The sequence below is a fragment of the Streptomyces sp. NPDC058284 genome, from assembly GCF_042881135.1.
Classification (GTDB): Bacteria; Actinomycetota; Actinomycetes; order Streptomycetales; family Streptomycetaceae; genus Streptomyces.
Genome location: NZ_JBHVYE010000033.1, coordinates 1 through 81,530, shown reverse-complemented (window position 1 = coordinate 81,530; position 81,530 = coordinate 1). Strand labels below are relative to the sequence as shown.

Sequence of the window (81,530 nt, the reverse complement as noted above, 5' to 3'; positions counted from 1 at the left end):
GCGGAGCATGCCCTGCGGGCTTGCGTCGCTTGCTGTAATCGATGGCCATCGCGTCCCCTGAGCTGGGGTGTTGCAACGACCACTAGAACTCAAGCATCGGCGGGGGCCCCTCTGTTCACTGCGTACCGGAAGCGTCAGCCCAGGATCGACAGCGCCTGGTTGAGCGTCGCGGACGGGCGCATGACCTTGGAGGCCTTGGCCGCGTCCGGCTGGTAGTAGCCGCCGATGTCGGCCGGCGAGCCCTGCACGGCGATCAGCTCGTCGACGATGGTCTGCTCCTGCTCGGCCAGCGTCTCGGCCAGGGCCGCGAACGCCTCGGCGAGCTGCGCGTCCTCCGTCTGCCCGGCCAGCTCCTGCGCCCAGTACAGGCCGAGGTAGAAGTGGCTGCCGCGGTTGTCGATGCCACCGAGGCGGCGGCTCGGCGACTTGTCGTTCTCCAGGAACGTGGCCGTCGCGCGGTCCAGGGTGTCGGCGAGGATCTGGGCGCGCGCGTTGCCCGTGGTGGTGGCGAGGTGCTCGAAGCTCACCGCGAGGGCGAGGAACTCGCCCAGGCTGTCCCAGCGCAGGTAGTTCTCCTTGACCAGCTGCTGGACGTGCTTCGGGGCGGAGCCGCCGGCGCCCGTCTCGAAGAGGCCGCCGCCGTTCATCAGCGGGACGACCGACAGCATCTTGGCGCTGGTGCCCAGCTCCAGGATCGGGAAGAGGTCGGTCAGGTAGTCGCGCAGGACGTTGCCGGTGACGGAGATGGTGTCCTCGCCGCGGCGGATGCGCTCCAGGGAGAACGCGGTGGCCTCGACCGGCGACATGATCCGGATGTCCAGGCCCTCGGTCTCGTGGTCGGCGAGGTAGCGCTCGACCTTGCCGATGAGCACGGCGTCGTGGGCGCGGGTGTCGTCCAGCCAGAACACGGCCGGGCTGCCGGTGGCGCGGGCGCGGGTGACGGCGAGCTTGACCCAGTCCTGGATCGGCGCGTCCTTGGTCTGGCACATGCGGAAGATGTCACCGGTGGAGACGGCCTGCTCGAGGACGACGTTGCCGGCGCCGTCGAGGACCCGGACGTTGCCCGTGGTGGGGATCTCGAAGGTCTTGTCGTGGCTGCCGTACTCCTCGGCCTTCTGCGCCATGAGGCCGACGTTCGGGACGGAGCCCATCGTCGAGGGGTCGAAGGCGCCGTTGGCGCGGCAGTCGTCGAGGACGACCTGGTAGACCCCGGAGTAGCTGCTGTCCGGCAGGACCGCGAGGGTGTCGTGCTCGGCGCCGTCCGGGCCCCACATGTGGCCGGAGGTGCGGATCATGGCCGGCATGGAGGCGTCGACGATGACGTCGCTCGGGACATGCAGGTTGGTGATGCCCTTGTCGGAGTCGACCATGGCGAGCTCGGGGCCCTCGGCCAGCTCGGCCTCGAAGGACGCCTTGATGGCCGCGCCCTCGGGGAGGGACTCCAGGCCCTTGAAGATGCCGCCAAGACCGTCGTTCGGGGTCAGGCCCGCGGCGGCGAGGGTCTCGCCGTGCGCGGCGAACGTCTTCGGGAAGAAGGCGCGGACCACGTGGCCGAAGACGATCGGGTCGGAGACCTTCATCATCGTGGCCTTGAGGTGCACGGAGAAGAGGACGCCCTCGGCCTTGGCGCGGGCGACCTGCTCGCCGAGGAACTCGCGCAGCGCGGCGACGCGCATGACGGAGGCGTCGACGACCTCGCCCGCGAGGACCGGTACGGACTCGCGCAGGACGGTGGTGGAGCCGTCGTCACCGGTGAGCTCGATGCGCAGCGAACCGTCCTCGGCGATCACCGCGGACTTCTCGGTGGAGCGGAAGTCGTTGGCGCCCATGGTGGCGACGTTCGTCTTCGAGTCGGCCGTCCAGGCGCCCATGCGGTGCGGGTGGGCCTTGGCGTAGTTCTTGACCGAGGCGGGGGCGCGGCGGTCGGAGTTGCCCTCGCGCAGGACCGGGTTGACGGCGCTGCCCTTGACCTTGTCGTAGCGGGCGCGGATGTCGCGCTGCTCGTCGGTCTTCGGGTCGTCCGGGTAGTCGGGGAGCGCGTAGCCCTGGCCCTGCAGCTCGGCGATCGCGGCCTTGAGCTGCGGGATCGAGGCCGAGATGTTCGGCAGCTTGATGATGTTCGCCCCGGGCGTCTTGGCGAGCTCGCCGAGCTCGGCAAGGGCGTCATCGATGCGCTGGCTCTCCTCGAGGAACTCGGGGAAGAGGGCGATGATGCGGCCCGCGAGCGAGATGTCGCGGGTCTCCACGCTGACCCCGGCCGTCGAGGCGTAGGCCTGGACCACCGGCAAGAAGGAATGGGTCGCCAGGGCCGGGGCCTCGTCAGTGTGGGTGTAGATGATGGTCGAGTCAGTCACCGGGTGCTCCGCTCCGCGTCTGCAACATTGCTCGACATCAAGATATCTCCTCCCTCCCCCGTCACGGACAGGGCCCTGAGGACCCCAATCTTGGTAGACACTGTCTACGCGATGCGGTAGACAGTGTCTATGAAGCCAATGGTGGGCAGGGCGATGGGCAGGGACGAACAGGACGCCGGGCTGCGGGCCCGGCTGGTGGACGTCGGCGTGGAGCTGGTGGCGACGGACGGGGTGCAGGCGCTGACGCTGCGGGAGATCGCCCGCCGGGCCGGTGTCTCCCACGGAGCGCCCCGGCGCCACTTCCCCACGCACGTGGCGCTGCTGTCCGCCATCGCCCGGCGCGGGTTCGCCGAGCTGGCGGCCGAGGCGGAGAAGGCCGTGGGCGCGGCGGGGGGCGGGGGCGGTCAGGACGCGCGTACGCGGTTGAAGGCGCTGAGCCGCGCGTACCTCGGCTTCGCCGCGGAGCACCGCGGCATGTTCGAGCTGATGTTCCGCCACGACCTCCTCGAGAGCAATCAGCTGGGCCTGCGGGAGACGAGCCTGCCGCTCTTCGACGTGCTGGTCGGACTCGTCGCCGAGGCCCGCTCAGCCGCGTCCGCGTCCGCCTCCGCCCCCGCCTCCGACACGGGCGTGCGGGTCGCCGCGGGTGCGCTGTGGGCGAACCTGCACGGGATCGCGCAGCTGTGGGGCTGGGGAAGTCTGCGTCTCGCGACGGGCACGGACGAGGTGGAGGCGCTGCTCGACGCGGCGCTCGACGCACATCTCGGGCTCGGGCCGGCAGCCGGATGAGCGTCACGACTTCCGGGGCAGGGAAGCGCGTCGCCCCCGGGGAGAGGGGCCGACGGAACCTCACCCTGGCCTGCAGTGTCGCCGGCGCCATGATCGTCGCGCTGGACGGCACCGTGCTGAGCGTGGTCCAGCCCGCTCTGCGACGCGATCTGGACGCCTCGTTCGCCCAGGTGCAGTGGACGAGCACCGGGTACCTGATCGCCGTGGCGAGCCTGCTCGTCTTCGCGGGGCGGCTCGGCGACCGGTACGGGCACCGGCGGCTCTTCGCCGTCGGCACGCTCGGCTTCGCCGCCGCGTCGGCCGGGGTCGGCCTCGCGTCCGGCGTCGGCACGCTGATCGCGCTGCGCGTCGTCCAGGGCATCTTCGGGGCGCTGCTGCAGCCCGCGACGCTCGGCATGCTCCGGGCCGCGTTCCCGCCGGACCGGCTCGGCATGCCGATCGCGCTGCGGACGAGCGCGATCGGCCTCGCCGCCGCGGCCGGTCCGGTACTGGGCGGGGCGCTCGCCACGCACCTCGGGTGGCGCTCCGTGTTCTTCCTCGGCGTCGTGCCCGCGCTGCTCATCGGCGTACTGGCGCTGGTGGTCCGGGTGCCGGAGCCGCGCCGGGAGGGTCCGGCGCCCGGGCTCGACCTGCCCGGCGCGGGACTGCTCGCGGTGACACTGGCCTGTCTCGTGCACACGCTGGTCGGCGTCCCGGAGAGCGGCTGGACGCCGGCCGCCGCCGCGGGGGCGTCGGCGGCGGTACTCGCGGGCGGCGTGTTCCTGCGGCACGAACGGCGTGCGGCGCGCCCGCTCGTGCCGCCCCGTCTGCTCCGTACCTCCACGGTCGGCCCCGCGCTCGGCATCCTCGTCGCGGCGTCCGCCGCGATGTTCGGAACGCTCTTCGTCGCGACGTACTTCCTCCAGGACGTACGGGCGCTCGACCCGCTGCACAGTGCGCTGAGCGCCCTGCCGCTCGCGGTGATGATGGTGGTCGGCGCGCCCCTCTCGGCCGTACTGCTGCGCCGGGCGGGCCCGCGCCTGACGATCACCGGGGCCATGGCGGTGCTCACCCTCGGCGTGCTGGCTCTGTCCCGCCTGGACCAGGCGTCGGGGCCGGTGGTGGTCGGCGGCGCGTTCGCGCTCGTGGGGGCGGGGTTCGGCACGGTGATGGTGGCGGCCACGGCCGTCGTCGTACGACACGCTCCGGTGGCCGACGCCGGGGTGGCCGGGGGCCTCCAGCAGACGGCGATGAACGTGGGCCCGGCGCTGGGCATCGCCCTGGCGACCACCCTGATGACCGCCGCCTCCCCCTCGGGTCCCCCGCGTGCGGGCCGGCCCCCGTGGTCCCGCGCGGAGTTCCTCTCCGCGATGACACCTACGCTGACGGCCTTGGCCGTGGTGGCGGCGGCGGGAGCGGTGGCGGCTACGACGCTGCCGGGCCTCGGGCCGGCGGGCCGTGGGACGGCGAGCGGGGGTGCGGCCGGGGCTGAGCGGGCGTGCGGCCAGGGCTGAAGGCGGGGCCGCTGCCCGGCACGAAGGCGCACCCGGACGGGGCCTGCCCCGGGGGCAGGACCGCGCCCGGGGGTGAGGCCCCCGGCCCGGCGCGAAACCGCAACCGGGCAGCAGCCTGCCCCCCGGGGTGAGGACCACGGCTCGGCGTGACACCACGGCCTGGCGTGAAGCCGCAGCCGGGCAGCAGCCCGCACCCCGGGGTGAGAACCACGGCCCGGCGTGACACCACGGCCCGGCGCGAAACCGCAACCGGGCAGCAGCCCGCATCCCGGGTCAGGGCCACGGCCGGCGGCGAGGCCAGGGCCGGGGGTGAAGCCATGCCGCCCCGGCCTGCGAGCGCGGCCGGACGTGAAGCCGCCACCCGGCGTAAGACCCGCGGGGACCCGGACTCGCGGGTGGCGTGGAGCCGCAGCCCGCCGGGGGTCGCACCCACGGCGAAGACGCAGCCAAGCGGGAGCCCGCACCCAGGGGCGAAGCCGCAGCTGAGCCGGGACTCGGCCCCAGGGGCGAAGCCGCACCCGGGGGCGGACCCACAGCCTGACGGGAGCCCGCCCGGGAGTACGGCAGCGCCCTCGGCGAAGGGACCACGGACGGGCCCCGCCATCAGGCCCCCGGAGCCCCGCCGCACCCCGGCTCCGGGCCCCGGGCTCCCGGCTCCCGGCTCCGAACCCGGGGCTCCGAACCCGGGGCTCCGGGCTCCGGGCTCCGGGCTCCGGGACCCGGGACCCGGGCCCCGGGACCCGGCACCAGCCCTACGAACCGCCCCGGCCCGGACCCGCGCTCAGCGCCGCGTCCACCATCCGGAGGGTCGCCCGCGCCTGCGCCTCGTGCGGCTCCACGCTGTCGATGCGCAGGGTGAAGGCCGCGCTGTTGACTGAGGTCGTGCCGTCCGGGGTCACGCCGCCCTCGGAGACGCAGCCGAGGCTCGTTCCGCCGTGGAACCAGATTCCGTCGTCGCGGCCCGCGACGGGACGCCAGGCGATGCCCATGCCGTAGCGGACGCCGTCGGCCGGGATCCAGTCCTTCACCGGCACGGTCCGCTTCATGGCCGCCAGCTGCGCCGGGCGCAGCAGTCGGCCGCCGAGCAGGGCGCGCAGGAAGACGCCGTGGTCGCGCGGCGTGGAGATGAGGCAGCCGTCGGCTCCGCCGCCGAAGCCGAGGGTGGTCTCGACGGGGCGGGTGCCCTTGGGGAAGTACGTGTAGCCGGTGGCCGTCGGCTGCGGCACGTACGGCGAGGTGCCCGGCGCGAAGGTGTGGCGCAGTCCGAGCGGCTCGATGATCCGCTCGTGGACCTCCTGGGCCCAGGGGTGCCCCGTGACCGCCTCGACGATCATCCCGGCGACGATGTAGTTGGTGTTGGAGTAGCCCCAGCGCCGCTCCCCCGCCGGGTCGTCGGCGTCGGGCAGCCACTGCGGCGGCGCGCCGAGGGCCGCCGTCAGCTGCTCCTCGGGCGTCTGCGAGCGGAAGCGGTTGCGGCGGTAGCCGTCGGGGGTGAAGTCCTCGCTGTCCCCGTCGATGTAGTCGTTGAGGCCGCTGGTCTGCCGCAGCAGGTTGGCGACGGTGATCCGGCGACCGTCGTTGCCGTGGCCACGGACCGCTCCCGGCAGCCACCGCTCGACGGTGTCGGTGAGCTTCAGCCGTCCCTCGCCGACGAGTTGGAGGACGACCGTCGCGGTGAACGTCTTCGTGTCGCTGCCGATGCGGTAGTACGCGCCCCAGGGCACCGGCCGCTCCGCCGCGAGGTCGGCGACGCCCGCCCGGGCGGCCGTGCGGCCGTGCGGGCCGTGCACCTCGGCGAGGACGCCGGTCACGCCGGTGGCGAGGATCGCGTCGACGTCGCGCTGGAGGGTGCGCCCGCGCCGGGAGGGCGGGGCGGCGGAGGCGGAGGCGGGGGCTGCCGCGGCGGCCCTGGTGCCTGCCACTCCCGTGAGCAGTGCCGCCGCGGTCGCCGCGAGGCCCGTGCGCCTGCTGATCCCGGTCGTCATCGGGAATTCTCCTTCTCCGTGGTGTCGGCTGTCTTCTTCGGCCTCGCGCACGTGCGGTCCGTGGCGGGCAGCTTCCCGTCGCGCAGGTAGGCGTTGACGGTGCGGTCGGCGCACGGGACGGGGGTGAGGCCGTCGTTGCCGCGCCCGTAGACGCCGTGCGAGCGGATGTCCGCCGTCACCAGGCGGGACCCGGCGAGCTTCGCGTGCAGGGCGAGGGCGCCCTCGTACGGGACGTTGTTGTCGTAGCGGGCCTGGAGCATCAGGACCGGCACGTCATTGCCGATCCTCGTGCCGGGTTCACGGGGCTCGCCCTTCCAGAATGCGCACGGAGCGATCATTGTGTTGACGTACGGCCCGAACACCGGCTGGTCGGCCCTGCTGCGCTGCATGTTCTTCCAGTACGTCCGCGGGTTCTTGGGCCACCCGCCCGCGGGCCAGCCCCCGTCGCCGCACATGAAGATCGCGCCGCCCACCATGCTGTCCGCCACCTCGGGCGAGGAGAGGAACTCCAGCATCCCGGCGAGCGCCGGTCCCGGCTCGACCGCCTCACCCGCGGCGGCCTTCGTCAAGTCGGCCACGACACTGCGGAGTTGGGGGTCGTTCTCCTCGTGCTGGACGAGTTGCTTGAAGATCATGCGCAGTAGCGGGGCATTGAGGCGCTGACCCTTGACCGGGATGGGGTGCCGCTCGGCCCGTGCCAGCAACGCCCGGACGTCCGCGTACGTATGGCCGTCAAGGCCATCGATGCCATCAGAGCCGTCGATGTTCTTGAGCGCGGCCTCCGCGGGCGCCCCGGACCGCTGGAACAGTTCGTACTGCGTGGCCGCCGGATCCGTCGAGGAGTCCAGGACGATCCGGTCGGTGCGGCGCGGGAACAGCTGGGTGTAGACAGCGCCCAGGTCGGCTCCGTACGAGACGCCGTAGTACGACAGCTTGCGCTCGCCCAGCGCCGCCCGGATCGCGTCCATGTCGCGGGCGACGTTCCGGCTCGACGCGTGCGGGAGCAGCGCGGCATTGTCGCCGTACTCCTGGCAGCGGCGCGCGGTCTCGCGCGCCGACCGCACCGCGTCCGCGAAGTCACGGCGCGGTGTGGTGTTTTCGGCAGGTGGCGTGGGCCGCGGTACCTTGCCGCACGTGACGGGCGTGCTCTCGCCGAGGAAGCGCGGATCGAAGCCGATCAGGTCGTAGTGGTCCGCCGCGCCCTTCAGCGTGGACCGCAGGGCCAGGGTGTGGGCGAGTCCCGTGCCGCCCGGGCCGCCGGGGTTGGAGAGCAGGATGCCGCGCCGTGTCCCCGGTGACTTCGCCTTGATGCGGGAGACGGCGATGTCGATCGTACGGCCGCCGGGGTCCGCGTAGTCGAGGGGCACGGTCACCTTCGCGCACCGCGCGCCCGCCTCGTTCAGCTCCTTCTGGTCCGGGGAGCAGTGGCCCCAACTGAGCGCCTGGTGCGATGACTTGGGCGGCTCGGGAAGGTCGGCGGCGGCCACTTCGCCCGCGAGTAATCCGACGAGGCCGAGACCGGCGGTGACTGCTGACGCGACGCGCATCGTGCTCCTTGGTTCGGTGGCTCCCGGTCCGCCCGCCCGTCCGTCCGTCTCCGGCGGCCGACCGAGGAATTGGTGATCACCACGCTAGGAACACTCAGGGCGCCGGAACATCGTGCTACCGGGCCGGACCACCTGGGGAAAGCCCCCGTACGCGCGCTCCGGTTCTCCGGAGATCCGGGGCTTGACCTGGAGTTCGCTCCAAGCCCTAGGTTCGTACCCGATCACAGGGCATCCCCCCGGATCACCGCGCACGTCCCAGGAGGTACCAGCATGTCCACCCTTCCCACGCGCCGCCTCGGCGCGCTGACCGTCTCGGCGCAGGGACTCGGCTGCATGGGGATGAGTCACGGTTACGGCGCGTCCGACGACGCGCAGTCGATCGCGACGATCCATCGCGCCCTCGACCTCGGCGTCACCCTCTTCGACACCGCCGACTACTACGGCCACGGCCACAACGAACAGCTCATCGGCCGCGCGCTCACCGGCGCGCGCCGCGAACAGGCCGTCGTCGCCACGAAGTTCGGCTTCGCCAACCGGCTCGGCGAGCCCACGCGCATACGGGGCGACGCGGCGTACGTACGCGAGGCCTGCGACGCCTCGCTGCGCCGCCTCGGCGTCGACCACATCGACCTGTACTACCAGCACCGGGTCGACAAGACCGTGCCGATCGAGGAGACCGTCGGCGCGATGGCGGAGTTGGTGGCGGCGGGCAAGGTGCGCCACATCGGGCTCTCCGAGGCCGGCGCACGCACGATCCGGCGGGCGCACGCCGTGCACCCCATCGCCGCGCTGCAGAGCGAGTGGTCCCTGTGGACCAGGGACCTGGAGGCGGAGATCGCGCCGGTCTGCCGTGAGCTCGGCATCGGCATCGTGCCGTTCTCGCCGCTCGGACGCGGCTTCCTCACCGGCCGCTACACCTCGCTCGCCGGCCTCCAGAAGGACGACGTGCGCCGCTACCAGCCCCGTTTCGCCGACGGCAACCTGGAGCAGAACCTCTCCATCGTTCAGACCCTGGACGCGCTCGCCGCGAAGAAGGGCGTGACAGCCGGACAGCTCGCGCTCGCCTGGGTGCAGCACCGCGGGGACGACGTGGTGCCGATCCCGGGCACGCGCCGCGAGAAGTACCTTCAGGAGAACCTCGGCGCCACCTCGATCGAGCTGTCCGCCGACGACCTGGCCGCGATCGACGCCGCGGCGCCCGCGGACCGGGTGGCGGGGACGCGGTACGACGAGAACAGCCTGGCGGTCCTGGACCGCTAGCCGCCGCGCTTCCCGCCTGCCGCTCCCGTGGCGGCGGGGCGCTCGGCCGGGCCGCGTAGCCTGCGGGTATGCCGCTTTTCGAGGAGAAGGCCGACAGGGACGCCGTGGCCGTCCGCCTCCCCGTCCCCGTCCCCGTCCCTGAGACACTCGCCTTCCTCACCGGCGAGTGGCGCGTCGAGCGCACCGTCCGCGACCTCGCGGACGGTTCCGAGGGCCGCTTCACCGGTACGACGCTCTTCTCACCGCTGCCCGCCCCCGAATCCGGCGGCCTCCTCCACCAGGAGTCCGGCACCTTCACCTGGCACGGCATCGCCCGCCCCGCCGAACGCACGCTCCGCTTCCTGCCCGGCGAGGCGGCGGGCACCGCACGCGTGGAGTTCGCCGACGGCCGCTTCTTCCACGACCTCGACCTGCGCACGGGTCGCTGGACGACGGACCACCCCTGCGTAAGCGACCTCTACCGCGGCGAGTTCGAGGTGGCCGCCGCGGACCGCTGGCGCACCCGGTGGCGGGTCGGCGGCCCCGCCAAGGACCTGCTGCTCGTCACGGAGTACCGGCGGGCGGTCCGCGCCGAAGGTCCCGGCGACCGCTGACCCCTGCCGGGCGTCGGGGCGCAGGCGGGGGCGCAAAGACAGGCTCTCAGCCCACCCCGGCGCCCAGCACCTCATCACAAGCCACCCGCAGCCTCCGTACCCCCTCCGTGATCTCCCCCGGCCCCGCGACCGCCGCGAAGCTCAGGCGGACGTGGGCCGCCGAGGGCTCGGCCGCGAAGTACGGGCGGCCTGGGGCCACGGCCACGCCCGCGCGCAGGGCCGCGGAGGCGAACGCGGACTCCTCCGTGCCGTCGGGCAGCCGCAGCCACAGGTTGTAGCCGCCCGCGGGGACGTGCGGCACCGTGAGCTCGGGCAGGCGCAGCCGCAGCGCCGCCGCCATCGTGTCCCTGCGTTCCTTCAACTCGCCCGCCACCGCCCGCAGATGGCGTGGCCAGGCCGGGGAGCCCACCAGTTCGAGGGCCGCTTCCTGCAGTGGCCTCGGTACGAAGAAGTGGTCGACGACCTGGATGGCGCGCAGCCGCTCAAGGACAGGTCCGCGGGCCGCGAGCGCGCTGACGCGGAAGCTCGGCGAGGTGGCCTTGGTGAGCGAGCAGACGTGGACGACGACGCCGTCGCGGTCGTCGGAGGCGAGTGGGCGCGGCAGCGGCCCGGCGTCCTCGTGGACGAGGCGGCGCACGAAGTCGTCCTCGATGACGAAGGCCCCCGCCTCGCGGGCGATCCGCAGGACCTCGGGGCGGCGCTCGGCGGACAGCACCGCGCCGGTCGGGTTCTGGAACAGCGGCTGGCAGACGAAGACCCGGGCGCCCGTCGCCTCGAAGGCTGCCGCCAGGAGCCGGGGGCGCACCCCGTCGGTGTCCACGGGCACCGGCACGGGACGCAGCCCCGCGGCCCGGGCGATCGCCAGCATGCCTGGGTAGGTGGGGGATTCGACGAGGACCGGCGCCCCGGGCGGGGCGAGCGCCCGCAGCGCCGTCGTCAGGGCGCTCTGCCCGCCCGCGGTGATCAGCACCTCGGCGGCCGTGATCGCTCCGCCGATTCCTCGCGCGAACCACTCGCGCAGCTCCGGCAGGCCGTCGACCGGCGGTCGCCCCCACGCCCCGGGGCGCCGCCCGGCCCGTGCGAGGGCCGCCGCCATCGCGCGCTCGGGCTGCAGTGCCGGATCGAGGTAGCCGCCGTTGAACTCGATGATGCCGGGCGGCGGCGCGGCGAGGGTGGCGAGCACTCCGGACGCGTCGACCGAGCGCGGCACGAGTTCGGCGACGGCGTCGGCGCTCAGCGTCACCTCCTGCCAGGACGTGTCGCCGACGGGCGCGGCGGGCTCCGACGCCTCCGCGCGGAAGACGCCCGCGCCGGGGCGGGTGACGACGAGGCCCTCGGCGGCCAGCTGGCCCAGGGCCCGGGACACGGTCACCGGGCTCACCCTGAACCGCTCGACCAGCGCCCGGCTCGACGGCAGCTTTCCACCTGGCGAGTAGCGGTCAAGCTCCGCTCGCAGGCTTTTCGCCAGTTCACCCACACTGCTACTGTCATGCATGACAGCACAGGATAGCGCTACTCGCCCGACCCGGATAGCGGTCCCCGCCCTCGACGAGAAGCAGCGCCCCGCGCCCGCGTCCCGCCGCGCCGGCACCGTGATGGCCGCTCTCGGCGTGACCGCGTTCTCGCTCACCTTCCCCTCCACCGCCTGGGCTCTCGAGGGCATCGGACCCTGGAGCTTCGTGACCCTGCGCGGCGTGCTCGCCGCGTTGGTCGCGGGGAGCTGCCTGCTCGCCCTGCGCGTCGCCGTCCCGCACCGGCGGCACTGGTTCGGCCTCGCCGTGGTGGGCGTCGGCGTGGTCGTCGGGTTCCCGCTGCTGACCACGCTCGCCCTGCAGACGTCGAGCACCGCCCACGCGGCCGTGGTCGTCGGCCTGCTCCCCCTGACGACCGCCGCCCTCTCGGCGCTGCGTACCGGGGCCCGCCCCTCGCGCACCTTCTGGACGGCGGCGCTCGCCGGGGCCGCCGCAGTGATCGCCTTCACCGTGCAGCAGAGCGGCGGCGCCCTGACCACCGCCGACCTCTACCTCTTCGGCGCGCTGCTGATCTGCGCGGCCGGTTACACCGAGGGCGGCAGGCTCGCCAGGGAGATGCCCGGCTGGCAGGTGATCGGCTGGGCGCTGGTCCTGTGCCTGCCGCTCAACGCGGTGGGCGCGCTCGCGGCCCTGCCCCACGAGTCCTTCCACCTCACCGGGCACAGCACGGCGGGCCTGCTGTACGCGGCACTCGGTTCGCAGTTCCTCGGCCTCGTCGTCTGGTACCGGGGGATGGCGGAGATCGGCGTCCCGCGGGCCAGCCAGCTCCAGCTCGCCCAGCCGCTCCTGACGCTGGTCTGGTCGGTGTTCCTGCTCGGCGAGCACCTCACCGTGGCGGCGCCGCTCACCGCGGCCGCCGTCCTCGTGTGCATCGCGGTCACCCAACGGGCCCGCGACTGACCGGCCGTATACCCGAGGATGGCCCCAACTCCCGCCACTCGTCGTACACTTGCCGCCACAGTTCGCGACCGCAGAGCGGGACGAGGGGGCTCTCCAGATGCGTGCAACCGTAGGCGACGAGCTGGTGCTGCACGGCAGGATCGTCGGGCAGCACGACCGGATCGCGCAGGTCGTCGAGGTCCTGGGCCCGGACGGTGGCCCGCCGTACCGCGTCCGCTTCGAGGACGGCCACGAGACGCTGATGTCGCCGGGTCCCGACACCGTCGTACGGCATCAGGACCCGGCTTCCTAGGCCGTGTCCGCGCGGATCAGCGCGGTGGCCTCGCCGGTTCCTGGTAGTGGTCGGCGACGACACGGGCCATCGCGCCGATCCTGTCGACGCCGACCTCCTTCGCCGAGAAGTAGATGTGCCCGCGCACCTCGGGGAAGTCCTCGGCGAACGTGAGGTGCCGGGAGAGCTCCGCCGGGTCCTGCCAGGCCGCGGGCTGCGCCGGATCACCCGCCTTGTACAGGGCCTCGCCGATGTACAGCTTCACGTCCGTGCCGCGCACGACGTCGCTCCACCACGGGATCAGCTTGGCGTAGTCCGCGGCGGCGAAGCCGATGTTCCAGTACACCTGCGGGACGATGTAGTCGAGCCAGCCCTTCTTCACCCAGCCCCGCGTGTCCGCGTACAGATCGTCGTAGGTCTGCACCCCGGCCCGGGTATCCGACCCCGTCGGGTCCGTCGCGAGGTTGCGCCAGACGGCGAAGGGGCTGACACCGAACTGACAGTGCGGCCGCGCCTTCTTCACCCGGCCCGACATCTCCCGCACCAGCGTGTCGATGTTGTCCCGCCGCCAGGACGCCCGGTCCGGGAAGTCGCCGCCGTACTGCTCGAAGGCGGCGTCGTCGTCGAACTTCTGGCCCGCGACCGGGTAGGGATAGAAGTAGTCGTCCCAGTGCACCGCGTCGATCGGGTACCGGCGCACGGCGTCGAGCATCGCGTCCTGCACGAAGCGCCGCACCGCGGGCAGGCCCGGGTTGTAGTAGAGCTTCCCGCCGTACGGCAGCACCCAGTCGGGGTGCACCCGGGCGGGGTGCGTGGCCACAAGACGCGATGGGTCGGTGTGGTTGGCGACCCGGAAGGGGTTGAACCACGCGTGCAGCTCAAGGCCCCTGCGGTGGGCCTCGCGCACGGCGGTGCCCAGCGGGTCCCAGCCCGGGTCCTTGCCCTGCGTGCCGGTCAGGTACTCCGACCAGGGCTCGTACGGCGACGGCCACAGCGCGTCGGCGGTCGGCCGCACCTGGAAGACCACCGCGTTGAGTCTGCGGTCCACGGCCGAGTCCAGGTACGCCAGCAACTCGCTGCGCTGCTGCGCCACCGGGAGCCCCGGCTTGGACGGCCAGTCGCGGTTGACGACGCTCGCCAGCCACATGGCCCGCAGCTCGCGCCCCTTCTTCCGGCGCCGGCCGGGAGCGGCGGCCGCGTCCCCCGCCGTCGCGAGGCCCGCGACCGCCGCCGCGGCCACCAACGAGAAACCTCGACGTGACATACGCCTCATCTGCGTACCTCCTTGGCCAGCAGTCCTCCGGCACCCGTTGCCGGATGCGCACAGCATGCCCGACCCGGCCCCTCATGGACCCCTCATTGCGGAGTAACGTTCACGGCCGAGGCAGGCACCGCATCCATACGGGGGACGGGGGACCTGCCGGCCCCGTTGATCAGCGAAAGGCACGAGGTGACCGACTCCATGACCGATATCGCACGCGTCGGAGTGGTGGGCTGTGGCCAGATGGGCGCCGGAATCGCAGAGGTCTGCGCCCGCTCCGGACTGGACGTGAAGGTCGCGGAGACCACCGGCGAGGCCCTGGAGATCGGCCGGACACGGCTGTACAACTCCCTCTCCAAGGCGGCCGAGCGCGGCAAGATCTCCGAGGAGGAGCGCGACGCGACGCTCGACCGCCTCAGCTTCACCACCGACCTCGGCGAGTTCGCCGACCGTGACCTCGTCATCGAGGCCGTGGTGGAGAACGAGCAGGTAAAGACCGAGATCTTCCAGGTGCTCGACCAGGTGGTGACCCGGCAGGACGCGATCCTCGCCTCCAACACCTCCTCCATCCCGCTGGTGAAGCTGGCCGTCGCGACCTCGCGCCCGGACCAGGTCATCGGCATCCACTTCTTCAACCCGGCGCCGGTGCAGCAGCTCGTCGAGCTGATCCCGGCGCTGACCACGTCCGAGGGCACGATCAGCCGCGCTCAGGCCGTGGTCGAGAAGATCCTCGGCAAGCACGCGATCCGCGCCCAGGACCGCTCGGGCTTCGTGGTCAACGCGCTGCTCATCCCGTACCTGCTCTCCGCCATCCGGATGTTCGAGTCGGGCATCGCGAGCCGCGAGGACATCGACAACGGCATGGAGATGGGCTGCGCCCACCCGATGGGCCCGCTCAAGCTCTCCGACCTGATCGGCCTCGACACGGTCGCCTCGGTCGCCGACTCCATGTACGCCGAGTACAAGGAGCCGCTGTACGCCGCTCCCCCGCTCCTTCAGCGGATGGTGGACGCGGGCCGCCTCGGCCGGAAGTCCGGCTCGGGCTTCTACACGTACGCCTGACGGGACGCGCCCGAGCGGCGCACACCCCGTACGAACACGCTCCGTACCGACGGGCCCGGCACTCCTGCGAGTGCCGGGCCCGCGGCGTTCACACACCGTGTGCGCAGAAGGCTCGCATATGCCCATCGCACACTCTCCCGCCCTGCCCACCACGCGAGTTGACTTTCCGTGCGGAAGGAGGGGGGACGCGCCACTACAGAGAGGAGCGGACTCGTGACCACCGACGGCGAAATGGCCGTGGTCCCTGAGGAACTCGCGGAGTTACGACGCAGCCTGGACGTGGGCCTCGCCCGCGTCGACGGACGGCTGGCGTTGCTCACGCAGCACGACGAACAGACCGCCAAGAACGTGGAGACCATGGAGGCCCGGGTCGCCGCACTGGAGAACACCCGCTGGCCACTGCCGACGATCGTCGCTCTCGCGGCGGTCGCGGCGATCGCCGTGGCGGTCTGGCAGGCGATCGGCCATTAGCTGGCGCGCGCCTGGTTAGCGCGCGTCCTGGCCGAGGCGCAGATGGTGCAGGAGGAGGAGCGCCGCGGCCATGTTGGCGGCCGGGACCTCTCCGCGAGCCACCATGTCGGGTACCAGCTTGAGCGGGACCCACTCGCGGCGGTCCGACTCGAAGTCGTCTTCGGGGTGGCCGATGTACGTCCCTTCGTCGGACCAGTAGATGTGGTGCCGGGCGTCGGTGAGCCCGTTGGACGGCTCGACGCTCATTAGGTGCCGCAGGGGTCCCGGCCGCCAGCCGGTCTCCTCCTCCATTTCGCGTGCCGCCGCGTACGCGATGTCCTCGCCGTCCTCGACGACGCCGGCCGCGAGTTCCCACCCCCAGCTGTCGGTGATGAAGCGGTGCCGCCACAGCAGCAGCACTTCGTTGGCGTCGTTGACGACGGTGGCCACGGCGACGGGCCGCAGCCGTATGAGGAAGTGATCCAGATGCCGGCCGTCGGGTAGCTCGACATCTGCGAGATTGACGGTGAACCAACGGTTTCCGTACACAGTTTGTTCGCTCTGTTTCGTCCACTGCACGGTTCTGCCACCTTCCGCCGAGTAGATGGCAATATCGCAGCAGGCCGAATGTCGGAGCAGAGTGTGTACGGCTCGGAGCTGTGCGTATGCGCGGACGGCGCGGCGGCGCCGCTAGCGCGTCACAGCGGCACGCGCAGCGCCCCGTCGATCAGTGCGGCCGCCTCGGCCGTGCCCGCGCAGTCGCTGCGGACCAGGTGCTCCCGCACCGCGCGCAGCCGGTCGCGCAGCCGCTGGGACTCCATGCCCCGGGCCTGTTCTGCCATTTTCACCGCCGAGGCCACCGCCTCGTCGGTGTTGCCCTGGCGGAGCTCGATCTGGCTGAGCATGGCGAGGCGGTGCACCCGGCCGCGGTCGTGCGCCGGAGTGTCCACGGCCGCCGCGGCGTGCTCGTGGGCGCTGGCCAGATCACCGAGGCTGAGCAGCGCCTCCGCCACTTGCACGTTGACGAGCCCCGGCTGGACATAGCCCGTCTCGTCCGGCTCGCGGCCGCGCAGGATCCGGTCGGCCGCCACCTCCGCACGCCGGATGCAGGACAGCGCGCTCCTGCCGTCGCCCAGGTGCGCGTACGCCTTGGCCTGCATCGCGTACAGGTCGGATGCGAGGGCCGGGGTCAGGTCGCGTCCGGCGGCGCGCAGTGCGGCCTCGGCGAAGGCCACGGCCTGGCGGTACTCGCGCATGAACAGGGACTGGTTGACGAGGAGCGCGATCACGTACGCGCCGAGCCCCTGGTCTCCGCTCGCCTTGGCCAGCCGCAGCGCCTGGTGGAAGTAGCGCTGGGCGAGACCGTGCGCGTCGGAGTCGTACGCGCAGATGCCCGCGATGGCCACCAACCCGCCCGTGGAACGGTGCAGTTGGCGGCCCAGCTCGTCGGTGTAGCTGCCGCGCAGCAGCGGCGCGGCCTCGGCGTTGAGGAAGCCGACGATGCGGGTGCGGGTCGCGATGCCACCGGTCTTGCGGTACATCTGCTCGTAGTGGGTGCGGGCGGCGCGCATCATCTCGATGTCGGCCTTGCCGACCGGGTGCCGTCCACCGCGGGAGACGTCGACGTCCTCGGGCGGGTTCTCCCACTCCCAGACGGGCATCACGGCGGGCGTGCCGGTGACGGCGGGGGCGCCGAGCAGGTGCGGGCGCTGCTGTTCGTCGGAGCGCCACAGGGCGGTGGCCCGCTCCACGAACCCCGAGAGCGTGGAGGCGGTGGAGCCGGTGCGGGCGGCCGGCACACCGGGCAGGCCGAGGCCGATGTCGTCGAGGGTGACGGGCCGCTGCAGCCGGGCGGCGAGCACCTCGCAGATCAGGTCGGGCACCTGGCCCCGCGGCCGCTGACCCTTCAACCAGCGGGAGACGGCGGTGTGTTCGTAGCGCAACGCCAGTCCCCTGGCCCGTCCGGCCTGGTTCACATGTGCGGCGAGTCCCGCGTGGGAAATGCCCGCTTCGTCGAGGATCGCGTCGAGCAGGGTGTTGGGCTGCATGGGTGCCCTCCGGTGGCTCGGTGCTGTTCAGCGTAGTGGAGGGCCCTTCACACGGGGTGTGAACGGAGTGCCCGAATCCGGGGGGTGTGCGCTCTGCCGCGTGGGGTGTGGAATCGCTTGACTGAGATGCCTCATCAGTTAAGGAGGCCGGCCGGGCCGCCGGCTCCCCCTCGTACAGTGCGGCGGCCCTCATCGGCGTCATCCGTCCCGCCGTCTGCCCGACAACTCCATGGCGGGGCGGATGGCGCATGCCGTCTTCCCCGGTGCCCGGCCGCCCCGTGGGCCCGCTCTCAGCTCATGGTGCGGGCGCGCCGCCCAGGCTCCGGCTGCTGGACGGGGACCCGCACCCGGTCGTTGCGCAGCACGAGCAGGGCCGCGTCGTCGGACGGCGACCGGCCCGCGTGGCGGGCGAGCCGGGCATGGACCGCGCGGACCAGGCTTTGCGGTGAGACGGGCCGGCCACCTGCGGCCTCGGTGAGGGCGCTGCGCAGCGGGAAGAACGCGCCCGCGGCGTTGCGCTGCTCCTCCATGCCGTCCGTGTGCAGGATCAGCGCCTCGCCGGGCAGCAGCCGGCCGCAGCGCAGCACGGGCAGTTCGGCGGGGAGCGGGAAGGAACCGAGCGGCGGCAGCGGCTCACTGTCCGTCAGGGGCCGCGCCTGGCCGCTCAGCAGGTGGGGCCAGGGGTGCCCGCAGTTCAGCGCGGAGATCTCGCCCTCCTGGCTGATCTCAAGGAGCAGTACGGTCACGAACTCCTCGGCCGGCGGGGCGTCCGGTGCCGGGCCGCCGTTCGCGGGGTGCTCGGCGCGCGAGCGCTCCCGCAGGTACCGGCTGTGCGCTCTCTCCAACCTCCGAAGGACCAGCGGGAGTTCGGGCTCGTCGTGGGCCGCCTCGCGGAAGCTGCCGAGGACGGCGGCGACACTCCCGATGGCGGCGAGGCCGTGCCCGCGCACATCGCCCATGACGACCCGGACGCCGTGCTCGGTGGCCGCCACCTCGTACAGGTCGCCCCCGACGGAGGCGCCGCGCGACGCGGAGAGCCGACCGACGGCGAGCGCGAGCCCTTCGAGGCGGGGCGGCAGCGGCCGCAGCAGTACGTTCTGCGCGGCGCCCGCGACCTCGCGGACCTGCCGCAGCTCCCGCAGCAGCGCCCGATGGACGTGGCAGATGAGCCCGGCCCCGACGGCGAAGAAGACGGCGCTGCTGACGATCCGTGCCCCCATGCCGTCCTGCTGCGCGAGCGGACAGGCCAGTTTGTACGTGACCGCGCAGGCGCCCCACACCGTGGGAAGGAGCAGGGCGAGCGCGCGTCGGTGCCGCGGAGGCCGCGCCGGGCGGACGCGGTCAAGCACACGGGGAAGCAGGCGGGCACCCCGCCGGGCAGCCCCAGGTCTGGTACGCGTCATGCCCTCGGCCCCCCTAGGTCGTGTCCCAGGCCCTGTTCAGCGAGCAGGCCGGCGCTACGGCCGGATCGATTCTTACGACCGTATGGACCGATTGGACCATGCTGATTCCTCTTGCCACCCGAACGAGTGAGGGGCTCACCCGGTGGTCCGGATGAGCCCCTCGATGCGCCCCGTGTGCGCCTGTTGCCTACTGCCCGGCGGTGGCTACGCTCCGCGCAGCACCGCGCCCGTCCGCTCGGCCGCCAGGGCGACGGCCGCGTCGCGGGCCGCGGAGGCCTCGTCGACGGTGAGCGTGCGGTCGGCCGCCCGGAAGCGCAGCGCGTACGCCAGGGACTTCTTGCCCGCGCCGATCTGCTCGCCCTCGAAGACGTCGAACAGCCGGATGGACTCCAGGAGTTCGCCCGCGCCGCCGCGCAGGTAGTACTCGACGACGGCGGCGGGCACCTCGGCGTCGACCACGAGGGCGACGTCCTGGGTGGCCACCGGGAAGGTCGAGATGCGCGGTGCCTGGACGCCGCCTTCGCGTGCCGACTCGAGCGCGTCCAGGTCCAGTTCCATCGCACAGGTGCGCGCGGGCACGCCCAGCGCCTTCACGACGCGCGGGTGCAGCTCGCCCGCGTGGCCGACGGTGACGATCTCGCCGTCGACGACGACCTTCAGCAGGGCGCAGCGGCCGGGGTGCCACGGGCCGTACTGCCCCTGGTCGACGATGAGCTCGACACCGGCCTCCCGGGCGATGGTCCGCGCCGCCTCGACGGCGTCGGCCCAGTCCGCCGGGCGGCCCTTGCCCCACCAGCCGCCCTGCTCGCGGGCGCCCGCGAGGACGACGGCGGCGTGCCGGGGCTGGACGGGCAGCGCCTCGGTGAGGGAGGCGATCTCCTCGTCGGTGGGACGCCGGTCCACGGGCAGGCGCCCGGCGACCTTCAGCTCGTCCTGGGGGTGGAAGACCAGGCCGGTCTCGAAGAGGGCCAGGTCGTGCGAGCCCCGCCCGTCGTTGCGGCGGAGGGTGGCGAGCAGCCCGGGCAGCAGCGTCGTACGGAGCGCGGGCTCCTCGTCGGAGATCGGGTTGAGGAGCTTCACCACGCGGCGCGCGGGGTCGTCCGGCTCCAGGCCCAGCTGGTCGAAGACGCCCTCGCCGATGAAGGGGTAGCTCAGCGCCTCCACGTAACCGGCGCCGGCCAGCGCGCGGCCGACGCGGCGGTGCAGCCGCTGCCGCTCGGTCAGGCCGCGGCCCGCCGGGGGCTTGGGCAGCGTCGAGGGCAGGTTCTCGTACCCCTCAAGGCGGATGACCTCCTCGGCGAGGTCGTTCGGCTCGGCGAGGTCGGGGCGCCAGGACGGCACGGTGACGGTCAGGGTGTCCTGCCCGTACACGTCGCAGCCGACCTCCTGGAGGCGGCGTACGACGGTCTCGCGGCCGTAGACGACACCGGCGACGCTGTCCGGGTGGTCGGCCGGCATAGTGATCGTGCGCGGCCCGGTCGGGGCGATGACCTCGGTGACGCCGGCCTCGGCGCTGCCGCCCGCGAGGAGCACGAGCAGGTCGACGGTGCGCTGCGCGGCGGCTGCCGCGGCCTGCGGGTCGACGCCGCGCTCGAAGCGCTTGGACGCCTCGGATGCCAGCTTGTGGCGGCGCGCGGTGCGGGCGATGGAGATCGCGTCGAAGTGCGCGGCCTCGATCACCACCTCGGTGGTGCCGCGGACCTGCCCGGTCTCCGCGTCCGTCTCGGAGTCCGCGATCTCGGTGTTGGCGCCGCCCATGACGCCCGCGAGGCCGATGGGGCCGCGGTCGTCGGTGATGACCAGGTCCTCGGCGTCCAGGACGCGCTTGGTGCCGTCGAGGGTGGTGAACTTCTCGCCCTGCTCGGCCCTGCGGACGCCGATCGTGCCCTGGACGCTGGAACGGTCGTACGCGTGCAGGGGCTGGCCGAGCTCCATCATCACGTAGTTGGTGATGTCGACGGCGAGCGAGATCGGGCGCATGCCGACCTTCTGCAGGCGGCGCTGCAGCCAGATCGGGGAGCGGGCCTCGGGCTGCAGGCCCGTGACGGTGCGCGCGGTGAAGCGGTCGCAGCCGAGCGGGTCGCTGATCTTGACCGGGTAGCCGAAGGAGTTCGGCGCGGGCACGTCGAGCAGCGCCGGGTCGCGCAGCGGCAGGCCGTACGCGATGGCGGTCTCGCGGGCGACACCGCGCATCGAGAGGGCGTACCCGCGGTCGGGCGTGACGGCGATGTCGAGGACCTCGTCGACCAGCTCGAGGAGCTCGATGGCGTCGGTGCCTGCCTCGTGCTCGGGCGGCAGGACGATGATGCCGCCGGAGCCGTCGTCGCCCATGCCCAGCTCGTCACCGGAGCAGATCATGCCGTGCGAGGTCCTGCCGTACGTCTTGCGGGCGGCGATGGCGAAGTCGCCGGGCAGGACGGCGCCGGGCAGGACCACGACGACCTTGTCGCCGACGGCGAAGTTCCGGGCGCCGCAGACGATCTCCTGCGGCTCACCGGTGCCGTTGGCCATGCCGACGTCGACGGTGCAGAAGCGGATGGGCTTCTTGAAGCCCTCGAGCTCCTCGATGGTGAGGACCTTGCCCACGACGAGCGGGCCCTTGAGGCCCGCGCCGAGCTGCTCGACGGTCTCGACCTCGAGGCCGACCTCGATCAGCTTGGCCTGCACGTCGCGGCCGGTCTCGGTGGCGGGGAGGTCGACGTACTCCCGCAGCCAGGAAAGCGGGACCCGCATCAGATCTCCATCCCGAACGGCCGGGTGAACCGGATGTCACCCTCGACCATGTCTCGCATGTCTTCGACGTTGTGGCGGAACATCAGCATCCGTTCGATGCCGAACCCGAAGGCGAATCCGCTGTACTTCTGGGGGTCGACGCCGCAGGCGGTGAGCACCTTGGGGTTGACCATGCCGCAGCCGCCGAGCTCGATCCAGCCCTCGCTGCCGCAGGTGCGGCAGGGGCGGTCGGCGTTGCCGACGGACTCGCCGCGGCAGACGTAGCAGACCATGTCCATCTCGGCGGACGGCTCGGTGAACGGGAAGTAGTTCGGCCGCAGCCGGGTCTTCATGTCCGGGCCGAAGAGCGACTGGACCATGTGGTCCAGGGTGCCCTTGAGGTCGGCCATGGTCAGGCCCTCGTCGACGGCGAGCAGCTCGATCTGGTGGAAGACCGGGGTGTGCGTCGCGTCCAGCTCGTCCGTGCGGTACACGCGGCCGGGGCAGACGACGTAGACCGGCGGCTCGCGGCGTTCGAGGAGCGCGCGGGCCTGCACGGGCGAGGTGTGCGTACGGAGCACGACACCGGACTCTCCCCCAGTGCCGAAAGCCTGGGAGGTACCCCCACCGCCTTCGGCGCCCTCGGGCCCCTGGACGAAGAACGTGTCCTGCATCTGCCGGGCGGGGTGGTCGGGCGTGAAGTTCAGGGCGTCGAAGTTGAACCACTCCGCCTCGACCTCGGGCCCCTCCGCGACCTCGTAGCCCATCGAGACGAAGACGTCGGCGACGCGCTCCATCATCGTGGTCAGCGGGTGCCGGGCGCCGGCGGGCGTGCGGTCGTACGGCAGCGTGACGTCCACCGCCTCCTCGACCAGGACGCGGGCGTCGCGCTCGGCCTCCAGCTCGCTCTGGCGGGCGGCGAGCGCCTTGCTCACGGCGCCGCGGGCCATGCCCACGCGCTTGCCCGCCTCGGCCTTGGCCTGCGGGGGCAGCGCGCCGATCTCGCGGTTGGCGAGCGCCAGCGGCGAGGTGCCGCCGGTGTGCGCGATCTTGGCCTCCTGGAGCGCGTCGAGGGAGTCCGCGGCCGCGAAGGCGGCGAGCGCCTCGTCCCGCATGCGCTCGATCTCTTCAGGTTTCAGTGCCTCGACCTCAACAGGGTCGTACGACTTGTTCGGTGCCGACATCTCTTCCCGTGCTTCCGATTGGCTGGCGGATGGGTCCCCGTCAACGACTCGGAGACAAGCTGTCCCGGATTTGGGGACACAAAGTGCCAACGACCGAGTCTAACGGGGGTGCGGTGAACGAATGAGCCCGCGGGCTGCTCAGGCGGTCCCCGACAGGGTCACTGGAGATACGCCGGGGCCCCCACGGGCAACGTAAATCGGAACTGGGCACCGCCGCCGGGCGCGCGGCCGACCGTGATCGTCCCGCCGTGCGCCTCCACGATGCCCTTCACGATGTACAACCCCAGTCCCGTCCCGCCGCGCTTACTGCCCCGCCAGAAGCGGGTGAAGACACGGCCCATCGACTCCTCCGGAATGCCGCAGCCCTCGTCGCTCACGGTCACGGCGGTCTCGGCGCCGCCCCGCTCGCGCGGCGAGGAGGAGGCCGCCGCCTCAATGGTGACGGTTCCCTCACCGTGCCGCACGGCGTTTTCCAGCAGGTTGCTCAGCACCTGGTCGATCTTGTCGGGGTCCGCCCAGAGGTCGGGCAGCGGCTGCTCGACGCGGACGAGGAAGCGGTCGGCGTCCTGGCCGGCCGCGACGTGCGCCTGGATGTGGCGGCCGACGGCGGCGCCGATGTCGACGGGCTGGCGGCGCAGCTCAAGGCGGCCGGAGTCGATGCGGGAGATGTCGAGGAGCTCGGCGATCAGCCGGGTGACGCGGTCCGCGTCGGCGTCGACGGTCTCCAGCATCAGCTTCTTCTGGTCGTCGGTGAACCGCTCCCACTTGGCGAGCAGGGTCGCCGTGAAGCCCTTGACGGAGGTGAGGGGCGAGCGGAGCTCGTGGGCGACCGTGGCGATCAGCTCGGCGTGGCTGCGCTCGGTGCGGCGGCGGGCCTCGGTGTCGCGCAGGGAGACGATGACGCGGCGTACGGGCCCGGTGCGGGCGGTGCGTACGTAGCGGGCGGTGACCAGGATCTCGCGGCCGCCGGGCAGGAGCAGGTTGCGCTCGGGCTGGCCGTTGCGGATGGCGAGGCCGCCGTAGGGGTCGGTCAGCTGCCACCAGCGGCGGCCTTCGAGGTCCTCTAAGGGGAGGGCGTGCTCCAGGGGGGCGCCGAGGGCGTCGGTCGCGGGGACCGCGGTGATGCGCACCGCCGCCGCGTTGAAGCAGATGACGCGGCCCGCCTCGTCGGCGACGACGAGCCCGTCGGGCAGCTCGTCGGGGTCGAGTCCGAGGTCGCCGAGGTCACCGGGGCCGTCGCGGTCCGTGCGAGCACGGACGACGCCCTGCACTCCCGGTGCTCTGCTCGTGCCGACGCTCATTCCCCGTACCCCACCTCTCGGACTGTCGGTGAGCCCGTCACACTACTAGCTCGATGTGACGGAGCGGACCCCCTCAGCGAGTACTGGCGGCGCGCTGTGCACGGGCGGACGCATAGAGGCACACGGCCGCGGCCGTCGCGAGGTTGAGGCTTTCGGCTCTGCCGTGGATCGGAACGCGCACCACCGCGTCGGCGAGTGCGCGGGTCTCCTCCGGGAGTCCCCAGGCCTCGTTGCCGAAGACCCAGGCGGTGGGGGTGCCCATGGTGCCCCGGTCGAGTTCGGTGTCGAGGTCGTCCGCACCGGCCCCGTCCGCGGCGAGGATGCGTACGCCCGCGTCCTTGAGCCCTCGGACGGCCTGCTCGACGGGTACGCCCACGGCGACGGGCAGATGGAAGTGCGAACCGACCGACGCGCGCACCGCCTTGGGGTTGTAGAGGTCCACCGAGGCGTCCGTGAAGACCACGGCGTCGGCGCCCGCGGCGTCCGCGCAGCGCAGCACGGTCCCGGCGTTCCCGGGGTCGCGGACGTTGGCGAGGACGGCGACGAGCTTCGGGCGGCCCGCGATGACCTCGTCGAAGGGCACGTCGAGGAAACGGCAGACGCCGACGAGGCCCTGGGGGGTGACGGTCGTCGAGATGTCGGCGATGACGTCCTCGTGGGCGAGGTGCACCCGGGCCCCGGCGGCCCGCGCCTCCCCCACGATGTCGGCGTACCGCTCGGCGGCGTCGACGGTGGCGAACAGCTCGACCAGGGTGTCCGCGTACGCGGCGGCCTCCCGCACGGCCTGCGGCCCCTCGGCGAGGAACAGCCGCTCCTTCCCCCGGAAATTCCGCTTGGCCAGCCGCCGGGCCGCGCTGACGCGGGGCGACTTGGGGGAGATCAATTCGGGGGCGGCAACCATTCAACTCACCTCGGGACGGCGCCCCGATAGGGGCGCGGGGAACTGCGCGACCAGCCGAGAACGGACCCGCGGACGGCAGGAGACAGCACAGGGCGGACGAGACCCCGAACGACAGCGGACCCGCAAGCCAACCGGCTCACGGGTCCGAAATCACGCTCGGCTCAGCGAAGCGTCACGCCGCCTTCGGCGCGTTGACGTCCGACGGCAGCGCCTTCTGCGCGACCTCGACGAGCGCGGCGAACGCGTTCTCGTCGTTGACGGCCAGCTCCGCGAGGATCTTGCGGTCCACCTCGACGTTGGCGGCCTTCAGACCCTGGATGAAGCGGTTGTAGGTGATGCCGTTGGCGCGGGCAGCGGCGTTGATGCGCTGGATCCACAGCTGACGGAAGTCGCCCTTGCGCTTCTTGCGGTCGTTGTAGTTGTAGACCAGGGAGTGGGTGACCTGCTCCTTGGCCTTGCGGTACAGGCGCGAGCGCTGGCCGCGGTAGCCGCTGGCCGCTTCGAGAATCGCCCGACGCTTCTTGTGGGCGTTTACTGCCCGCTTGACGCGTGCCACTGTTTAACTCCTTGTAGCGGGGCCGTGGTTGGACTCACACGACCCGGTATCGATTGGGTCCCGGTCAGAGGTCAGGTGCCGTGTCCGGCACCCGAGCTCACTTGCCGAGAAGCTTCTTGATCTTCTTGGCGTCGCCCGGGGCCATCTCGGCGTTGCCGGTGAGGCGACGCGTCAGACGGGACGACTTGTGCTCGAGCAGGTGGCGCTTGCCGGCGCGCTCGCGGAGCACCTTGCCGGAGCCGGTGACCTTGAAGCGCTTGCTGGCACCGCTGTGCGACTTGTTCTTCGGCATAGCGCCGTTCTCTCCTCGTCAGTGGCGTTCCGATGCCCGGTCGTTAAACCGGGCATCCGGGAGCCATATGTATCGGTTGGCATCCCCTGGACTCGCGTCCACGGGATCAGGCCTCGGCAGAAGCCTCGGCCGGGGCCTCGGCGGGAGCCTCGTCGAGCTCCTCCCCCTCGGCGGAGTTCTGCGAGCGGCCAGGGTTGGCCTTCGCGTCCGCCTTGCGGGCCGCCTGGGCCTCACGGGCCTCGGCCATCGCCTCGGTCTTCTTCTTGTGCGGACCGAGAACCATGATCATGTTCCGGCCGTCCTGCTTCGGGTTCGACTCGATGAACCCAAGGTCCTCGACGTCCGAAGCGAGACGCTGCAGCAGTCGGAAGCCCAGCTCGGGGCGGGACTGCTCACGACCACGGAACATGATCGTGATCTTGACCTTGTCGCCCTGCTTGAGGAACCGGACGACGTGACCCTTCTTGGTGTCATAGTCGTGCGGGTCGATCTTCGGCCGGAGCTTCATCTCCTTGATGACCGTGTGCGCCTGGTTCTTGCGCGCTTCACGGGCCTTCATGGCCGACTCGTACTTGAACTTCCCGTAGTCCATGAGCTTGCAGACCGGCGGACGCGCAGTCGCGGCCACCTCGACCAGGTCGAGGTCGTACTCCTGCGCAAGCTCCAGGGCCTTGGCAAGCGGGACAATCCCGACCTGCTCGCCGCTGGGACCGACAAGTCGCACCTCGGGAACGCGAATCCGGTCGTTGATGCGGGGCTCGGCGCTGATGGATCCTCCTCGGTAGCACCACGCGACCGTCTGGCGGACAGCCGCGTTACGTCTGTTGACTGGACCAACCGAACGAGGCCACAAAAAATGCCCCGACCGATCACAGAAGGGGCTCCACGTACTACCGGAGCACCTCCGCGGTGATCGCGGGGCGCACATCGGGCGACCCGAAGCCTTGGGGACTTCGGCCGCCTGACCGGTGACCCGCCGCTCCGGGGAGCGGTCAGGTGGGAGATCGGAGCCTCCACTTGTGGGCCGGACCCTCGCGTTGGCACGCGGGTGTCCAGCCGGTCGTTACACAAGGTTAGCAGCTCTGCCCGGGTGGGGCGAACCAGCTCGCGCGGCGGCTCCCGGGGCCCGGGCCGCGCGGGGCTCGGCATATCGTGTGGCACATGAGCGACGCGACCCCCACCCCCGAGTCCCCCGCAGGCGCCGGGCCCGACTCCCCCGACTTCGACACCCTGACCCGTGACATCGCGGACGTCCCCGCGGTCGAGGTGATCACCACGGTGGCGGTCCACCTGATGAGCGCCGCCGCCGTGAACCTCGGTCTCGCCGAGGGCGGCGAGGGCCACAAGGACCTGGACGAGGCCCGCAAGCTGATCCACTCGCTGGCCGGACTGATGGACGCGAGCGCCACGGAGATCAGCTCGTTCCACGCGGCGCCGCTGCGTGACGGCCTGAAGTCGCTGCAGCTGGCGTTCCGCGAGGCGTCCCTGGTGGCCGACGAGCCGGGTCAGGGGCCCGGCGAGAAGTACACGGGCCCGGTCTTCGGCTGAGCCTTCACCTTCACACCGTACGTACGTAGAGGGGCTCGCCCGGTGGCGTCGCCTCGGCCGGCAGGAGTGCCAGGTCGAGGCCGCGCACCAGGCGGGCCCTCAGTGTTTCGTCGGCGGCGATCCGCCGGGCCACCCGCTGGGCGGCCTCGGCGGGGTCCGCGGCCGGGTCGAGGACCAGGGCGAGGGTGCCGTCGGCGTGGCCGGGGCCCAGGTGGGCGCGGAGCACGCCGGGCTCGGCGGCGACGGCCGCGCGCACCGCGCCGGTGACGGCGGGGTCCGCGAGCGGGTCGGCGCTGGCGCGCCCCTCGGCGAGCGCGAGCAGGGCGGAGCGGCCCAGCTCGTAGGGGACGGGGCCCGCCAGGTCCAGGACGATGGTGTCGGCCTGCTCGTGGGCGGCGGCCTGCAACGCCTGGTGCAGCGGTACGGCGACGGGGCGGGCGGCCGGGTCCCAGAGGGCGAGGGCCTCGATGGAGGTGAAGGCGGGCAGCGCCTTGCGGTCGCCCGCCTTGAGGGTGGGGACGGCCATGTCGCTGGTCTTCTCGCGGCGCAGCCCGTTCTCGTCCTCCTCCACCTCGCCGAGCACGGCGACGACGGGGACGAGGAGCCGGGCGCCGGCCAGGGCCCGCAGGACCGGGCCGTGGGCCGTGCGGTCCTCGGACCAGGCGGCCAGCGCCTCGGCCAGCCGGGGGTCGGCGGTCCCGTCGTCGTCGGAGAATCCCGGATCGGGAATGTTCTTGTTCGCCATGTCCGCCGTGCTTGCCTTGTTCGCCATGTTCGCCACGTGTCGACCCTACAGAGCGGGTCCGGCACCCCGGCGGGGCGCTCCCGACCGGGTCCGCCACAGCTGGACCGCCGCCGCGAGCAGCGCGACGCCGAGGCCCCCGGCGACCGGTCCCACCCAGCCCGCGGGCCCGTCGTCGCCCGTCTCCGCGTCCGGGCCAGGACCGAAGTAGCGCGCGCCGTGGGCCGCCGTGCGCGGCTCGGCGGGTCCGGGCTCGATCCTGGCGCCGCGGGTCAGCGCCGCCGCGGGGTCGATCAGGCCGAAGCCCCGGGAGTCGTCGCGGCCGCCGGAGGGGGCGTCGCGGGCGGTGTCCTCGAGGAGCTGCTTGATCTGGGCGGGGGCGAGCGCGGGGTGGGCGGCGCGGATCAGGGCGACGGCGCCCGAGACGAAGGCGGAGGCGGCGCTGGTGCCCCAGCCCTCGTAGTATTTGTGGTCGGGGTCGGCGATGACTATGTCGTCGCCGGGCGCCGCGACGGTGGCGTACCAGCGGCGGGTGGAGAACGAGGCGCGGGCGCCGTTCTCGTCGACGGCCGTCGCTGCGATGACGCCGGGGTAGGCGGCGGGGTAGGAGATGTGGTCGCCGCGTTCGCCGCCGTTGCCCGCGGAGGCGACGACGGCGACGCCCTTCTTCAGGGCGTACTGCACGGCGGCGTCCTCGGCCGGTTCGGGGTGGGCGGATTTCGAATCGTCGCCGAGGGAGAGGTTGATGACGTCCGCGCCGTGGTCGGCGGCCCAGCGGATGCCGTCGGCGAGGGCGTTGCCGCGGGTGTCGCGGGCCTTCTTGCGGGCGGGGTCGCCGTCCTCGAGGATCACGCGGACCGGCAGGATCTTCGCGTCGGGCGCGATGCCGAGTACGCCGTCGGCGCGGCCCTGGCCGTGTCCGTGGCCCGCGATGATGCCGGCCATGGCGGTGCCGTGCCGGGCCCAGGCCCGGTCGCCGCGGCGGGCGCCGAAGCCGACCATGTCCTCGCCCTTGAGGACACTGCCCGCGAGGTCCGGGTGCTCGTCGTCTATGCCGGTGTCCAGGACGGCGACGGTGATGCCCGCGCCCTTGGTGGTCCGCCAGGCCTCGCTGGTGTGCATGGCGTCGAGGGCCCACTGCTGGGCGCGGATGCCGTCGTCGGCGTGGGCGGTGGCGGCCGGGGCGAGCGCGAGCAGGGCCGTCGCGGCGGCGACGAGTGTCCGGCGGATGCTCATGACTTCTTCTCCGCGGCCGCGATGGTCTTGCGCAGGCCGCGCTCGACGCGGTCGGCGATGCCTTTCGCCTCGTGGCCGAGGCCCGCCTGGGCGGGCGACGACGTGGTGTTGGTGCCCATGGCCTCGGTGGCGGGCTCGGGGTCCGTGACGACGCGGCCGTCGGCGAATCCCGAGACGGCGTAGGCGACGACGGGGGCGTCCGGGAGCACGGACATCGTCCAGGAGGCGCGCTGGGTGTCGCCGAAGCCTTCGGCGGGGGTGCCTTTGGCCGCGTACGGGCGGGGCATGAGGTCGGGCCGTCGGTCGAGCCCCTCCTCGGTGAAACGGTCGCGCAGCGTCCGCATGCCGTCGGCGTCCGCCTTGGTGAACAGCAGCCCCACGGTGGTGACATGGCTGCGGGTGGCGTCGGTGTACGTGGCGCGCAGCAGCCGCAGACAGCCTGCCGGGGCGAGGGCCTTGCGCAGCAGCGGGTCGAAGGCGTCCTTGCAGCCGCTGTCGGGCGCGACGGCGATCCGCGTCCACGAGCGGTCCGCGCCGCCGGGGCCCGCGCCCTCGCCCTTGAGCGCGGGCGGGAAGAGCCGGTCGACGGGCACGCTGTGCCAGAGCCCGCCGGTGACGGTGTACGCGCTGCGCGTGGCGCCCCCGGCCGCGGACTCCCCCGTCAGCCAACTCCCGGTCACCGCACCCCCGATGAGCCCGAGCCCGAGCACGGCGCAGACCGCGGCGGCGACCGCGCGGGGGCGGGCCCAGCCGCCGACGGGCCGCAACCGCGTGGTGCTGTCGTCATCCATGGCGGGCCGCGCGAACGACACGAAGGGCCGTCCCGCGCCGGGCACCGGCTTCGGATCGACGGCTCCGGCCGTGCGGCGGGACGTGATCGTGGTGGCGACGGGGCGGGCGCCACGCGGTGCGGGGCGAACCGCGGTTGCCTCAGGAGGGGGCGAGGGCGCGTCGGCCGGGCGGGACGTCGCCGGAGCGGGCGGCGGCGTGGCGGGGCGCGGGGGCGTGGCTGCCGGTGCGGCGGGGGGCACCGGGCCCAAAGCGCTCGGCGGGCCGGGGAAGCCGGAGGTGCTCGACGGCTGCGGGTCGTGGACTCCGGACGCGGGTGGCCCGGCCGGTATCGGCGGGGTGTCCGGCAGGCGGGCCGAAGCGGGGGGCGGGGGCGGGGCGGTGGGGCCGGGCGCCGCACGGTCCGCGGACGCCTCGTGGCCGGTCGACGTCTCGCGTTCCGCGCGGGCCTGTTCGAAGGGGGCCAGCAGGTCCTCTATGCGGGCCGAGCGGCTCAGCTCGTCGTCGCTCGCCGCGGAGGCGGGCCGCGGGCTGTCGAGTATCCAGTCCTGGTCGACCGGCGGGCGGACGTCGGGGAAGCGGGCGGACGGTGCGGGCGGCGGGTCGGCGGCCGGGTCCGTCAAGGACGGGTCGGCGGGGGCCGGCGGGGCCGGGGGGCGGGGAGGCGTGGCGGGGCGCGGCGGGATGGGGCTGCGAGGCGCCTCCGTGCTCATGCTCCCCCGCTCTCCTCGCGCTCCGGCCGGCCGGAGCGCGAGGCCGGCGAGGCTCTGTGGACGCCGCTTCGTCAGGCTCCGTCCGCGTCACTCTACGGGCTGACGTCGGGCGCGAGGGAACCCAGTCCGCACCCCGGGCGATCTGCCCGGATCATCCCCCTACCCTCCGGTAATCGTGTCTGGCAGGCTTCGGCCATGACAGCCCGTGCAGCAGACCGGGCCCGTTACGACCGGGCCACCGCGCATCTCGACGCCCCCCTCGCGATCGTCGATCTGGCCGCCTTCGACGCGAACGCGGACGATCTCGTGCGCCGGGCCGGCGGCAAGCCGATCCGGGTCGCGAGCAAGTCCGTGCGCTGCCGTGCCCTGCTCGAACGGGTCCTGGCCCGCGACGGCTTCGCCGGGGTCATGTCGTTCACGCTCGCCGAGTCGATGTGGCTCGCCGGGTCCGGCTTCGACGACGTGCTGCTCGCCTACCCCTCGGCGGACCGGGCCGGGTTCGCGCGGCTGACCGCCGATCCGAAGCTCGCCGCCGCGGTGACCGTGATGGTCGACGACCCGGCCCAGCTGCGGCTGATCGACGAGGCCAGGGACGGCGGGACCGAAGAGGTGCGGGTCTGCCTGGAGTTGGACACCTCCTACCGGGTGCTCGGCGGACGCGTCCGCGTCGGCGCGCTCCGTTCGCCGCTGCACTCCCCCGTGCAGGTCGCCGCCCTGGCCCGCGCCATCGTCCGGCGGCCGGGGTTCCGGCTCGTCGGTGTCATGGCGTACGAGGGGCATGTCGCGGGGGTGGGCGACGCGGTCGAGGGGCACCCGGCGCGCTCCCGGGCGATCCGGCTGATGCAGACGGCGGCCCGCAAGGAGCTGGCCGCGCGCCGGGGGCGGACCATCGCCGCGGTGCGGGAGGCCGCGCCCGACCTGGAGTTCGTGAACGGCGGCGGGACCGGCAGCGTGCAGCACACCGCGGCCGAGCGCGCGGTCACCGAGATCGCCGCGGGTTCCGGGTTGTTCGTGCCGCGGCTGTTCGACAACTACACGTCGTTCAGCGGGCGTCCGGCCGCGCTGTTCGCGCAGCCCGTGGTGCGGCGGCCGGGCGCGGGCACCGTGACGGTGCTGGGCGGGGGCTATCCGGCGTCGGGGGTCGCGGGCCCCGACCGCTCGCCGGTGCCGTATCTGCCCGAGGGGCTGCGGTACGACCCGCAGGAGGGCGCGGGCGAAGTGCAGACGCCGCTGCACGGGCCCCCGGCCGACGACCTGCTGATCGGCGACAAGGTGTGGTTCCGGCACGCCAAGGCCGGTGAGCTGTGCGAGCGGTTCGAGACGCTGCACCTGGTCGAGGGCGACAGGGTGACGGCGAGCGTCCCGACGTACCGGGGCGAGGGCCACACCTTCCTCTGACCCCGCGGCCGGTCAGGGCGTCACGGCGGCTCACGGCGTCGCGCCGACGTCCTCGCCCACGCCGCCGCCCGTCGCGCTGTCGTCGACCGAGCGGATGCCGTCGGTGATCTCGTCCAGGACGGAGACGCGCGGCGCGTCGTCGCCGGCGCCGATGGCGAAGCGGACGATGACCGGGGACTCCGACCCGACGCTCGACTTGAACGCGAGCGACTGGACGTAGCCGCCGGGGCCCTTGGCGGTGTGGACGCGCCAGCGCACGAGGTAGCCGGTGCGCCCGGCGACGGCCACCTGGCCTTCCTTGACCTTCTCGTGGCCGGTGAGGCCGCCGTAGGGCTTGTTGTCCAGTTTGTCGTGGTCGAAGGCGTCGTCCGCCGCGTCCTCGATGTCGCCGAGGGCGAGCGCCTTGGGGTCGCTCTCGTCGGTGTTCGTCACGGTGCTCGACGTGACGGTGCCCTCGCGGCAGAGTCCGGAGTCGCCGGGGCAGTCGATGATGTCCGGGGTCTGGATGGTCGCGCCGCCGCCGAAGGAGTCGTCGTCCTTCTCCCACCCGTCGGGGACGGGGAGCGTGATGCCGTTGAGGTCGTCGACGAGGGTGTCCGGGTCGGGGTCGGGGCTCGGGGACGCGGACTTCGTCGCGGTCGGCGTCGGGCTGTTCGTGACGGGCGCGGTGGGCGCCGGTGCGCCGCCCTTCGGGTCGCCGTCGTCCTTGGTCAGGACGACGGCGCCCGTGCCGATCGCGCCGACGAGGACGACCCCGGCGGCGGCCAGGGCGACGGTCTTCCCCCGGCCGCCGCCCGGGACGGCGGGCGCCGGCACGGCCGTGGCGTCCGGCGACGGGCCGAAGCCCTGCTGCGTCCCGGGCACTTGGGGGTGCTCGGGGGTCCGCCGGTGCTCGGTCCAGGCGGTTCCGTCCCACCAGCGTTCGACGGCCGGCGCCGAGGGGTCCGAGTACCAGCCGGGAGGGGGCGACATGCTCATCCCGGCACTCTAAGCGGTGTCCGGGAATCGTGCCGCGATGATCAGTACACCGAGTCCACCTGGTCGGGGACGACGGAGCCGTCGCCGCGCAGGACGGGTCCCTTGCCCCCGCCGTGCTTGTTGTACGCGCCCGTCGAGCAGGGGTAGCGGCCCGGCTTCTGCTTCAGCGGCTCGATGAACATGGGGTTCACGACCCAGCGGCCGTCCGCGTTGTCGTACGCGCGGCACATGACCTCGTCCTTGTTGCGGTTCAGCACGAGGTGCGCGCCGGTCGCGTCGCCGACGAAGGTCACGTCGGTGTCGGCGTCGCCGCCGCCGAGCGCGATGCGGTGGGCGCGGTCCTGCTTGGCCCAGGCCTTCTTGCCCTTGAGACGGAAGATCTCCTGGTTGATCCAGCAGCGCTTGCCGTCGATGTACGGGATGGCCTCGCCCTTGTTGACGGGGACGTTGCCGCAGCCCTGGTTGTAGGTGGTGATGCGGCCCTTGCGGTCGAGGACCGAGCGGATGGCGACGGTGTGTTCGCGGTCGATGCCGACGCTCTTCGACCAGACCTCGGTGACCGGCTCCGAGCCCGCCGAGACGATGTAGACGTCGAAGCCGGCCTTCTTGAGGGTGCGGATCAGATCGCGCTGCTGGTCGTAGTAGCGGACGTAGCCGGGGATCTCGTGGGTGCCGACGGTCTGGGTGGCGCCGACGGGGGCGGCGAGGGCCTCCTTGCGGGCCTTCGCGGCGTACGACTCCAGTTCGGGGACGGTGTGACCGGCGAAGAGCTGGGGCACCCAGGCGTACTGCGGGACGGTGTGGCGGTGGTCCCACGTCCCGGCGAAGGCGGCGGCGCCGCTCATCGTCTTCCCGTCCTCGCGCACCTCGAAGATCTCGTCCGCGCAGGCGGTGTTGGTGGAGGTGGGCAGCGGCCTGCCGACCGGGACCTTCGTGCCGCAGGCCTTGGTGAGCGCGCGGTGGGCGTCGTCGGTCATCCACTTGCTGGTGGACTTCCAGCTCTTGGGGCGCAGGATCTTGTCGTGCCGCAGGGACCAGGCGATGGTCGCGTCGGTGACGTCGTTCTTGGTGACGGTGTTGTCCCAGTCGAAGGCGGCGACCGGGCGCTTTCCGCCGTGTCCGAGGTGCGGGCGGGAGCAGCGGCCGCGCTCGTCGATCACGCGCTGCAGCCGGGCGCGGTTGTCGCCGTACCAGGTCAGCTTCTTCGAGAGCTGCGGGCAGTGCGCGGCAGTGGTACGGGGGTTCGCGGGCGTGGCGGCGGCCGCGGGGAGAGCTGCCGGTACGGCCGCCAGGGCGGCGGCCGTGGCCAGGGTCAGCGCCAGAATGTGTCGGTTACGCATGTCAGTGGACCGTACATCAGTCCTACGAGGCTGACGATGGTGCCGACGCCCCGTACACCGTGTCCCGCTGATCGGGGATCACCGAGCCGTCCGTACGGCGCACCGGGCCCGCGCTGCCGTCGGGCCGGGTGTAGCCGGTGGTGGCGCACGGGTAGGGGTCGGCCTTCTGGCCCTTGGGCTGGATGAACATGGGGTTCACCAGCCAGCGGCCGTCGCCGTTCTCGTAGGCGCGGCACATCAGTTCGTTCTTGTTGCGGTTCAGGACGAGCCGCAGGCCGGTGGCGTCGCGCAGGAAGGAGACGTCGGTGTCGGAGTCCCCGGCCGCGAACACCGGGCGCCTCGCGGCCGGTTGGACCTTCTCGGCGGCGGCGCCCCGCACCCCGTAGATCTCCTGGTTGATCCAGCAGCGCTTGCCGTCGATGTACGTGATCATCGAGTCGTCGCCGTCGCGGACGGTGCCGCAGCCCTTGAGGTGTGCGGTCTGCCTGCCGTGCGCCGTGACGTTGCGGATGCCGAGGGTGTGCCGGGCGTCGACGCCGACGGCCTTCGCCCACACCTCGGCGACGGGCTCGGGTGACGCGGAGACGACGTGGACCTCGAAGCCGGCCTTCTTGAGGGTGCGGATCAGATCGCGTTGCTGGTCGTAGTAGCGGACCCAGCCGGTGACCTTCTTGGTGCCGACGCGCTGCTCGGCGCCGACGGGCGCGGCGAGGTTCTCCTCGCGGGCCGCGGCGGCGAAGTGCTTGACCTGCCGGGTGGTCCAGCCGCGGGTGAGCTGGGCGAGCCAGGCGTACTGGGGTTCCATGCGGCGGTGGTCGAAGCCGGTGAAGGCGGGGGCGCCGCCGGTGGTGGTGCCTTCGCCGTAGACGGAGAGGATCTCGTCGGCGCAGGCGGTGTCGCGGTGCGTGGGCAGGGTGGTGGCGGTGGCCGGGCAGGCCTTGGTGAGGGCCTTGGCCGCCGGGCCGGTCAGGTAGCGGCTGGTGGTGTGCCAGTCGCCCTTGGCGGGCGTGCGTATCCTGCCGTGGCGCAGCAGCCAGTACATGGTGGCGTCGCCGATGTCGTTCTTGATGACGGTGTTGTCCCAGTCGAAGGTGGCGACGGGCTTGGCGCCGCGGCTCCCGCCGCAGCGGCCGTACCGGTCCACCATGTGCTGGAGTCTGGCCTTGTTCGCGCCGTACCAGCCTTCGGAGACGGTCAGCGCGGGGCACTTCGCGGCCTTCGGGCGGGGGGCCTGCGTCGCTTCGGCGGTGGCCTGGACGCCGAGGAGGCCGGTCCCCGCGACGGTGAGCACGGCGGCTGCGGCGGCGCAGCGGCGCTTGAGGTTCATGTACACACTCCCGTGTCTACGCAGGTCAGCCGGGCGTCGTGCGACGCCCGGCTGACGGGGTGGTGGCCGGTGAGTGAACTACAGGGGCGTGACGTACGCGCCGGTGAGGCCGCCGTCGACGAGGAAGTCCGTGGCGTTCACGAACGAGGAGTCGTCGCTGGCCAGGAACGCCACCGCGGCGGCCATCTCGTCGGCCTCGGCGAAGCGGCCCACGGGGATGTGCACGAGGCGGCGCGCGGCCCGCTCGGGGTCCTTGGCGAACAGCTCCTGGAGGAGCGGGGTGTTGACCGGGCCCGGGCAGAGCGCGTTGACGCGGATGCCCTCGCGGGCGAACTGCACGCCGAGCTCGCGGGACATGGCGAGGACGCCGCCCTTGGACGCGGTGTACGAGATCTGCGACGTCGCCGCGCCCATCCTCGCCACGAACGAGGCGGTGTTGATGATGGAGCCCTTGCCCTGCCGCCGCATGTAGGGGATGGCGGCCTTGCAGCACAGGTACACGGAGGTGAGGTTGACCTCCTGGACGCGCTTCCAGGCTTCGAGGCCGGTGTCCAGGATGGAGTCGTCGTCGGGCGGGGAGATGCCGGCGTTGTTGAAGGCGATGTCGACCGAGCCGTAGGTGTCGTACGCGGTCCTGAAGAGCGCCTCGACCTGCTCGGCGTCGGTGACGTCGACCTTGACGAAGGTCCCGCCGACGTCGTCGGCCGCGGCCTTGCCCGCCTGCTCGTCGATGTCGCCGCAGACGACGTGCGCGCCCTCGGAGGCGAGGCGGCGCGCGGTGGCGAGGCCGATGCCGCTGCCCGCGCCGGTGATGACGGCGGTGCGGCCGACGAGGCGGCGGCAGATGTTCTCGGTCGTGTCCGGCATGGGTCAGGCCTCCGTGCTGATGAAGACGTTCTTGGTTTCCGTGAATGCGGCGAGCGCGTCCGGGCCGAGCTCACGGCCGAGCCCGGACTGCTTGTAACCCCCGAACGGGGTCCAATAGCGCACGCTGGAATGCGAGTTGACGGACAGGTTGCCCGCCCGGACGGCTCCGGAGACGCGCAGCGCCCGGCCGACGTCGCGGGTCCAGATGGAGCCGGACAGGCCGTAGTCGGTGGCGTTGGCGAGCCGGATCGCGTCGGCCTCGTCGTCGAAGGGGATGACGACGGCGACCGGCCCGAAGACCTCCTCGACGGCGACGGGCGCGTCCGGGTCGACATCGGTGAGCAGGGTCGGCGGGAACCAGAAGCCGGGGCCCTCGGGAACGGATCCGCGGATCGCGGGGCCGGACGGCACGTAGGCGCGGACGCGCTCCAGCTGCGCCCGGGAGATCAGCGGGCCCATCCCGGTCTTCTCGTCGGACGGGTCGCCGACGACGACCGACTCGATCGCGGGCGTCACGTACTCCAGGAAGCGGTCGTGGACCGAGCGCTGCACGAGGACGCGGGTGCGGGCGCAGCAGTCCTGGCCGGAGTTGTCGAGGTACGACATGGGGGTGGCCAGGGCCGCGGCCTCCACGTCGGCGTCGGCGAACACGATGTTGGGGCTCTTGCCGCCGAGTTCGAGGGTGAGGCGCTTGGTGCGCGCGGCGCAGCGCTCCATGACCTCGCGGCCGGTCCGGGTGGAGCCGGTGAAGACGATCTTGTGGACGTCCGGGTGGTCGACGAGGGCGCGGCCCGCGGTGTGGCCGTGCCCGGGCAGGACTTGGAAGAGGCCCTCGGGCAGGCCCGCCTCCAGGGCGAGTTCGGCGAGGCGGAGCGCGGTGAGCGGCGTCGTCTCGGCCGGTTTGAGCAGCACGGCGTTGCCTGCGGCGAGTGCGGGCGCGAAGCCCCAGGCGGCGATGGGCATCGGGAAGTTCCAGGGGGCGATGACGCCCACCACGCCGAGCGGCTCGTGGAAGGTGACGTTCCAGCCGCCGGGCACCGGGATCTGCGCGCCGTTGAGGCGTTCGGCGCCCCCGGCCGCGTACAGGAGCAGATCGCGTACGTTGCCCGCCTCCCAGCGGGCGTTGCCCACCAGGTGGCCGGCCTCGCGGACTTCGAGCAGGGCCAGCTCGTCGAGGTGGGAGTCGACGGTGTCGGCGAAGCGGCGGAGCAGGCCGGCCCGGTCGGCGGGGGCCGTGGTGCCCCAGGCCTGCTGGGCGGCGACGGCTCGCCCGGCCGCCCGGTCCACATCGGCCGCGGTGGCCGCGGGGACGGTCGCGATGACCTCCTCCGTGGCGGGGTTCACTACCTCGAGCACGTGGTTCCTCACATCCGTTCGAAGGAGCGGCGCAGCTCCCAGTCGGTCACCGCGGAGTCGAAGGCGTCCAGCTCGACCCGCGCCATGTTGCGGTAGTGCGCGACCACCTCGTCGCCGAAGGCGGCCTTGGCGATCGGGCTGTTCTCCCAGAGTTCCGCGGCCTCGCGCAGGGTGGTGGGGACGTGGGCGTAGTCGCCGCTGTAGGCGTTTCCGGTGCACTCCGCGGGCAGTTCGAGCTTCTGCTCGATGCCGTGCAGGCCCGCGGCGACCAGTCCAGCGACCGCGAGGTGCGGGTTGACGTCGCCACCGGGGAGGCGGTTCTCGAAGCGGAGCGAGCGGCCGTGGCCGACGACGCGGAGAGCGCAGGTGCGGTTGTCGTAGCCCCAGGCGGCGGCGGTCGGCGCGAAGGATCCTGGCCGGAACCGTTTGTAGGAGTTGATGTGGGGCGCGTAGAGGAGGGAGAAGTCGCGCAGCGCCGCGAGCTGGCCGGCGAGGAAGTGCCGCATGAGGGGTGACATGCCGCCCGGGTCGTCCGGGGAGCCCGCCATGACGTTGGTGCCGTCGGCGTCCTGGAGCGAGAGGTGGATGTGGCAGGAGTTGCCCTCGCGCTCGTTGAACTTGGCCATGAAGGTGAGCGAGACGCCCTCCTGGGCCGCGATCTCCTTGGCGCCGGTCTTGTAGATGGCGTGCTGGTCGCAGGTGACGAGGGCCTCGTCGTAGCGGAACACGATCTCGTGCTGGCCCGGGTTGCACTCGCCCTTGGCGGACTCGACGACGAGTCCGGCGGCGGCCATGTCGTTGCGGATGCGGCGCAGCAGCGGCTCTATGCGGCCGGTGCCGAGGACCGAGTAGTCGATGTTGTACTGGTTGGCCGGCGTGAGGTCCTTGTACCCGGCGTCCCAGGCCTGTTCGTAGGTGTCCTTGAAGACGATGAACTCCAGCTCCGTGCCGACGTGCGCGGTGAGGCCGAGTTCGGCCAGGCGCTCCAGCTGGCGGCGCAGGATCTGGCGGGGAGCCGCGACGACGGGTGAGGAGTCGTTCCAGGCGAGGTCCGCGATCAGCATCGCGGTGCCCTCGTTCCAGGGGACCCGGCGCAGCGTGGAGAGGTCGGCGCGCATGGCGAAGTCGCCGTAGCCGCGGTCCCAGGAGGACATCGCGTATCCGTCGACGGTGTTCATCTCCGGGTCGACGGCGAGGAGGTAGTTGCAGCCCTCCGTGCCGTGTTCGAGGACCTCGTCGAGGAAGAAGCGGGCGGCGAACCGCTTGCCCTGGAGCCGCCCTTGCATGTCGGGGAAGGCCAGGACGACAGTGTCGATCTCACCGCTCGCGACGAGGGCCTTCAGCTCCTCGACGGAGAGCGGGGGTGTGCGGTCTGCCACGGGAAAAGCCTCCTTGGGTCAGCCGGGAGCCATAAGGTATTGCGGAGAACCTTTGCTTGGGAAGGGGGTACGGGCATGTCGCACACGGAAGAGGGCACCGAGGGGGGTGCCCCGCCCGGGCCGGACGACGACCGGCTGACACCGGTCCTGCGTACGGTGCGGGCGGGCAACGGCTTCGAGGAGGCCCTCGAGCAGATCCTCCAGGTGGTCCGCCTCGGCCTGGTGCCGGGCGGCGAACGCCTGCCGTCGGAGCGGGAGCTCGCCGACCGCCTGGGCATCAGCCGGGTCACGCTGCGGGAGGTCCTGAAGGTGCTGCAGGACCAGGGCCTCGTCGAGTCGCGGCGCGGGCGGTACGGCGGCACGTTCGTGCGGCCGCGCCCCGAGGCGCCCGGCGAGGACGAGCTGCGGCGCCGCATCAAGGACGTCGACGTGGAGGACGCGCTGCGCTTCCGCGAGGTGCTCGAGGTGGGCGCGGCCGGTCTCTGCGCGGCGCACGGCCTGACCGGCGAGCAGGCGCAACGCCTGCGCACGGCGCTCGACCGGACCCATGACGCGCCCCTTTCGGAGTACCGCAGGCTGGACACGCTGCTGCACCTGACCCTCGCCGAGCTGTGCGGGTCGCCGACGCTCACCGCGCAGTACGCGGCCGTCCGCGCGACCGTCAACGACCTCCTGGACTGCATCCCGCTCCTGGTGAGGAACCTGGAGCACTCACAGCGCCAGCACACCGCGCTGGTCGAGGCGGTGCTCGACGGGGACGCGGACGGCGCGAGGGAGATGATGCGCGAGCACTGCGCGGGCACGGCGGCGCTGCTGCGCGGCTTCCTGACGTGAGACGCAATTGACCGCGGCGTAACGCACGGGGCTTGATTTCTCCCGCCCGGCACGGCAAAGGTATGGATCCGTTCCATTGAGTGTCCTGCAGCAGCCGAGCAGATCCATGTGCCGCCACATAGGAGCCGTGCCATGACCGTGGAGTCCACCAAGCCCATCCCCGCCCAACCGGCGGACGACTACCTGGAGCGCAGAACGCTCCGCAGGGGCAGCGCGGGCTGGCTGCTGCTCACCGGGCTCGGCGTCGCCTATGTCGTGTCCGGCGACTTCTCCGGCTGGAACTTCGGCCTCGCGGAGGGCGGCTTCGGCGGCCTCGCGATCGCCATGGCGCTCATGGGCGTGATGTACGCGTGCATGGTCTTCTCGCTGGCCGAGCTCTCGTCCGTACTGCCCACGGCGGGCGGCGGCTACGGCTTCGCGCGCCGGGCGCTCGGGCCCTGGGGCGGCTTCCTGACCGGTACGGCGATCCTCATCGAGTACATCCTCGCGCCGGCCGCCATCTCCATCTTCATCGGCGACTACGTCGAGTCGCTCGGCCTCTTCGGCCTCACCTCGGGCTGGCCGGTCTACCTGGCCTGCTTCGTCGTCTTCATCGGCATCCACCTCTGGGGCGTCGGCGAGGCGCTGCGCTTCAGCTTCGTCGTGACGGGCATCGCGGTGGCGGCGCTGCTGATCTTCGCGGTCGGCGCGTTCATGGACTTCGACGCGTCGAGGCTGGACGACATCCCGGTGGACACCGGTGCCTTCGGCGCCAACTCCTGGCTGCCGATGGGCCTGCTGGGCATCTGGGCGGCGTTCCCCTTCGGCATGTGGTTCTTCCTCGGGGTCGAGGGCGTGCCACTGGCCGCCGAGGAGACGAAGGAACCGGCCCGCACGCTGCCGCGCGCGATCCGCTGGTCGATGGCCGTCCTCGTCGCCCTCGCACTCCTCACCTTCTTCGCGTCGACCGGCGCCCGCGGCGCGCACGCGCTGCAGGACGCGGGCAACCCGCTGGTCGAGGCGCTGCAGCCGGACGGCGACGCGACCGCCCTGAGCCGCGTCATCAACTACGCGGGCCTCGCGGGCCTGGTGGCCTCCTTCTTCTCCCTCATCTACGCCGGATCACGCCAGCTCTTCGCGCTCTCCCGGGCCGGCTACCTCCCCCGCTTCCTCTCCCTCACCAGCAGCCGCAAGGCCCCCTACCTGGGCCTGCTCGTCCCGGGCGCGATCGGCTTCGGCCTGGCGGCGGCGACCGGTGACGGCGCCCGCATGCTGAACGTCGCGGTGTTCGGCGCGACCATCTCGTACGCCCTGATGTCGCTCTCGCACATCGTGCTGCGCCGCCGCGAGCCCGGCCTGGAACGGCCCTACCGCACGCCCGGTGGCGTCCTGACCTCGTCCGTGGCGCTGGTCCTCGCCTGCGCGGCGCTCGTCGCGACGTTCCTGGTCGATGTGACGGCCGCGCTCATCGCGCTCGCCGTGTACGTGGTCGCCATCGCGTACTTCGGGATGTACAGCCGCAAGCACCTGGTGGCGCGCGCGCCGGAGGAGGAGTTCGCGGCGCTGGCGGCGGCCGAGGCAGAGTTGGCACGCGACTGATCGCCGGGTGGCAAAGAGCCTCGGGAGGACAGCGGTGAGTTCGGGAGGAGAACGGTGAGGGAGAACGCGGTGGCAGTGAACGACAGGCCGCTGATCGGCGTCAGCACCTACCTGGAGTCCACGGTGGCCTGGGGCGTGTGGCGACTGCCCGCGGCGCTCCTGCCGGCCGGCTACCCCCGGCTCGTACAGGCGGCGGGCGGTCTCGCCACGATGCTGCCGCCGGACGATCCGGGGTTCGCGCGCTCGGTCGTCGCCCGGCTCGACGGCGTGGTCGTCGCGGGCGGCCCGGACGTCGAGCCCGCACGGTACGGCGCCGAGCCCGAGGAGCGCACCGGGCCGCCCGCGCGGGAGCGGGACGCCTGGGAACTCGCCCTGATCGAGGCGGCGCTGGAGTCCGGGACACCGCTGCTCGGCATCTGCCGCGGCATGCAGCTGCTCAACGTGGCGCTCGGCGGGACGCTGGTCCAGCACATGGAGGGGCACAGGGAGCGGGTGGGCGTGTTCGGTACGCATACGGTGAAGCCGGTCCCCGGCACGCTCTACGAGTCGGTCGTGCCGGACGCGTCCACCGACGTGCCGACCTACCACCACCAGGCGGTGGAGCGCCTCGGCGAGAACCTGGTGGCGTCGGCGTACGCGGAGGACGGCACCGTCGAGGCCGTCGAACTGCCCGGCCACCCCTGGGCGCTCGGCGTGCAGTGGCATCCGGAGATGGGCGAGGACACCCGGGTCATGGCAGCGCTGGTCCGCGCCGCGTCGCGAGCCGCCTCCTGAGCCACTCCACGGCCGCCGCGCCCTGGGCGCCCTGGAAGGCGCGCAGGGTCGGCAGGCCGGGCGGCGCCGGCTGGAGGGACTGCCCCACGAAGTACCCGGCGAGTCCCGCCAGCGCCGCGGTCACGCCCCGCGGATCCGCCGCCCGGCCCACCCGCTGCTCGGTGAACACGTCCTCCGGGTCGGGGCCGCCCTGCGCCCGCACGCACGGCAGCATGAGCAGCAGGTCGAACCAGGGCGCGGCGCGCAGGGCGTGCGGCCAGTCGACGAGGACGACCCGGCCCTCGTCCGCCGTCAGCAGCATGTTGTCGGCGCGCAGGTCACCGTGGGCGAGGATGTCGCCCACCGCGAAGTCTCCCCCGGGCGCGGCGAGTTCGGCGAGGTCGGGCAGGTTGCGGCGGACCCACGGGTCGAGTCTGACGTCGTCCCCGGCGCCCTGCTCGACGAGGCGCTCCCACCCCCGGAAGTTGCCCGACACCGCTTCGACGACCGAAGGAACGTCCATCGACGCGGGCACCGGAACCCGCGCGAGGGCGTCCACCGCCTCCAGTACGCGCCCGAACTCCCCGGCACGCCACGGCACTTCGGGCTGACGGCCGTCGACGTCCTCGAAGGCGAGGGCGACCCAGGTCCCGTCGTCGCAGGAGGCGAGGAGCCGGGGCGCGGGCACGGAGTCCGGCAGGGCCGCGGCGTTGCGGGCCTCGGCGCGGTGCATGCGGGGGCTGCCGGGGTTGGCCTCGGCACTGACGGCCTTGACGAACGCCCGCCGCCCGTCGGCGAGCCGCACCCGCGCCGCGACGCCCGGCGAGAAGCCGCCGTGCTGCGTCACCGCGTCGACGACGGCCGCGCCGAGGGCGTCCTCCAGCTCCGCGCGTACGTGCGCGGGGAGTTGCTGCCAGAGGGTGCGGACGCCGGTTGCCGGGGGCGCGGTCACGTTCATCCACTCATGGTGGGCGGCGGTCCGGGGAGACGCCAGGCATTTTCGCCCGGCCACCGCTTGATCCCTTCACGTCCGTCGCGTCAGCGCAAGCAGGTCCCGGCCCGGCCCGGCCGGCCGGTGCCCCGTCGGCCAGACGGCCCGCAGCTCCCTGCGCAGCCGTACGTCCGCGAGGGGGATCTCCACCAGGCGGCGCGCCGCCAGCTCCTCGCCCACCGCGAGTTCGCTCAGGACCGAGGGGCCCGCGCCGCTGACCGCCGAGGCCTTGACCGCCGTCGTGGACGACAGCTCGATGAGAGGGCGGGCGACACCGCCGAGCGCCGCTTCGAGGACCTGCCGGGTGCCCGAGCCCTCCTCGCGCAGGATCAGCGGCGTCGCCGCCAACTCGGCAGCGGCCAAAGGCTTTCCGCGCCGCGCCCACGGGTGGCTGGGGGCCGCCACGACGACGAGCCGGTCGCGCGCGACGACCACCTCGTCGAGCCCGCCCGGCACAGTGAGACCCTCGACGAAGCCGAGGTCCGCCTCGCCCGCGAGGAGCCGGGCCGCGACGGCCGCGGAGTTGCCCGCGAGCAGCGACACCGCCGTGTCGGGGCGCTGGGTCCGCAGGGCGATCAGCCAGCCCGGCAGCAGATACTCGGCGATGGTCATGCTGGCCGCGACCCGCAGCCGCGAGTCGCGCCGGCCGCGCAGCGCCTGCGCCCCCGCGTCGAACGCCTCCGCCGCCTCCACGATCCGGCCCGCCCAGTCGGTGACCAGGGCGCCCGCGTCCGTGAGGCGGGAGCCGCGGGGCGACCGGTCGACGAGCGCGACACCGAGCTGCCGCTCCATGGCGCGCACCCGGCTGCTCGCCGCGGGCTGGGAGATGCCGAGCTCCCGCGCGGCCCGCCCGAGACTGCCGAGCCGGGCCACGGCGAGGAGCAGCTGGAGCGCGCCGAGGTCCGGCACCCGGTGGGCGAGCGACGCGCCGGGGGCGCCCGGGGCGGCGGAGGGCTCGTGGGGCGAGGGGCGCGCGGGAGGCTCGGGGGATGAAGGGGACACAGGGGACACAGGGGACGTACTCATAAAGTCAGCTTATGCCCCCATAGAAGTGTGCTCCCTGGTGGCGGGCCCCCTCCCCGTACGACCGTGTACCTATGGTCACCACCGCTCGGCCCGCCGCCTCCGCGGGCACCTCCCCGGCTGCTCCCGGCCTCCGCCTTCCCGCGGTCCGTCACCTCGGACCGAACTGGTACGCCGCCGTCATGGGCACCGCCATCGTCGCCAACGCGGGCGCGACCCTGCCGTACCGGTTCGCCGGATCGCAAGCGGCCTGCGCCGCCGTCTGGGCGCTCTCCCTCGTCCTGCTCGTCGTCCTGCTCGCCGCCCGCGCCGCGCACTGGATCCACCACCGCGACCAGGCCCGCGCCCACCTGCTCGACCCGGCCATGGCGCCGTTCTACGGCTGTCTGTCGATGGCGCTGCTCGCGGTCGGCGGCGGCGCCCTGATCGTCGGCAAGGACTGGATCGGCACGGGGCCCGCCGTCGCGCTCGACACCGTGCTGTACACGCTCGGCGCCGCCATCGGGCTCGCCGCCGCCGTCGCCATCCCCTGCCTGATGGTCGTCCGCCACCGCATCACCGCCGACCAGGCCTCGCCCGTGTGGCTGCTGCCCGTGGTGGCCCCCATGGTGGCGGCAGCGGTCGGCCCGCTGCTCATCCCCCACCTGCCCGCGGGCCAGGCGCAGCAGACGATGCTCTACGGCTGCTTCGCGATGTTCGGCATGAGCCTGCTCACCACCCTGGTGATGCTGCCGATGATCTTCGCCCGCCTGGTGACCGCGGGCCCGCTGCCCCTGGCGCTCACCCCCACGCTCTTCCTGGTCCTCGGACCGCTCGGCCAGTCGACGACGGCCACCAACAAGTTCGCCGACTTCGCGCCCGGCGTCGTCCCCGCCCCGCTCGACCGGGGCTTCCTCGCCTTCGCGGTGCTCTTCGGCGTCCCCGTGACGGGCTTCGCCCTGATGTGGCTGGCGCTCGCCGGCGCCATGGTGGTACGCGCCCGGCGCCGCGGCATGGGCTTCGCGATGACCTGGTGGGCGTTCACCTTCCCCGTCGGCACCTGCGTCACGGGCGCGGAGGGCCTGGGCAAGCACACCGGGCTCGCGGTCTTCGACTGGCTCGCGACGGGCCTGTTCGCCTTCCTCCTGACCGCCTGGGCCGTGGCCCTTGCGTACACGCTGCGCGGCGCGGTCAGCGGGCGGCTGCTTGCGGCGCCCGCACAAAACCCGCTGAGCCCCGCGCCGGCCCGGCCTACCATGCAGCCGTGACGATCACATACGAGTGGCGCGGGGAGTTCGCCGACGCGGCGGTCGAGGCGCTGCACGCGGAGGCGTTCGAGCACGCCCCTGCGCCCACCGGCTGGCGCGCCCAGGTGCACCGGCACAGCCTCGGCTGGGTCGTGGCCCGCGAGGAGGGCAGGCTGGTCGGGTTCGTCAACGTCGCCTGGGACGGCGGGGCCCACGCCTTCGTCCTGGACACGATGGTCGCAGAGGACGTGCGCGGAAGCGGCGTCGGCGCCGAGCTCGTGGCCTGCGCGGTCCGCGGCGCCCGCGCGGCGCGGTGCGAGTGGCTCCACGTCGACTTCGAGGCGCAGCTGCGCCCCTTCTACTTCGACGCCTGCGGCTTCCGGCCGACGGGCGCCGGACTGATCGCCCTGCGCTGAGAGCCTGGGCTACGCCCCGGGACGCGCCGCCCGCAACGCCGCGCCGAGCACCGCGGGCGCCTGCGCCAACGACGGCCCGTACCAGGTCAGGTGGCGGCCGCTGACCAGCGCGACCGGGGTGCCCGCCGGGAACGCCTCGGGGCCGTCGTCGGCCGTGAAGCGGTACGGCTCGTCGGGCAGCACCACCAGGTCGTGGCCGGCCGCGCGCAGTGCGTCGAGCGGCACCCGCGGGTACCGCTCGCGATGGCCCGCGTAGGCGTTGTCCACGCCCAGGCGGGCGAGGAGGTCGCCCGCGAACGTGTCGTGGCCGAGCACCATCCACGGCCTGCGCCAGATCGGGACCGCCGCCCGCAGCCGGACACCGGGCCGGGGCAGCTCCCGCCACGCCGCCTCGGCCCGCGCCAGCCAGTCGGGGCGCTCCGCACCGCAGGCCGCGAGGACCCGCGTCAGTTCGCGGAAGGCCTGCGGCAGCGTCCGCACCTCGGTCACCAGGACCTCGATGCCGGCCGCGCGCAGCGCCGCCACGTCGGGCGCGCGGTTCTCCTCCTCGTTGGCCACGACCAGGTCGGGGGCGAGGGCGACGATGCGGGACACGGCCGGGTTCTTCGTACCGCCCACCCGGGTCACGTCGAGGTCCGCCGGATGGCTGCACCAGTCGGTCGCGCCGACCAGCGCGCCCGGCACGGTGGCGGCGACCGCCTCGGTCAGCGAGGGCACCAGCGAGACGACCCGCAGCGGGCCGCGTGCGCGCGCCACCTCAGCGCCCCCTGTCGTCCACCGCTTCGATGTGGTCCCCCACCGCGACCACCAGGACCCGGGTGTCCGGCACCGTGGCCCGCCAGCGGTGGCGCACACCGCCCGTGAGGAACAGGGTGTCGCCGCGCCCGAGGCGGTAGGCCCGGCCCTCGGCCTCCATCTCCACGGCACCCTCGACGACGTACATCAACTCGTCGTTGCGGTGCTGGAACTCGCGTCCCTCGTCGTGGTCCCCGATGAACTCCAGGGCGTGCAGCTGGTGGTGGCCGCGCGCCAGCTCGCGTACGCGCGCCTCTGGAGTCGAGCCGTCCAGGTCCGTGTCGTCGTCGGCGCGCACCACCTCGACGGTGCGTGCCGGGTCGGCGGCGGCGAGGAGTTCCACATCGGTGGTGCACAGGGCGTCGGCGACCCGCTGCAGGGAGCGCGTGCTGGGCCGGGCGCGTTCGTTCTCGATCTGGCTGAGGAACGGCACGGAGAGACCACTGCGCCGGGCGACGACGGCGAGGGTGAGCTCCAGCTGCCTGCGGCGCCGCCGCACGGCCGAGCCCACCCTGAGGGTCTCCTTGCGCTCGTCCATCGCCTCGACTCCCTTCAGCGCATCGGCCCGCTCTCGCCCCGAGGGGGCCCGAGGGGTTCTCTGCACCCTACGCATGTTCGCCAAACGGTTTTGCCCCGTTGCCCAGACTTGCGTCCGTCTCCCGCCCTCACCCTTCCAAGGAAGCACGCCGCGCGCCTCTTTTCCCGGGGGCGGGCCCCTCGGCCGGAAGCCGGGACGGCCCACCGGAACGCCCCGAGGGGTGGACTTCGCCTGTGGCGAGGCCCACCCCTCGGGGGGACGGTGCGGAGGTCCGGCCTACTTCGCGGCCGTCATCTTCTCCTCGAAGCCCGGGTTCTTCTTCAACCAGGCGTCGACGGCCTTGGGCTCGTTGTTCTTGCCCGCCTTGTTGATCTCGTTCTCCAGACTGGCCAGCTGCTGCTCGCTCATGTGGAAGTTCTTGAGCCACTTCGTGAGCTGCGGGTACTGCTCGGGGAAGTCCTTGCTGGAGATCGTGCGGATCGTGTCACCCTTGCCGAAGCCGCCCTTGGGGTCCTTCAGCTTGGTGAGCTCGTACTCGTTGTACGCCCAGTGCGGCGACCAGAGCAGCACCGCGACCGGCTCCTTCTTGGCGTACGCGGCCTTCAGCTCGGAGAGCATCGCCGGGGTCGAGCCCGCGGCGATCTCGTACTCCTTGTCGAGGCCGTACTGGGGCAGCACCTTCTCCTTGAGCGCCGTCATGACGCCCGTGCCCGGCTCGATCCCGATGATCTTGCCGTTGAACCGGTCGCCCTTGCCCTTGAGGTCGGCGAGCGACTTCACGCCCTTCACGTAGGACGGGACGGCGACCTCCAGGGAGGTCGGGCTGTACCAGGACCCGATGTCCTTCAGGTTCGCCTTGTTCTTGTCCCAGTACGTCTTCTGGGCCGTGGGCAGCCACGCGTCCAGGTCGAGGTCGATGTCGCCCTGGGCCAGACCGGTGTAGACCGGGCCCACGTCGGCCGGCGTCAGCTCCATCTTGTAGCCGCGCTTCTCCAGGACGCGCTTCCACAGGTTGGTGACGGCGACGTTCTCGTCCCAGGCGAAGTACGCGGCTTTCAGCGGGCGCTTGTTCTCGTCACTGCCCGAGTTCTCCGGCAGCGGCGCCAGCTTGTCGACGACGCCGGGGTTCTTCTTCAGCCAGGCGCGCACGGCGTCCTGCTGCTTGCCCTTGCCCGCCTTGTTGACCTCCGCCTCAAGGCTGGTGAGCTGCTTCTCGTCCATCGAGAAGTTCTTGAGCCACTTGCCGACCTCGGGGTTCTCCTTCGAGAAGCCCTTGCGCGCCAGCGTGTGCACGCCGTCGCCCTTGCCCCAGGCGCCCTTCGGGTCCTTGAGCTTCTTCAGGTCGAAGTCGTTGTACGCCCAGTGCGGCGACCAGAGCGGAACGACGATCGGCTCCTTCTTGGCGTACGCGGCCTTCAGCTCGGAGAGCATCGCCGTGGTGGAGCCGTCGACGACCTTGTACTCCTTGTCGAGGCCGTACTCCCCCAGCACCTTGCTCTTGAGCAGCTGCATCTCACCGGCGCTCGGCTCGATGCCGACGATCCTGCCGCCGAACTCGCCGCCCTTGCCCTTGAGGTCCGCGAGCGAGTCGACGTCCTTCATGTACGAGGGGACGGTCAGCTCCAGCGACGTCCGGTCGTACCAGGCGCCGAGGTCCTCCAGCTTGTCGCCGTACTTCTTCCAGTACGTGGCGTGCGTCGTCGGCAGCCAGGCGTCGGTCTGGAAGTCGACGTCGCCCTGGGCGACCGAGGTGTACAGCGGGCCCGCGTCGAGCAGGCTGGCGTTCACCTTGAAGCCGCGCTGCTCCAGGATCTCCTTCCAGAGGAAGGTGGATGCGATGCCCTCGTCCCAGTTGATGTAGCCGATGTTGATCTGCTTGCCCTTGCCGACGTTCTCGCTGTCGGCCACCGGCTCGGACTTGGTGCCGCCGAAGATGCCCATGCCGCCCGCGACGAGCGCGAGGACGACGACGCCGACCATAGCGACGACCGGGCGGGGGCGGTAGTTCCACAGGTTCAGGCCCTGCGCGGCCCGCAGCTTGGCGAGCGCGCGGCGGCCGAGCGGCGAGACCTGGCTGCCCAGGCCGCTGGTGACGCGGTCCAGGTAGATGGCGAGGATGACGATGGAGACGCCCGCCTCCGCGCCCAGACCCACGTCGAGCTGGCCGATGGCTGCGTTGACGTCGGCGCCGAGACCCGGCGTACCGACCATGCCGGTCAGCGCCGCCATGGAGAGGCCGAGCATGATGACCTGGTTGACACCGGCCATGATCGTCGGCAGCGCGAGGGGCAGCTGGACGCGGAAGAGGGTGTTGCGGGGCGTGGTGCCGAACGCGTCGGCGGCCTCGACCAGCTCCTTGTCGACCTGGCGGATGCCGAGTTCGGTCATGCGCACGCCGGGGGCGAGCGCGAAGACGATCGTGGCGACGATGCCCGCGGGGGCGCCCATCCGGAAGAACAGCAGCGCCGGGATGAGGTAGATCATCGCGGGCAGCGTCTGCATGAAGTCGAGGACGGGCCTGACCACGCCGCTGACCGTCTTGGAGCGCGCCGCCCAGATGCCCACGGGCACGGCGATCACCAGCGCCACGAAGGTCGAGACGAGGACCAGGGACAGCGTCATCATCGCGTTGTCCCACAGCTCCAGGGACACGATGAACGCGAAGCCCACGAAGGCGAGCACACCGCCGAGCAGGCCGCGCAGCCAGAACGCGATGACGGCGAGGATGCCCGCCATCAGCAGCGGCTCGGGCCCGGAGAGGACGTCGTAGACGCCGTCCCACATGTTCTGGAAGAGCGTCTTGACGAACGAGAACAGCCAGTCCATATGGGTTCTGGACCATTCGACCGCGTCATTGACCCAGTCGCCGAAGGGAATCCTAGGCACCGCTGCTCACCTTGCCCGCGTTCTTGCCGTCCTTGCCCTGCCCGGGTATGGAGGCGGGGACCGTGTCCTGCGGCTGCGCCGCCGCGTCCGTCTCCATCGGCTCGCCGAGCACGGCGAGCAGACTGGCCCGCCGCACGACGCCGACGAGCGCGCCGTCGCCGTCGGTCACGGCGACCGGCACCTCGCTCGTGGAGCAGGGGGTGAACAGCTCGATGATGGGGGTGTCCTCGGTGACCGTCGCGGGGGCGTCGGCCCGCACGAAGTCCTTGTCGGGGTCGGCCATGATCGCGCCCGCCGTGAGCACCCGGGAACGGTCGACGTCCTGCGTGAACGAGGCGACGTAGTCGTTGGCCGGGGTGACCAGGATGTCCTGCGAGGAGCCGATCTGGACGATGCGGCCGTCGCGCATGACGGCGATCTGGTCGCCCAGGCGCATGGCCTCGTTCAGGTCGTGGGTGATGAAGACGATGGTCTTCTTCAGCCGCTTCTGGAGCACCAGGAGCTGGTCCTGCATGTCGCGCCGGATCAGCGGGTCGAGCGCGCTGAACGACTCGTCCATGAGGAGCAGGTCGGCGTCGGTGGCCAGCGCGCGGGCCAGGCCCACCCGCTGCTGCATGCCGCCGGACAGCTCGTCGGGCCAGGACTTCTCCCAGCCCTTCAGGCCCGCCAGCTCCAGCGCCTCGGTGGCGCGCCTCTCGCGCTCGGCGCGCGGCACGCCCTGCACCTCCAGGCCGTACCCGGCGTTCTCGAGGACGCTGCGGTGCGGGAAGAGCGCGAAGTGCTGGAAGACCATGCTGATCTTCCTGGAGCGCACCGCCCGCATCTCCTTGGCGCTCAGCTCGGTCAGGTCCTGACCGTCGAAGCGCACGTGACCGGCCGTCGGCTCCGACAGTCCGTTGAGCATGCGCAGCAACGTGGACTTGCCGGATCCGGAGAGACCCATGACGACGAAGATCTGGCCCGGCTCGACCTCGAAGGACGCGTCGATCACGGCAGCGGTGGTGCCGTCGGCGCGCAGCTCCTCTCGGTCGGCTCCGTGGCGGAGTTTCTCCACCGCGTCATCGGGTCGTCTGCCGAACACTTTGTACAAGTGCTCGGCCTGCAGCCTGGACACATACACCTCTCGGGTTGAACCAAGACGGCCCGCCTCCCCCGCCGGCGGGCCGTGGAGCGGTACGGGGTCTGCCCGTTTACCGACTCGAAATGTTGAAATCCCGACCGGGTGCGCTCCGGGTGCGCCCCTGCCCTCACTTATCCGGACCAAACCAAGAAGTGACCCAGCTCACACCCGTTGCGCGTCCCGACACGGGGCCTCGCCATACGCAACGTCCCCGCCGCCCCGCCCGCGCCCCGCCCGCACCACCGGCACCACTGTGCGCAGCGCGTTCGCGCTGTCAGTGCCGTGCGGCATGATGCGCGATGTGACTCAGCGAACACGACGGCTCATGCTTCTCGACACGGCCTCCCTCTACTTCAGGGCCTACTTCGGAGTCCCGGAGTCCATGAAGGCCCCGGACGGCACCCCGGTCAACGCCGTGCGCGGACTGCTCGACTTCATCACCCGCCTCGTCCTCGACCACCGCCCGGACGACCTGGTCGCCTGCATGGACGCGGACTGGCGCCCCCAGTGGCGCGTCGAGCTCATCCCCTCCTACAAGGCGCACCGCGTCGCCGAGGAGACCCCGAAGGGCCCGGACGCCGAGGAGATCCCGGACACGCTGTCCCCGCAGGTGCCGATCATCGAGGCCGTCCTCGACGCGCTCGGCATCGCCCGCGTCGGCGTCGAGGCGTACGAGGCCGACGACGTGATCGGCACCTTCGCGGCCCGCGCCACCGGCCCGGTCGACATCGTCACCGGCGACCGCGACCTCTACCAGCTGGTGGACGACGCGCGCGGCATCCGCGTCCTCTACCCCCTCAAGGGCGTCGGCTCCCTCCAGATGACGGACGAGGCGTGGTTGCGCGAGAAGTACGGCGTGGACGGGCCGGGCTATGTGGACCTGGCCCTGCTGCGCGGGGACCCGAGCGACGGCCTGCCCGGCGTGCCCGGCATCGGCGAGAAGACGGCCGCCAAGCTCCTGGACGCCTTCGGCGACCTCGCCGGGATCATGGCCGCCGTCGACGACCCGAAGTCGAAGCTCACCCCGTCCCAGCGCAGGAGGCTCGACGAGTCCCGCGCGTACGTGGCGGTCGCACCGAAGGTCGTACGGGTGGCGGGCGACGTACCCCTGCCCGACGTCGACGTCGCACTGCCGCGCGCACCGCGCGATCCCGCCGCTCTCGACGAGCTGGCGTCCCGGTGGGGCCTCGGCGGCTCGCTGCAGCGACTGGTCTCCATCCTCCACGCGTGAGGTGTTAGCTTAGGTAAACCTAAGTAGTTTGTGGATCAGGGGAGGCCGTCGCCATGGCAGAACGTCCGGCACGCAAAGCACCGAAGGCCCATGTCGCACGCGTCGTGCGCACGGAACGGCTGACCCCGCACATGCAGCGCGTGGTCCTCGGCGGGGAAGGCCTCGCCGAGTTCACCGCGGGTACGTGCACCGATCACTACGTGAAGCTGCTCTTCGACGCCGAGGGCGTCACCTACCCGGAGCCCTTCGACATCCAGCGGATCCGCGAGGAGTTCCCGCGCGAGCAGTGGCCCGTGACGCGGACGTACACCGTGCGCTGGTGGGACGCCGAGACCCGCGAGCTGGCCCTCGACTTCGTGATCCACGGCGACGAGGGGCTGGCCGGCCCGTGGGCGCGGACCGTCGAAGCGGGCGCCAGGGTGCGCTTCCAGGGCCCCGGCGGCGGATACGCCCCCGACCCGGACGCCGACTGGCACCTCCTCGCCGGCGACGAGAGCGCCCTGCCGGCCATCGCCGCCGCGGCCGAGGCGCTCCCCGCGGGGGCCGTCGCGCACATCTTCGTCGAGGTCGAGGGCCCCGAGGAGGAGCAGAAGATCGCCACGGACGCGAAGGTCGTCTGGCTGCACCGCGGCGACCGCCCGGTCGGCGAACTCCTGGTCGAGACCGTGCGCGCCCTGGAGTTCCCCGCGGGCGGCCCGCACGTCTTCGTCCACGGCGAGGCGGGCTTCGTGAAGGAGCTGCGCCGCTACCTGCGCGTCGAGCGCGAGATCCCCCGCGAGCGCCTCTCCATCTCCGGCTACTGGCGCCTGGGCCACAACGAGGACGGCTGGCAGGCCTCCAAGCGGGAGTGGAACGCGCAGGTGGAGGCGGAGCAGGAGAAGGCGGCGTAACGCACCACCACGGACAGCCGACACAGAAGCGGGAGGCGACAGCCCTTGAGGGGCGACCGCCTCCCGCTTGTGTACGCACCCCTGCGGACCCGCAGGCAATCCGACGCGGTCGCCCCCGCCGCTCCCGCCGCGCCCACGCACGCACCCCCGCCCCGAACTCCGGCGCATCACACCGGCACGCCCGCCCCCTCCCCCCTGATCCGCGCGTGCAGATGCATGTCGTGCCAGCCGTCCTCGTGCAGCAGCGCGCTGCGCTTGGTGCCCTCCGCGGTGAAGCCGGTCTTCAGGGCGACGCGGCAGGACGCCTCGTTGGCCGTCGAGTGCGTCAGCTCCAGGCGGTGCAGGCCCACCTCGTCGAAGGCCCACTCCGTGAGCGCCACGACCGCGCGCGAGGCCACGCCCCGGCCGCGCGCCGACGGCATGGTCCAGTACGCCATCTCGGCCTGCCCGTCGGCGAGCACGATGCGCCGCAGGGCGACGCGCCCGACCACCTCGTCACTGCCTGCGTCGGCGATCGCCCAGTACGCGTCGTGCTCCTCGCCCCAGGCCTCGCGCCAGCCCTCGATCCAGCCGCGGGACTCGCTCTCGGACGCGGACACACGCGCGTGCCAGCGCTGGATCACGGGGTCCTGGAACGCCTCGTGGACGGCGGGCGCGTCGGCGGATGTCCAGGGGCGCAGGACCAGGCCGCCGGGGACGGGGAGCGCCGGCTGCTCCCGGCGGGCCAGCGTGCCGGCCGGGACGATGTCGGAGATCTTGAAAGGCATGGCCGCATCGTGCCAGCGGCGCCCCGCCCGGCGGCAGTGGTTTTCCGGGGCGCACACAAGCCGTCGAGCCCCGCCCCCGAGCGCCCCCGTACGCTGGCCTCCTGATGAGACGAAAGCCCCGCGTTCCGCCGTCCCCCCTCCCCCAGCGCGACGGCGTCGACCCCGTGCGGGTCAGGCTGCCGCACGACGGAACGTGGCCGACCGTGCGCGACCACCTGGTGGAGCGGCTCACGGCCGGGCCCGGGGTCATCGACGCGATGGTGCGGGACGGCAGGATCGTCGGCGAGGACGGGACGCCGGTGGCGCCCGACACCCGCTACGTCCCGGGCGCCCACGTCTGGTTCCACCGCGACCCGCCGGCCGAGGTCACCGTCCCCTTCGCCCTCGACGTCGTCCACCGCGACGAGCACATCGTCGTCGTGGACAAGCCGCACTTCCTCGCGACCATGCCGCGCGGCAGCCACGTCACCCAGACCGCGCTCGCCCGGCTGCGCGGCGAGCTCGGCATCCCGGCGCTCGGCGCCGCGCACCGCCTGGACCGCCTCACCGCCGGGCTGCTCCTGTTCACCGTGCGGCCCGAGGAGCGCGGCGCGTACCAGACGCTGTTCCGCGACCGCCTCGTGCGCAAGGAGTACGAGGCGGTGGCGCCGTACGACCCCGGCGTACCGCTTCCACGGACCGTGCGCAGCCACATCCGCAAGGACCGCGGGGTCATCGCGGCGTACGAGGTCGAGGGCGCGGAGCCGAACAGCGAGAGCCGGATCGAACTCGTCGAGCACCGCGCCGGTCTCGGCCGCTACCGCCTCACCCCGCACACCGGCCGGACCCACCAGCTGCGCGTCCACATGAACGCGTCGGGGCTGCCGATCCTCGGCGATCCGGTGTATCCGGTGGTGACCGGACCCGCGGCGCCGGACGACTTCCGGCGGCCCCTGCAACTCCTGGCGCGGGCCCTGGAGTTCACGGATCCGGTCACGGGCGTCGCCCACCGCTTCGTCAGCGGGCGGACGCTGGAGGCCTGGACGGCGTACGACGCCTGGGCGCGGCAGCCGTAGCCGCGGCCGTAGCCGTCAGTAGCCGCGCCACCAGAGGAGGAAGCGCTGCCACGCCCCCCTGGGCCGGGGCGCGGCCTCGGGCGCCGCGGGGGCGGCGGCCGGGGGCGCGGCCGGGGCCGCGGGTTCCGGCCGGCGCGGGGGCGGGGACGAGACCTGCCAGTCCCTGCGCGGCGTCGGCACCTGCGCCGAGGGGCGGGCCATGACGTCCTGCGGCGGGCGCGGCTGGAACTGGACCGGCAGCTCCACCAGGTGCCGCGAGAGGATCGACGAGGTCCACCGCAACTCCCGCTCGTCCACGGACAGTTCGACGTCCGGCAGTCGCATCAGGAGCGCGTCGACGCCGGTGTCGGCGATGGCGCGGCCGATGTCCTGGCCCGGACACTCGTGCGGGCCGCCGCTGAACGCGAGGTGCGAGCGGTTGCCCTGCATGTTGGCGGCGAGGTCGGGCCGTACCACCGGGTCGACGTTGCCGGGCGCGATGCCCAGGATCAGTCCGTCGCCCGCCCTGATCCGCTGGCCGCCGAGCTGGGTGTCCTGCTTGGCGAAGTAGCCGACCATCGCACTGAACGGCGGCTCGTCCCACAGGGACTGCTCGACCGCCTCGGGCACCGTCATCTGACCGCCGCTGAGCTGGGCGCGGAAGCGCGGGTCGGTGAGGACCATGCGCAGCACGTTGGCGATGAGGTTGGCGGTGGCCTCGTACGCGGCGATGAGGACAAGGCGCAGATGCGCGGCCACCTCGTCGTCGGTGAGCCGCGCCGGGTGGGCGATGAGGCTGCTGGTGAAGTCCTCCTCGGAATGGGCACGCCGCCGCGCCACGAGGCCCATCAGGACCTCCATCACGTACGCGTTGCTGGCGATGGCGGTCTCGGTGCCCTTGATCATGTCGCGGGCGGACTGGACCATGCGTTCGTTGTACTCCTCCGGCATGCCGAGGACGTGGCACATCACCATCATCGGCAGGTGCTCGGCGAACCGGCTGACCAGGTCGGCGTGGCCGTCCTGGCAGAAGTCGTTGATGAGGAGGTTCGTATAGCGGTTGATGTGGCGGCGGATGCCGCGGTGGTCGATGCCCGACATGGCGCCGGTGACCGCGCCGCGCAGCCGCTGGTGCTCGTCGCCCTCGACGAAGCTGCACATCGGCTGCCAGGTGAAGACGGGTGCGAGCGGGTGGTCGGGGCCCGCGCTGCCGTCCTGCACGGCCCGCCAGCGGCGTGAGTCGCGGGTGTACTGCGAGGGGGTGCGGAGCATGTGCAGGTTCTCGCTGTGGCCGAGCACAGCCCAGATCGGCACGTCGTTGTGGATCAGTACGGGCGCGACCGGGCCGTGCTCGGCGCGCAGCTTCTCGTACAGGCCCGCCAGGTCGGCTTCCGCCTCGGGGCCGTAGAGACGGCGCAGGCCGCCGGGGCCCAGGCCGTGGGCCGGGCAGCCGGGGGGCGCGGCGGCGGGGGCCTCGGTGCCGGGCCAGGAAGGGGTGGGAGGAGTCGTCACGGTCGTCGCTCCGGGATTCGCTGAGGGGGTTCCGGGTTGCTGGATACGGGGGCGCGGGCGCGGTCAGACGCGCGCCACCGTCAGGGAGTGCAGGTAGCGCATGAGGGTCATCAGGACATCGCGGCTGGACTCCCTGCGGCGCGCGTCGCACGCCATGATCGGCACCACCGGTTCCAGGTCGAGGGCCCTGCGCAGGGTCTCGGTCGGGTGGTGGGGCGCGTCGGGGAAGTCGTTGACGGCGACGACGAACGGCACACCGCGCTCCTCCAGGCGGCCGATGACGTCGAAGCTGACTTCGAGCCTGCGGGTGTCGATGAGGACGACCGCGCCGAGCGCGCCCTCGAAGAGGCCGTTCCACAGGAACCAGAAGCGCTCCTGGCCGGGGGTGCCGAAGAGGTAGAGGACGAGCTCCTCGGAGATGCTGATCCGTCCGAAGTCCATCGCCACGGTGGTGGCCGTCTTGGACTCGGAGCCGTAGTTGTCGTCGACCCCGATGCCCGCCTGGGTCATCGTCTCCTCGGTGGTCAGCGGGCGGATCTCGCTGACCGAGCCGACCATCGTCGTCTTGCCGACCCCGAAGCCGCCCACGATCACGACCTTCACGGCGGCCGCGGCCGTGTGCGGCAGGACGTCCTCGCTGCGTGGTCCCGTGATCGTGTCAGAGCTTTTGAAGTCCATGCATCACCGCTTCGAGAAGGGATCGGTCGGGGAGCGCGGAGCGGACGATGGGAGCGCGCGCCTGGACGAGCTCGGCCGCGAGCAGCTCCGTCAGGACGACGGTCACGACGCTGAACGGCAGTGCCAGGTACGCCGAGAGCTCGGCGACGGAGAGCGGTGTCGGGCACAGCCGCAGGACCGCGGAGTGCTCCGGCTGAGCCGTGGGGGACGCCTCTCCCTGCGCCACGATCAGGGTGACGAGGTCGAGCGGTGCCCGCTCGGAGCCCTCGCCGGTGAGGATGTACAGCCGCTCCGGGTTCTCGGGGCTGCGGCGCTCCCGCTGGGGCGGTGCGGGGCCCTGCGGCGGGACGTCGTCCGGTCGGGAGCCGCGGGGGGCGTCTCGCGGAGGAGTCATACGGCCTGCCCGTCGCGCCTGGGCGGGCTCGTCAGGTGCGCCCCGATGCGTACGACCAGGTCGCGCATGCGGGTGCCGATGAGGCCCGCGTCGACGGTCTCGTCCGCGAGCACGGCGAGGTAGGCGCCCGTGCCCGCGGCCATCAGGTAGAAGTAGCCGCCGTTGATCTCGATGATGACCATCTTCATGCCGCCGTCGCTGTGCGGGATCTCGGTGGCCACGGCGGCGGCCAGGCTCTGCAGTCCCGCGCAGGCCGCGGCGATGCGGTCGGCCGCGTCCGGGTCGCCGCCGTAGCGCGCGATGCGCAGGCCGTCGGCGGAGAGCACCACGATCTGCCGGGTCTGGGGTACCCCGTCGGCGAGCTCCTTCAGCATCCAGTCGAAGTTGGCGCGTTGCTGGATCACTGCCAGTCCCTCTCGTCGGCGCTGCCGTGGTTGTTCTGCGGGGGCACCCCGTCGGGGTTGCCCGGGCCCTCGCCCTTGACGCCCTTCATGAAGGCCTCGATCCACAGGCCCGGTTCGGGTTCCTCGCGCTTCGGGGCGGGCGGGGGCGGCGCGGTCGCGGCGGCGTGCGCCTCGGCGATGCGCTGGGCCTCGGCTTCCTGGGCGTACCGCTCGCTGAGGGAGATCTTGACCCGGCTGCGGCGCTGCGGCAGGCCGCCCTCCGTCCACTCGGTGACCTCGGGGACGTCGTCCGCCATGTTCGCGGTGAGCGGGGAGCGCAGCGGTGGGCCCGCGGTGACGACGCGGGGCTTCTTGCGGCGGATGTTGCGGGCGGGCTCCTCGATGGTGCGTCCCGCGTTGTCCACGCGGGGCACGGCGGAGGCGCCGATGCCGTGGGCGAGGCCGGGCGCGGGCCCGGTGGTGATCATCTCGTGCGGCACGATGAGGACCGCGCGGACCCCGCCGTACGCGGACTGGCGCAGGGAGACCTGGAGGTTGTACATCTGCGAGAGGCGGCCGACGACGGCCATGCCGAGGCGGGGCGTCTCACCGAGGTCGTTGAGGTCGATGCCGGCCTGCGCCTGCTCCAGCATGTGCTCGGCGCGGGCCCGCGCCTCCTCGCTGAGGCTGACACCGCCGTCCTCGATCTCGACGGCGATGCCGGTCTGCACCTCGACGGCGGTGACGTGCACCTTGGTCTGCGGCGGCGAGTAGCGGGTGGCGTTGTCGAGGAGTTCGGCGCAGGCGTGGATGAGCGGTTCGACGGAGGTGCCGTGGATCGCGACGTTGGCGATCGAGTGCAGTTCGACGCGCGGGTAGTCCAGGATCCGGGACATCGCGCCGCGCAGCACGCTGAACAGCGGTACGGGCTTGGGCCACTGGCGGCCGGGGCGGGCGCCGCCGAGCACCGCGATGGAGTCGGCGAGCCGGCCGATCAGCGCGGTGCCGTGGTCGATGCGCAGCAGGTCGTCGAAGACCTCGGGGTTGCGCCCGTGGAACTCCTCCATCTCGCGCAGTTCAGCGGCCTGCTGGTGGACGATCGACTGGACGCGCCGGGCGATGTTGACGAAGGCGCGCTGCGCGGACTCGCGCATCGCTTCCTCGTGGTCCAGGATCTCCAGGATGGAGCGGAGCAGGTCGCGCTGCGCGTCGGGGAGGTCGCGGTAGGCCTCGTCCTTGTCCACGACGTTGCGGATCACGTCGACGGGGGTCTCGTTCTGGCGCAGCCGCCAGAGCGCGTCGGGCAGGATCTCCCGGCCCAGGCGCACGGTCTCGTCGTCGTGGGAGGCGATGCGCCGCTCGAGGAAGGCGAGGCGCTGTGCGTACTGCGTGCGCTGCCCCCGGATGGTCCGGCCGCGCCGCACCGCTTCGGCGCCGACCGCGATGACCATGAGGGTCGCGACGGCGCCGCACCAGCCGACGGCGGGGCGGGCCGGTTCCGTCACCGTGGCGACGGCGGCTCCGGTCGCCGCCGCCATCAGCATGGCGGGCAGCAACAGCACGCGCGCGTAAGGGACTTCTCGGCCACCGGGAGGCGATTGAACACTCACCATGTATGCCCTCTGAACACTCGTCTTGGGGGGAATGACGTCTTTGGGGGATGCCAGAACATATGTGGAGGATGACAAACCGAACGAACGGAAGATTTGGGAACAAGCGCGCGAATCTGTCGCAACTCGTTCAACTCGCCGCGCTCCGGGCGAGCTTAGTGCGCCGGATTCGGCGCCGTGTCATATTCGGCAACCCCCTGCAGAGGCCTCGCCGACGGGCATACACTCTGCCCTTTTGTACACCCGGCGACCATTCGAACACATGGCGTGACGTCTCGAACGCCCGGAAAAACGTCGAACGGGCGCGCCCCGCGACCGAGTTGGTCGAGGGGCGCGCCCGTGCGCGCCGCAGAGGTCCCGCTCAGCCCACCGAGCTGTACGCCACCACACCCCGCAGCAGCAGGTCGACCGCCTTGCGGGCGTTCTTCGCCACCGTGCCGCCCCCGCCCGGGGCCGCCGCGGCGATCTGCCCGAGCACGTCGATGACCTGCTTGCACCAGCGCACGAAGTCACCGGCCGGCATCTCCGCCTCGCGCAGCACCTCGTCGAGGCCCTTGCCGGAGGCCCACATGTACGCCGCCCAGGCGAAGCCGAGGTCGGGCTCGCGCTGGCCGACGCCCTCCGTCTGACTGATCCTGAACTCTTCCTCCAGGCCGTCGAGGCTGCCCCAGATCCGCACCATCTCGCCCAGCGCCGCCTTCGCCGCCCCGGACGGCAGCTTGGGCGCGAGGGCATCGTCACCGACCCGCGCCTCGTACACCAACGCCGAGACGCACGCGGCCAGTTCGGCCGGACTCAGCCCTTCCCACACCCCGGCGCGCAGGCATTCGCTGGCCAGCAGGTCCAGCTCCCCGTACAACCGGGCGAGCCGCTTGCCGTGCTCGGTGACCTCGTCGCCGCGCAGGTAGTCCAGCTCGCTGAGGAGGGCGACGATCCGGTCGAAGGTACGGGCGATCGTGTTCGTACGCCCCTCGATGCGGCGCTCCAGCTGCGAGGTGTCGCGCTTGAGGCGGTAGTACCGCTCGGCCCAGCGCGCGTGGTCCTCCCGCTCGTCGCAGCCGTGGCAGGGGTGCGCGCGCAGCTCCGCGCGCAGCCTCGCGATCTCCTGGTCGTCGGCGGCCGTCGCGCGCCCCTTGCGGTGCCGGTCGGGCACGAGGTGCCCGGCCTTGGTGCGCAGCGCGGACGCCAGGTCACGGCGGGACTGCGGCGAGCGCGCGTTGAACGACTTCGGGATGCGCATCCGCTCCACGGCCTCGACTGGCACCGGGAAGTCCATCGACGCGAGCCGCTTGACCTGCCGCTCGGCGGTGAGGACGAGCGGACGGGGGCCGTCCACGTGATCGAAGTCCCGGTGGCCGTTGGCCCGCCCGGCCGAAATGCCCGGGTCCAGGACGAGCGCCAGCCCCGCGTACTTCCCGGTGGGCACGTGGATGACGTCGCCCGGCTTCAGCTTCTCCAGGGCGGCGGCAGCGGCGGCCCTGCGCTGGACCGCGCCCTGCTTGGCCAGCTCGGTCTCGCGGTCCTTGAGCTCGCGGCGCAGCCGCGCATACTCCTCGAAGTCGCCCAGGTGACAGGTCATGGAGGCCTTGTAGCCCTCCAGGCCCTCCTCGTTCTTCTGCACCTGCCGGGAGATCCCGACGACCGACTTGTCGGCCTGGAACTGCGCGAAGGAGGTTTCGAGGAGCTCGCGCGAGCGGTGCCTGCCGAACTGCTCGACCAGGTTCACCGCCATGTTGTACGACGGCTTGAAGCTGGAGCGCAGCGGGTACGTACGCGTGCCCGCCAGCCCTGCCAGATGCTCGGGGCTCATGGCGCGCTGCCAGAGGACCACCGCATGGCCCTCGACATCGATGCCGCGACGGCCCGCACGGCCGGTCAGCTGCGTGTACTCGCCCGGGGTGATGTCTGCGTGCTGCTCGCCGTTCCACTTGACGAGCTTCTCGAGCACCACACTGCGCGCGGGCATGTTGATACCGAGGGCGAGCGTCTCGGTGGCGAAGACGGCCTTGACCAGACCGCGCACGAACAGCTCCTCGACGACCTCCTTGAAGGTCGGCAGCATGCCCGCGTGGTGCGCCGCGATGCCGCGCTCGAGACCCTCCAGCCATTCGTAGTAGCCAAGGACGTGCAGGTCCTCGTTGGGGATCGAGGCCGTGCGCTCCTCGACGATCCCGCGGACCGTCATCCGCGCCTCGTCGTCGTTCAGCCTGAGCCCCGCGTACATGCACTGCTGCACGGCGGCCTCGCAGGCCGCGCGGCTGAAGATGAAGGTGATGGCGGGCAGCAGCCCTTCGGCGTCGAGCCGCTCGATGACCTCGGGGCGGCCCGGCGTCCAGATCCGCGAACGCTGACGGCGCTCGCGCTCCCGGTCGGCCTCGCGGATCATCTTGCCCTTGCGGCGCTCGCGCGGGTTGTACGAGCGGCTGGCCTCCATCCGCGCCATCCGCGTGAGGTCGGGGTTGACCGCCCTGCGCTGGCCCTCGCCCTCCTCGAAGAGGTCGTACATCCGGCGCCCGGCGAGGACGTGCTGGAAGAGCGGCACGGGCCGGTGCTCGGAGACGATCACCTCGGTGTCGCCGCGCACGGTGTCGAGCCAGTCGCCGAACTCCTCCGCGTTCGACACCGTGGCCGAGAGGGAGACCAGCGTGACCGACTCCTGCAGATGGATGATCACTTCCTCCCAGACGGCGCCCCGGAAGCGGTCGGAGAGGTAGTGCACCTCGTCCATGACCACATAGCCGAGGTTGAGCAGCGACTGCGAGCCCGAATACAGCATGTTCCGCAGGACCTCGGTGGTCATGACGACCACCGGGGCATCGCTGTTGACGCTGTTGTCGCCGGTGAGCAGGCCGACCTTGTCCGCGCCGTACCGCTTGGCGAGGTCGGCGTACTTCTGGTTGGAGAGCGCCTTGATGGGCGTGGTGTAGAAACACTTCTTGCCCTGGCCGAGCGCCAGGTGCACGGCGAACTCGCCGACGATCGTCTTGCCCGAGCCCGTGGGGGCGGCCACGAGCACGCCCTTGCCCGCCTCGAGGGCCTTGCAGGCCTCGATCTGGAAGGGGTCGAGGCCGAATTCGTACATCTCGCGGAAGGACGCGAGTGCGGTGGCCTGCTCGACAGCGCGCTTGCGCGCCGCCGCATACCGCTCGGCCGGTGAGAGGTCCTCTGTCATCGTGCTTTCGAGACTACCGGCCACCACTGACAACGGACGATCATTATCCGAACGGGCGCGGGCGGGGGTCGAAAGACAGGCGCTCAGGGCACGAGCACCCGCACCGCCCCCGGTACGCACCGCGCGGTCAGCGGCAGCGCGCCCAGCGGCTCCCCGTCGGCGTATCCGGTGATGCCGGGCGCGGCGAGCTCCACCGTCGCGGCGCGGTGCACGGTGACCAACGGATGGTCGAGGTGCGTGCCCTTGTAGACCCGCGGGAAGACCTTGAGCAGCGTCGTCCGGCTGCACTCCCCCACCACCGTGACGTCGAAGAGCCCGTCGCCCATGTCGGCCCCGGCGCAGATCCGCATGCCGCCGCCGTACGAGGTCCCGTTGCCGACCGCGACGAGGGTGGCCTCGACCTCGTGGACGGCGCCGCCGTCCAGCGTGATGCGATAGGGGATCGGCTTGAACGCCGCCAGCTCCGCGATCATCGCGAGGTCGTACTTGAAGCGTCCCGTGGGCCACCGCATCCGGTTGCCCCGGTCGTTGACCCGCGAGTCGAAGCCCGACGCGAGCACGGTCGCGAACCAGGTGCCGCCCACCTCGCCCAGGTCGACGTCGCGCGTCCTGGCCCCCTTGAGCGCCTCGGCCACGATCTCCCCCGCGGCCGCCGGCTCGCGCACCGGCAGGCCGAGGGCGCGCGCGAAGTCGTTGCCGGTCCCCACGGCGATCACGCCGAGCGGGGTCCGCGTCCCCGCGACGGCCCGCAGCGCGAGGCTCGCCATGCCGTCACCGCCGACGGCTATCAGCGCCCCGGTGCCCGCGCCGACGGCCGCACGGGCCCGCCGCAGCGCGTCGGGGGCGTCCTCACCGATGACCGTCCGTACGCGGAAGCCGCGGGCCCGCAACGCCGAAGCGGCCGGCTGCGCCGCGCGGGCGCCCCGGCCGCGGCCCGCGGTGGGGTTGACGAAGAGGGTGATCTCGCTTGTCACGACGGGACCCTACAAGGTCACGTCACATCGTCGAAACCGTTCACCCGGTGATCGGCCCGGCCGGTGCCCGCCTGCTCGGGCAGCGCCCTGGGCGGCCGCACCGATTCGACGTCGTCGACGGCCTCGGGCGTGAGGTCGATGTCGGACGCCTCGTCGTCGTCGAGCTCGGCGTCGGGGTCGTGGCGACGGCGGCGCCTGTCGTTGAGGAGGGAGAAACCGACGGCGATGAAGTAGAGGACGACGATCGGTCCGGCGAGGGCGATCATGCCGACCGGGTCGGTGGTCGGGGTCGCCACCGCGCCGAAGATGAAGACGCCCATGACCACGCCGCGCCACCAGGTCAGCATGCGGCGGCCGGTCACTATGCCCGTCGCGTTGAGCATCACCAGCAGCAGTGGCAGCTCGAACGAGGCGCCGAAGACGAGGACCATCCTGACGGTGAAGTCGAGGATCTTGTCCATCGGCAGGAGGTTCTGGGCCCCGTCCGGCGTGATGCCGAGCAGGACGCGCATGCTGACGGGAAGGATCGTGTACGCGAGCCAGGCGCCGGCGAAGAAGAGGGGCACGGCGGCCGAGACGAACCAGTAGGTGTACTTCCGCTCGTGCTTGTGCAGGCCCGGCGCGACGAACGCCCACAGCTGGTACAGCCAGACCGGGCTGGACACGATGATGCCGACCATGAGGCTGACCTTCACCGTGGTGGTGAAGGGCGAAAGCAGGTCGTTGAAGGTCACCGTCGCGCAGTGGCCGCCGGTCTGCTTCATGCCGGGCTCGCAGCGCGGCACGGGATCAGCCAGGAACTCCATCAGCTCCTGGCTGTAGAACGCGGCCACGATCGATACGACCGTGATCGCGAGGAGCCCCTTGGCGAGCCGGTTGCGGAGCTCGCGAAGGTGCTCCGCGAGGGGCATCCGCCCCTCGGGGTCCTTCTCCTTCTTGCGGGCAGACTTGAGCAACCCACGTCCTCATCTCGTGCGGCAGGCCGGCCGGCGCCGGCCTTGGATCAGCGCTGCGTCGTACGGTCGGTCGGTTCGGTGACCGGGCGCGAGCTGGTCACGTCGCCGGGGGCAGCCTTGATCGTGCGCGGCTGGACGACCGGCTCGCTCGGCGGGTCGGCCGGAGCGGCGGCGTCGTCCTTGCTCTCGGACTTCATGGCCTTGGCCTCGCTCTTGAGGATGCGGGCCGACTTGCCGAGGGAGCGCGCCATGTCGGGCAGCTTCTTGGCGCCGAACAGCAGGACGATGACGACGAGGATGAGAATGATCTCGGTGGGGCCGAGCCTACCCATAGCTGTATACCTTCTTCACCGAGGCGACAGGAGTCTGGTGCTCGGCAGACCGGACATTTATCCGATCTCCCGCGCTTGCAGCGATCGTAACCCCCCGGGGTAAACGCTCGGCAATCCCCGCGCGTACTCCGAGTGCGGCCCCCCGCCTCGATCCCGGGCCGTATTCGCAGCGTACCGGTCCACCGCGGGGAGTTGACAGGTCGCGGACGCTAAAGAGCCCCTTGTCCCGCACGGGCAACATCGGCCGCGGCCCTCTCCAGGTCCTCCGCCGCCCGGTTGATCCGCCGTGTGGTCTCGGTCACTTGACGCGCGAGACGCTGCGCCTCCACGAAGACCTTGACCGCCATTACACCGAGGACGGCGAGGCCCAAGAAGCCCGCCGCGATCGCGAGCATCGCCCAGAACATGCGCCGAGCCTAGACGGTCGAGTGCAGACGCAGCGTCCGCACCCCGCCGCCGGTGAGGAGTTCGACGATGCGCTCACCCGCGGGCTTGCGCACCGCGGCCCCGCACTCGGGGCAGGTGAAGGAGTAGAAGGTGGTGCGGCTGCTGGCGCCGATCGCGAGACGCAGCGCCCCCGCGGACAGCTCGAAGCGGGCGCGGCAGTCGGGGCAGGCGGCGGTGAAGAGGACCGGGGTACGCCGCGTCTGCGCGGGCACCCCGGGAAGTCCGGCCGTGGTCGGTGTGGTCAACGCCCTTGCTCCTGCCTCTCGTCATCCCTCTCGTACGCCTGGAGTGCCTCGCGTGCCGCCTGCCGCGCGCTGTCCGCGAGCTGCGCCGGGGAGACGATCCGCCCGTCCCTGCCCAGGCGCAGCGCGAGACGGCGCAGCGATGCGGGGTCGGGGGTGCGCAGCGTGATCCGCAGGCCGCCGTCGGGCAGCTCCTCGGCACTGTCGTGGGGGTAGTACTCGGCGACCCAGCGGCCGCCGGGGCCGACCTCGACGACGACCTCGGGGTCCTCGGCGGCGGGCTGCACGAGGCCTTCGGAGAGGTCGCGCAGCTCGACCTCGGGCGGCGCGGACGGCTCGTCGAGGATCTTGATCTCGGCGACCCGGTCGAGGCGGAAGGTGCGCCGCGCCTCGGAGCGGCGGCACCACGCCTCCACATAGGTGTGGCCGACGCTCACCAGCCGGATGGGGTCGATCTCGCGCTCGGTGACCTCGTCGCGGGCGGGCGAGTAGTAGCGGATCCAGAGCCGGCGCCGCTCGGAGATGGCCCGGTCGACGTCGGCGAAGACGCCGCCCTCCGACTCGAAGGTCACCGAAAGTCGGGAGCTGGCGCCCGCGGCCTCACCGGCCGCCGTCTCCAGCTTCGCGGTGGCGCGCAGGAGCGCGAGCCGGTCGCTCTCGCGCAGGCCGGGCAGGGTCGCCACCGCGCGGGCGGCCACGAGCAGCGCGGTCGCCTCGTCGGCGGCGAGGCGCAGCGGGGCCGCCACGTCGTCGGGGTTGTGCCACCAGATGCGGTCGCCGTCGGTGTCGATGTCCAGGAGGTCGCCGCCGCGGAAGCTGGTCCCGCACATCGGCAGCACGTCGAGGTCGGAGATCAGCTCGTCGGGAGTGATACCGAAGGCGCGGGCGACGTCCTCGACGTGGGCGCCGGGGCGCTCGCGCAGATAGGTCACCAGCGACAGCATCCGCCGCGTCTGGTCGATGGCGTTCGAGGCCATTACTCTTCCGCTCCCCCTCAGCCCTTGGCCACGGCGCGCAGCCGGTCCACGACGTCGGCCCGCAGCTCGGCGGGCTCCAGGACCACCACGTCGGGCCCGAACTCCACCAGCCAGGCATCGAGCCCGTGGCCGTACGGAATCTCCAACTCGTCCCACCCGTCGCCCAGTTCCCGCAGCGCGACGGCCTTGGCCCGCAGCGGGTACCCGGACCCCGTGCGCAGCCGGATCAGGGCGGTGCGGTCGGCGATCTCCCCCGCCCAGCCCGCGACGGTCTCGCGGACCGTGACGACGTCCGGGACGTCGGCCGTGTACTTTCCGGCGCGGGCGCGCACCTTGCCGGTGATCCGCGAAAGCCGGAAGACACGCTCGGCGCCCCGGTCGCGGTCCCATCCGGCGAGGTACCAGTGGCCGCGCCAGCACTCCAGCGCCCAGGGCTCGACGTGGCGCTGCTCGGGGCGGGCCGCGGTGGCCTTGCGGTAGTCGAAGACGATGGGTCGGCGGTCGCGCAGGGCGAGCATCAGCGGCTCGAAGGACGCCTCGTGCGCGGGGATCCGCGGCTCCAGGGCGCTGTGCGCCCCGTACGGGTCGGCGTCCTCGGGCAGCCCGGCGGCGCGCAGCTTCTGCAGGGCGCCGCTGGCGGCCCCGGCGAGCCGGGCCTGCTGCCAGACCTTGGCGGCCAGACCGAGGGCCGCGGCCTCCTCGGCGTCTATCGTGATGGGCGGCAGGCGGTTGCTGTCACGGCGGGCGAGGTAGCCGACCTCGCCGTCGAGGTTCTCCACGGTCTCGATGACCAGACCGAGCTCGCGCAGATCGTCCTTGTCGCGCTCGAACATCCGGTTGAAGGAGTCGTCGGACGCGGCCGCCCGGCCCCCCGGCCCGAAGGCCTCGACGTATGCCTCGATGGAGTCGCGCAGCTCACGCTTGCTGAGCGGCCGCCGGGTCCCGAGCAGGCACAGCGCCAGATTCATCAGCCGCTCGGCCTTGGCAATGGCCATCGACGCCCTTTCTCGGCCATACAACGCACAATGCTTCCGACCGATGACCGTACCGCCCCGGGGTGTCCGGGCAAAGCCGAGGGCCCGTGCCCGGACACGGCCGAGGGCCCATGCCGGACGGACATGGGCCCTCGGTGGACCGCTCAGGTCGCGGACGTCGTCCTCAGACGGAGACGAGGTCGCAGACGAAGATCAGCGTCTCGCCCGGCGCGATGCGGCCGCCACCGGCGCCGCGGTCGCCGTACGCGAGGTGGGCCGGGATGGTCAGCTCGCGCCGGCCACCGACCTTCATGCCCTGCACGCCCTGGTCCCAGCCGGAGATGACCTGGCCGGCGCCCAGCTGGAACTCCAGCGGGTTGCCGCGGTTCCAGCTGGCGTCGAACTCCTCGCCGGTGCTGAAGGCGACGCCCACGTAGTGGACCTTGACGAAGTCGCCCGCCTTGGCGACCGCCCCGTCACCCTCCCAGATGTCCTTGATCTGCAGATCGGCCGGCGGCTCGCCGACGGGGAAGTCGACCTCGGGCTTGTCGATGCTCACGAAAATGCTCCTGCTTTGATACGAAAGGTCAGCGCGGACAGTCTTGCATCCCCCGAGGGTCACATCTTCGCGAGGATGTCCACGCAGAAGACCAGCGTGGAGTCCTTCTTGATGGGGGTGCCCTGCGGGGGCTTCTCGCCGTACCCCAGCTCCGGCGGGATGACGACCAGGACGCGGCTGCCGACCTTCTTGCCGGTCAGACCCTGCGCCCAGCCCTTGACGACCTGCGCGAGCTGGAACGAGGCCAGCTGCTTGCGCTTGTACGAGGAGTCGAACTCCTTGCCGTCCGCCCACAGCACGCCCTCGTACTGGCACAGGAGGCTGTCGGTCTCCTTCACCTCGTCACCGTCGCCCTCGATGATGTACGACGCGACGAGCTTCTCGGGGGCCTTCGCCTTCGGGATGTCGATGGAGGGGGCCTTGCCGTCGGTGTTCGTGCCGACCTTGGGCAGGTCCTTGTTGGACTGCGCCACCTCCTTGCCCTTCGCCGAGCTCTTGGCGGTGAAGGTGCCGACCAGGTCGACGACGAACACGAGGGTGTCCGAGCCCTTGATGCCCGCGTCCTTGTTGCCCTGCTCGCCGTAACCCATCTTCGGGGGGATGGCGAGCTCCACGCGGCTGTCGAGCTTCTTGCCGACCAGCGCCTGGTCCCAGCCGGGAATGACCTGGCCGACGCCGATCGGGAAGACCGTGGGATTGCCGCGGTCGTAGGAGTTGTCGAAGACCTTGCCCGTCGCCCAGATCTGGCCGAGGTAGTTGGCCTGCAGATAGTCGCCCTTGACGACCTCCTTGCCCTTGCCCTCGATCAGGGTCTTGACCGCCAGGTCGGAGGACGCCTTGCCCTTGCCCTTGGCCACGGTCGGCTTCTCGCCGAACTTCGTGCCCTTCGTGATCTCGGGCAGCGGACCGTCCACGATCTTCGCGGTCGGCGGCGCCGACGCGGAGTTGGTCGGGCTGTCGCTGGGCTTGGTCTTGGCCTTGTCGGCCTTGTCGTCACCACAGCCTGCCAGCGTGAGCAGGCCGGCCGGGACAGCAAGGAGGAGTGAGCGTCGGCGCACGGTGGGGGCCTCGTATCGGTCGATCTTGTGGTTGGAGTGCGCGCAACTCTACGGCGTGAGAAGGGCGCCGCACGAGGAACGTGCGGCGCCCGCGTTGCGTTCCCGCAACGTCACTCCATTCACCCGGCCCACTTGGCTCACATGCCGGCGATGAGCTTCTCCACCCGGTCGTCCACGGAACGGAACGGGTCCTTGCACAACACGGTGCGCTGTGCCTGGTCGTTGAGCTTGAGGTGGACCCAGTCGACCGTGAAGTCCCTGCGCTGCTCCTGGGCCCGCCGGATGAAGTCGCCGCGCAGCCGCGCCCGGGTGGTCTGCGGCGGCACCGACTTGCCCTCGAAGATCTTCAAGTCGTTGCAGATACGGGCGGCTTGCCCCTTCTTCTCCAGGAGGTAGTAGAGCCCCCGCCGACGGTGGATGTCGTGGTACGCGAGGTCTATCTGCGCGACCCGCGGGTGCGACATGGTCATGTTGTTCTTGGCCCGGTACCGCTCGATGAGCTTGTACTTCATGACCCAGTCGATCTCGGTACCGATGCGGTCGAGGTCCTCGGTCTCGATCGCGTCCAGCGTGCGGCCCCACAGCTCGAGGACCTGCTCGACGGTGCCGGTGCGGATACCGCGGCGGTCGACGAAGTCCACCGCCTTCTCGTAGTACTCGCGCTGCACTTCGAGGGCCGAGGCCTCACGACCGCTGGCCAGACGCACCTTGCGGCGGCCCGTGATGTCGTGGCTGACCTCGCGGATGGCCCTGATCGGATTCTCCAGGGTGAGGTCGCGCATCACCGTGCCCGCCTCGATCATGCGCAGCACGAGATCGGTGGCGCCGACCTTCAGGAGCATGGTCGTCTCGGACATGTTCGAGTCGCCGACGATGACGTGGAGCCTGCGGTACCGCTCGGCGTCCGCGTGCGGCTCGTCGCGGGTGTTGATGATCGGCCGGGAGCGGGTGGTCGCGGACGACACGCCCTCCCAGATGTGCTCGGCACGCTGGCTGACGCAGTACACGGCGCCGCGCGGAGTCTGCAGCACCTTGCCCGCCCCGCAGAGCAGCTGACGGGTGACGAGGAACGGAATGAGAATGTCCGCGAGTCGCGAGAACTCTCCGTGACGGGCCACCAGATAGTTCTCGTGACAACCGTAGGAGTTTCCCGCCGAATCGGTGTTGTTCTTGAAGAGATAGACGTCGCCCGCGATTCCCTCCTCATGCAGACGGCGTTCGGCGTCGACGAGCAGGCCTTCCAGAATGCGCTCGCCCGCTTTGTCGTGGGTGACCAACTCGGTCACGTTGTCACATTCGGGCGTTGCATATTCCGGATGTGATCCCACGTCAAGATAGAGGCGGGCGCCGTTCCGCAGGAAGACGTTGCTGCTGCGGCCCCATGACACGACACGGCGGAAGAGGTAGCGCGCCACCTCGTCAGGCGACAGGCGGCGCTGTCCCCTGAACGTGCACGTGACGCCGTACTCGTTCTCCAGCCCGAAAATGCGGCGGTCCATGACTGAACATTACGCCTGATGCCCGGCACTGAAACCGGGTTCGACGGCACCGTTTCGATCATTTTCCGATGAACCCGCAACGACCCCGCAATCGTCGCCGGCCACCAGTACCCGCGCGGTGGCCAGCAAAACCAGAAGCGCGCCCCCACCTGCGAGCCCCGGCACCGCGAAGCCCCACTCCGTACCTCCCCATTCAACGACCGGCCCCGCGGCGGCCGTCCCGAGCGAGGCGCCCACGGTGAACGTCGTCACCAGCCACGAGAACGCCTCCGTGACCGTGCCGCGCGGCGCGTGCCGGTCGACGATGATGAACGCGCACGCGAGCGCCGGCGCGAGGAATACACCGGCGACCGCGGTGAGCCCCGTCATCGCGAGCGCCCCCGGCGTCAGCGTCAACGGCACGTAGCAGACGGCCAGCAGCGCCACGAGCACGGTGAGCCGCCGCTCCGGCACCCCGCTCCACCGCCGCGCCCCGTACACGGAGCCGCCGAGCAGCGCACCGAGACCGAGCGCCGCCATCATCCAGCCGTAGACCGCGTCACCGCCGTGGCCGTCCGCGTACGACACCCCGGCAACCGTGATGGAACCCAGCGCCATGCCGATGAAGAGGAACGCCCCGAGGAGCGCGAGAAGTCCGGGCGAGCGCAGGGCCCCGAGCCAATGCGCCTCCCGGGGCGCCGAGCGCCAGGCGCGCGAGGGCCGCGACATCACCACGGAGAGCGCCCCCAGCACACCGACGGCGTTGACCACGAGCAGCGCCGCCTGCTCCGACCAGAGGGCCACGCAGGCCGTCACGAGCAACGGTCCGACGGTGAACATGACTTCCTGCGCGATGGCGTCCATGGCGTACGCCGTGTGCACCTGCTCCTCCTTGCCGAGGACGCTCGGCCACAGGGCGCGCAAACCCCCCTCCAGGGGCGGCGTGAAGAGGCCCGCCGCACCCACCGAGACGTACGCGAGCTCCAGCCGGTCGGGGCCCGTGAAGGCGAACGCCGCCATGCCCACGGCGGACAGGAGCGCGGCGGGAAGCTGGACACGTGGCTGGCCGTGCACGTCGACGAGGCGGCCGAGGAGCGGCTGGCCGACGGCGTTGGCGACGCCGTACACCGCGGCGAGCGCGCCCGCCAGGCTGTACGTGCCGCCCTCGGCGCGGATGAACAGCACGATGGCGATGGCCGCCGTGGCGTTCGGGAGCCGGCCCACCAGCGTCCCGGCCAGCAGCCGCATCGCGTATCTGGTCCGCAGGATCTGCGCGTATCCGGCTGCCATGGCCCGTCCCTTCGCCGGGCGACACCGCCCAAGGTTTTACGTATAACGTCGAGCGTCATACGTACCATGAACGCTGTCCGCGGGTCCACAGCGTTTCCACACGCGCCCGCACCCGCACACGCACGCGCGTCCCACCGCGGACACGATCCGGGAGGTAAGAGTGGCCGGGCCACAGCAGGAAACCGCGGGGCCCCGCCCCACGAGCCGCGACGTCGCACGCGCCGCCGGAGTCTCCCAGGCCACCGTCTCCCTCGTACTCGGCGACAAATGGCGCGGCCGCGTCGCCGAACCCACCGCCGAACGCGTACGCACCGCCGCACGAGACCTCGGCTACCGCCCCAACCTCGCCGCCCGCAACCTGCGCCTCGGCAGAACCAGAACAGCCCTCCTCGTCGTCCCCGAACTCACCAACGAATTCTTCGCACACGTCTACACCGGCGTCGCCCGCATCGCCGCCCGCCACGACTTCGGCGTCGTGCTCTACCCCTCCCCCGACGGCATCGGCCCCGCCCGCGACCCCTTCGCCTCCGCACGCGCCTCACTGGACGGCGTACTCGCCTCCTCCATGGCCTCCGACACCCTCGCCACCATCCGCGGCGACGACCTCCCCCTCGTCATGCTCGACAGCGACCCCGCAGGCAGCCACGGCGCCGCCACCGTCAACCTCGACCTCGCCGACGGCATGCGCCAGGCCACCGAACACCTCCTCGCCCTCGGCCACCGCGACTTCCTGCACCTCGCGGCCGACGTCGACTCCTGGACCTTCGACGTACGCGCCGAAGCGCTCGCCCACACCCTGCGCGGCACCCACACCGCCGTACGCCGCATGACCGCACCCCTCAACGTCGAAGGCGCCCGCGCCGCCGCCGAAGCCGCCCTCTCCGCCCCCGGCCCCCGGCCCACCGCCATCATCTGCGACGACGACTTCCTCTCCGCGGGCGCCTGCAAAGCCGCCCGCCGACTCGGCCTGCGCATCCCCGAGGACATCTCCGTCACCGGCTTCGACGACCTCACCCTGGCAACCGCCGTCGAACCCGAACTCACCACCGTCCGCCTCCCCGCCGAACGCTTCGGAGAACGCGGCATGGAATCCCTCGTCGCCGTCCTGGAAGGCCGCACCCCCGACGCCACACCACTCCCCGTCCACCTCATCGTGCGCGGCTCCACCGGTCCCGCCCACTGACCCCGGCCCCCGGCCTCCGCCCCCCGGGCATACAAAAGCGCCCCGCGCTCCGGCCGTCGGACCGGAACACGGGGCGCACCGCGCCGAAGGGCTACTCGACGTCGCCGCCGGACGTCTGCACGGGACCCGAGCCCGAGCCCGAGTCCGTGTCCGTCTCGGTGTCGGAGTCCGCGTCCGTCGCACCGCCCTCATCGAGCAGACGCGAGAGCTGACGCCCCACGATCCGCTTGAACTTCCGCTGCTGAGGCCGCGTACGGTCCAGGACCGCCACCTCCAGCCGCTCCGCGGGAATCTCCCGCTCACTGCCGTTGGTGTCACGGGACAGCGCCTGCACCGCGAGCTTCAACGCCTCGGCGAGCGTCATCCCGTCCTGATGGCGCTGATCCAGATAGCTACTGATCTGCTCCGCGTTACCACCCACCGCGACCGAACCGTGCTCATCCACGATCGAACCGTCATGCGGCAGACGGTAGATCTGATCACCGTCCGGCGTCGTGCCGACCTCCGCGACGACCAGCTCCACCTCGTACGGCTTCTCCGCATTGCTGGAGAAGATCGTGCCCAGAGTCTGCGCGTAGACGTTGGCCAACCCACGAGCCGTCACATCGGCACGGTCATAGGTGTAACCACGAAGATCGGCATAGCGGACCCCGCCGATCCGCAAATTCTCGTACTCGTTGTACTTACCGGCGGCCGCGAAGCCGATCCGGTCATAGATCTCGCTGAACTTGTGCAGCGCACGGGACGGGTTCTCACCGACGAACACGATGCCATCGGCAAACTGCAACACGACAAGGCTGCGACCGCGGGCGATACCCTTCCGGGCGTATTCCGCCCGGTCGGCCATGGCCTGCTGGGGTGAGACATAGAACGGCGTCGACACCGGATCCGTCCCTTTCTGTCAAAACTTCAGTCAGTGGCGAAAACGGAGCGATCAGAGCAACGCGGCCCGCGGGCCGTCCGGCTGCTCAAGCCGCTTCTCCAGGATCGAACGCGCGATCGCGGAGGACTCCTCCTCCGTCAGCCGCCGGAACCCCTCATCAGTGATCACCGTGACGATGGGGTAGATCCGGCGCGCCACATCCGGACCGCCGGTCGCCGAGTCGTCATCGGCCGCGTCGTACAACGCCTGGATGACCAGGGTCGTCGCCTGCTCCTCCGTCAGACCCGCGTGGTACAGCTTCTTCATCGCACCGCGCGCGAAGACCGAACCCGAACCGGTCGCCGCGAAACCGTGCTCCTCGGAACGGCCACCCGTCACGTCGTACGAGAAGATGCGGCCCTTCTCCCGGTCCACGTCGTACCCCGCGAAGAGCGGCACCACGGCGAGACCCTGCATGGCCATGCCGAGGTTGCCCCGGATCATCGTGGACAGGCGGTTCGCCTTGCCCTCCAGCGAGAGCGTCGCGCCCTCCACCTTCTCGAAGTGCTCCAGCTCCAGCTGGAACAGCTTGACCATCTCCACGGCCAGACCCGCCGTGCCGGCGATGCCCACCGCCGAGTACTCGTCGGCCGGGAAGACCTTCTCGATGTCGCGCTGAGCGATCACATTGCCCATCGTCGCCCGCCGGTCACCGGCGAGGACGACACCCCCCGGGAACGTCACGGCCACAATGGTCGTGCCGTGCGGCGCCTCGACCACGCCCTGGGTGGGCGGCAGTTGACGGTTGCCCGGCAGGATCTCGGGCTGATGCTCGGACAGGAAGTCCATGAACGACGACGAACCAGGCGTCAGGAAGGCAGCCGGTAGACGCCCTGCGCCACGAGTATTGGCTTCCACGAGGTTCCCTCCAGGTAGGCGGCAGCCCGACGAACAGTGTCGGGATCGTCTCCCAACTTGCCGATGGCCGAATTGCAGTTGAAGCACGGTACGCCACGGACTTTACCCGTCTCGTGGCAGTGATCCACATGGGCGGCGGGGGCACTGAGACAGATCACGCAGAGCCCCATCTGGGAGGCGATCATCTCGTCGCGTTCGGCTTCGGTCATGCCGTACTGGCGCTTCAGATGCCCCTCCCGCCCCTGGATGGCCCGGCACGCCTTGCAGCGCGTCGACAGGCCATCCGAGGCGGTTCCATTGCAGTGCCACTCAGCATGCGGCTTGATCTGGTCGCAGGTGCGGCAGAGCTTGTGTCCCTCGGGAACGGCTACCTTCTCGCGAACCGACTTGCCGCGAGCTTCTTGGCGACGCTTGTAGTACTCAGCCGCGCATTCGCGGCAACTGGTCTGCAAGCCATCAGGCCGCGACCTGTTCGCCGCGAACGCGCCGACAGGAAGAGTCTGCTGACAAGTAGAGCACTTCTTCCCAATGCCCGATTCGGACATTCGTCACTGTCCACCCTTTTGCACGAAACTCCGTACAAAATCCTCGGCATTTTCCTCCAAGACGTCATCAATCTCGTCAAGAACCGAGTCCACGTCGTCGCTCAGCTTCTCCTGGCGTTCCTTGAGGTCCTCGGAAGCCTGCGCGTCCTGCGTCTGCTCCTCGGTCTCCTCGGTGGAACGCGTCGCCTTCTGCTGTCCGCCGCCGGTGTCCTTGGTCGCCATCTACCTCACCCCGCTCGCTCGGTTAGACGTTCTTGATCAGACCCTACGCTTCGGGTCCGACATCGGCCCCGCTGTTGGCTCAACCTGCGGGACCCACCTGTGTGATTCCCCCGGCGATGACCTTTCAGCCGCCGGAGAGCACCCGAACCAGATCCTCTGCCGTGCGGCAGCGGTCCAGCAGTTCCTTGACGTGGTTCCGCGTGCCGCGCAGGGGCTCCAGCGTGGGGACCCGTTGCAGAGAGTCGCGGCCCGGGAGGTCGAAGATGACGGAGTCCCAGGACGCCGCGGCCACGTCGTCCGCGTACTGCTCGAGGCAGCGGCCGCGGAAGTACGCGCGGGTGTCCTCGGGCGGCTTGCCGATGGCCCGTTCGACGTCCGCCTCGTCGAGGAGCCGCTTCATCTTGCCCCGGGCCACCAGGCGGTTGTACAGGCCCTTCTCGGCCCGTACGTCGGCGTACTGGAGGTCGACCAGATGGAGCCGCGCGGCGTCCCAGTCGAGGCTGTCACGGCGGCGGTAGCCCTCCATGAGCTCCCGTTTGGCGACCCAGTCGAGCTCTCCGGAGAGGCTCATAGGATCGCTTTCGAGGCGGCCGAGTACGTCCTCCCAGCGGGCCAGGACGTCCTTGGTCTGCTCGTCGACGTCGGAGCCGTACCGCTCCTCGACGTATTTGCGGGCCAGCTCGAAGTACTCCATCTGGAGCTGTACGGCGGTGAGTGAACGGCCGCTACGGAGCGTCACGAGATGCTTGAGCGTCGCGTCGTGCGACACCTGGTGGAGGGTGCGCACGGGCTGGTCCACGGCGAGGTCGACCGCGATGAAGCCGTCCTCGATCATGGCGAGGACGAGCGAGGTGGTGCCGAGCTTGAGGTAGGTGGAGATCTCCGAGAGGTTCGCGTCGCCGATGATGACGTGGAGCCTGCGGTATTTCTCGGCGTCGGAGTGCGGCTCGTCCCGGGTGTTGATGATGGGCCGCTTGAGGGTCGTCTCCAGGCCCACTTCGACCTCGAAGTAGTCGGCGCGCTGGCTGAGCTGGAAGCCGTGCTCATGGCCGTCCTGACCGATGCCGACGCGTCCGGCGCCGGTGACGACCTGGCGGGAGATGAAGAACGGTGTCAGGTGCCGCACGATGTCGGAGAAGGGGGTGTCCCGCCTCATGAGGTAGTTCTCGTGCGTGCCGTAGGAGGCGCCCTTGTTGTCGGTGTTGTTCTTGTAGAGGTGGATCGGTTGGGCGCCGGGGAGCTGGGCCGCGCGGTCGGCGGCCTCGGCCATGATGCGTTCGCCGGCCTTGTCCCACAGGACGGCGTCCCGGGGGTTGGTGATCTCCGGTGAGCTGTATTCGGGGTGTGCGTGGTCGACGTACAGGCGTGCGCCGTTGGTGAGGATGACGTTGGCGAGGCCGATGTCCTCGTCGGTCAGCTGGCTGGAGTCGGCGGCCTCGCGGGCGAGGTCGAAACCCCGCGCGTCCCGCAGCGGGTTCTCCTCCTCGAAGTCCCAGCGGGCGCGTCGCGCCCGGTGCATCGCCGCGGCATAGGCGTTGACGATCTGGGACGAGGTGAGCATGGCATTGGCGTTGGGATGGCCGGGGACGGAGATGCCGTACTCCGTCTCGATGCCCATTACTCGCCGTACGGTCATGCGGCCCTCCTTGCCCGGCGGCGCTCCCCTTCGGGAACGGCGCTCAAGTACCGCTGGTTCTCCGGTGCGTGTGCGGTGCCCGTCCCCGCACTGCGCGACTCGGCGGTACCGAAGAGCCTAGAACGCCTTTGCGCTGGTGGGGAGATCATTGCCTTCATTGAAAAGCAGACGGCTGCGGGTACCCGTGAAGGACACCCGCAGCCGCCCTGTGTTCTAGAGGTATTGACCGGTGTTGGCCACCGTGTCGATGGAGCGTCCGGTGTCCGCGCCCTGCTTTCCGGTGACGAGGGTGCGGATGTAGACGATCCGTTCACCCTTCTTTCCGGAGATCCTGGCCCAGTCGTCCGGGTTGGTGGTGTTGGGCAGGTCCTCGTTCTCCTTGAACTCGTCGATGCAAGCCTGGAGGAGGTGAGCGACCCGTAGGCCCTTCTGGTTGGCTTCGAGGAAGGCCTTGATGGCCATCTTCTTGGCGCGGCCCACGATGTTCTCGATCATGGCGCCGGAATTGAAGTCCTTGAAGTACAGGACTTCCTTGTCTCCGTTCGCGTACGTCACCTCGAGGAAGCGGTTCTCCTCGGACTCCGCGTACATCTGCTCGACCACGGACTGGATCATGCCGTGCACCGTGGCGCGCCGGTCGGCGCTGTGTTCGGCGAGGTCGTCCGAGTGGAGCGGGAGCCGTTCGGTGAGGTACTTGGCGAAGATGTCCTTGGCCGCCTCGGCGTCCGGGCGCTCGATCTTGATCTTCACGTCGAGTCGGCCGGGGCGCAGGATGGCGGGGTCGATCATGTCTTCGCGGTTGGAGGCGCCGATGACGATGACGTTCTCCAGGCCTTCCACGCCGTCGATCTCGGCGAGCAGCTGGGGGACGATGGTGTTCTCCACGTCCGAGCTGACTCCGGATCCGCGGGTGCGGAAGAGGGATTCCATCTCGTCGAAGAAGACGATGACGGGGGTGCCTTCGCTCGCCTTCTCGCGGGCACGCTGGAAGACCAGGCGGATGTGGCGCTCGGTCTCGCCGACGTACTTGTTGAGGAGTTCGGGGCCCTTGATGTTGAGGAAGTAGCTCTTTCCCGCGGGCTGTCCGGTCACCTCGGCGACCTTTTTGGCGAGGGAGTTGGCGACGGCCTTCGCGATCAGCGTCTTGCCGCAGCCGGGTGGGCCGTAGAGCAGGACGCCCTTGGGGGGCCGTAGTTCGTGCTCTTTGAAGAGGTCGGGGTAGAGGTAGGGCAGTTCGACCGCGTCGCGGATCAGTTCGATCTGGTTGCCCAGGCCGCCGATCTTGTCGTAGTCGATGTCCGGGACCTCTTCGAGGACGAGTTCTTCGACCTCGCTCTTGGGGACCACTTCGTAGACGTAGCCGGAGCGTGGTTCGAGCAGGAGTGCGTCGCCTGCCCTGATGGTGACGTCGAGGAGTGGTTCGGCGAGCCGGACCACTCTTTCTTCGTCGGTGTGTCCGATCACCAGGGCGCGCTCGCCGTCCTCGAGGATTTCCTTGAGGGTGACGATGTCTCCGACGCTCTCGTACTCCATGGCCTCGACCACGTTGAGCGCTTCGTTGAGCATGACTTCCTGGCCGCGCCTGAGCTCTTCGAGCTCCACGCTCGGGCTGACGTTCACCCGGAGCTTGCGGCCCCCGGTGAAGATGTCCGCCGTGCCGTCCTCGTTCGCCACGAGGAAGACTCCGAAGCCGGCCGGTGGCTGTGCGAGCCGGTCGACTTCCTCCTTGAGGGCCACGATCTGGTCGCGGGCCTCACGGAGCGTGTTGGCGAGCCGCTCGTTCTGTGCGGACACGCCGGCCAGGTTGGTCTGCAGCTCGACGATCCGCTCTTCGAGAATCCTCGTATGACGCGGAGAGTCGGCGAGCTTGCGTCGCAGGACGGCGATTTCCTGCTCGAGATAGGCAACCTGACCGGCGGGGTCCTCGGACCCTCGTCCCGGCCGGATGCCGCGGTTGATGTCGTCGTCGTGGGCTGCCACGGTCCTCACCTCCTCCAAGGGGAGCTGGACGCTTCCAGACCCTACCTGGGTGGGTGTCGATTGAAACCCCTAGATCACAAAGACGATGGGGGTGTGTCCGATCTTCACCCTTGCGCTCTCCCTCACACGAGGTGAATACCCACCCAACAACATCGGAAAGCGGACGGTTGTATCGTCGAAGCGTTCAACACCCGTCAGGGCTGGCCCGACTTGCTGCATTGTCGGGCGGACCGGCGCAGCGACCGGCAGGAGAGATGACCGTGCGGCACGAGGCCGAGACCGGCAGTGAGGGCCACGATCTGGAGGTCTGGATCGACCAGGACCTCTGTACCGGGGACGGTATCTGCGCGCAGTACGCCCCTGAGGTCTTCGAGCTGGACATCGATGGTCTGGCGTATGTGAAGAGTGGTGACGACGAGTTGCTGCAGGCTCCTGGGGCGACAACGCCGGTGCCGCTGACGCTCCTCACCGATGTGGTGGATTCGGCCAAGGAGTGTCCCGGCGACTGCATCCATGTGCGTCGGGTCTCGGACCGGGTCGAGGTGTACGGTCCCGACGCGGCGTGATCGCGCGCCCTTCGGGGGGTGTCAGAGCCTGTGTCATATCCCCGGTCGGATCAGTGGGCGTCGTCTGGTGCGTGCGATCGCAAGGCGCCGGGAAGTCCTCGTAGCGGAGCTACTAGGGCTTTTCGGCAACGCGGCGAGCGTGCGTGCCAGGCGGCGACCACCCGGCCGGGGATATGACACAGGCTCTCAGATGCTGCGGGCCCGGTCGGGGGTGCCCCGTTCGAACGTGCCGTCCTTCCACTGCCACTTGGCTCTGTCCTGCTGGTCGGGGCAGCAGCGGGGTATGTCGGGCGAGGAGTAGCCGAGCAGGGTGGCGGTGACGGCGCCGTCGCGTACGGCGAAGTCGCGCACGTTCTGCCGGTCCTTGGGGTCGAGGAGGGTGGCGACGACGCGCGGCTTGGCCGTGCCTGCCCTGGTGATGACGTAGATCCCGTCGGGCGGTGTGCCCGATCCGGCTTCGCAGTGCACGACGGCGACGGTCTCGGGGCTGCCGTCGCCGTCGAGGTCGCCGGTGGCCTTCTTCTTGACCGCGCTCTTCACGGGGCCGCAGTCGAGTGGGAAGTCGACGGCGGCGGGGTCGGGTGCGGGGGCCGGGGCCGGTGCTGCCGCGGCGGCTCTGGAGTGCGGCTGGGGGCCCGTCTGGGCGGCGGTCGCGTCGTCGGGTTTGAGGAACGCGGAGCCCGCGACGACGGCGGCCAGTGCGGCCGCGGTGGCCAGCCAGTGGATGGGGCGGGCGGTGGTGTGCGCCAGTTCCGGGACCGCGGGGTGCTGCACGAGGAAGTGTCTCCTGTGAGGGCGTGCCGGTGGGGAGGTGGCCAGCATCGTGCCATACGTCACAGTGAGGTGGAACACCGGGGTCGGCGGTGGGTCTTCTGTTTCTTGCGGTACGCGGCTGGTCTCCTGTCAACGAAACGGCGCCGCCGCCGAGTTCCC

75 protein-coding genes are annotated in these 81,530 nt (G+C 71.6%); 20 read left to right on the top strand and 55 right to left on the bottom strand.

Features of this window, described 5'->3' with window-relative positions:
• Positions 1-134: 134 nt before the first annotated feature.
• Positions 135-2,354: an NADP-dependent isocitrate dehydrogenase gene (locus tag ACFVYR_RS32935; RefSeq protein ID WP_384258105.1), complete on the bottom strand. Its 2,220-nt coding sequence runs from the start codon at positions 2,352-2,354 to the stop codon at positions 135-137.
• Positions 2,355-2,492: 138 nt separating this feature from the next.
• Here ACFVYR_RS32935 and ACFVYR_RS32930 point away from each other — a divergent pair, with 138 nt between their 5' ends.
• Both ACFVYR_RS32930 and ACFVYR_RS32925 read left to right on the top strand, forming a co-directional pair.
• Complete coding sequence (locus tag ACFVYR_RS32930) at positions 2,493-3,143, top strand: TetR/AcrR family transcriptional regulator (protein WP_384258257.1); 651 nt, start codon at positions 2,493-2,495, stop codon at positions 3,141-3,143.
• Positions 3,140-4,636, top strand: a complete 1,497-nt coding sequence (locus ACFVYR_RS32925) for an MFS transporter (RefSeq protein ID WP_384258108.1) — start codon at positions 3,140-3,142, stop codon at positions 4,634-4,636. The genes ACFVYR_RS32930 and ACFVYR_RS32925 overlap by 4 nt, the downstream gene beginning before the upstream one ends.
• Positions 4,637-5,388: 752 nt before the next feature.
• Here ACFVYR_RS32925 and ACFVYR_RS32920 read toward each other — a convergent pair.
• Together ACFVYR_RS32920 and ACFVYR_RS32915 are read right to left on the bottom strand one after the other, a co-directional pair.
• Positions 5,389-6,621 carry a serine hydrolase domain-containing protein gene (locus ACFVYR_RS32920; RefSeq protein WP_384258110.1) on the bottom strand — a complete coding sequence of 411 codons (1,233 nt, stop codon included), beginning with the start codon at positions 6,619-6,621 and terminating at the stop codon, positions 5,389-5,391.
• On the bottom strand, positions 6,618-8,168 hold the full coding sequence (locus tag ACFVYR_RS32915; protein ID WP_384258113.1) for an alpha/beta hydrolase: 1,551 nt from the start codon (positions 8,166-8,168) through the stop codon (positions 6,618-6,620). The genes ACFVYR_RS32920 and ACFVYR_RS32915 overlap by 4 nt, the downstream gene beginning before the upstream one ends.
• 270 nt (positions 8,169-8,438) lie before the next feature.
• Here ACFVYR_RS32915 and ACFVYR_RS32910 point away from each other — a divergent pair, with 270 nt between their 5' ends.
• Positions 8,439-9,428 carry an aldo/keto reductase gene (locus ACFVYR_RS32910; protein WP_384258115.1) on the top strand — a complete coding sequence of 330 codons (990 nt, stop codon included), beginning with the start codon at positions 8,439-8,441 and terminating at the stop codon, positions 9,426-9,428.
• Positions 9,429-9,496: 68 nt separating this feature from the next.
• Positions 9,497-10,021 (top strand): DUF6314 family protein, encoded by a 525-nt coding sequence (locus ACFVYR_RS32905; RefSeq protein ID WP_384258117.1) that lies wholly within the window; start codon positions 9,497-9,499, stop codon positions 10,019-10,021.
• A gap of 46 nt (positions 10,022-10,067) precedes the next feature.
• Here the strand turns inward: ACFVYR_RS32905 and ACFVYR_RS32900 are convergent, their stop codons facing one another.
• Positions 10,068-11,516, bottom strand: coding sequence for a PLP-dependent aminotransferase family protein (locus ACFVYR_RS32900; RefSeq protein WP_384258119.1), 1,449 nt, complete (start codon positions 11,514-11,516; stop codon positions 10,068-10,070).
• On the opposite strand from ACFVYR_RS32900, the gene ACFVYR_RS32895 reads away from it, so the two are divergent.
• Both ACFVYR_RS32895 and ACFVYR_RS32890 read left to right on the top strand, forming a co-directional pair.
• Positions 11,515-12,453 carry a DMT family transporter gene (locus ACFVYR_RS32895; RefSeq protein WP_384258122.1) on the top strand — a complete coding sequence of 313 codons (939 nt, stop codon included), beginning with the start codon at positions 11,515-11,517 and terminating at the stop codon, positions 12,451-12,453. The two genes, ACFVYR_RS32900 and ACFVYR_RS32895, sit on opposite strands and share 2 nt — an antisense overlap.
• Positions 12,454-12,550: 97 nt before the next feature.
• On the top strand, positions 12,551-12,745 hold the full coding sequence (locus ACFVYR_RS32890; protein ID WP_384258124.1) for a DUF1918 domain-containing protein: 195 nt from the start codon (positions 12,551-12,553) through the stop codon (positions 12,743-12,745).
• Positions 12,746-12,761: 16 nt separating this feature from the next.
• On the opposite strand, the gene ACFVYR_RS32885 is transcribed toward ACFVYR_RS32890, so the two are convergent.
• Entirely contained in the window at positions 12,762-13,997 is a 1,236-nt protein-coding gene (locus tag ACFVYR_RS32885; RefSeq protein ID WP_384258126.1) for a glycoside hydrolase family 10 protein, read from the bottom strand.
• A 189-nt stretch (positions 13,998-14,186) separates the two neighbouring features.
• On the opposite strand from ACFVYR_RS32885, the gene ACFVYR_RS32880 reads away from it, so the two are divergent.
• Both ACFVYR_RS32880 and ACFVYR_RS32875 read left to right on the top strand, forming a co-directional pair.
• Complete coding sequence (locus ACFVYR_RS32880) at positions 14,187-15,047, top strand: 3-hydroxybutyryl-CoA dehydrogenase (RefSeq protein WP_384258128.1); 861 nt, start codon at positions 14,187-14,189, stop codon at positions 15,045-15,047.
• Positions 15,048-15,260: 213 nt separating this feature from the next.
• A complete protein-coding gene (locus ACFVYR_RS32875) occupies positions 15,261-15,518 on the top strand; it encodes a hypothetical protein (RefSeq protein WP_384258130.1) in 258 nt (85 codons plus the stop codon).
• A 15-nt stretch (positions 15,519-15,533) separates the two neighbouring features.
• Here the strand turns inward: ACFVYR_RS32875 and ACFVYR_RS32870 are convergent, their stop codons facing one another.
• The 10 genes from ACFVYR_RS32870 to infC form a co-directional block, all read right to left on the bottom strand.
• Positions 15,534-16,076, bottom strand: a complete 543-nt coding sequence (locus ACFVYR_RS32870; protein ID WP_055699051.1) for an NUDIX hydrolase — start codon at positions 16,074-16,076, stop codon at positions 15,534-15,536.
• Between the two features lie 119 nt (positions 16,077-16,195).
• Positions 16,196-17,545: a transcriptional regulator gene (locus ACFVYR_RS32865; RefSeq protein WP_384258133.1), complete on the bottom strand. Its 1,350-nt coding sequence runs from the start codon at positions 17,543-17,545 to the stop codon at positions 16,196-16,198.
• Between the two features lie 290 nt (positions 17,546-17,835).
• Positions 17,836-18,948, bottom strand: a complete 1,113-nt coding sequence (locus ACFVYR_RS32860; protein ID WP_384258135.1) for a PP2C family protein-serine/threonine phosphatase — start codon at positions 18,946-18,948, stop codon at positions 17,836-17,838.
• A 204-nt stretch (positions 18,949-19,152) separates the two neighbouring features.
• Positions 19,153-21,681 carry a phenylalanine--tRNA ligase subunit beta gene (gene pheT / locus ACFVYR_RS32855; protein WP_384258137.1) on the bottom strand — a complete coding sequence of 843 codons (2,529 nt, stop codon included), beginning with the start codon at positions 21,679-21,681 and terminating at the stop codon, positions 19,153-19,155.
• Positions 21,681-22,844, bottom strand: coding sequence for a phenylalanine--tRNA ligase subunit alpha (gene pheS / locus ACFVYR_RS32850; protein WP_384258140.1), 1,164 nt, complete (start codon positions 22,842-22,844; stop codon positions 21,681-21,683). The genes pheT and pheS overlap by 1 nt, the downstream gene beginning before the upstream one ends.
• 158 nt (positions 22,845-23,002) lie before the next feature.
• Positions 23,003-24,145: an ATP-binding protein gene (locus ACFVYR_RS32845; protein ID WP_384258142.1), complete on the bottom strand. Its 1,143-nt coding sequence runs from the start codon at positions 24,143-24,145 to the stop codon at positions 23,003-23,005.
• A 73-nt stretch (positions 24,146-24,218) separates the two neighbouring features.
• Positions 24,219-25,046, bottom strand: a complete 828-nt coding sequence (locus ACFVYR_RS32840) for a TrmH family RNA methyltransferase (protein WP_384258144.1) — start codon at positions 25,044-25,046, stop codon at positions 24,219-24,221.
• 172 nt (positions 25,047-25,218) lie between these two features.
• The gene (gene rplT / locus ACFVYR_RS32835) at positions 25,219-25,602 is read right to left on the bottom strand and encodes a 50S ribosomal protein L20 (protein ID WP_384258146.1); all 384 of its coding nucleotides are present in this window, start codon (positions 25,600-25,602) and stop codon (positions 25,219-25,221) included.
• Between the two features lie 97 nt (positions 25,603-25,699).
• Positions 25,700-25,894, bottom strand: coding sequence for a 50S ribosomal protein L35 (gene rpmI, locus ACFVYR_RS32830; RefSeq protein ID WP_007829094.1), 195 nt, complete (start codon positions 25,892-25,894; stop codon positions 25,700-25,702).
• A gap of 106 nt (positions 25,895-26,000) precedes the next feature.
• The gene (gene infC / locus ACFVYR_RS32825; protein ID WP_384258259.1) at positions 26,001-26,663 is read right to left on the bottom strand and encodes a translation initiation factor IF-3; all 663 of its coding nucleotides are present in this window, start codon (positions 26,661-26,663) and stop codon (positions 26,001-26,003) included.
• A gap of 392 nt (positions 26,664-27,055) precedes the next feature.
• On the opposite strand from infC, the gene ACFVYR_RS32820 reads away from it, so the two are divergent.
• A complete protein-coding gene (locus ACFVYR_RS32820) occupies positions 27,056-27,442 on the top strand; it encodes a DUF1844 domain-containing protein (protein ID WP_384258149.1) in 387 nt (128 codons plus the stop codon).
• A gap of 10 nt (positions 27,443-27,452) precedes the next feature.
• On the opposite strand, the gene ACFVYR_RS32815 is transcribed toward ACFVYR_RS32820, so the two are convergent.
• Genes ACFVYR_RS32815 through ACFVYR_RS32805 form a run of 3 tightly spaced genes read right to left on the bottom strand, consistent with a single transcriptional unit; the run spans position 27,453 to position 30,922 of the window.
• Positions 27,453-28,187, bottom strand: coding sequence for an SseB family protein (locus ACFVYR_RS32815; protein WP_384258261.1), 735 nt, complete (start codon positions 28,185-28,187; stop codon positions 27,453-27,455).
• 45 nt (positions 28,188-28,232) lie between these two features.
• Entirely contained in the window at positions 28,233-29,420 is a 1,188-nt protein-coding gene (gene mycP / locus ACFVYR_RS32810; RefSeq protein ID WP_384258151.1) for a type VII secretion-associated serine protease mycosin, read from the bottom strand.
• Entirely contained in the window at positions 29,417-30,922 is a 1,506-nt protein-coding gene (locus ACFVYR_RS32805; RefSeq protein WP_384258154.1) for a hypothetical protein, read from the bottom strand. The genes mycP and ACFVYR_RS32805 overlap by 4 nt, the downstream gene beginning before the upstream one ends.
• 195 nt (positions 30,923-31,117) lie before the next feature.
• On the opposite strand from ACFVYR_RS32805, the gene ACFVYR_RS32800 reads away from it, so the two are divergent.
• Complete coding sequence (locus ACFVYR_RS32800; protein WP_384258156.1) at positions 31,118-32,320, top strand: amino acid deaminase/aldolase; 1,203 nt, start codon at positions 31,118-31,120, stop codon at positions 32,318-32,320.
• Between the two features lie 30 nt (positions 32,321-32,350).
• Here the strand turns inward: ACFVYR_RS32800 and ACFVYR_RS32795 are convergent, their stop codons facing one another.
• From ACFVYR_RS32795 to ACFVYR_RS32770, 6 genes are all read right to left on the bottom strand, one after another.
• The gene (locus tag ACFVYR_RS32795) at positions 32,351-33,298 is read right to left on the bottom strand and encodes a DUF2510 domain-containing protein (RefSeq protein WP_384258158.1); all 948 of its coding nucleotides are present in this window, start codon (positions 33,296-33,298) and stop codon (positions 32,351-32,353) included.
• Positions 33,299-33,339: 41 nt separating this feature from the next.
• Entirely contained in the window at positions 33,340-34,638 is a 1,299-nt protein-coding gene (locus tag ACFVYR_RS32790) for a haloacid dehalogenase-like hydrolase (RefSeq protein ID WP_384258161.1), read from the bottom strand.
• A 22-nt stretch (positions 34,639-34,660) separates the two neighbouring features.
• Positions 34,661-35,965: a haloacid dehalogenase-like hydrolase gene (locus tag ACFVYR_RS32785; protein ID WP_384258163.1), complete on the bottom strand. Its 1,305-nt coding sequence runs from the start codon at positions 35,963-35,965 to the stop codon at positions 34,661-34,663.
• A gap of 78 nt (positions 35,966-36,043) precedes the next feature.
• Positions 36,044-36,832 (bottom strand): 3-oxoacyl-ACP reductase, encoded by a 789-nt coding sequence (locus tag ACFVYR_RS32780; RefSeq protein ID WP_384258166.1) that lies wholly within the window; start codon positions 36,830-36,832, stop codon positions 36,044-36,046.
• A 3-nt stretch (positions 36,833-36,835) separates the two neighbouring features.
• The gene (locus ACFVYR_RS32775) at positions 36,836-38,188 is read right to left on the bottom strand and encodes an aldehyde dehydrogenase family protein (protein ID WP_384258168.1); all 1,353 of its coding nucleotides are present in this window, start codon (positions 38,186-38,188) and stop codon (positions 36,836-36,838) included.
• 8 nt (positions 38,189-38,196) lie between these two features.
• On the bottom strand, positions 38,197-39,567 hold the full coding sequence (locus ACFVYR_RS32770; protein ID WP_384258170.1) for a glutamine synthetase family protein: 1,371 nt from the start codon (positions 39,565-39,567) through the stop codon (positions 38,197-38,199).
• Positions 39,568-39,642: 75 nt separating this feature from the next.
• Between ACFVYR_RS32770 and ACFVYR_RS32765 the strand changes: the two genes are divergently transcribed.
• From ACFVYR_RS32765 to ACFVYR_RS32755, 3 genes are all read left to right on the top strand, one after another.
• Positions 39,643-40,401, top strand: a complete 759-nt coding sequence (locus tag ACFVYR_RS32765; protein ID WP_384258173.1) for a FadR/GntR family transcriptional regulator — start codon at positions 39,643-39,645, stop codon at positions 40,399-40,401.
• Between the two features lie 132 nt (positions 40,402-40,533).
• The gene (gene eat / locus ACFVYR_RS32760) at positions 40,534-41,979 is read left to right on the top strand and encodes an ethanolamine permease (RefSeq protein WP_384258176.1); all 1,446 of its coding nucleotides are present in this window, start codon (positions 40,534-40,536) and stop codon (positions 41,977-41,979) included.
• Between the two features lie 75 nt (positions 41,980-42,054).
• Positions 42,055-42,753 (top strand): gamma-glutamyl-gamma-aminobutyrate hydrolase family protein, encoded by a 699-nt coding sequence (locus tag ACFVYR_RS32755; protein WP_384258264.1) that lies wholly within the window; start codon positions 42,055-42,057, stop codon positions 42,751-42,753.
• Here ACFVYR_RS32755 and ACFVYR_RS32750 read toward each other — a convergent pair.
• Together ACFVYR_RS32750 and ACFVYR_RS32745 are read right to left on the bottom strand one after the other, a co-directional pair.
• Complete coding sequence (locus ACFVYR_RS32750) at positions 42,710-43,690, bottom strand: phosphotransferase family protein (RefSeq protein WP_384258178.1); 981 nt, start codon at positions 43,688-43,690, stop codon at positions 42,710-42,712. The two genes, ACFVYR_RS32755 and ACFVYR_RS32750, sit on opposite strands and share 44 nt — an antisense overlap.
• A gap of 66 nt (positions 43,691-43,756) precedes the next feature.
• Positions 43,757-44,632, bottom strand: a complete 876-nt coding sequence (locus ACFVYR_RS32745) for a LysR family transcriptional regulator (protein WP_384258266.1) — start codon at positions 44,630-44,632, stop codon at positions 43,757-43,759.
• A gap of 188 nt (positions 44,633-44,820) precedes the next feature.
• Between ACFVYR_RS32745 and ACFVYR_RS32740 the strand changes: the two genes are divergently transcribed.
• Positions 44,821-45,993, top strand: coding sequence for a TDT family transporter (locus tag ACFVYR_RS32740; protein ID WP_384258180.1), 1,173 nt, complete (start codon positions 44,821-44,823; stop codon positions 45,991-45,993).
• On the top strand, positions 45,990-46,388 hold the full coding sequence (locus ACFVYR_RS32735; protein ID WP_384258182.1) for a GNAT family N-acetyltransferase: 399 nt from the start codon (positions 45,990-45,992) through the stop codon (positions 46,386-46,388). The genes ACFVYR_RS32740 and ACFVYR_RS32735 overlap by 4 nt, the downstream gene beginning before the upstream one ends.
• A 9-nt stretch (positions 46,389-46,397) precedes the next feature.
• On the opposite strand, the gene ACFVYR_RS32730 is transcribed toward ACFVYR_RS32735, so the two are convergent.
• The 4 genes from ACFVYR_RS32730 to ACFVYR_RS32715 form a co-directional block, all read right to left on the bottom strand.
• Complete coding sequence (locus tag ACFVYR_RS32730; RefSeq protein ID WP_384258268.1) at positions 46,398-47,123, bottom strand: helical backbone metal receptor; 726 nt, start codon at positions 47,121-47,123, stop codon at positions 46,398-46,400.
• A gap of 22 nt (positions 47,124-47,145) precedes the next feature.
• Positions 47,146-47,721, bottom strand: coding sequence for a helix-turn-helix domain-containing protein (locus ACFVYR_RS32725; protein ID WP_384258184.1), 576 nt, complete (start codon positions 47,719-47,721; stop codon positions 47,146-47,148).
• Between the two features lie 276 nt (positions 47,722-47,997).
• A complete protein-coding gene (locus ACFVYR_RS32720; RefSeq protein WP_384258187.1) occupies positions 47,998-50,607 on the bottom strand; it encodes an ABC transporter permease/substrate binding protein in 2,610 nt (869 codons plus the stop codon).
• Entirely contained in the window at positions 50,600-51,721 is a 1,122-nt protein-coding gene (locus ACFVYR_RS32715) for a glycine betaine/L-proline ABC transporter ATP-binding protein (RefSeq protein WP_384258189.1), read from the bottom strand. Before ACFVYR_RS32715 ends, ACFVYR_RS32720 begins: the two co-directional genes overlap by 8 nt.
• A gap of 331 nt (positions 51,722-52,052) precedes the next feature.
• Between ACFVYR_RS32715 and ACFVYR_RS32710 the strand changes: the two genes are divergently transcribed.
• Positions 52,053-52,958 carry a 5'-3' exonuclease H3TH domain-containing protein gene (locus ACFVYR_RS32710; RefSeq protein ID WP_384258270.1) on the top strand — a complete coding sequence of 302 codons (906 nt, stop codon included), beginning with the start codon at positions 52,053-52,055 and terminating at the stop codon, positions 52,956-52,958.
• Between the two features lie 53 nt (positions 52,959-53,011).
• On the top strand, positions 53,012-53,848 hold the full coding sequence (locus ACFVYR_RS32705; protein WP_384258191.1) for a siderophore-interacting protein: 837 nt from the start codon (positions 53,012-53,014) through the stop codon (positions 53,846-53,848).
• 167 nt (positions 53,849-54,015) lie between these two features.
• Here the strand turns inward: ACFVYR_RS32705 and ACFVYR_RS32700 are convergent, their stop codons facing one another.
• The gene (locus ACFVYR_RS32700; protein WP_384258194.1) at positions 54,016-54,615 is read right to left on the bottom strand and encodes a GNAT family N-acetyltransferase; all 600 of its coding nucleotides are present in this window, start codon (positions 54,613-54,615) and stop codon (positions 54,016-54,018) included.
• A gap of 104 nt (positions 54,616-54,719) precedes the next feature.
• Here ACFVYR_RS32700 and ACFVYR_RS32695 point away from each other — a divergent pair, with 104 nt between their 5' ends.
• On the top strand, positions 54,720-55,670 hold the full coding sequence (locus tag ACFVYR_RS32695) for an RluA family pseudouridine synthase (protein ID WP_384258196.1): 951 nt from the start codon (positions 54,720-54,722) through the stop codon (positions 55,668-55,670).
• 15 nt (positions 55,671-55,685) lie between these two features.
• Here the strand turns inward: ACFVYR_RS32695 and ACFVYR_RS32690 are convergent, their stop codons facing one another.
• The 17 genes from ACFVYR_RS32690 to ACFVYR_RS32610 form a co-directional block, all read right to left on the bottom strand.
• Positions 55,686-57,161 (bottom strand): cytochrome P450, encoded by a 1,476-nt coding sequence (locus tag ACFVYR_RS32690; protein ID WP_384258198.1) that lies wholly within the window; start codon positions 57,159-57,161, stop codon positions 55,686-55,688.
• Positions 57,162-57,224: 63 nt separating this feature from the next.
• Complete coding sequence (locus tag ACFVYR_RS32685; protein ID WP_384258201.1) at positions 57,225-57,839, bottom strand: ATP/GTP-binding protein; 615 nt, start codon at positions 57,837-57,839, stop codon at positions 57,225-57,227.
• Positions 57,820-58,233 (bottom strand): DUF742 domain-containing protein, encoded by a 414-nt coding sequence (locus ACFVYR_RS32680; RefSeq protein WP_384258203.1) that lies wholly within the window; start codon positions 58,231-58,233, stop codon positions 57,820-57,822. The genes ACFVYR_RS32685 and ACFVYR_RS32680 overlap by 20 nt, the downstream gene beginning before the upstream one ends.
• Complete coding sequence (locus ACFVYR_RS32675; RefSeq protein WP_361732951.1) at positions 58,230-58,637, bottom strand: roadblock/LC7 domain-containing protein; 408 nt, start codon at positions 58,635-58,637, stop codon at positions 58,230-58,232. The genes ACFVYR_RS32680 and ACFVYR_RS32675 overlap by 4 nt, the downstream gene beginning before the upstream one ends.
• A complete protein-coding gene (locus tag ACFVYR_RS32670) occupies positions 58,634-60,229 on the bottom strand; it encodes an ATP-binding protein (RefSeq protein WP_384258207.1) in 1,596 nt (531 codons plus the stop codon). The genes ACFVYR_RS32675 and ACFVYR_RS32670 overlap by 4 nt, the downstream gene beginning before the upstream one ends.
• A 358-nt stretch (positions 60,230-60,587) precedes the next feature.
• Positions 60,588-63,398 (bottom strand): DEAD/DEAH box helicase, encoded by a 2,811-nt coding sequence (locus ACFVYR_RS32665; protein WP_384258209.1) that lies wholly within the window; start codon positions 63,396-63,398, stop codon positions 60,588-60,590.
• 83 nt (positions 63,399-63,481) lie between these two features.
• Positions 63,482-64,372, bottom strand: coding sequence for a diacylglycerol kinase (locus tag ACFVYR_RS32660; RefSeq protein WP_384258212.1), 891 nt, complete (start codon positions 64,370-64,372; stop codon positions 63,482-63,484).
• Positions 64,373-64,389: 17 nt separating this feature from the next.
• Complete coding sequence (gene tatC / locus ACFVYR_RS32655; protein WP_384258272.1) at positions 64,390-65,283, bottom strand: twin-arginine translocase subunit TatC; 894 nt, start codon at positions 65,281-65,283, stop codon at positions 64,390-64,392.
• A 92-nt stretch (positions 65,284-65,375) separates the two neighbouring features.
• Positions 65,376-65,660, bottom strand: a complete 285-nt coding sequence (gene tatA / locus ACFVYR_RS32650; protein WP_384258214.1) for a Sec-independent protein translocase subunit TatA — start codon at positions 65,658-65,660, stop codon at positions 65,376-65,378.
• Positions 65,661-65,869: 209 nt separating this feature from the next.
• Complete coding sequence (locus ACFVYR_RS32645) at positions 65,870-66,067, bottom strand: hypothetical protein (RefSeq protein WP_384258216.1); 198 nt, start codon at positions 66,065-66,067, stop codon at positions 65,870-65,872.
• A 9-nt stretch (positions 66,068-66,076) separates the two neighbouring features.
• Positions 66,077-66,352, bottom strand: coding sequence for a hypothetical protein (locus ACFVYR_RS32640; RefSeq protein ID WP_384258219.1), 276 nt, complete (start codon positions 66,350-66,352; stop codon positions 66,077-66,079).
• Positions 66,349-67,326, bottom strand: a complete 978-nt coding sequence (locus ACFVYR_RS32635) for a helix-turn-helix transcriptional regulator (protein ID WP_384258221.1) — start codon at positions 67,324-67,326, stop codon at positions 66,349-66,351. Before ACFVYR_RS32635 ends, ACFVYR_RS32640 begins: the two co-directional genes overlap by 4 nt.
• Before the next feature lie 17 nt (positions 67,327-67,343).
• The gene (locus ACFVYR_RS32630) at positions 67,344-68,321 is read right to left on the bottom strand and encodes a helix-turn-helix transcriptional regulator (RefSeq protein ID WP_384258223.1); all 978 of its coding nucleotides are present in this window, start codon (positions 68,319-68,321) and stop codon (positions 67,344-67,346) included.
• A 163-nt stretch (positions 68,322-68,484) separates the two neighbouring features.
• On the bottom strand, positions 68,485-68,859 hold the full coding sequence (locus tag ACFVYR_RS32625) for an FKBP-type peptidyl-prolyl cis-trans isomerase (RefSeq protein WP_055567247.1): 375 nt from the start codon (positions 68,857-68,859) through the stop codon (positions 68,485-68,487).
• A gap of 59 nt (positions 68,860-68,918) precedes the next feature.
• Entirely contained in the window at positions 68,919-69,917 is a 999-nt protein-coding gene (locus ACFVYR_RS32620) for an FKBP-type peptidyl-prolyl cis-trans isomerase (protein WP_384258226.1), read from the bottom strand.
• Between the two features lie 137 nt (positions 69,918-70,054).
• Positions 70,055-71,416, bottom strand: coding sequence for a Pup--protein ligase (pafA, locus tag ACFVYR_RS32615; protein ID WP_355810318.1), 1,362 nt, complete (start codon positions 71,414-71,416; stop codon positions 70,055-70,057).
• Between the two features lie 9 nt (positions 71,417-71,425).
• Positions 71,426-72,685 carry an MFS transporter gene (locus tag ACFVYR_RS32610; RefSeq protein ID WP_384258228.1) on the bottom strand — a complete coding sequence of 420 codons (1,260 nt, stop codon included), beginning with the start codon at positions 72,683-72,685 and terminating at the stop codon, positions 71,426-71,428.
• Between the two features lie 160 nt (positions 72,686-72,845).
• Here ACFVYR_RS32610 and ACFVYR_RS32605 point away from each other — a divergent pair, with 160 nt between their 5' ends.
• A complete protein-coding gene (locus ACFVYR_RS32605; protein WP_384258230.1) occupies positions 72,846-73,868 on the top strand; it encodes a LacI family DNA-binding transcriptional regulator in 1,023 nt (340 codons plus the stop codon).
• Positions 73,869-73,959: 91 nt separating this feature from the next.
• On the opposite strand, the gene prcA is transcribed toward ACFVYR_RS32605, so the two are convergent.
• The 6 genes from prcA to arc form a co-directional block, all read right to left on the bottom strand.
• Complete coding sequence (gene prcA, locus ACFVYR_RS32600; protein WP_384258233.1) at positions 73,960-74,751, bottom strand: proteasome subunit alpha; 792 nt, start codon at positions 74,749-74,751, stop codon at positions 73,960-73,962.
• A gap of 51 nt (positions 74,752-74,802) precedes the next feature.
• Positions 74,803-75,648 carry a proteasome subunit beta gene (prcB, locus tag ACFVYR_RS32595; protein WP_384258235.1) on the bottom strand — a complete coding sequence of 282 codons (846 nt, stop codon included), beginning with the start codon at positions 75,646-75,648 and terminating at the stop codon, positions 74,803-74,805.
• Positions 75,600-76,193, bottom strand: coding sequence for an endonuclease VII domain-containing protein (locus tag ACFVYR_RS32590; protein WP_384258237.1), 594 nt, complete (start codon positions 76,191-76,193; stop codon positions 75,600-75,602). Before ACFVYR_RS32590 ends, prcB begins: the two co-directional genes overlap by 49 nt.
• A gap of 3 nt (positions 76,194-76,196) precedes the next feature.
• On the bottom strand, positions 76,197-76,415 hold the full coding sequence (locus tag ACFVYR_RS32585; protein WP_127911314.1) for a ubiquitin-like protein Pup: 219 nt from the start codon (positions 76,413-76,415) through the stop codon (positions 76,197-76,199).
• Between the two features lie 124 nt (positions 76,416-76,539).
• Positions 76,540-78,051: a depupylase/deamidase Dop gene (dop, locus tag ACFVYR_RS32580; protein ID WP_384258240.1), complete on the bottom strand. Its 1,512-nt coding sequence runs from the start codon at positions 78,049-78,051 to the stop codon at positions 76,540-76,542.
• A gap of 213 nt (positions 78,052-78,264) precedes the next feature.
• A complete protein-coding gene (gene arc, locus ACFVYR_RS32575; protein WP_384258242.1) occupies positions 78,265-80,031 on the bottom strand; it encodes a proteasome ATPase in 1,767 nt (588 codons plus the stop codon).
• A 254-nt stretch (positions 80,032-80,285) separates the two neighbouring features.
• Here arc and ACFVYR_RS32570 point away from each other — a divergent pair, with 254 nt between their 5' ends.
• Complete coding sequence (locus ACFVYR_RS32570; protein ID WP_384258245.1) at positions 80,286-80,597, top strand: ferredoxin; 312 nt, start codon at positions 80,286-80,288, stop codon at positions 80,595-80,597.
• 186 nt (positions 80,598-80,783) lie between these two features.
• Here the strand turns inward: ACFVYR_RS32570 and ACFVYR_RS32565 are convergent, their stop codons facing one another.
• Positions 80,784-81,371, bottom strand: a complete 588-nt coding sequence (locus ACFVYR_RS32565; RefSeq protein WP_384258247.1) for a hypothetical protein — start codon at positions 81,369-81,371, stop codon at positions 80,784-80,786.
• Positions 81,372-81,530: the final 159 nt, after the last annotated feature.

Excerpts from the sequence above, each read along its gene's own strand:
- ACFVYR_RS32930 (WP_384258257.1), top strand. The coding sequence starts at position 2,493 with ATGGTGGGCAGGGCGATGGGCAGGGACGAACAGGACGCCGGGCTGCGG.
- ACFVYR_RS32900 (WP_384258119.1), bottom strand. The coding sequence starts at position 11,516 with ATGCATGACAGTAGCAGTGTGGGTGAACTGGCGAAAAGCCTGCGAGCG.
- pheT (WP_384258137.1), bottom strand. The coding sequence starts at position 21,681 with ATGCGGGTCCCGCTTTCCTGGCTGCGGGAGTACGTCGACCTCCCCGCC.
- ACFVYR_RS32920 (WP_384258110.1), bottom strand. The coding sequence starts at position 6,621 with ATGACGACCGGGATCAGCAGGCGCACGGGCCTCGCGGCGACCGCGGCG.
- pheS (WP_384258140.1), bottom strand. The coding sequence starts at position 22,844 with ATGTCGGCACCGAACAAGTCGTACGACCCTGTTGAGGTCGAGGCACTG.
- ACFVYR_RS32820 (WP_384258149.1), top strand. The coding sequence starts at position 27,056 with ATGAGCGACGCGACCCCCACCCCCGAGTCCCCCGCAGGCGCCGGGCCC.
- ACFVYR_RS32635 (WP_384258221.1), bottom strand. The coding sequence starts at position 67,326 with ATGGCCTCGAACGCCATCGACCAGACGCGGCGGATGCTGTCGCTGGTG.
- ACFVYR_RS32915 (WP_384258113.1), bottom strand. The coding sequence starts at position 8,168 with ATGCGCGTCGCGTCAGCAGTCACCGCCGGTCTCGGCCTCGTCGGATTA.
- ACFVYR_RS32670 (WP_384258207.1), bottom strand. The coding sequence starts at position 60,229 with ATGGTGAGTGTTCAATCGCCTCCCGGTGGCCGAGAAGTCCCTTACGCG.
- tatA (WP_384258214.1), bottom strand. The coding sequence starts at position 65,660 with ATGGGTAGGCTCGGCCCCACCGAGATCATTCTCATCCTCGTCGTCATC.
- ACFVYR_RS32765 (WP_384258173.1), top strand. The coding sequence starts at position 39,643 with ATGTCGCACACGGAAGAGGGCACCGAGGGGGGTGCCCCGCCCGGGCCG.
- ACFVYR_RS32585 (WP_127911314.1), bottom strand. The coding sequence starts at position 76,415 with ATGGCGACCAAGGACACCGGCGGCGGACAGCAGAAGGCGACGCGTTCC.
- dop (WP_384258240.1), bottom strand. The coding sequence starts at position 78,051 with ATGACCGTACGGCGAGTAATGGGCATCGAGACGGAGTACGGCATCTCC.
- ACFVYR_RS32630 (WP_384258223.1), bottom strand. The coding sequence starts at position 68,321 with ATGGCCATTGCCAAGGCCGAGCGGCTGATGAATCTGGCGCTGTGCCTG.
- ACFVYR_RS32885 (WP_384258126.1), bottom strand. The coding sequence starts at position 13,997 with ATGAGGCGTATGTCACGTCGAGGTTTCTCGTTGGTGGCCGCGGCGGCG.
- ACFVYR_RS32910 (WP_384258115.1), top strand. The coding sequence starts at position 8,439 with ATGTCCACCCTTCCCACGCGCCGCCTCGGCGCGCTGACCGTCTCGGCG.
- pafA (WP_355810318.1), bottom strand. The coding sequence starts at position 71,416 with ATGGACCGCCGCATTTTCGGGCTGGAGAACGAGTACGGCGTCACGTGC.
- ACFVYR_RS32590 (WP_384258237.1), bottom strand. The coding sequence starts at position 76,193 with ATGTCCGAATCGGGCATTGGGAAGAAGTGCTCTACTTGTCAGCAGACT.
- ACFVYR_RS32750 (WP_384258178.1), bottom strand. The coding sequence starts at position 43,690 with ATGAACGTGACCGCGCCCCCGGCAACCGGCGTCCGCACCCTCTGGCAG.
- ACFVYR_RS32740 (WP_384258180.1), top strand. The coding sequence starts at position 44,821 with ATGGTCACCACCGCTCGGCCCGCCGCCTCCGCGGGCACCTCCCCGGCT.
- ACFVYR_RS32710 (WP_384258270.1), top strand. The coding sequence starts at position 52,053 with ATGCTTCTCGACACGGCCTCCCTCTACTTCAGGGCCTACTTCGGAGTC.
- ACFVYR_RS32840 (WP_384258144.1), bottom strand. The coding sequence starts at position 25,046 with ATGGTTGCCGCCCCCGAATTGATCTCCCCCAAGTCGCCCCGCGTCAGC.
- ACFVYR_RS32695 (WP_384258196.1), top strand. The coding sequence starts at position 54,720 with ATGAGACGAAAGCCCCGCGTTCCGCCGTCCCCCCTCCCCCAGCGCGAC.
- ACFVYR_RS32790 (WP_384258161.1), bottom strand. The coding sequence starts at position 34,638 with ATGCGTAACCGACACATTCTGGCGCTGACCCTGGCCACGGCCGCCGCC.
- ACFVYR_RS32700 (WP_384258194.1), bottom strand. The coding sequence starts at position 54,615 with ATGCCTTTCAAGATCTCCGACATCGTCCCGGCCGGCACGCTGGCCCGC.
- ACFVYR_RS32705 (WP_384258191.1), top strand. The coding sequence starts at position 53,012 with ATGGCAGAACGTCCGGCACGCAAAGCACCGAAGGCCCATGTCGCACGC.
- ACFVYR_RS32845 (WP_384258142.1), bottom strand. The coding sequence starts at position 24,145 with ATGAGCGTCGGCACGAGCAGAGCACCGGGAGTGCAGGGCGTCGTCCGT.
- ACFVYR_RS32665 (WP_384258209.1), bottom strand. The coding sequence starts at position 63,398 with ATGACAGAGGACCTCTCACCGGCCGAGCGGTATGCGGCGGCGCGCAAG.
- rpmI (WP_007829094.1), bottom strand. The coding sequence starts at position 25,894 with ATGCCGAAGAACAAGTCGCACAGCGGTGCCAGCAAGCGCTTCAAGGTC.
- ACFVYR_RS32795 (WP_384258158.1), bottom strand. The coding sequence starts at position 33,298 with ATGAGCATGTCGCCCCCTCCCGGCTGGTACTCGGACCCCTCGGCGCCG.
- mycP (WP_384258151.1), bottom strand. The coding sequence starts at position 29,420 with ATGAGCATCCGCCGGACACTCGTCGCCGCCGCGACGGCCCTGCTCGCG.
- ACFVYR_RS32925 (WP_384258108.1), top strand. The coding sequence starts at position 3,140 with ATGAGCGTCACGACTTCCGGGGCAGGGAAGCGCGTCGCCCCCGGGGAG.
- ACFVYR_RS32865 (WP_384258133.1), bottom strand. The coding sequence starts at position 17,545 with ATGCAGCCCAACACCCTGCTCGACGCGATCCTCGACGAAGCGGGCATT.
- ACFVYR_RS32570 (WP_384258245.1), top strand. The coding sequence starts at position 80,286 with ATGACCGTGCGGCACGAGGCCGAGACCGGCAGTGAGGGCCACGATCTG.
- ACFVYR_RS32800 (WP_384258156.1), top strand. The coding sequence starts at position 31,118 with ATGACAGCCCGTGCAGCAGACCGGGCCCGTTACGACCGGGCCACCGCG.
- ACFVYR_RS32610 (WP_384258228.1), bottom strand. The coding sequence starts at position 72,685 with ATGGCAGCCGGATACGCGCAGATCCTGCGGACCAGATACGCGATGCGG.
- ACFVYR_RS32780 (WP_384258166.1), bottom strand. The coding sequence starts at position 36,832 with ATGCCGGACACGACCGAGAACATCTGCCGCCGCCTCGTCGGCCGCACC.
- ACFVYR_RS32890 (WP_384258124.1), top strand. The coding sequence starts at position 12,551 with ATGCGTGCAACCGTAGGCGACGAGCTGGTGCTGCACGGCAGGATCGTC.
- eat (WP_384258176.1), top strand. The coding sequence starts at position 40,534 with ATGACCGTGGAGTCCACCAAGCCCATCCCCGCCCAACCGGCGGACGAC.
- tatC (WP_384258272.1), bottom strand. The coding sequence starts at position 65,283 with ATGCCCCTCGCGGAGCACCTTCGCGAGCTCCGCAACCGGCTCGCCAAG.
- ACFVYR_RS32880 (WP_384258128.1), top strand. The coding sequence starts at position 14,187 with ATGACCGATATCGCACGCGTCGGAGTGGTGGGCTGTGGCCAGATGGGC.
- ACFVYR_RS32805 (WP_384258154.1), bottom strand. The coding sequence starts at position 30,922 with ATGAGCACGGAGGCGCCTCGCAGCCCCATCCCGCCGCGCCCCGCCACG.
- ACFVYR_RS32905 (WP_384258117.1), top strand. The coding sequence starts at position 9,497 with ATGCCGCTTTTCGAGGAGAAGGCCGACAGGGACGCCGTGGCCGTCCGC.
- ACFVYR_RS32785 (WP_384258163.1), bottom strand. The coding sequence starts at position 35,965 with ATGAACCTCAAGCGCCGCTGCGCCGCCGCAGCCGCCGTGCTCACCGTC.
- ACFVYR_RS32860 (WP_384258135.1), bottom strand. The coding sequence starts at position 18,948 with ATGACGCGTACCAGACCTGGGGCTGCCCGGCGGGGTGCCCGCCTGCTT.
- ACFVYR_RS32815 (WP_384258261.1), bottom strand. The coding sequence starts at position 28,187 with ATGGCGAACAAGAACATTCCCGATCCGGGATTCTCCGACGACGACGGG.
- ACFVYR_RS32680 (WP_384258203.1), bottom strand. The coding sequence starts at position 58,233 with ATGACTCCTCCGCGAGACGCCCCCCGCGGCTCCCGACCGGACGACGTC.
- ACFVYR_RS32725 (WP_384258184.1), bottom strand. The coding sequence starts at position 47,721 with ATGGACGAGCGCAAGGAGACCCTCAGGGTGGGCTCGGCCGTGCGGCGG.
- ACFVYR_RS32645 (WP_384258216.1), bottom strand. The coding sequence starts at position 66,067 with ATGTTCTGGGCGATGCTCGCGATCGCGGCGGGCTTCTTGGGCCTCGCC.
- ACFVYR_RS32685 (WP_384258201.1), bottom strand. The coding sequence starts at position 57,839 with ATGGACTTCAAAAGCTCTGACACGATCACGGGACCACGCAGCGAGGAC.
- ACFVYR_RS32895 (WP_384258122.1), top strand. The coding sequence starts at position 11,515 with ATGACAGCACAGGATAGCGCTACTCGCCCGACCCGGATAGCGGTCCCC.